A 108,853-nucleotide genomic window follows, 5' to 3' on the forward strand; every position below is an offset into this window, starting at 1 on the left:
GGTACCACATCGCTGCGCGATGTGCAAGCGAACCCCCGTGCTGCGCACGGGGTTGCGCTCCGCCCGCGGGAGCGCTGGCGGGTGGCTGCGCCACCTGCTCAACCCCGATGCTACGCATCGGGGTTGACGCTCCGTCCGCTGCGCTCCGGAGCGGCGGGACTTCGTCCCGCTACCGGGCTCCCGTTGCGCTGCAGTCCGGGCCGGCGGGTCCGCTGCGCTCCCCCACCTGACGGTCCTTCCAGCTGCGCCTCCAGGACCTTGGGGCCCACTTCGCGGGCCGGGCTGGCTGCGAGAGTGGGGGGCCTCGTTCGTTTCGGGTTCTGGTGTAGTGGGTGCATCAGGTTGATGCACCATGTAGCGTTGGCGGAAGTATGGGACACCCCTCAACCACCCGATGCGGGCCCAGATGCCCGCGCCTTTCGGAAAAGGGAAAACGCATGTGGAGTGCTCAGGACGTGGCGCGGGATCAGGTCCGGCGTCAAGCGAATGGCCTGGACATCGCCGCCGTTGCGGAAAAGGTCGCGGAGGCCGCTGTCCGTGAGCGGGAGACCGCGGAGCAGTTGAGGGGGAACGGTTCCTTCTACGAGTTCGAGATGGACCGGAGGGGTTGGCTGCCATCTGGCTGGCTAAACACGCTGAGTGGCAGCGCGTCAGAGACTTGATGACTGCAGCCGGTTGGAGCGTGTACGAGCCAGAACAGGACGCTCAAGGCTCGGTGTGGGCTCGCGAGCGTGAGGAACGGCTTGCTGGTGCTCTTGCGGCACAGGCCGCCTTCGGGGAACGGCAGGGGGAGGAAGCGGATGAACTGCGAGCGGAGGTCCGGCTGTCCGCCGCGCCCAGTCGACTGATCCAGACGGTGGCCAGCCGGACGGGGCTGCGCCCCTCTCAGGTCCTGGCCCAGCTCGCCGAGCGGATCGTCGTGGGCGAGGACGGCACGGTGTCCGTCCCACCCTTCACGCCGTCCTGGTGATTTCCGAAGCGAGCAGAAAAGAAGGCAGAGGAGGAGCGTGGAAATGCTGGGTATCCGGCTTCGGGAACACCAGGTCGATCAGAAGTCGGCGTTTCGGAGGTGGATGGGATTCCCTGCAAGATCATCAGTGCCGTCGGAGGGGGCACGGGGCACCATCGTGTCCGCGACCGGATCGGGCAAGACGATCACCGCCGCCGCGTGCGCGCTGGACTGCTTCCCGGGCGGCCGGATCCTCGTGACCGTGCCGACCCTGGACCTACTCGCACAGACCGCTGAGGCGTGGCGCCGGGTGGGCCACCGGGCCCCGATGGTGGCGGTGTGCTCGCTGGAGAGCGATGCGGTGCTGGACGGGTTGGGGGTGCGTACCACCACGAATCCGATTCAGCTCGCGCTGTGGGCGGGGTCGGGGCCGGTGGTCGTGTTCGCTACGTACGCCTCCCTGGTGGACCGCGAGGATATCGACGCACCCGAGGGCCAGCGGAAGGTTCGTGGGCCGCTGGAGGCCGCCCTGGCGGGCGGGGAGCGCCTGTACGGGCAGCAAATGAGCGGTTTCGACCTCGCCATCGTGGACGAAGCCCACTCCACCGCAGGTGATCTCGGCAGGCCGTGGGCCGCGATCCACGACAATGCCCGCATCCCGGCCGACTTCCGGCTGTACCTCACCGCGACCCCGCGCATCCTCGCCTCGCCCCGGCCGCAGCAGGGCACCGGCGGCCAGGAGCTGGAGCTCGCGAGCATGGCCGACGACCCGGACGGGACCTACGGGCCGTGGCTGGCCGAGCTCGGACTCTCGGAGGCGATCGAGCGGGGCATCCTCGCCGGCTTCGAGATCGACGTCCTGGAGATCCACGACCCCTCCCCCGCCCTCGGGGAAACGGAGGAGGCACAGCGGGGCCGGCGCCTCGCTCTCTTGCAGACCGCACTGTTGGAGCACGCGGCGGCGTACAACCTCCGTACAGTGATGACGTTCCACCAGAAGGTGGAAGAGGCCGCAGCCTTCGCGGACAAGCTGCCCCAGACAGCGGCCGAGCTGTACGCCAGCGGCGCCTCCGACCACGACCTGGCAGCCGCGGACCGGCTCCCCGCGTCGTCGATCGACGCGGCCTTCTACGAGCTGGAGGCCGGCCGCCACGTCCCCCCGGACCGCGTCTGGTCGGCCTGGCTGTGCGGCGACCACCTCGTCACCGAACGCCGCGAGGTCCTTCGCCAGTTCGCCAACGGCATCGACGTGGCCGAGCGCCGGGTGCACCGCGCCTTCCTCGCCAGCTGCCGCGTGCTCGGGGAAGGCGTCGACATCACCGGCGAACGGGGAGTCGAGGCCGTCTGCTTCGCCGACACCCGCGGATCCCAGGTGGAGATCGTCCAGAACATCGGCCGCGCGCTGCGGCTCAACCGCGACGGCACCACGAAGGTCGCCCGGATCATCGTGCCGGTGTTCCTGGAGCCCGGCGAGGACCCGACCGACATGGTCGCCTCCGCCAGCTTCAAGCCGCTCGTGGCCGTGCTCCAGGGCCTGCGCTCGCACGATGAACGCCTGGTCGAGCAGCTCGCCTCCCGCGCCCTCACCAGCGGACAGCGCACGGTGCACGTGAGGCGCGACGAGGACGGGCGGATCATCGGCGCCGGCGGCGAGGACGAGGAGGACGACACCGACGCCGTTGCCGAGACGGCCCTGCTCCACTTCTCCTCTCCCAGGGACGCGGCGACCATCGCGGCGTTCCTGCGCACGCGGGTCTACCGGCCGGAGTCCCTGGTCTGGCTCGAGGGCTACCAGGCCCTGCTCCGCTGGCGGGCCGAGAACGAGATCACCGGCCTGCACGCCGTCCCCTATGACGTCGAGGTCGAAGTCGGAGTGACGAAGGACTTTCCGCTGGGGAGGTGGGTGCACCAGCAACGGAAGGCGCTGCGGGCCGGTGAGCTGGAACCGCGGCGCAAGGAGCTGCTGGACGCGCCGGAGGCCGGGATGGTGTGGGAGCCGGGTGAGGAGGTGTGGGAGGCCAAGCTCGCCGTGCTCCGGTCGTACCGGCGGGCCACAGGGCACCTTGCTCCCCGTCAGGACGCGGTGTGGGACGACCCCGCCGGCGGCCAGCCCGTCCCGGTCGGGCAGCACATGGCCAACCTCCGCAGGCAAGGCGGCCTCAGGAAGGACCCGGAGCGCGCCGCGGTGCGGGCCGGGCAACTGGAGGCGATCGACGAGGACTGGAACTGCCCCTGGCCGCTGGACTGGCAGCGGCACCACCGCGTCCTCGCGGACCTGGTCGATGCCGACGGTGTGCTGCCCGACATCGCGCCCGGCGTGCTGATGGACGGCGACGACATCGGGCGGTGGCTGAAGCGGCAGAAACAGCCGGGCACCTGGAAGCTGCTGTCCGACGAGCAGCAGGAACGGCTGACCACGCTGGGCATCAAGCCCGCCCCGGCGCCGCCTCCCGCCCCGGCGGCCGGGCGTGCGGCGAAGGGGTCGAGCAAGGCGCAGCAGGCGTTCCAGCGGGGCCTGACAGCCCTCGCACAGTGGGTGGAACGGGAAGGCCCCCACCGGCCGGTACCACGCGGCCACGCTGAGAAGATCGCGGTCGACGGCGAGGCCGAGCCGATCGCGGTCCGGCTCGGCGTATGGGTCTCCAACACCCGCGCGAGGCGCGACAAACTCACGGCGGAGCAGCTGAACGCACTGCGGAAGCTGGGCGTGAAGTGGGTGTGACGCCGACCGTCAGTGGGGAGTCCCTACAGCCGACCAGATGCGCGAGCGCCACCGGGTGAGTGAGCGGCCTGCGGCTCTGCTGTTGGTCTTTACGGCACGCGGCGAACGAGACCAGCGGCGAGCCACTGCACAAGAGGGGTGGCGGCCAAGTGGACCGGCATCTGCGCTTGGTTGGTGTGTCTACCCATCCGCCGTTGGAGGGGAAGGAATCAGGGTCGGGCAGGATGAGCACCCATGACGGACTCTGCTGCTCAATTCGGCGAGCGATCACGTGCCGTGCTTTCAGGGCTCGGCCGCGCCCGGCCTGCCTGCATCTGCGACGCGCTCTGAAGGCCGTATCGGCACGGCGTCATCACGCCGGGTAATTGCGCAGCAGAGTCATGACGGGTGGGAAAGACAAGCTGATGAAGATGCTGCGGCGCGCCGGGCTGCACATCGCGGGGGACTGGAAGACCGAGGAGGTAGCGTCGCCCCGGGCCGCGTGGCGCTTGGTCGTCGCGGGAGAAATCAGGCCGACCGTGAGTGTGAGGGCAGACCGAGCGGACCTGGTCGCCGAGCTCAATGCGCAGTGGCACCGGCTCGGGACCGAGAGCGGGATCTTCGGCGGGGATGGTGTCTTCCTGATCGACGTCGCGGGCAACTGGACAGGCTGCGCGCCCAGGCCTTGGACGCGGGTGCAGCTCACGGAGCAGTGGGACCTCGCCGGAGTTTTGGGCGAGCGGCCCGGGCAGCCGGAGTTCGTCACCCTCTCGATGGACGGGGACATCCTGCTGGGGGTGACCACTGAAGAAGACGAGGTATGGCTGATCGGCGTGGACCACCTGCGAGAGCGGCAGGAGACAGCCGCTCGGGCGGCGGCCCAGGAGAGCCCGCGGGAGCGGGCAGCCGCTTGGACATCGCTGTTTCAGGGGCCGGGGTCTTCGGAGCGGGTGCGTGAGATGTGGGCGCACGGGCTGGCACTCAACCCGGCCACCCCCGATGACCTGCGTGCCCGTCTCCTTTGGTGTGTCGCACTTCCCCCTGTGGCGGCGTCTGCCTGCGGTGGTCATCGAGGCGGCCATCGTCCACCCGGAGGGGAAGGTGAGGCAGCTGCTGGCCGAGGCCCAGCCGGGCCTCACAGCGGAGCAGTGGACTCGTCTGATCCTGGGCGAGCGGGGAGCCCGGCCCCGCTGGATCCTCACCCTGCTGGCGGCTGACCAGCACGCCGAGCTCACCGACGCCGCGTACGAGCAGCTCGCCGCGGATCCTTCCGTCCAGGTCCGGAAAGAGACAGCTCGTCTTCGCGGACTGCCCGTACGGATACTGACCGCGCTGGCTGGCGACGAGGATCCCTCTGTACGCGCCTCAGCCTGCCAAAGGGCCTGGCCTCATCTGGACGGCCCGGCCCGGCGCAAGCTTCTGAGCGATCCTTCCGGCAAAGTGCGCATCGAGGCGCTGTTGCGGTACCACCGAGAGCACCCGATGCCCCGTTCGGTGTTCGATACCGAAGGAGTCCGAGAGCGCGCGGTTGAGTCCTGCCGCCTCGAACGCGGCCTCGCCGAACACCTGGCTCACCACGGAGAGCCGGCCCAGCGCAGCTCTCTCGCGGGCAACCCGCACCTGGACCCGGACTTGGTCGGACTTCTTGCCCAGGACCCTGACGAGAACGTCCGCTTCGTGGTGGCCACACGCGCTGACATCACCGAGGAGCAGCGGGCGGGCATCCCCATCGACTTCGACCCGCGCGGGCACTACTACCCGCTCGACTGGGTCATGGCACTGCACGAGGATCCCGGCGCCATGCGCCGCCTGGCCGCCTCCTCCCACCCCCTGATCCGCAGGAGCGTTGCCCGGGCCCGGCACCTCCCTGCGGACGTCGTCGAACGTCTCGCCCGCGACGACGACCGCGTCGTCCAGCTCTTCCTCGCGGAATCCTGCGACGACGCGCCCGCCGACATGCTCCTGCGGGTGTGGCAGTGGTGGACCGGCAGCCTCAGTACCCCCGACCGCCCTCACGGCCACCCCAACTTCCCCCGCCGCGACCTGCTGCGCTACGCCGACGACCCGAACGCCAGAATGCGCCAGCTGGCCTTGGACGACCCGGAGTCCACGCCAGAGCTGGTGGAGAGGTTCAGCCGGGACAGCAACGAGGAAGTACGGCACCGGGCCGCGTCCGACCTACGTCTTTCGCCCGCATCGGCGGTCCGGCTGCTCGACGACCCGCACGAACGTGTCCGCTACGCCGCCGCCCTGCATCCAAGGCTGCCCGCCCGGGTGATAATCCGGTTGCTGCGGGACGCCGACACCGCACAAACCGCGGCCCGACACCCCTCCCTGCCCGTCCCCGTCATGGAACAGATGCTCCAGCGGATCCAGCATCCGGCCCCGGTCACACCAGGACCGTAAGAAGCCGTCATGCCTCCGGGATCGAGAGGGTTGGGCTGCCGTGCGGCCTCGCAGGCGGGCCGGCTGTATCGGATGGCGATGGTTGCTGTCAGTCGTATGCCGATTCCGGTCAGTTGGGTGCCGAAGGGCTGGGATACCTGGGACCAGGACAGCAAGGCCGTGCTGTCCCGTACTCGGCGAGAGGGGCCGCGTGTGCCGGGAAGCCGTGGCGAGCATCAGCAAGACAGCCCGGATGCCGTGTTCCCGCCGGCGGCGGGCCGGGCGGCGGCGATTCCCCGGCTGCTGGACCTCGACGAACGTGGAGAGCTGAGCGCCGCGCATGTGCGTCTGGTGGCGCAGGCGTTGGGGAAGTCGGAGCGGACGGTGTGGCGGTGGCTGGCCGCTGCCCGGGAGGACCACCGCCTCGCCCGGGTGGAGTCGTCCCGTTTCACGGTCACCACGGAGGTCCGGCGGTTGTTGGCGCTGTGGGGCGGTAACGCCTCCCGGGTCCATGCCGAGCTGGTGCAGCGGGCGGCCGAGGATCCGGAAGCGCCCGCGGTGCCGTCGCTCTCCACGTTGCACCGGGCGATCCGCCGCGACCTGACCCGCGGCGAGCGGGCCGGGCTGAAGAGTGGGGAAGCCGCCCGCCGTGCTTACGACGTGTTCGGGCAGCGCCCGCCGACGCACCGCAACGCGGCGTGGGAGGGCGACCACAAGCACGTGCCCGTCGAGGTCGACGTGGAGGGCGAGCTGGCCACACCGTGGGTGACCTGGTTCATCGACTGCGCCACCAAAGCGATCGCCGGGGTGGCGGTCACCGCGCACGCGCCGAGCCGGGACGCGGTGCTGGCCTCGCTGCGGATCGCGATCACCCGCAGCGCCCCGTTCGGGCCGGTGGGCAGGCTGCCCAATCAGATCCGGGTGGACCGCGGCAAGGAGTTCCTGTGCCAGGCGGTCACTGCGGCGATGGGCGCGCTCGCCGTCCCCGTGACCGACCTGCCCGCCTACACGCCGCACTTGAAGGGCACGATCGAGGCGCTGAACGACGCGGTGGAGGAGATGTTCCTCGCCTCACTCCCCGCTACACCGGCCGCCAGAAACTTAACGGCGGCCATCTCGCCGACCCCGACGCCCCGCCCCTGACGTATGAGGCGTTCGTGGGACTGCTGCTGGACTGGGTGACCTGGTGGAACACCCGCCACCAGCCGTCCGTACTGAACGGGAAAACCCCCCTCCAAGCGTGGCAGGCCGACGCGACGCCACTCACGGATGTGTCCGCGGGTCAGCTGGCGACGTTCGCCCTGGAGGACGACGGTCGTACGTACACGATCAGCACGTCCGGTGTGCGGTGGCGCCGCCGCGACTACCTCGCTCCGTGGATGAACGGCCGGACCGGCACCAAAGTCTCGGTCCGGCACCTGCCCCACCACGACGACACCATCGAAGTCTTCGACGCGGCGACCGGACACCATCTCGGGTCGGCGTTCCTGGCCGCCGCGGCAAGCCGGGAGCAGATCCGCTCCGTCCAGGCAGCACGGACCGCGGCCGCCCGCCAGCTCAAGGCCGATCTGAAAGCCGCGGAGAAACTGCGCCGCCGGCGCTTCGAAGCCTCCACCACCGCCGCCCCGCCCCGACCTCTCACCTCTTCGACCTCCGCGCAGGCCGAAGAGGAACTGGACGCGGCCGCGCAGACGGACCGCCGCGCGCTGGCCCGTCCCGATCTCGTTCCGCACGGCCCCGCGCCCGATACCTGGGCCCGCCCCAGGCCCCCGCGCACACCCACTCCCGATGAGGACAAGAGCTGATGATCGCTGAGCTGGACTACGGGCTGCTGCCCGACGAGAGCGAAGACCACTTCCTGGGCCTGGAGCAGGCCCAGTTAGTCGGTACCGACACGCTGCTGACCACCCGGGACAACATCGAGGCCGTCATCGAGGCCAAGGCCATGATGTGCGTCTACGGGCCGGCCGGATCCGGCAAGACGATGTCGGTGAACTCCGCGCTGCGCCACCTCGCCCCGGACATCACCCACCGCCTGGAACTACGGGCCGGACCGACCCCGCGTGACATCCGCCATGGTCTCTTCCAGGCGCTGGGGCTGCCCGGTGAGCCGCCGGCCCGCCCGATCGAGTTCGACACCCTCCTCAAGGAGGCACTCGCGGAGGAGTTCCGGGTCCTGGTCTGCGACGAGGCGCAGTGGATGAAGAAGACCGGGTTCGAGTTCTGGCGCCACCTGTGGGACGACAAACGCACTAACATCGCGGTGATCTTCGCCGGGGGCGACGGCTGCTACAAGGTCCTGCGCCGCGAGCCCATGCTGGCGTCCAGGATCTTCATCTGGCAAGAGTTCACCCGCATGTCCAAGGACGAGGTACGGGCCACGATCCCCGCCTTCCACCCCGTGTGGGCAGACGTGGACACCGCGTTGATCGACGCGATCGACAAGCAGGCCGCCCACGGCAGCTTCCGCAACTGGGCCAACATCACCACTCACGTCCTCGCCGGCATGAAGAAACTCAACCTCGGGCAGGTCGACGAAGACCTCGTGCGCTGGGTCTACAGCAAGATCGGCGGCATGTAGTGACCGCCAGCGGCCTCCCAGCCGTCACTGTCCTCGACTCTGTTGCTCCATTGCGGAGAGGGACGCCGGCCTGTCGGCGGGGCGCAGGGAACGGGTCTCGCGAGGAGGCGGTCCGGCCCCGGCCGGCCCTCTCGGACGCGGTGCGTGACCCTCCCCCGAATAGAGCAACAGAGTCGTCCTCGTCGACAAAGACGACCACCCCGCATGGACGGCCGCCGCACATGCCGCACACGCCCCGCCATCGGACGTCTGACCATCGACCCCAGCCCCGCCAATGGCGCACCCGCCGCCCTCGCGCACGACCTGCTCTACTCCCTGGGCAAACGCCTCCTCAAGGCGGAGAAACCCACGGAACCTGGGCCGACTCCCAACACCCCGCTTGGGACGCCGTCGCCGCCTGGGTCCTCACCCACCACATCGGGCACCTCATCGTCTGCCGCACCGACCGCCTCACCACCGCCCGCCAGAGACAACTACTCACCCTCCGCGAACGCTGCGGCATCCACCTCACCCTCCTCTGGCACCGCCCGGTCAGCCCCACACTGACCACGCTCCTCGACGAGACCCCGCACCACATCATCGGCGCCCTCCCCCACGCACGCGTCGCCCTGGAGCAGACGGAACACCCACTGGCCGACATCCCGAACCCTGAACAGCACCGGCACTCCGACCCCGCACCCTGCCAAGACGACGGGCCATGGACCCCCTCGAGCACCGTTGGACGGCGTAGTGGTGGACCGTCTCGCGCGGACCCCGTGCCAGGGCGCCCCCGCGGGTACCCCTGGCAGCGCCTCACCGTCCCTGCACGGAGACGACTTCACGGCGCGAGACGTCCTCGCCACCCGGCTGACCACAGTGGCCCACCCGCTGCACGCCGCAGCCCTGACCATCCACGCCATCACCGCAGCCGACATCGATCGGCTCGCACTCATCCGCGCCATTGACATCGACGAGAACGCAACCACCGTCAAAGTCCACGACAGCACCACCCACCGCCGATGCCGGCTCTACCCCTGCCCACCTGGACACGCCCCTCATACGCGCCGCCCGCATCCACAGTCAGCTGAAGGACCGCGCCCCGGACAACCCGCTCTTCTCCCTCATCACCGCCCGAGACGGAGAACAACTCACCCTCACCGCAACAGGAATCCGCTACGCGTTCGGCCCCCTGCGGCAAGAGGATGCTGCTCGCCTTCACCAGGCGGCGCTCACCGGAGCACTCCCACGGCCCTGACCAGCAACAATGCGCTCCACGCTGTACCGACCGGCAACCAACTGACCTGCTCAGACGCCAAAAACGTCAGCCCCAGATCGGCATCCATGTCACCACTCGAAACCCGCACAGCAACAAACTGACCTGCAGAATCCCCGTATCTCCCGCACTGACATCACGATGCCGAACCACCACCGACAAAACCCCGCAGATCATCAATGACGCCCTTGCCTCCGGCTCGGGGTAAGCACCACCTCTTCCCCCAGGGGACTTCCACCCCCAAGCAATCGCCTATGCTGGGCGCACCACGCGAGCGGGCCCGGACCGTCGGTCCGGGCCCGCGGGCTGTTCGGGGCGTGGCTGCTACAGCTCGAACTCGAGGTGCTCGATGTCTGTGAAGCGCACCTCCTCCAGGGAGCCGGCGCGGCGGCCGCCGTCCTGGAAGTAGACCTCCTTGAGCGCTTCGGCCGCGATCTTCTGGAGCTGCTGTTCGCTGGCACCGGCCTCCTGGGCGTCGAAGAGGCGGGCGGCGTGCTGCGGGGGCAGGGCCACGGTCAGGTGCCGGATGCGGTCCTGGTCCGTCGACCCGATCGGTGCGGTGTAGCCCATGCGGGCGCGGGTGTCGATGACGATGCCGCCCGTGCTGGCCGCCTTCTGCCGGGCCTTGGCACGGATCTGCGGCTGCCACCGCTTCTTCACCTCGCGCTCCAGACGCGCGGCAAGATCGGGGCGGGGCTTCTTGATCTGGTCCTTCACGTACCGCTCGACGGTGCGCTGGGAGACCCGCAGCATCTGGGCGACCGCCTTCGTGCCCTTGAGCTGCTTGACCAGGTACCGCATCTGCGCACCTGCGCTCTTGGGTGCCGGGCGGGTGAACGCCTTCTGTACCGCGGCCTCCAGGCCGTCCCCGAACAGGCTCATCGTGGCCTACTCCTACTCTCCGTTGTCGACGTCGGTGACGGTGCCGTCCTTGATGTACCGGGCGAGGTTGAGTTCCGGGGCGTTGAACCGCTCGCGGACCTCTTCGCCCCACAGCACACTCTGGGTGCCTTCGTGCTTGACCAGGCCGGGGTTGATGCCGAGCTTGAAACCGCCGGGCAGCGGCTTGTCCTCCCGGTAGGGCAGGAAGTCCAGCGGCGAGGGCCCGTTGGCGGCGTAGACGACGCAGTCGGACAGGATCGCGATGGGGTACTGCCCGGTGAAGGCGGCGTGCTTGACGATCTTGCGGTGCAGGTTCATGCGGGTGCGGGAGATGACCGCCGCCCGGATGTCGGGCCGCCAGGTCGGGCGGGACAGGGCGCGCCACGGCTCGCCCGGCCGCCAGCCCTCGCCGCGGGGCCGCTCGCGGAGCTTGCCCAGGCCGCCCTTGACCGTCGCCTTGATCGCCGTGGTGACGATCGCGAACTCCGGGTCGCGGTCCTTGTAACCGTCCATCGCCGCGAGGAAGTCCTCGGGCGCGAGGTCGGCGTCGACGCCGAGGTCGGCCATCGTAGCGAGGTAGGCGTCGCGCAGTCGCTGGTACCAGCCGTCCAGGTACCGGCCGTTGTCGTACCGGACCCACGCCTCGATCGGCCGCACCTCGTAGCCGAGCTCTTGGGCGTACGCGACGGTGGACGTCGCGTACCAGGCCGGGCCGGTCGGGCGCTCGCCCTTCGGCGTGAACGGCGAGGGCAGCAGTGAACCGTCCAGCTCCACCCACTCCTTGCCGACCTTCACGCGGGACAGGTCGACGTGGGAGAGGTCGACCAGCCACGAGCCGGGCAGCTTCGGGTCGAACGCCGGGGCCTTGACGTGCGTCGCCTCGCCCAGGCCGACGTTCAGACCGTTGGCGCCGGCGGCGAAGGCCATGTTGACGTCGATGCCGACCAGGTAGCGCAGGGTGCACTCCGCGTCGGTCATCGGCCTTGCCCAGTCGTACGCCTCCTCGAACAGCTTCTCCGCCGGGCCGCGGACGTGGAAGCGGGGCAGGTCTTTGAGGACGGGGTGGCCGTCGGGGACCTCGCACGGCGGCCAGTTCATCGGGTCGATGGCGTCCTTGCCCAGCGAGCCGGGGTTGTGCTCGCCGGTGCGCTTGCCGTCGGCGTCCGGCTCAGAGGCGCGCGTCGGCGGGTGCAGCGCGGTCATCAGCTCCAGGCCAGTCACGGCGGTCGAACCGCGCGGCGTCATCACCCGTGAGGCGTACACGCCCAGCGCGCGGGCGAGTTCCGCCGGCGGAAGCTGCCCAGCCTCACCCCAGTGCCGCGTGTCCAGCGCGTTCCATGACGGGATACACAGCTGCACACACTGGCGCTCCGAACCGGTGGCGGGGCGGTAGATCCGCGCCCACGGCCCGAAGCCGCGCTTGGTCAGCTTCCACTCCGCCCGGGTCAGCTGCTTGATGACCTTGTGGCCCTCCGGGACCCGCCCGGCGTGCTTCTCCTCCTCCGCGAGTGTGACGGGCAGGCCGTAGCGTTCCAGGGCGGCCTCGGTGAGCACGATCAGCGGGTCGGCGTCCTTGCCCGGCCCTGACAGCTTCGGCTGACCGAGCTTCGCTTCCTTGAGTGTCCAGTCCACCAGGGACGGAAGGGACTTGGCGGGTACGTCCAGGACCAGGCCGCCGGTGCAGTACGCCAGCACCTTGCCGTCCTCGACATCGACCACCGCTAGCGGGCCGTTCTCGAACCGCGGGTCGGTACCGTCCGCCGGAGTGCCGGCCGGGGCCGCCTTCTTCGCACCCGGGCGGTGCGACGTCGATGTCGGCCTGGTGGTGCGTGCCGCACGCGGCGCGGCCGCGGGAGCAGCGGTGACGGGAGTAGGAGCGGGGGGCTGGGTGTTCTCGGTTGGGGTCATGTCCGCAGCCTCGGACGGCTGCCCTATGGCCAGAGTCCGCGCTTCCGCCGGGGCGGGCGCGCCGGTGAACGTGGCCGGCGCCGCGGCGTCCTGCACGGGCGCGTCGGCCGGGGCGGGGTAGAGCTCCGCGAGCTTGTCCAGCAGCCGGGCGTAGGCGTCGCGCTCCGGCGGGCGGGGCTCGGTCTTGCCGGACTCCCAGCCGGACACCGTGGCCCGGCGCACCTTCAGTGCGATGGCCACTTCGTCGATCGTCAGACCGTGCGCGGCGCGCAGCCGCTTGCGTTCCGTCGGCGGCGGCAGCACGGCGCGGGACGCGACCAGCGCGTCGACCGCGTCGAACAACTCGGACATTGAACACCTCCTGACCAACACCCTACCTCATTAAACGTACGATCCGCGCACTCTTCACGTGCATGTAGCGTACGAATTGCGTTCGGAGGTGGTAGGGGTGGTTCCGGTCAGGGAAGGGCTGGAAACCATCGCGTCACGCCAGGTCCTCATGGGGAGGTATGGGCGGTCGCATGCTCGGAGTAATCAGGGGGTCACGTGGGGTGGAAAGACGCGTTCGGCGACGCCATGCGGGAACTGGAGGCGATACGACACCAACTCGCACGTCTGGATCGCCTCGATGACCCGACGGTCGGGCTGACCGCATTGCACGGTGACGTCACGCAGAGCCGCCTGAAAATCCTGGAACAGCTCCAGGCAGGCGTCACCGGACTGCGGGAGGAGAACCGGGAGGTCCGCCGCCGTCAGGACCGAATGATCAGCGACCTGAATGAGACGCGAGGCGAGCTCCGGCAGCTCTTGGACCTTGTCGACGTTCTGCGTTCCTTCGTGCCGCCTGAAGGGGCAGGCGGCACGTCCGGCGAAGGCACACAGGCACGTTCCGAGGGGACTGCGCAGCCGCCCGAACCCGAGGTCGGCTACGTCTCGTCCGCCGGAGCCGAAGGTCATCCGTCCGTCTCAACCGACACCGACTCCCAGGGGGGAACCATGGAGAACACTGGGCACCGGCCGCAGCCCGAGTCCGGCGAGGACCAGGACCTCGTGCTGAAGCGCGCCATCGAGGCCGCCTACCAGGGCACCGGCACCCCTGCCGGCCAGTCCTCTGCTGCCACGCCGCAGGCCTCCGCCGGCGCGGTGGATCCGCAGGTCGCCCACGGCGTCCTGCTGTTGAAGGCCGCCGGTGTGGCCTCCGCCGAACTGATCGCGCACCGCGACACCTGGGAGTGGCTCGCCGCCCTGGCCGTCGACCACAGCCACTTCCGCACCCCGCCCTCGGTCGAGGACATCAAGGAGGGCCGCGTCCAGACCGTCCTGTCCGGACGCTCCCTCATCGCCCTGCTCATCGAGCTGTGGAACACCCGTTCCACCGCCACCCCGCTGCAGGCCGACTACGCACTCGCCATGACTACCTACGACCGCATCGCGGTCGAACTCACCGACCTCACCGGACAAGGCGAGACCATCCGCATCATCTTGGATGACGGTCTCCCCCAGGACTCCGGCGACTGACCGGCATCTCACCGAGAAGCAGAAGACGGCCGCCCGGAACGATCCGGGCGGCCGTCCTGATTCGCAAGCTTCAAAGCACGAGGGCCGCACGATCAAACCGTGCGGCCCTCGACTGACGTCTGAACCCTGGGGGTATGGCCTGATCGTCCCGTGCCTTCGGCCGCCGCGCGTCGCGGTGGCCATCTTCAACGACGCCCCGACCAGGGCCGCGTCATGGTGGGCGCCCATGGCGTAGCCGAGGCAACGGCGAGAGAACGCGTCCAGGACCGTGGCCAGATAGATCTTGCCCTCACCGGTCTCGATCTCCGTCATGTCCCCGTACCGGAGCACGTCCGGGGCCACCGCGTCGAAACGGCGATTCACCAGGTCAGGGGCGGCCTTCCGCTTGCCCTGCCGGGTCAGCGACCGCCGCCTGGGCGGCTTGCGGCCCTGCAGACCGAGCTCGGCCATGATCTCCGCGACCGTGTTCACCGACACCTGCCAGCCCTCCGCTCACAGGTCAAGTGGTCCTCGGTGAGCCGTAGGTGCCGCCGGACCCGGTGAAGAAGTGGATGATCCGCTCCTCCGGCCTCGCCCTCCTGGCCTCGCGTTTCGTCGGCTCGTCGGGGCGCCGGCGCCATGTGTGGAACCACGCCTCGCTCACCCCGGCCACCCGGCAGGACACCCGGTGCGGGACGCCGTGCTCGACCCTCTGGCTACTGGTGAAGGCGACCACCGCCTCCGGAGCGTTCTCGGTGACTTCACCCAGAGGGCCCTGCATCGCTTGAAGACATCACGCTCCATCTCCAGCTCCCGGATCCGCTTGTTCTTCTCCCCGATCTCCCGGCGCAGCCGCTCCAGCTCGGCCCGCTCGGCCTCCCGCACCCGACCGCCACCGCCACTGGCGGCTGTCGGGTGCACGGGCCGGTCCGAGGACGTCGTCCCGTTGCGCCGCCACCGCGACACCCAGCTGTGCAGCGTGCCCGGGTTGATGCCGACCTCCCCGGCCGGCCTCCCGGTCTCGACACGATGCGCACCGCACCTTCACGGAACTCGGCGTCGTACGGCGGCTTCTTCTTGGACCCCATGAATCCCAACTTCCCCTGCCATCACGGGCTCCACGCTACGAGGGGGTGCGCCACGAGGCGCCGTGTGATCGAGCGGAGGTGAAAGGACTCCGCCGTCTGCTCGTCGTAGCGGGCAGATGAAGCTGACGACAGCCTGACCTGGAGGAACGCCAGGAAGGGCGGCAAGCAGTCGTGACGAAGTCGGGCCGGTTCAGCATCGCCGGATGGGCCGGGCCCGGTGAGCGAGACGGGAAGGTGTACGCGAGGAACCGGTGTTGTTACGCCTCTAGATAGCGTGCCAGCTCACTCAATCCGGTGAATATGGGCTGGTTGGCGGCGCGTATCCGGCAGTCTCCCGTCCTGCCAGGACGGTGACTGTCGGTGAACTCCCGGGCAGGTTTCCCCTGCTGGGCCCGGGAGGCCACGGTGAAGGTCTACGGCGTAACCGTGGCGATGCCGCAGGGGCATAGCCGGACACCTAACCCATCGATCGATCAGCGGTGAACGTGGGAACCGTCCGCGATCCGCTCCCGACCCGAGTCGCCTCCAGCAGCACGGAACGGGATAGGCGCGTTGCCCGCCGAAGGACGTGGACGGGGCGGAGCCGCCGTAGTACTCCGAGGCCGGGAAAGCCGGCCGCACGGGGAAGGGCGGCAGCGTGACAGACAAGGAGAGGACTGCAATGTCCGAAGATGCCCTGGTGAACACCGGGGCCGGGATGGCCGCCGCTTGGCGGCCGGGTGTCCCGGTACGGAAGATGCAGCTCAAGTTGCACCAGTGGGCGCGGGCAGATGTCTCGCGCCGATTCGATGATCTGTACAACCTGGTCTACGATCCGGGGTTCCTGATCGATGCCTGGCACAGGGTCGCGGGCAACACCGGGGCGAAGACGGCTGGGATCGACGGGCTGACCGTGGCCGCGATCGAATCCGGGCCGGGAGTACAGCCGTTCCTGATGGACATCAGGGACGAGCTCAAGGCGCGGACCTACCGGCCCGCGCCGGTGCGGCGCACCCAGATCCCCAAGTCCAACGGGAAGATGCGTGATCTTGGCATTCCGACCGTGAAGGACCGGGTCGTGCAAGCCGCACCGAAGGCGGTCCTGGAGCCCATCTTCGAGGCCGACTTCCTGCCGGTCTCCTACGGGTTCCGGCCGGGCCGCCGAGCCCATGACGCCATCGCGGAGATTGTGTATCTGGCCCGCCGGGGCTACTCCGTAGTCCTGGAAGCCGACATCGAGGCGTGTTTCGACAACATCGATCACGTCGCCCTGATGGACCGGCTACGGGCCAGGATCTCTGACAAGCGCGTCCTGGCGCTGGTGAAGGCGTTCTTGAAGGCCGGGGTCATGCACCACGGCATCGCCAAGGACACCCCCACCGGCACTCCCCAGGGCGGGATCCTCTCCCCGCTGCCGGCCAACATCGCTCTGACGGCACTGGACAAGCACTTCCACGTCCAGTGGCACACCCGGATGGGCACCAGCTGGCAGCGCGAGAAGCGACGCAAGACTGGAACGGGAAACTGGAGATTGGTCCGCTACGCGGACGACTTCGTCGTCCTCGTTAGCGGCCCGGCCCACCGGGCCGAGGCCCTGCGCGAGCAGGTCGCCGAGGTCCTGGCCCCGATCGGACTGCGGCTTTCACCGGAGAAGACCCGTGTGGTCCACATCGATGACGGCTTCGACTTTCTCGGCCACCACATCCGCCGCCAGCGGAAACGCGGCACGAACAAGCTCGTCGTCTATACCCGGCCCTCGAAGAAGGCCATCAAGGCCGTCAAGGACCGAGTCTCGGAACGGACCTACAGACACACCCAGAATCAGAGTCTGGCCACCCTCCTGGAGGGCCTGAACCGGACGATGACCGGGTGGGCGACCTACTTCCGACACGGCACGGCGAAGCGGACATTCAACGCGGTCGACCACCACGCGTGGCACCGCGTCGCGATCTGGCTCCGCCGCAAACACGGCATCCCCAGCAGCCAGTTGAAGGGATTCTGTGACCAGGGATGGAGGTTCGCCGACAGCGGCACCGTGTTCCTCGGCGCATCCAGCGTCATGATCGAACGCTACCGCTACCGCGGAGCTCGGATCCCGACTCCGTGGACCATCGAACCGGCAGCCAACAACGGCTGACCGCTGGGCAAGCCACGTGGAGAGCCGGATGCGTGGCCAACACGCACGTCCGGTTCGGGTCGGCGGCCCAGAGAAACGGAACGGCAGCAATGCCGCCACCGCGCTCTGGGCCGACCGCACAAGGTCACTTCCCTCCCTGGCGGACCGTGCACTCGATCTTCACCCGCTGGTTCCAGGACGGCGACGTCGATGCGGTCCACAACGACCTACGCGACCTGGTGCGACAGGCAGAGGGGCGGGAGACGGACCCCACAGCGGCGATCATCGACTCCCAGTCCGTGCGGGCGGCGGAAACCGTCGGCGCCGACAGCCGTGCATACGACGCGGGGAAGAAAGTGGCAGGCCGGAAGCGTCACGTGATCACAGACTGCCTCGGCCTGCTCCTGGTCGTCATCGTCACCACCGCGAGCGTGCAGGACCACGACGGCGCCAAGCCCGCACTGACCCACCTACGCGAACTCTTCGAGACGATCCCCCTGGTATGGGCCGACGGCGGCTACGCCGACAAGCTCGTGACCCGGGCCAGGACGAAGCTCCGCCTCACCCTGGAGATCGTCGGGCACAGTGAGCCTTTCCCAGTAACAGATCATGGAGGTCTTCTCGGCAACGTGACGGTTGCGGTGCGTGATGATGCCGGGTGGTGGGACGGTGACTCGATGCCGGACATGAGTGGAGCCTCTGGTAGGAACGGGTCTGCGAAGATCACGTTCCGCACAACCAGAGGCTCCACGTGGCGTCCAGTATCACCTACACCGCCGTGCTCGATGTCCGCAGGGCGACCGCCGAGCACCTTGCGAGGCTGCTGCGCGGGCACCGCGAACAGCTCGGGACCCGCAGGGGCACCCGCGCGCTGGGCGTCTTCCGGCAGGCGGTGCTCGTGCTGCGCCGGTTCGTCGACGGCACCCGGCCGGCCCAACTTGCGCGGGACAACGGCATCTCGGTGCCGACCGCCTACCGCTACCTGCACGAGGGACTGACCGTCCCGGCCGACCACGCACCCGATCTGTCCACCGTGCTGGAGAGGGCTGCGGCGGCCGGGTACACCCACCTCAACCTGGACGGCACGGTCATCCGCACCGACCGCGTGGCCGCCGCCGGCCCCAGCAAGGCCGACCTGTGGTGGTCCGGCAAACACAACATCACGGCGGGAACGTGCAGGTCATCGCCGCCCCGGACGGCTGGCCCATCTGGGTCTCCCCGGTCCGTCCGGGCCATGAGCACGACACCACCTGCGCACGGGCCCACGGTCTGGTCGATGCCCTGGACCAGTTCGCCGCCACTCTGGGTATCCCCACTTTGACCGACCTCGGGACTCTGCTGCTCAATTCGAGGGATGGTCACGCACCGCATCCGAGAGGGGCCGGACCGCCTCCTCGCGAGGCCCGTTCCACGCGCCCCGTCGACGGGCCGGCGTCACTCTCCGCAATTGAGCAACAGAGTCCCTCGGCTATGAGAACGCCGCCGATGGCCTCCGCCATCCCGCCAGGAAGCCCAAGGCAAGCGAACTCACAGAAACACAAAGGACTTTCAACGCCGTCATCCGCGGCATCCACGGTGTCGCCGAGCGCGCCAACGCCCTGCTGAAGGTCACCTTCAAGGCGCTGCGCAGGGTCAGTCTCGACCCCGCTGCCATCACCAGGATCGCCCGGGCCGCCCTCGTCCTGCTCCAGTTCGAACACGGCCGTACCACCTGAACGAAGATCACAAAACGTCACGAACGGTTACCGAGAAGGATTCACTGACACCAAACCGGCACATCGCAGTCCGCACAGACGTCGGCACTACAGCTGCCATGACGGACACCTGACCGGTTGAGAAACCGGTAGTTGTCCTCAGCCAAGGAAAGCCAAGCACAGCGATGCCAGCAGCCTGACGAGTTGGCGCACGTGTGAATCAGCACCCACTCAGACCTCAGCCATGTCTGGTAACTGCCCGACGACCCTAGGTATTGCCGACCTTCGGATGGAAGGGTGCTCAAGTGGCACCCCGAGGAACGGAGCGCTTGCGCGAGTACCGCAGGGCTTCCCCTACGGCGGGTTCCTTTGTACTGCTCCTTCCGTCGTATAGAGAACACGCAGCCTCCGCGAGGCTCTGACCTGCAGAAACTCCTGAACCATCGGTACCTTGAGATGCCTATATCGGCACTCTAGGATGCCGATACATGTCGTCAATGGTCATGTCGTCAATGGTCATCTATGGAACCTCAGAGTTCCCTCGACGCCCACAGCCGACATGGCGCGGCGCATCACCGGAGGAACCTCAGGGTTCCTCCGGTGACCGTCGGCGACATGTCGGCATGGGTATGTGAAGGAAACACCAGGTTCCCTCGGTTACCCCAGACGACATGTCGCCAGTGGTAACGTTGGTGGCGTCCAGAGACAAGCTCAGGTCAGGGGTCGCAAGTGCCAAATCGGGAGCGCAGTGGACGCAGCCGTGCGCTGGTCAACACCGCGACTGGTGAGGTCCACGAGCTGCTGGAACGGGAAGACGAGGCCGCCCGACGTAGGTCCTACACCTTCGGCGGCCGGCACGGCCAGTTCAGCTTTGAGCGGGTCCTCGCCATGCTCGCGGCCGATTCAGGGATCACCGGTAACGAGTTCCGGTTGTTCTTCTACTGCGGGATCATGACGTACAACGGCAAGGGCGGCGCCACAGCAGTGGAGGCCGCCGAATACCTCGGGCTAACCCCGCAAGCCACGAGGAGGATGGCGAAGAAGCTGGCCGAGCACAAGATGCTCCTGGTAGCTGATGTGATCGGTCGAACCATCAAGTACCGGGTGACTCCGCACATCGTCTCCAGTCTCCCCGGACGGGAACAGTCCGAAGAAGCAGCCGCCTACCACCTGCCGACACTGCCGGGTCGTCCGGCGCAGCGACGAAGGGCCTGACCATGGTACGCAACAGCCCATACCCAGAGCTCGAAGCCCTGCAGGTGCGCATAAGCGATCTGTCACATCTCAAGCAGAACGTGTTGATGACCTACGCAATCCTGGGCGGTTTGGACAACAGCGTCGAGCGCACCGCGGCCGAGCTTGCTGAGCTGATCGGTGTACCCGCACCCCACTTCTCCCGGGCACGCCGCGAACTGGAAGCAGCCGGCTACCTGGAGTGCACGCACACCATGGGCCAGGTAAAGTTCTTCCGCCTCGGCGAAGCAGCCACCGCGCGCCAAGTCGTAGTCCCACTGCTGAAACGGCCGACCGGCTGAGCGAACCACACCAAGCGGGAGAGGCACGAGAGGCACAGGATCCTCTCGTGCCTCTCCTGTCGCCCGACCCACGCCGTTTCGCAGGGCTCTGCGAAGAAGTGCACGGCCGGCGAGAAGGACAGTGGTCACGCAAGGGTGGCGGATGATGTCGAGCGCAGTAGCCCGGTCATGTCGGTGCAGACTCAGCCTCGGATCCTCGGGCCTTCGTCCTGCCTCCCGAGCCAGGGCGGAGGCCCGCTCGCCGCGTGCGCTGTCCGCGCGGCACCGGGAGTGCCACCGCGGCTGTCCGTGTTGGGATGCGCGTGGTTGTGGAGGGGGCAGCGTCCCCGGGCCTCACCTGTTGCCTGCAAGGACGACCGTTCGGCTGAAGCCCCGCAGAGCCTTTCGCCGCGCAGGCGACCTCCCTTCACCACCGCACCTCTTCTGACCAGCTCCGTCGCACGCTCGCTGGACGGGGCTGATGTCTCTCCCGCTCCGTGTGACCGTGGCTGACCCGGGTACGTTGCCCGGTCATGGACGGCTACGAGCACATCGACATCGACCTGGACGAGATTCTCTCCGCGCGGACGGAGACGGCGGAGCGCCTGGCGCTGCTGACGTTGGAGGAGGCTTACGACGTGTTGCGCCTCCTGGTGACCGTTCCGCAGGAGGGTGGGCCGTTGTCGAGGGATGCGGACCGGTTGGCAAAGGCCATCGCTGTCCGTATCCCATCGGAGAACTGACCCCCGGGGCGGCTTGGGAACCCGCTTTGGCGCCCGAGATGATGCAGGACGAAGAACTCGCTGTTCACGCCGTACATTCGGTTGCGCGCCGCGTCGTCAAACCCTCTTCCGTCCTCTTGAACTTGGTAGCGATGTCAGTAAAGGCGGAGATCATCGGGTCCGGGGCCGGATGCCCTCCGCGACCGGGCCTGCCCAGCGCCCGGCCGGTGGCCGCGCGCGAGCAACGAGGGGCCACAGCTGATGGGAGCGATCGCCGCGTACGTCGCGAAGTCCGGGCACAACCCCCTGGCTGTCGAAGCAGCCGTCAAGCACGCGGTGCGCCACCCGGACCCGCCGCAGACCAGCTGACGGTGTGCTCCGACGTGTGCGCCGCGATCCCTGTGAAAGACGTGCCCGGTGCGCATGTGGTCGGCGACCGACCAGCCGACCACCCGGCGGCTGTACTCGGTCCGCTCGCAGCTGATCACCACGGTCACCGTGTCGTCGGCCACCTGGACTTCATCCTCGGTGAAGCTCTCGTCAGCGTCCGGTCGCCGATGATTCCCGCTGGTCTTCCAGCCCCTTGTTGCTCTGTGGGCGCCGGGTGAGCACGAGCGGGCCGGTCTCGGTGATGGCAACCGTATGCTCGGAATGAGCAGTGCGTGAGCCGTCGGCCGAGCGGATCGTCCAGCCGTCCGGGTCAAAGACGATCTTGTTGGTGCTGGCGGCGAACCAGGGCTCGATCGCGATCGTCAGGCCGGGACGCAGCTTCCAACCGCGTCCAGGGCGACCGTCGTTGGGGATGTGCAGGTCCTCGTGCATCGTCCGGCCGATACCGTGACCGCCGAACTCCAGGTTGACCGGGTAGCCGTACTCGGCAGCGACCGCGCCGATGGCCGCCGAGATGTCCCCGAGCCTGTTGCCCGGGTGGGCGACCTTGATCGCGGCTTCCAGGGCGACCTCGGTGGCCTCGATCAGCCGCAGGTCCTCCTCGGCCGGGGTGCCGACGATGACGGAGCAGGCCGAGTCCGCGGCCCAGCCATCGATGCCCACCGCCATATCCATGGTCAGCAGGTCCCCGTCGCGCAGCTTGTAACTGTGCGGCAATCCGTGCAGCACAGCATCATTGACCGAGAGGCACACCACGTTACGGAACGGGCCCTTGCCGAACGAGGGCTCGTAGTCCCAGTAGCAGGACTCCGCGCCGCGCTCCTTGATCCGGCGGCGAGCGTGATGCTCCAGGTCCAGCAGGTTGACCCCCACTGCGGCGAGGTCAGCGAGCTCAGCCAGCACCTGGCCGACGAACTGTCCAGTGACGTGCATACGCTCGATGTCTTTGGGAGATTTGTGCTCGATCACTGCGATCCTCGATTCCCCAGGGCGACCGACAGGTATATTTATACCAGAGGGTGGAGTGGTTGCCGCCGGACACCTGCGGCTCTACCATGTGCGCATGGTTCGCCATCCGCTCGCCCCCGAACAGATCGAGGCGGGCCGACGCCTCGGGGCCGCGTTGCGCTCCGCCCGGGCCGGACGCAACCCCGTCGAAGTGGCCTTGGCGGCAGAGATCTCGCCGGAGACCCTCCGCAAGATCGAGACCGGCCGGCTGCCGACGCCCGCGTTCGGCACCATCGTCCGGCTCAGCGAGGTACTTGGCGTACCACTGGCCGAACTCGCCATCGTCTGGCGCACCGATCCTGCCTTGAGCAAGGCCTCCTAGCACCAGCCCTTCGCGGTGCGGCACCGTCGTCGACGCGCCGCACTCGCCATGGGCGCAAGACGGGCGTACACCTCACGGAAGCATGAGGATCACTGGATCGTCCTCGGCGGTGGCGGCGGAGTACTCCGCGTGCGCGGCCGCCATCGATGGTGCGCAGCATCCAACCGTCCGGGACGTGCAGGTTTTCGTCGTAGCCGTCGGTGATGGACATGAGCTTGAGCGCGAGCACCAGCCCGGGGCGGTAACAGCACGCCGGTGCAGGCCTTCCCTCGTGGTATCCGCAGGGCGTTGCACCGCTTCAGGGCCGGTGGCATGGCTGTGATGGCGGACGTGCCCCGCAACGGACGGCCACCGAAGGCGGAGCGCGCGGACCTGGACGCGCTGGAGCACATGCTGGACGAGAGCGTGGAGGTTGGTGCCCCGTCCTGGACGCTGCCCCCGCCGGCAGCATGGCTCGCCCCAGAACGTGGCGTGAGTGTCCACCCGGCACGGCTTTCCGTCCTGCTCAAACGGGACGGGTCCGGATACAAACGCACCCGCACCAGCGTGCGGCAAAGGCCGACGAAGCCCTCCAGCAGACCGCCCGGGGTCAGATGGAGGTCCTGCGGCTGTACGGCTGAGGACCGAAGCCGACGAACTGGACCTGTGCTACCCAGACGAGGCCGGGTTCGCACCGACACTGCCCACCGGATACGCCCGGGCCCGTCGCAGAGCCCGAGCCGTCGTCTTGCAGGAAGGCACATCCGGGCGTCGCATCAACGCAGTCGGGGCCTTCGCACCGGCGGTCAACCCTGTCTGATCTTCCGCACCACCACCGGCAAAGTCACCTCCGACCTGCTCCTGGACTTCATATACACGCAGGTCGCGGATCACCGGTGTTCCCGGCACCGCGGCCATTGCACCCAGACTCCCCCAGGCACCGGCCGTGCACGATCGTGCTGGACAACACGTCGCCCCACGTCAGCCGGCGCATGAAGGAAGCCCGCTCTACTCGAGAGCCTCGGCATTACCCTCTTCCACCTGCCGCCCCACAGCCCCGAACCGAACAAGATCGAGTGGGTGGTGGGCGTGGTCGTGGTTGTGGTGGTGCTGTTCGTGGTCCTGGTGCTCGTCTGGGGGAGTGGGTGCAGCGCGCAGTATCTGCGCGGGCCGGGCGGGGCACGGCTGCTGCGTGGCTCGCAGGATCGCAGTGTGCTGGCGCAGCCGAAATGCGGCTCTCACCGCCTACGGGTCGGTACATCCTCGGCCCTGGGGGCCTCCGGTGCACCGACGGGGCCCGCAGGTGCTCGGGCGACCGAGACTTGTTGGGAGGGCTAACGAGCTGCGTGGCTGAGGTCCGCACGGGCTGATGGAGGCATACGTGGCGGGTGATTCGTCGACTGAGGCCGCATCGTGGCGTGCTTTCGTCGGCTGGGAACGGGGGAGGGAGCGCGGCTTTTTGTCGACCGGAGTGAGGGGGCGACGGATGTCAACGCTTGGTGGGGAGGTGCTGAGGGACGCCTCGCGCGACTCCCTTTGGGAGCACGGTGTGTGGGTGGGGCCGTCGCAGGTCACAACCTGTCCTGCTGTATAAGAGGGCGCAGCGGAGAAAAGTACCCTGACCTGCAAGAACACCCTTCTGCATCAAGTCCTGACGATCTGGCAGCCGGTTCTGAGCATCGTGCACCCGGTTCCTGAGGGCAGGTCAGGCAGCTCTGGCAACCGTTGTGCCCATGTTTCGAGAACCGTGACTACGTCTGCAGGATCTGACCAGATTGACGTCAGGTACATCAGCATGCGTCTCTTCTCCGTAGGGCGGCTCCAGCCGCGGATCGATGTCTGGTGGAGCGACACGCCCTGGAAGCGGAGTTCATGAACTCAACGCTCATGTACGTTAGGTTCATCTGGTGGGCCCTGAGGGTCGCCGCTCATTGACGCTGAGACAATGCCCGACTTTGGAGGGCCTCTTGGGAGCAGTACGCAGACTGGTCGATGCCGATACCGGCGAGGCCCTCCCATACGCGCCCTACGCCTTCTCGGGTGAGCACATCCAGGTGGACAAGGTCAGAGTCGAAGCGATCACCGAGAGCAAGGAATTCACCCCGAGCCAGAAGTACATGGTGCTGTGGTGGATCGGTGTTTCCCCCCAGGGCATGGCGCCACTGAGGGCGACCGGCGCGGACATCGCCAAGAAGGTCGGGATGACCGCCGACGCCGTCGGCAAGATCAATCGGAAGCTGCTCAAGCGGCGGATCCTGATTGAGCGGGGGCGCATCGGCAACTACAGGCTCTACCGAGTCAGTCCTTACATTGCCTTCCACGGGACCGGTATTGAGCAACGGGAAGCGATCAGGACGTGCAACCCGCCGGACATCCCCGGCTTCGACAACACGACCCCTTCACCGTGGGAGGCCCAGTGAACAACGACGACAAGCGCAAGCTTCTGGACGTCCTCCACCGCACAGCAGGCATGACCGCCAACCAGCGCCTGGTCATCATGCTCTACGCGATGCACCCCACCGACCGCGCCGGTGCCGTCGTGGAGACCGGAGCCAAGCTCGCCGAGCTCGTCGGCATGTCCCCGACCGTGTTCTCCCGCACCCGGCGCCAGGTCGTAGAGGCCGGATGGCTCGAGGAATCCGAGCGGCTCGCTCACATCAGTTACTACCGGCTCAGTGCGAAGTGCACCGGCGAGGACGTCGTCGTCCCCCTGCGCCGCGCGACCTGAACGGCTCCGAGAAGCAGAACTCATGTACGTGAGGTCAATGAGCACCGACCTCAGGGCCGGTGCTCATTGACCTCACGTACATGACGGTCCGGCGCCTCCGGGCATGGACGGGCGAGCAGGCGCCCCCGGCCGGCGTCAGGTGCTGAGCAGGCAGGGACGGCCTTCCGCGTACTTGAGGCGGGTCGCCGGGGTGGCGGGGCCGGCGGCGACCCGGCCACGGCCGGAATCTCCGCTCTTGCTTCACCCGCGGCAGACCCAGACACCGAACGGGAGTAACCGCAGGCTGCACATCGACATGTGAGAGCGAAGCGGTCTATTCGAATATTTCTTCTCATAAGCGACGGGTGGAAAGGGGGTGCGGGCGGCCGATCTCCAAGTCGCCGGCATGGCGGGACCCTTGAGCCTCTGGCGGGTCGGCAGAAGGGCGCACAGGCGATTCTCGTCCCCGGGGTGGACGTGAGTGCTCCGTAAGTGTGCCGAGTCGGTGTACATGTGCTCGACACTGGCGGAGTCCGGAGGCACGTACTCGGCGTCGCGTTCTTTGAGCAGACCCGTGACTCTGCTGCTCAATTCGGCGAGCGATCACGTGCCATGCTTTCAGGGCTCGGCCGCGCCCGGCCTGCCTGCATCTGCGACGCGCTCTGAAGGCCGTATCGGCACGGCGTCATCACGCCGGGTAATTGCGCAGCAGAGTCGCAGACCCGTGACTCTGCTGCTCAATTTGAGGGAGGGTCACGCACCGCATCCGAGAGGGGCCGGCCGGGGCCGGACCGCCTCCCCCGCGAGGCCCGTTCCCTGCGCCCCGTCGACAGGCCGGCGTCACTCTCCGCAATGGAGCAACAGAGTCGACCTGGACTCTGCTGCTCCATTGCGGAGAGCGATCACGTGCCGTGCTTTCAGGGCTCGGCCGCGCCCGGCCTGCCTGCATCTGCGACGCGCTCTGAAGGCCGTATCGGCACGGCGTCATCACGCCGGGTAATTGCGCAGCAGAGTCACCCGTCGCGCGGGGCCGCTATGCCAGAGTGCCTCGGGGAGCCGTCGCAGTTGCCGAACGAACCATGGGGGTGCGGCGTGGGGCACGCAGGCTGCTGTCGTTTTCAGACGCATTGTCGCTACTGGGCAGTGACCTGCCTGTCCTCGCAGCGCTGGATCGGGCACTCGGTGAGGCGCTGAACTTCGCAACAGGCGCGGTCGGCGACGGCCTTGTGCAGATTGCCGACGCCAGAGGCAGCGTGCCGATGCTCGGCCGAGCCGCCGTGTGGGGTCAGACTTCCGCCCTGTCCCTCCTGGCGCGGCGTACATGGACCGAGCAGGGCAGGGAACGGAGACCACCCTGCGGGCTGGCGCCCTGACACCGCCGGACCCGGTGGACATGAACTGGCTGTACCGCTATTCCCAGGGCAACGACGGACCGGACTGGTCCCGTACGTACTGGGACGACCTCCGGCATAAACTGGACGTGCCGGGCGGCACGAACGACGCCGTCGTACGGCATGCCATGGACCCGGTCTTCACATGGCTTGGGCCGGCCGTCACCACGTTCCTCACCTCACCCGGTGGGCAAACCGCCTCCCTGGCGCACGATCTGCTGGAACTGCTGCTCAGCACAGCTGCCCGTCCAGTGAAGAGGAAGCCGTGCGCGCTCGGGTGCTGAGGGGTCTTGAGATCGTTCCGCCCGAGGTGCAAGTGCGGATACGGCGACTATTCGCCGAGCATCCGAGCCCGTCCGCGGGGTACGGCTCTTCGAGCGTCTCATGAAGGGCGGTTGAGCGTGATCCTGGCCGTGCATCCCCGTATGAGGCCGTCTGCTTGGCCCAGCCACCTCGACGCGTCGGGCCTTGCGAATGACGGATTCTCCAGTTACTGAAGCTGCAGGGCCGCCTTCGCCGCTGCGGGCCAACCGGTCGATGCTCCTTGGCCACCACTTCGGACAGTCCGCCTTGGCAGCCAGTGTTGGCGGACCAAGTACTTGCCTGCTGAGCTTCGAGAACGCTGTGCGGAGCAGCCTCGCAGCCGACGCAGGGACGACATCGCCGGGAGGTTGACGGACCGGACTGCGACGTGATGCCCATTCGGCTTGCCGGCCTCCTCTGGATGCCGACCGGCTCCTCGTTGCCGGGCGGGGGTTGGCCTTCTCGCCCTCACGAATGCTCTTGGTGTGCCGTAGCGGTGATTACGGCGTAATCACCGCGGATGGCTGGCCTGGTGTCCCCTGGTGATTACGGCGTAATCACCAGGGGACACCAGAGTGTTCCGACTTGGTCTAGCTAACGTGTCAAAGCTGCCATGGATCATGAACGTTAGTATGGTGTCTTCTATGAGTTCGCCAGTCACCTCCAGCGACCGCGAGAAGGTCGTCTCCAAACTGCCGGGATGGCTCCGGCAGAACCTCAAAATCAGAGCCGCTCAGCACGGCATCGAGATCCAGTCCGCCGTCGAACGGGGCATCAGCGACTGGTGCGACCTGGCTTCCACCACCGCGAACATCGACACCGCCGGTGCCGACTCCTTCTCAACCTTCCTGCCACCCGGCCAGTGGGAAGAGTTTCGGCAGACCGCCGTCGACCGGCGCGTCTCACTCATCCAGGGCCTCGCCCAGTCCGTCCAGCTCTGGCTCGACACCAACCCGGCACCGGACATCCAGCGGCCGGCGGTCACCCGCCGCATCATCGTCTGCAACCAGAAGGGCGGAGTCGGCAAGACAGCCATCACTGCCGGATTGGGCGAGGCACTGGCTGAAGACCCGAACACACTCCACCCTGTACGTATCGCGAAGGCTCTCAGCAAGGCACTGCGTGCGAGCCAGACACATGCCGACGAGACCGGGCCGGACGGTGATCCGCTCGACATCGAGAACCTGCCCGGGCCCGGACTGCGGGTGCTGCTCATCGACTTCGACCCGCAGTGCCACCTCACCAACCAACTCGGCGCCACACCACTCCCGATGAACGGGGACAGCCTCACCAACCACATGGCAGGTGACCCCAAGGGCGACATCCGCGACCTCATCGTCTCCGTCGACGCCGATACTTTCGCCGGCCGGCTTCACCTCCTGCCCGCCTGCAACGACGCGTTCCTGCTCGATGTGCGTCTGTCCGCCGTCCGGGCCCGAGAGGCCGCGCTGGAGCGTGCTCTCGCCCCACTTGAAGCCGACTACGACGTCATCATCGTCGACTGCCCGCCCAGCCTCGGCCTCAGCATGGACGCCGCCGCCTACTACGGTCGTCGGCGCAACGGGGAAAAGCCCGGCCAGTCCGGTGCCCTGATCGTCGTCCAGGCCGAAGACAGTTCCGCCGACGCCTACGAACTGCTCACCGCGCAGATCGACGACCTCCGCAGTGACCTTCAGGTGGACATGGATTATCTCGGCATCGTCGTCAACCTGTACGACTCCCGCCGCGGCTACATCGCCACCTCATCCCTTCAGGGATGGGTGGACATAAAGGATCCCAGGGTCGTCGGACTCATCGGAGATCTCAAGGAACAGAAGGAAGCCGTCCGAGTGAAGAAACCCTTGCTTTCCTACGCGCCCAAGTCGCAGCAGGCAGTCGGCATGCGTGCCCTGGCCAGGGAGGTCCTGTGAGCAGGGCCGACCAGCTCGGCGCCGGCCGGTTCGGCGGGGGAGTACGTCCCGTCAGCGCACGCCGCCAGGCCGTCGCTGCAGCCACCGGAGTCCCCACCGAAGGCATCGCCCCGCCCACAGAGCTCCCCGTAGACCGCATCAGTCTCAACCCCGACAACCCCCGCTCCACACTCGGAGACCTCACCGACCTTGCGGGCAGCCTGAAAACCCACGGCCAGAAGCAGGCGATCACGGTCATGAACCGCGATGCCTACATCAAAGCCAACCCCAACCGCGAAGCCGACCTCGAACCGGACACCACCCACATCGTCATCGACGGCAGCAGTCGCCTCGCAGCCGCCCGCGAAGCCGGACTCGTCACCCTCAAAGTCATGGTCAGCGACGATCAAGGCACCACCTCAGAGGAACTCCTCGAGTCGGCTCTCGTCGCCAACATCCACCGACAAGACCTCGAAGAACTCGACGAAGCCCGAGCTCTTCAACGACTCCTGGCCATCCACGGAAGCCAGAGAGCCCTGGCCAAGCGGCTTCACCGCTCCCAGGGCTGGGTCTCACAGCGCCTCGCCCTGCTCAACCTGACCCCTGAACTTCAGTCCCGCATCGGCAGGGAATCCATCGACCTGCTGCGCGCAGTCGGCAACAAGCCCGCTGACCAACAGGAAGCAGCCCTGGAAGAACTGAAGGCGGAACGGGCCCGGAAGGACGAGAAGGCACGAGTCGCCAAGGCTGAAGAGAAGCAGCAAGCCAAGGACACATCCGCTGAAGGAGGTGCGGGCAAGAGCGTTGGTGATTACGCCGTAATCACCAACGTGCCGAACGAAGCGTCAGTGAGGGGGACGACTGCTGCAACACCAGAGGCAATCCCCGAACCGCGTTCGGACTCACCCGCACCAGCCACCAGCGAGAACGCGGCAGCCGAGGAAGCCCGGGTCCGCAAGGTGCCGTACGACGAGCCCGGTTCCCTCGCCATGCTCCTTGACCGGAAGATCCCTGCCGAAGACGTCTTCTTCGACCTGCTTCGGTTCCTCAGCACGAAGGCATTGGAGCGCAACCCGAGCCGACTCGGTGAACTGGCACGGTCGCTCGCTGAGCAGGCGGCCACGCGGGTCGACTGACTCCACGCGTCTCGCTCCTTTGCTGGAAAGGCGAGGGAGCGAGACCAAGCAGCTCGAGGCCGCAGCAGTTCGCTGCTTCGCGGTCGGGTCCCCACCTGCGACTGACCGCTTCCGAACGACGGCGCGGGCTGTCGGAGCGTCAGATCCGTCTGCCAGCTGTTGCGGGACATGACGCTGGCAACACAGGCCAATGCCGGGGAGAACGAGGTGTTTCAACGGGAATCGGTCAGGCAGCGCGCGGGTTGTGTCGAGTCCTGAGTCAGACAGGGTGAGGGCTTTCGGCCGCGCCGTCAGCCCCCTGAAACACTGAGTTCGTAGCTCTGTCGTCGCGCCGCATTCTGCGGTGGGACGAGTGTGTCCCTGAGGTCGGCCGCGGTGACGAGATGACCTTCTCGTGCCTCTCCTCACCTCGGAACCGCTCGATGCCTCTCCTGCTGTACGGGCAAGGGCGAACGGTGCCCCCTGCGAGAAGCCCACCACCGACGGCGCTCGCAGGGCCCGCTCCTGGATGAGGTGCCGGATGCCGGTGGATCAGGGACCTGACGCCAGTACGGCGGAGTGGGAATCCGAGTCCCACCGAAGCCTCCGACGTCTCACTCCTTCCTGTGCAGGTACTCGTCAGAGACGTTGGCCGATGCGGTCGCCCATGGGGATCTGCCGAGGGCTCCTCGTTTCGTCATACCGGTCCGCTCGGCACGCGACGGCTTCTCGGAGTTGCGCACGGCGTAGAGCCCGGTGACGAGGCCGTCGTCGATACGCACCGCCACGACGGTGTCGAGCGCGCCGTCGAGCCGGAGGACCAGTGCCGGGTGGCCGTTGACCTCCGCCGGCCGCGGCGACGTCCCGGCGGCGGCCCCGCCCGACCCGGCGGCCAGCAGGCGGGCCACCTTGTCGGCCCCCACGACGGGCCGCAGGACGGCCTCCTCGGCTTCGCCACCGTCACCCAGGAAGACGACGTCCGGCGCGAGGGTGTCGAGCAGACCCTGCAGATCACCCGCTTCGACCGCCCGCCGGAACGTGTCGAGCGCGCCCCGGGTTCCGGCCGGGGAGACGACCCCACGCGGCCGGCGCGCCGCGACGTGTGCCCGTGCCGGGTGCGCGATCCGGCGGACCGCGGCCGGGCTCTCGCCGACGGCTTCGGCGGTCTCGTCGTACCCGAGGTCGAACACCTCGCACAGCACGAACACCGCCCGCTCGGTCGGCGTGAGTGTCTCCAGCACCAGCAGGATCGCCATCGAGACGCTGTCGGCCAGCTCGACCTCCTCGGCCACATCGGGCGTGGTGAGCAGCGGCTCGGGCAGCCAGGGGCCGACGGACTCCCTGTGGCGGCCAAACGTACGCAGCCGGCCCAGCGCCTGACGGGTGGTGATCCGGACCAGACAGGCGCGCTGGTCGCACACCGCGCCGAGATCGACGCTCGCCCACCACAACCAGGTCTCCTGCAGGACGTCCTCCGCGTCGGCGGCCGAGCCGAGCATCTCGTGGGCGATGGTGAACAGCAGGTCTCTATGGGTGACGAACGCGCTGGTGGCGGAGTTCACGCGACCGCCTCGTGTCGGCGGCTCGGTTGTGCCTTTTATTCGCTCGCTGCGCTCGCCCAAGGCTGGCTCCTGCCTGCTCGCCGTCGACCGTGTCGCACACGTGACGCAACTCGCCACCGCTTTGTGACGTCCATGACCAGTGACGTACGTCATATGAACCCCGCCGTTTCAGGCAGTCGCCGACCCCGTGGCGGTACCACACCGTTGCGGCCTCGACCGGTTCATGCCAGCGCGCGGGGATGTGTCCACGTGTCACGGCGAACTCGAGCAGCCCTCACCCCGTCCTGAGCCGGTCCAGCGGGAAGCGCAGAGAGATGTGGCAGCTCATGTGGTGACCCGTGACCGACGGCGCGGCCCCATCAGGAGTCCGCCCGGCCCCGGTCGGCGGGTGCTGTTCGTCGGCTTCGACCCGCAGCGCCGTCTCACCCGTCGACCGGGTGTCACTTCCCTGCCCGTGAACGGTGACAGCCTCACCCACCGCATGGCGGACGGCCCCAGGGGCGACCTTGGAGACCTGATCGTCGCCCAGGCCGAGGACAGCTCCACAGACGTCTGCGGATTCCTCGCCATGCGGATCGGCGCCCTCCGGGTCGGCGTCGGACACTTCGGCATCGTCGTCGACCTCCACGGCCCGCGGCGCGGTTGCATCACCACGTCCTTCCGTTCCGGTGGGGGAATGCGATCCGTCGGAGCTCACCGTCAGACGGTTGCGGCCGACACCGGCGTTCCGGCCGATGGGGTGGCTCCGCCCCCCAGAGCTCTCCCGGCACCGGATCAGCCCCGACCCGGACCGCGAAGCCGTCCTGAAGGAACTGAAGACCGGGCGTGTGCGCAAGGAGCCGTGGGAGAGGCACTGCGCCTGCGCCCGGAGCGGTGCTTACGCGCAAGCGAGCGGCCGGCGCCGGTCCCCGACGACGGCGTCATCAGGAACCGTGGGGGAGAGGCCGCGCCGACCAGTGACCGTCTCCGGAAACCGGGGGTATCGCTTTTCGGTCTCCGGAGAAAGCAGCAGACCGGCGCGGTTTCTTGGAGGGATCAGCGACTGAAGCGACTCAAGTTCTGAACATGTGAGGACACCGATGTGCGGCAGGGGGTGCGGATACGCGCCGTGGACGGGGGCGTTGAGTCGCTTCAGTCGCTGCTTTCCGCGTTCCACTCCTGTGACCTGCGGCTTCGCGATGCGACAGCGAGCTACCGAGGCAGGCGCGATCGCCGCCTCCAGGCGGTCCGGCCGGTGGGGCCCAGCCGCTTCACCGGTCTGGCTAATCTGTCTCCGTCACTCGGTAGCTTGGGTCCCTGACGGGGGAGGTGCGCATGGTCCCTGGGCTGAGGGGCTCTCACAGCCGGACAACGTGGCAGGCCTCCGCCGGACGGTCGCTGGCGATCGCGCGGTGGTGTGCCGGCCGGGGCTGGCCCGTTCACCCGCTCGCTCCGGGGCGCAAGACCCCAGCAGGCAACTGCGACGCCTGCCGAGCGCCAGGGCACACCCACCGGGGCTGCGGCTGCCAGGCGGCCGGCCGCTGGTGTCACGGATTCCACGCCGCCACCCTGGACCTCGCCCTGATCGAACGGTGGTGGGGCGCCAACCCGGGACTGGGCGTCGGCATCGCCTGCGGCCCCGCCGGCCTGGTGGTCCTCGACATCGATGCGCACGAACGCCGGCTGCCGCGCCCGGAAGGGCTGCTGCCCGGTATCGAGATCTCCGCGAGCATCGATCTGACCGGGCTGGCCAATGGCTTCCACACGATCGGCGTCCTGGCCGCTCTGCGGGCCTCTCCCAGCCCGGCGGACGACGAGACGACCCTGCGCGTGCGCACGCCCTCCGGGGGCCTGCACGTGTGGTACCGGGCCCATCACGGGCACCGCTGGCAATGTTCCACCGGATCGGGCGGCCGAGCCCTGGCCTGGCAGGTCGACGTGCGGGCGCACGGTGGGTACATCGTCGCTCCCGGCACCGTGACCGAGGCCGGGGCGTACGAGGCGGTGGGGGTGGTGCGCCATCCTGCACCGTTGCCCGGATGGCTGGCGGAGGAACTGAAGCGTACCGGGCATCTGCCGCCCGTGCAGGGGCGCGCATCCAGGCCGGTGCCGTCGCGGGCCCGGCAGGCCGTCCTTGCCGCGGGAGGCAGCCACGAGACCGCGAGCCGGGTGCTGGCCCCGCTGCTCGGGGAGGTGGCCGCCTGTGCGGTCGTACCGGAAGGGGCCGCGTTCTCCGAGAAGTTGAACCGTGCCGCCTACACCGCGGGAGGGCTGGTCTCCGGCGGCCGGCTTGGCGCGGACGAGGCGGAGCGGGTGCTGCGAGAGATTGCCGAACAGGCCCGGCCGGGGCAGGAGCGGCGCTGCGCCGCCATCATCCGCAGCGGACTGGACGCGGGACTGCGCCGGCCGCTGTCCCCGGGGGGACGCGCGTGATCCGTACGGTGGTCGGGCCGGGTCTGCTGCGATGCCGGGAGACGGGTGATGATCATGCCACGGTCACCTGTGTGCGTACGGATGCCCGGGCGCGGGCCGGTGGATCCTCCCATCCGGAATTGGGTCACACGCACGCTCGGAGCGGGACGAGAACACGCCTACGCTGCCTATGAGGCGTGATGCCACAATGAGGAAGTCCGGGTCATCTGGTCACGTACCTTCGGGGCCACCCGGTTCGCGGAGGAGTGGGACCGGTGGCGCCCATGGAGGAGATGACAACCAATCAACGCAAGTCCCGTTGGGGCGTCGGGCTGGTCGCCGATGAGGAGGCGCCATGAGCTCTCTCATCGCGGAGGACGAACTCGTGCACGAGGCCGGCTTCGTGTGGCTGGAGGACACCGGCACGCTCGACTACGTCCGTCAGAGCCTTGACCGGCTGCCCACCCGCCGCGGCAGGCCCGCCTACCACCGCGACGGTCGCATGGTCGGCTACGCCCTGCTCCGCCCCGAGGCCAAGCCGTCCCGCTCCTCGGGCACCTTCCGCCGCCGGGTGTTCTGGCTGCTGCCACACGACCGGGACACCGCCCCCGACGGCCTGTACGCGACCGGTGCACCGGCCGAGGCAGTGGACCCGCGCACCCTGGCCCCCGGCAGCAAAGGACGCAAGACCGAACGCTCCAAGGGCATGTTGGTGTAGTGGCTCGGGTGACAAACCCCTGCGCGGCCGCGCAGGGGCGCGATCAGAGACGGGAGCCGCCGCTGGCGTCGAGACACTGGCCGGTGATCCAGCGGGACGCGTCCGATGCCAGGAAGGCGACGACGTCGGCGATGTCGGCCGGCTGGCCGACCCGGTTGAAGACGGACAGGGCGGCGAGTGCCGCGGTGGCCTCCGCCGTGACCCGCTTCTCCACGTTCATGTCGGTCTCCACGAACCCGGGGCTGACCGCGTTCACCGTGATGCCTCGCGGGCCGAGTTCCCTGGCCAGGGCCAGCGTGAAGGTGTTGAGGGCTCCCTTGGCCATCGCGTACACCACGGACCGGGGGTACGCCACCCGCGTGGCCGCCGACGAAATGATGATGATCCGGCCTCCGTCCCGCAGGTTCTTCAGGCCTCGCTGAACGAGGAAGAAGGGGGACTTGGTATTCACGGCGAACAGCCGGTCGAACAGCTCGGGTGTCACCTCGTGGATGCGTGCGGATCCGCTGATGCCCGCATTGCTGACGAGGATGTCGAGGCATGGCTCTGTTCCCTGGGCGGCCAGCCCCTCCTCCAGCCCGGCGTACAGGGCTTCGATGTCACCGGGCACCCCCAGTTCGGCGCCGACGGCGAAGGCTCGCCCGCCCTCCTCGACGATCAGCTCCCGGGTCTGCTGCGCGGCCGCCTCGTTCCGGCCGTAGTGGACCGCGACCAAGGCCCCCTCCCGGGCCAGCCTGCGCGCGATCGCCCTGCCTATTCCGCGGCTGGCTCCGGTGACGAGCGCGGTTCTTCCGGCTAGTGCATCCATGTCTCAGCTCTTCCTGACGGCCAGTGACATCGGCGCGCGGCTGCGACGAGCACGCGCCGCCACCGGAACGACCTGTACCTGCGGCAGTGACCGGACGAGGACGGGACTTCCGCGCGGCACGCGGACGGCGGGGCGCCCGAGGGGGTCAGGCGGTGGACGAGGCCACGGTCACGGTCGAACGGAAGACGACGTCCTCCGCTTGGCGGCCTTGCACGAACACGGCCTCCCGGCCCGGCTCCCCGCCGGAAACGCGCCGAGCCTCGATGAAGCAAGGCGCATCCAGTTCCACGTAGCGCATGAAGTCGGTCTCGACGCTCAGTGGCAACGAGCCACGGCCCAACGTGGCTGTCGTTGCCTGCCGGGCCGCCTCGATCAGCGCCATGCCCGGCACGTGATCGACCGGGTGGTCGAAGAGCACGGGGTGGCGGATGTCCGTCCGCAACTGCCAGCGTCCGGTTTCTTCAGTGGGTGACAGGACCACGTCCATCGGGAGCAGTCGGCCCACGGACTGCGGGGGCAGCGGAGCCGCAAGCGGAAGTTCGGGGCAGCCGCCGTCGGGGCGCTGCCGGCCACGGATACGTCGGTAGACGGCGGGGGATGCACAGGTGAAAGACGCGCCGCCCGTCGCCACGGCGTGACCGTCGCGTCGAAGCACCGCTTCGATGCGGCCGGCAACGAGGCGGCCACGGTGCCGCTTGGTGTCGAAGAAGGTGACGTCGAGGCCGATGGAGGCTGGTGCGCTGCCGACGAGAAGCCGGCCGGGATGCACGCTGAAGTTGAGATTCCGCATGAGGAAGTGATGGCCGAGGGGCACGCCCAGCTCGGCGTGGCAGAGGAGGACTCCGGCCTGGCGGATCGTCTCGGCGGCGATCAGTGGATCGTGACAGCCCTGCACGGCGGTGAAGAAACTGTGGCCGCGGGGCCACTGGGCGGCCACGGCGAAATGACTGCTGTCCCGGCGCTGCCAGTCGGTGAGCATGACCTCGGCAACGCTGGCACGGTGGACGAATTCTTTCGGAACAGTGGTGGTCAAGGACGGGTGGCGGAACAATCCTTTTTCCGCGAGTGTCGCCGTCTCGTCCTGGGAGAATGGTGCGCTGGATGTGAGGCGTTCGGCGCGGAACGTGCTCGCGGACATAGCTGCTTCCCCCCTGAGCGGCAGTGGCGCATTGGAGACCGGTTGACTCCGGCATCCCGAAGGTACCTACCGTCCGGTTTAGTTTCTAGCGGTAGGGATCATTCCGGGTCTTCGAACTTGATGGGGGTACCGCCGACCGTCGGCACCTCGGCACCCGCCGACTGCCCGTCGAACGTCCTGGTCGGGCGGCGCTCCGTGGGGCGGCCGAGGCACGTCGGCCGACGATCACCCCCACCACTTCGAAGAGCCATCATTCCGGCCGCGGGGAAAGCGGAATTTTGTAGTCCCGTATGATCCGGTCGGGTCTCGCCAATCGCGCCGAGCCGGGCATCTCTTGAGGTCGGCGGCAGTCCTTTAATGAGTGCCGTGTGGATGATGAAGAGACTTCGAGTCATTTCGGCCGGAATCGCGGGGCGCCGGCGCTGCCGGATTTCGAGCAACTCTCAAGTAATTCTCCATCGTTCTGATCAGACCCTGGGAAAAACGGTTCTGAACCGCCCCGGGCGCCGCCGCCTTCGCGTCACGCGGTCCCGTCCCCACCGGAGAACCGGCTGAGCGCGAGTGTGAGCGCGTCGGCCACCGCCCGACCGGATGGCACGGCATCGTGCCATCACCTGCAGTCTCCGTCGTCGCCATCGAAGGGCTCCACCGTGCAGGGCCGCCCGGACCTGCGCAGGCGGCATCCGCGGTGCACCGGTACCCGAGGGCCTTCGGCGAGCCGGGCCGCGAGATCATCGGCGCCGTCCCCCCTCGAGGGCGCCGCCGGGATGGCCGCGGCGCTGCGGGCCGAGGCCTCCGCCGCGGACGGCCCGCGCGCCCGGGTCACCGCACTCGCCCGCACTTACCTTGACTTCACCGAGCGCAACCCGGCGGTCTACGACGCCATGTTCCAGCTCGGCGGCGGCCGGGCGTTCGCGCGCGAGGACACCCCCGAGCCGCTGCAGGACGCCTTCGCCGCCCTGCCGGAAAGCCTCGGCGAGATCGCCGGGGACGGGCGTCCACCCGGCACTGTTCACCGAGGTGTTCTGGGCGGCCCTGCACGGGCTGGCGACCCCGCCCCGAGCGGGACGACTGCCGTCGGCGGACGCCGAGCAGAGAGTGGAGCTGCTGGTGGACCGGCTCGCCATGGCCTGCCACACCGTCTGAACGGACGGGCAGCCGGGGTCTTCCAGTCCGGCTGCTGACCTGCGGCATCGCTTCTGGTCACTCGCGTCCACGCGGCGGAGCCGCAGATTGCAGGGCCCCCGCGCCCCTGACGAGGCCCAGATCCATCGTCACCCCCTGCTCCGCGCACCTGCCGAAAACGACCGTGACAGGTACCGCGAGAACCGGACCAGAATAATGGGATGAAAATCCATGTGCGGGGCAAACGCCGCCGACCGGCACGCGACGCAATGGGAATCCGAGCTTGGAGCCAGGGGCGCGGTGCGTGTGCCGCGCGCCAGGGTGGTGCCCCTGCCCGCCCCGCCCGCGTCGTACACCGCGGCGGTCGAGCGATACCTCACCGGCGCGGGCATCGCGAAGGCCTCCGCGCGCATTTACCGGATCTCGTTGACGACGCGGGAGCGGATGTTCGCCGGTGAACCGGCGCCGACCGGGTCCGCCCGCCGGGGCGCGAAGCCGCCCCTCTTCCCCGTCACGGCGATCGACGATCCGGCCCTGCCGGAGATGCTGGCCGAGCTGGCGGCGGCGCAGGCGGAGGAGACGGACGCCGACACCGTCAACCGGGAACCGCCCATCGCCCGCAAGGCAATCGGCTGGTGGCGGTGCCAGGGCTGGATCGAACGCGACCCGCCGATCGGCATCGAGCGGCGGTCGGCACCACCCGACCGCACCAAAGCCCTGGCCGAGAACCAGATCGCCGCCCTGCGGCGCCTGGACGTCGCCCTGCGGGAGAGGACTCAGTGGAAGATGCTCCACGAGTCGGCGGCGCGGGCCGACGAGGTGCTGTGCCTGAACGTCGAAGACCTGTACCCGCAGGACAAGCGCGGGAAGATCACCGCCAAGGGCGGAGCGACCGACTGGTGCCCCGGGCAGGGCCGGTTCTTCGCCCCGGGGGGTGAGATATCAGCCGAGGAGGTTCTTGTGGATACGGCCGTCCTTGATGATGACGGCAAGATTCTTGTCCGGGTCACCCAGCAGGGGGAGGTCCTGGGGGCGCCTTCGACGAGGAGGACATCGGCCCAGGCACCGGCCGTTCTCTGGCCGAGCTCAGCCTCCTTGTGGGGATTGCGTTCGCCGGACAGTCGGAAGAGCTCGGCGTTGCCGGACGTGGCGATCCTCGGTGCCTCGGCGGGGGTGAAGTCGAAGTGGGGGGACAACCGGGTGAGCATCTCGTTCTGCAGGCCAACCTTCTCGGGTTCGAGCAGCAGGTCGGTGCCGAAGGCGATCTTCGCGCCCTCGTCTTGTGCCCACTTGCTCGATCAGGTCCTCCGGCTCCCCGTCCTGCCGCACCCGTGTTCCTCTACCCACCCGAGATCACTCGTTCAGCTCAGCGAGACGCCCAGTGAGGGGAAACGACGACCACCACGGTCACGCAGCGCTGCATGTCCGTTCGCGGTAGCCATACGAGAACAGGGCGGCATGGCTGAATCCCAACCCTCTTGGTGATCGACACCGGCCGAACATTGACAAACCGACTGTGCTGTTTTTTCATCGAGAGAGGTTGTGCAGCCGTGGCCCGGCAGGCACGCAGGCTGAGACGCGGAGGCCGAGCCTGATCCGCGTAAACCGATGGGGGAGAGAGTGGACATCAAGGTGCTGGGCGCGCTGTCGGTGCGCGAGAACGGGGTGTCCGTCCTGCCGACGGCACCCAAGCCACGGCAGGTGCTGGGCCTACTGGCCATCCACGCCGACCAGGTGGTCCCGGTGTCCGTCCTGGTCGACGAACTGTGGAGCGCCACCCCACCACGCAGTGCCCGCACCACGCTGCAGACATACATCCTGCAGCTGCGCGAGCTGATAGGCACCGCACTGGCTTCCGCCGAGAACGAGCAGTGCACGGCCAAGGACATCCTTACCACCGTTCCCGGCGGTTACCGCCTGGAGACACGGGGCGGCACCGTCGACTACCGGGAATTCGAGCGCCGCGCCGGAGTCGGTTACCGGGCCATGGACACGGAGGACTACGCGGGCGCGGTCCGTCAACTGGCCGATGCCCTGTCACTGTGGCAGGGGCCGGCCCTGGCCGACATCCGGGCCGGCAACCAGATCGAGATGGAGGCCAGGCGGTGGGAGGAGGCCAGGCTGTGCGCGCTCACCCAGCGCCTCGACGCCGACCTGCGCCTGGGGCGGCACCGGGAGCTGCTCCCGGAACTGACGGTCCTTGTTTCCCAGCATCGGACGCACGAGAGCCTGCACAGCCAGTTCATGCTGGCGCTGCACCGTGCGGGCCGGAGCAGTGAGGCCCTCGACGTCTACCAACGACTGCGCACCACGCTCGTCACGGAGCTGGGCTTGGAGCCCTCGGCGCCGCTCAGCCGGCTGCAGCGCTCCATTCTGACGACCCGACCCGACGAAGCGGCCTCCGTCCCCGCAACGAGCGGCAGCGACCGGCTCGTCGGCCGGGCGAACTGACCGACGGCGTCGGCCGGGCGCCGGACTGCCCTGTCCCGCCAGCCTCGCAGCGGCCGGTTCCTCGGAGCGAGGACGAGCCGGCCTCATCTCCGGGTGGCGTACAGGTCGAAGGTCGATGTCCCCCGTGAGTCAGCAACGATGTCAAGACGCGGGTCGACGGAGAGCATCGCCTGGTACATCCGCTGCAACTGCGGCGAGGGCTCCACACCCAGTTCGTGATCGAGCCGCTGGCGCAGCCGGCGGTAGACGTTCAGTGCGTTCGCCCGACGGCCGGACCGGTACAGCGCCACCATGGCCTGCGCGTGCAGACCCTCGTGCTGGGGGTGCCGGGCTATCAGGTCGGTCAGTCCGGCGACGAGTTCGGTGTGCCGCCCCAGCCGGAGCTCGGCGTCGATCCGGCGCTCACTCGTGACCAGACGGGACTGCTCCAGCCGCATCACCTCGAGCTCGAGGACCGCTCCGACCTGGACATCGGCCAGCGGGGGGCCCTCCCACAGGGCGAGCGCCTCTCGCAGTAACGAGGCTGTACGTGCGTCGTCGCCGCTCTCGAACGCACGCTGGCCCTCGGCCACCAGGCGGTCGTACCGGTACACGTCGACCGCCTGGGGGGAGATCTGCAGCAGGTAGCCCCCGTAGCGGGTGGCGAGCATGTCCTTGGCCGAGCCGGCCGCCTCGGGGCCCATGGCGGTGCGCAGCATGCGGCGCAGTTGGAGGATGTACGTCTGGAGCGCGGTCAGCGAGCTCTGCGGCTGATCGGCGCCCCAGATCTCCTCCGTGAGAGTGGACACCGGCACGACCCGACCGGGACGGAGCGCGAGCAGTGCCAGGATCTGGCGGGGTTTCCGCGCGGTCGGGACGATGGAGACTCCTTTCACTTCGGCATGCAGTGCACCCAGCACCTTTATGTTCATTCTTCCCCCGTACCGTTTCCGAAGCTGTCGGCTAAGTGCTCTGTCGAGTCTCAAATAGTGTCTGTTCTTCGATTTCTGCGAAGTTTTCCGCTGGCCGACCGCAAGGTGCCCTCCAGTCTTTATGGAGGCTTGCACCAGATGGACTCAAGCATTCCTCCATCGGTCCGTGAGTAAGGGTTCTGACGTATCACTGACGCGACCCTGACAAGGTATCAGTGAACGGCAGACGCGTGGAGGTGCCTGTTCCAGGGGCAGGCTCGTACTGCTAGTTTTCCTACCATGGTGAAGGAATTGGAGAGCGCGGCCGCCCACCGGACGGAGACCTCTCCTCCTCAGGGGACTGACAGCCCTTCTGACGCCGACGAGCTGCCGTGAACACCTGCCTGCGAAAACGGTCAGCCAGTCCGACGGCCAGGGAGTGGAATCCGCGTCGAGCATGCCGAAACCGGCGTTTTGAGGACTCATTAGATTTCCCGTGCGAGGGTGGGATGGAGTTTCGGATTCTGGGTTCCGTGCAGATCTACGATGACCGCACCGACCTGCGGATCGTGCCCGCGGGCGCCAAGCAACGTGCCTTGCTCGGGGCTCTCGTGGGGAAGGCCGGCCAGGTGGTGCCCTCCGACCGCCTCGTCGACGAACTGTGGGGCGAACAGCCACCGGCCAATGCGGCCAATGCCCTGCAGGCCCATGTGGCCCGCCTGCGGCGGCTGTTGCCGGTGACCGTCGGACCGGGGAAGCGGCGGCACGAGTGGCTGGTGACCCGGCCCACGGGGTACGTACTGCGTCTGAACGGGATCGAGACCGATGCGCAGCGCTTCGCGCGCATGGTCGCCGAAGGCCGGGCGCTGATTCCCGTCGGTCCCGCCGGCGCGGCCGATGTCCTGCGCGAGGCCCTCGCCCTGTGGCGGGGAGCGGCCCTGGAGGGCAGCGGGCGCGGCGCCATCTGTTCGGCGGAGGCCTCGATGCTGGAGGAGAGCAAGCTCGTCGCCATGGAGGCCCTGTACGACGCGTGCCTGCGCGCAGGCCGTGGGGAGGAGATCACCGGCGAACTGGAGGAGCTGACGATCGCCCATCCGCTGCGGGAGCGGTTCTACGAGCTGCTGGTGACCGCGCTGCACCGGTGCGGTCGGCAGGCGGAGGCCCTGATCACGTACGAACGGGCGCGTCACAGGCTCCGGCACGACCTGGGCATTGCCCCGGGGCCGGCACTGCGCGGCCGTATGGAGGCGATCCTGCACGGCAGGGAGGGGGCGGACGCGGAGGCTGACCCCGTAGGGGGAGCACCGTACGCGCACGACGACACCGACGTACGGATGCTGCGTGACGAGATCGCCTCGCTGCGCCGTCGCGTTGAGCGGCTCTCCCAGGAACAGCGAGACCTGGGCGGGCGGCTCGACCGGCTCATGGCGCAGGAAGCGCCGAGTCTTTAGGGAGGGGCGGGATGTCGGGGCGGCTGGGGCACGCGTGCGGCGGACGCCACCCGGGCGGCCAAAACCGCACGAGCAGACGGGGTCCGCTGTCCGGCCCGGCACCGTTGCTTGCGCCTGCGCCCTTCGCCACCCTTCTCGAAGTGAGCGCGAGCGGCCCGCGAGCCGTATCAGAAGTTCGTCAGGCCGCTGGCGGAGAACCCCGTCACGATGTGCCCGGAGGGGCACACCCGGGGGACGCCGTCCTCCAGGGCCCCAGCGACCTGCGGCCCCGTCCGGGAAGTGGCAACGGCCCAGAGGAGGAAGAGACATGACGGGGTGGAGCCATCGGCGGAGGGGACAGATCCGCCCCCTCCGCTCGGCGGTGACCGCAGGTGCTTCGGGACCGTCCGTGCCGGTGGCCCGGCCGCAGTACGACGCGTTGCTCGACTCCTGCACGGACCGACACACCGGACGGTACGTGGAGCAGGTCTGGTGGTACTGGCACGGACCGCTGGACACCCAGCGGTTCACCGCAGCCTGGCAGTCCGTCGCCGACCGGGAGGTGATCCTGCGCGCCGCCTTCGAACGGGAACCTCAACCGCGCGTCGTCTTCCACAACGAGGTCCGTGCGGAGGTCGTGCGGCATCCGGCGGGTACCGTCGACCGGGACGAGCTCCTGGCACGCGACCGGCTGCGCGGCTTCGACCTGGGCCGCCCCGGCCCATTGCGTGTCACCCTCGTCGATGTCGGCGAGGACGCACGCCCGGCGGCCCCGCGCGGCGCCGCGGAGGTCACCTGGGTTCTGCTCACCTTCCACCACGGGCTGCTGGACGCCCGGAGCGTGTTCGTACTGCTGGACGAGTTCAGCCGGGCCTACCTCGAAGGCGGCGTGCTGCCGGGCGGCGAACGCCGGCCGGACCTCCGCGACTGGGCACACTGGCTGGAGCATCAGGACACCGCCCCGGCGCAGGACTTCTTCAACCGGATCGCACCCGACGGACCGCCCGTCGTGCAGCCCGCTCTGCCCGGACCCCGGACCCGGCAGAGCGGATGCGGCCGGGCCGATACCCGGCTGGTTGCCTCCGAGGCGGACCGGCTGCACCGGTGGGCGGCCGCGTGGGGCCTGCCGGACTCCAGCGCTCTGCACGCCGTGTGGGCGCTGCTGCTGTACCGGGCGGCGGACGCCACCGGTCCTGCCCCGGTGGGCTTCGGCGTCACTGTTTCCGGGCGCGGCATCGCCCTGGACGCCGTCGACCGGCTGGTCGGGCCGCTGCGCAGCTGCCTGCCGATGACCGTGCGGGTCGACCCGGCCCAGCCGGTGATCCGGCTCCTGGAGACCCTGCGCGACCAAGCACTGGACCTGGCCGCTTACGAGTGGGTCTGCATGGAACAGGTCCACGAGTGGACCGGCCCCCCGGCGCCAGGACGGCTGCTGGACAGCCTGGTCTCCGTGGAGACCACCTCGCGGCCGCTCGCCGATCTGCGGGCCCGGCTCGCCGATGCCGGTGTCCGGTTCGGGGAGCAGTACGCCAGCGGCGCGCACAGCCTCCTGCTCGCCGCCCTGCTCGCCCGGCCCGCCACCGACGGTTCGCTGACCCTCTCGGCCGTTCACGACCGGGCCCGGCTCTCCGACGCCGATGCGGGCATACTGGTCGACCAGTGTGCCCGCCTGTTGCGCCATCTGCCCTCCATCGGGGAGACCGAGACCGTCACCGAAGTGCTGACCGTGCTCGGTGGGGACGAACCGCCCCGTGCCGCACCGCCGCAGCACGGCACGGGGAGCTGACACATCCGGCGGTCCGCCCGGAGGGGGAGCGACGGAGGGGGAGCGACGGAGCACTGTGTCCTTCGTCTGCCGCTCAGGAGGAAAAACGCAGGTCGGAATGGCCTGTGCGGCAGGTCAGCGACCGAAGCGACCGAGGGGACGGGTATATGAGGACATGGGTATGCGCGCGCCTGCGTCATATATAGGGGACTTGAGTCGCTTCGGTCGCTGCCTTCGTTCCCGTATCCATCCCCACCTGCACTGTTATTCGGTTATCGGGAGCCTGCCCCGGAGCTCCGGCCGCTGCCGGGCTTACCCGCGAGTCGCTGTACCGGGGTACGCGGTTGCCCTCGTCCGGGCACGTCGACGACGACGAGACGGCGTGACGCACCGCGCTGCGGCGGGCGAAGAATGGCCGAACTCGGCAGCTGCACGGACTGAAGGACGAAGATAATATACCTCCTGAGCGGTTTTTTTCTGTGCTCTGTACAGGCCTGAGATGCATGGTTCGGGGAAGGGAGGTCCGGTGGCCCAGCAGGAACGTGCGGTCAGGACCCGCCGGGCAGTACTGGAGGCGGCCGCGGCCGTCTTCGCGGAGCACGGGTACGCGGCGGCGACGGTCGCCGACATCCTCAAGACCGCCGGAGTGACCAAGGGCGCGTTGTACTTCCACTTCGACTCCAAGGAAGCGCTCGCCAGGGGCGTCCTGGAGATCCAGACGGAGCAGGCGTTGCCTGAGCAGGAGATCAAGCTCCAGGAAGCGGTGGATGTCGTGATGACGATGGCCCACCGACTGGTGCACGACCCCCTGCTACGGGCCGGCGCCCGCCTCTCGGCCGATCCGGTCGCCGCCCGCAGGCACCACGGCAGCGCCTGGCCGTTGTGGGGCGACGTGCTGACAGGGCTCATGACCGAGGCCCAGGAGAGGGGGGAGACCGTGGCACACATGGTGCCGCGAGAGGTCGGCGAGCTACTGGTCGGCGCACTCAACGGGGTACAGCTGTACGCTCAGTTGGAGACCGACCTCGGCGACGTCGAGTTCCGGGTCTCGGTGCTGCTGAAGCACTTGCTGCCGTCCATCGCCGCGCCCGCGGTCCTGGCGCGTCTGGACGTGGCTCCGGACCGGGGAGCCCGAATGGTGCGCGAGTCGGCCCATATGCCGGTCTCCGCCTGAGGCCCGCTCACGGAGACCGTCCTGCGAGGGCGCCGGGCGGGGGCGTGCCGACAGGCCCGGCGCGCAATCCGGCGGACGGCAGTTTGCGGTGGACGGTGAGGGCCTTCGAGCGTGCGCCCGCAGCCAGGACGTTTTCGTAGGCGTTCATGCGATTCGGACCTGTCTCTTTCGGCGAGAGGTGAGTGGGGCGCCAGCCGGCGCGCGGCGTGTGACACGCGTGATCGACAACGATCCAGTCCTGTGGCCGGTCCTGTGCCCCCGCCGAGGCAGGCCGGTCCCTGAAACCGTCGGACTGCCACGGGGCGTGGCAAGAGGCGGTTCTTGAGTGATTCCTGAGCACTTCTCGAGTCCGCTGATCCACTGTGGCCCAGGTTGTGGACGGAGAGTCGGATGCACGCCGGTTAAAACCGCGCGCCAGGTCTGTTAAGCCAGCCATGGGTGTCTGGGGTGTTCCCCCTGCCGCCCGTCCTGTCGGAGCTGACTCGCAGGGGAGAATGCGCGAGCCTGGGTGCCGTCGGGCGGGGTCGGCGCCGTCCGACGGCACATGAAGCTCCAACTGTGCTGATTGAAGCGGGAGTTGTACAGGCACGCGTGTACGGCGCAACAAAACAGCACAGCTGGTTTGCCGTTGACAAACCGTCTGGCCTGTTTTGTACTCGTGTGGTGCTGGATGGCAGCGCACTCACCTAGGGGGCAACGGCGTGCAGATCGACGTACTGGGCACATTGGACGTCAGAGAGAACGGGGCGTCCGTCACTCCCACCGCACCCAAGCCCCGACAGGTGCTCGCCCTTCTGGCGCTCCACGCCGACCAGGTGGTTCCGGTCTCCGCTCTCATCGACGAGCTGTGGGCGGGCCGCCCGCCACGCAGTGCGCGTACCACGTTGCAGACCTATGTTCTGCAACTGCGCGACCTCATCGCGCGCGCACTGGAGAAGGAGACACCCGCCGCCGGCCCCGCGGCCCTGCTGCGGCGCAGGGTCAAGGACGTCCTGGTCACCTTACCCGGGGGGTACATGCTCGCCTCCGGAGGCGGGTCGAGCGATGTCCGGGAGTTCGAACGGCTGGCGGGCATGGGGTACCGCGCGCTCGACGCGGGAGACTTCCAGGGTGCCTCACGCCTGCTGCGCGAGGCACTCGCCCTGTGGACCGGCCCGGCCTTCGCCGACGTCCAGACCGGTGCGCAGCTGGAGATGGAGGCCAGACGGCTGGAGGAAAGCCGCCTGTGCGCCCTCGATCAGCGCATCGAGGCCGATCTCCGGCTCGGCCGCCATCGCGAACTGCTTGCCGAACTGACCGTGCTGACCAGCCGCTACCGCACCCATGAGAATCTGCACGCCCAGTTCATGCTGGCGTTGCACCGCTCGGGTCGGCGTGGCGAGGCGCTCGACATCTACCACCGACTGCGCAGCACTCTCGTACGGGACCTGGGCCTGGAGCCCTCGGCGCGGCTGCGCCGACTCCAGCAGTCGATCCTGAAGGCCGCGCCGGAGGCACCGCTCACGGAGGACCGGCAGCCGCCCGTCACGGCTCCCTCCCCCCGCGAGAGCGGCATATGCCCGCCGGGCTGAACTGATGTACGGGAAGCGGGTGGTGTCACGGCGGCGCAGATCACCGTGACTCCCGCTGTGGCACGGCGCGATAAGTGAGTAGCCTCAGACCAATCGTTAAGTTACCCCTTAGTAGGTGACCTTCGCCGGCTTGAGGAGCCCGCTCATGCAACTCGTCGCGATCATCGTGTCACTGACCCTGATGGTGGTCGGCAGCGCGCTGTTCTGTCGCGCCACCTCGCAGATCCTTCAGTTTCTACGGCTCGGCCAGCCCCTCCCGAAGGGCTTGCGGACCGACAATCCCCATCAGCGCAGTGTGACGCTGGTCAGGGAGTTCGTCGTCCACACGCGCATGAACCGCTGGGGCGCCATCGGAGTGGCGCACTGGTTCGTAGCGGTGGGCTTCTACACGCTGCTCCTGACGCTGGTCAACGCCACCGGGCAGCTGTTCAAACCCGACTGGGTGCTGCCGGTCCTCGGTGACTGGGGGCCCTACAACATGTTCGTCGAGTTCCTGGGCACGATGACGGTGCTCGGCGTCCTGGTCCTGATTGCCGTCCGGCAGCTGAACCGCCCCTCGGCTCCGGGTAGCAAGTCGCGCTTCGCGGGCTCCAGGACGGGTCAGGCGTACTTCGTCGAGACCGTCATCGTTGTCGTGGGCACCTGCATCGTGGTGCTGCACGCCCTGGAGGGCGCGCTGCACCACGTGGACCACTACCAGGCGTCGCACTTCATCTCGTACCCGCTCGTCGAGTGGTTTCAGGGGGTGAGCCGGCCCACCCTGGAGAACCTGGTGTACCTGGTCGCCATGGTCAAGATCGGGACGTCGTTCGTGTGGATGATCGTGGTGTCGCTGAACATCGACATGGGTGTGGCGTGGCATCGGTTCCTGGCGTTTCCGAACATCTGGTTCAAGCGTGAGGCGGATGGTGGGACGGCGCTGGGTGGTCTGTTGCCGATGACGTCGGGTGGCAGGCCGATCGACTTCACCGATCCCGGTGACGACGATGTGTTCGGTGTCTCGCAGGTCGAGCAGTTCTCGTGGAAGGGTCTGCTGGACTTCTCCACCTGTACCGAGTGCGGGCGCTGCCAGTCGCAGTGTCCCGCCTGGAACACCGGTAAGCCGCTCTCTCCGAAGCTGCTGATCATGTCGCTGCGTGATCATGCGCATGCCAAGGCTCCCTATCTGCTGGCCGGCGGTGGCAGGAGCGTGGAGGGTGAGGAGAGGGCGTCCGTGGAGGCGTTTGAGGACGTGCCGGCCGCGGCGCTGGCGGAGGCCGGGCGCCCGCTGGTCGGTGCCCTCGAGGAGAACGGTGTCATCGACCCGGACGTGCTGTGGTCCTGCACCACCTGCGGGGCCTGTGTCGAGCAGTGCCCGGTGGACATCGAGCATGTCGACCACATCGTCGACATGCGCCGCTACCAGGTGATGATCGAGTCGGCGTTCCCGTCCGAGGCGGGCACGATGCTCAAGAACCTGGAGAGGAAGGGCAACCCCTGGGGCCTGGCCGGGAAGCAGCGCCTGGAGTGGACCAAGGAGGTCGACTTCGAGGTCCCGGTCGTCGGCAGGGACGTCGAGGACCTGTCGGAGGTCGAGTACCTGTACTGGGTGGGCTGCGCCGGTGCCCTGGAGGACCGGGCCAAGAGGACCACCAAGGCCTTCGCCGAGCTGCTGCACATCGCGGGCGTCAGGTTCGCGATCATGGGCGGTGACGAGAAGTGCACCGGCGACTCGGCGCGCCGTCTGGGCAACGAGCCCCTGTTCCAGGAGCTCGGCACGGAGAACGTCATGTCGCTGAACGCGGCCTTCGGTGAGGAGACGGACGACGAGGGCGGGGTCACCGGCGGGGCGGGGAAGCCCAGGTCGGCCAAGAAGATCGTCGCCACCTGCCCGCACTGCCTCAACACCCTCGGCAACGAGTACCCCCAGCTCGGCGGCGACTACGAGGTCATCCACCACACCCAGCTGCTCCAGCGTCTGATCGACGAGGGCAGGCTGATCCCGGTGACCCCGGTCGAGGGCCTCGTCACCTACCACGACCCGTGCTATCTGGGCCGGCACAACAAGATCTACACGCCTCCGCGCGAGATCATCGCCGGTGTTCCGGGCCTGCGCAACGAGGAGATGCACCGTCACAAGGAACGCGGCTTCTGCTGCGGCGCGGGCGGCGCCCGGATGTGGATGGAGGAACGGATCGGCAAGCGCATCAACGACGAACGCGTCGACGAGGCCCTCGCCCTGAACCCCGACATCGTCTCCACCGCCTGCCCGTTCTGCCTGGTCATGCTCACCGACTCGGTCAACGGCAAGAAGAACGACGGCAAGGCCGGGGAATCCGTCCAGGTCGTCGACGTCGCCCAGCTCCTGCTGCAGTCCGTCAGAACGTCGGCCCATGGCGACGAGCCCCCCACGGGCACGTCCGACACGGAGAACGCGCCCGAGCCGGAGCCGGTGAAGTAGCGCTGCAGAAAGCAGCGATGTGACCGTGGCTGAGGGGCCGCCCCGACGGCCCCTCAGCCACGCTCCGGCCAAGTGTTCTCACTTACGGGCAAACCGCCCAAGCGGTTCGTTGTTCCGGAGCGTGTCATGCACGGCGGCATTCGGCGTCGCGTTGCCCGGGAGACAGAACCTGGTCAAAAAGGCGCGAGCCGCTCGTACACGATGTTCGCTGATACAGGCGGCGGCCGAGGTGTTCGCCGAGGTGGGCTTCGTGCCCGCGTCTCCGGGCGCCATCGGTGAACGGGCCGGTTTCAGCAACGGGGCACTGTACTTCCGCTTCACCACCAGGAGCATGCTCGCCGAAACGGTCGAGACTGAGACAGCCGAGAGCGCTCGCCGGATCACCGAGCCTGAGAGGTCCGCCTCTGCGTTTCCCGCAGGCCCGCCCTCTTTGTTCTCTGTCCTTCGAGGATTGCTCAAATGCCACTGAAGGAACCAGTGCCTCCGGCCGGGGTACGGCTAGCGTGCAGCTTCGCCGACGACTTTCCGCCATCGGCAGTGCCCGACGACGAACGGAGGAAACCATGGAGATTCAGGTTTTGGGTCCGTTGTCCGCCGCCGTGAACGGGGACTCTATCGTCCCGACCGCCGGGAAACCCAGACAGGTCCTTGCCCTGCTCGCGTTGTATCCGAGCCGCGTCGTGCCCGTCTCCACGCTGATGGAGGAGATCTGGGGAACGGAGTTGCCGCAGAGCGCGATGACCACGCTGCAGACATACATCATGCAGCTGCGCCGCTACCTCGGTACGGCGATGGGGCCCGGCGCGCCGGGCGCGGCGAAGGACGTTCTGGCCACTCGGCACGGCGGCTACATGCTGCAGATCCCGCCGGAGTCCGCGGACGTGTACACCTATGAGCGCCTGGTCGCCGAGGGCCAGCAGGCCTTCGAGGAGGGCAAGGACGAACAGGCCGCTCGCTGCTTCCGGCAGGCCCTCTCCCTCTGGCAAGGGCCCGCGCTGGTGGACGTGCGACTCGGTCCGGTCCTGAGCATCGAGGTCACGCGGCTGGAGGAGTCCCGGCTGATGACCATCGAGCGGCGGATCGACGCAGATCTGCGGCTCGGCCGGCACGCGGAACTGATCGCCGAACTCACCGACCTGATCGCCCGCCACCCCCAGCACGAGGGCTTGCACGCCCAGGCGATGGTGGCCCTGTACCGGTCCGGACGGCAGGCGTCCGCCCTGGACGTCTACCGGAAGCTACGGACGGGACTGATAGAGGAGATCGGGGTGGAACCCTCGCCGCAGCTGCAGAACCTGCACCAGGCCATGCTCGCGGTCGATCCGGAACTCGACGTGGTGGCCGGTCCGCGCCGCGGCTCCACCTTCGACCGGTACGCGGCCTAGAAGACTCATCAAGATCTTTACGAGTCTTCCAGGGCCTGTCCGGAGGATCCTGCCGGACAGTCCCTGGGTCCGCGAGTGCCCGGTCCGACCGCTGGCACGGCTGGGCCGACCTGACCGGCAGTCACGGCAAGCACCCGTTGCCGTACCGGAGCCCTGCGGTGGTTCAAAATCCTGGCTGCGGTCGGCTCCGTCTCCAGCGCGGTTCGAGGCTGTCTGGTGAATCTTGAAGTCTGCCCCGTGACATCAGGCGCGTGCGTGAAGGAGGACGGCATGCCGGACGAACAGCCGGTGCGACTGTGCTGCTTCGCACCCTCCGGTGAGGGCCCCTCCGTCTTCGACGACTGGGCGGCGAGCGTCGGCCCCGGGGCGCGGCCGGTCCCGGTCCTCCTGCCGGGCTGCACGATGCGGCGGACCGAACCCCCGATGACCGCGCACCGGGCACTGCTCGCCGCCGGAACCCGCCCTTTGCCGTACACGCTCCTCGCCGGGAGCCCGCGTCCGTCGGCTGATCCGTGCTCCGGCCACCGGATCCGGGTCCTCGTTCCGCTGTCCGGCCCCGTTCCGCGTTCCGGCGGGCGCAATGTGTGAAGAGAGAGGTGTTCAGATGTCTGGTGAGCGTGTGGGCAGGGCGAGGCACCGTATGCAACTGGCGGCGCCCGCCGGTGTGGTCTACGCGGTGCTCGCCGATGCGGTCAGGCTGCCGCTCTGTTTCTCCGCGAGCGTCCATGTGGAGCGGCTGGAGTCCGACAGCGAGCGGGAGCGTCTGCGGGTGTGGTCCCTTCTGGACGGGCAGTTGAGATCGTGGACCGCGTCGCGGCGCCTGGACCCGGTGGAGCGCCGCATCGAGTTCTGGCAGGAACGCTCCACGTCTCCGCTGGACTCCGTCACTGGCGCGTTGAGCATACGTGGCTGTGGGCCGCGCGACGCCGAGCTTGAACTGCAGTACGGCTTCAGCACCACCGGCGGCCTGCCCGACGACGCGGCGTGGGCGGCGTGGTGCGCCGACCTGAACCTCCGTATGCAGCTCGCCGACCTGAAGTGGTTCGCCGAACGGTGGACGCGCCTGGACGAACTGGCGCTGTCCTTCGAGCACTCGATACGCATCAACGGTCCGGCCGAGCTGGCCTACGACTTTCTGTACCGGGCGGGGGACTGGGCCGAGCTGGTGCCTCACGTTGCCCGGGTCGGCCTCACCGAGGACGCACCCGGGGTGCAGCGCATGGCGGTGGAGACGCTGACCGAGCACGGCTCGCAGACCACCGAAGCGGTGCGGATCTGCTTCCCGCACGCGGGCCGCCTCGTCTACAAGCGGACCGTGGTCCCTGAGCTGCTGGCGGCGCACACCGGCGAGTGGTCCATCGTCCCGGATGAGACGGGGGTGACCGTCACGGGGAAGCAGAGCGTCGTGCTGCGCGAGGAGAACATCACCGCGGTACTCGGCGAGGGCGCCGACCTCGCACGCGCCCGTCAGCACGTGAGGGCGGCACTCGGCTCGGAATGCCTGGCCCTGCTCACCCTGGCCAAGCAGCACGCCGAAGGCGCCGTGCGCATGCTGTGACGTCCCGGCCCAGTGCGGTGGTTCTGCCCGGCACGGCGAGCAGTTGCAGATGCTCGAGGTGATGCTCGCACTTCTCGCCGTGTCCCTCTTCGGCCCGGACAAGCGGCCGAAGGCCGTCCAGGACGTGGCGGCTCTCATCCGGAAGGTGCGTGCCTTCTCGGACGGTGCCCAGCGGCAAGCCCGCGAACAGCTCGGCCTCGAACTCGAGGACCTCGGGTTCGGGGACCCGGACCCTCGAGCGTTCCTCCGCAAGCAGCGGGCCGACGACGACCTGGGGATCAAGGAGACCGCCGAGGTCGCCGACACGGTGAAAGGGCATGGGAGCGAGCCGCCGACGAGGTCCGCTCCGCCGGCCGGGGGCGAGCGTCCGGCATTCGACGTGGACGCCCCCTGAACCGCTCGCTCTACGGGATCAGACGGTGGTGACGACCGCGTCGATGTCCAGTCGCGGTGAGCGCTCGAACCAGGCGTTCTCGCCCGGCCTGCCGATGTTGACGACCATCAGCGGGGTGTGGTCGGCGTCCAGGAACTCCTTCTGGACGCCGACGGAGTCGAAGCCGCTCATCGGGCCCGCGGCCAGGCCGGCGGCGCGGACGCCGAGGATGAAGTACGCGGCCTGCAGGGCGCCGTTGAGCAGGGCGGAGCGCTCGCGGACCGGACGCTGGGCATAGAACGCGTCCTTGGCCTGGGGGAAGTGCGGGAGCAGCTGGGGCAGTTCCTCGTGGAACTCACTGTCCGCGGAGAGGATGGCGACCAGCGGGGCGATCGCGGTTTTCGGACGGTTACCCTCGGTCATGTGCCGCACCAGGCGTTCGCGGGCCTCGGGGGAGCGGACCAGAAGGATGCGCAGCGGGGTCTGGTTGAAGGCGGTCGGACCGTACTTGATCAGGTCGTAGATCGCCTGGATCTGTTCGTCGGTCACCGGCTCGTCGGTGAAGGTGTTGGCGGTGCGTGCCTCACGGAACAGCAGGTCCTGGGCGGCAGCGTCAAGGACAAGCGACATGGATGCGATCTTCCTGGTGAGGGCGGTTCCGGCGCTCCGCCGTCTCCGCGATTGCGACTTCTGCGTGGCTCCGCACCGGTCACCGCTCGCGCACGTCGGTGGGTTCCGCCGCACCGGCGTCCTGCAGACCGAGGCCGGTGAAGGACTCCTCGTCGTCGAGACCGACGTGGGGTCGTTGCGGGCACGGCGCGTGTCGTTCAGCGGGCAGACGCCCAGTGCGAGGGCATGAAGGAGCGTGGTCGGGACAGCCGGTGACCGCATGGTCAACGGATCACTGGCCGGTGCGGCGACCGCGGAGAACAGGGCCCTGCCCATGACCATGCCGTGCCACCAGCAGGCCAGGCGCCCGCCGGTGAGCACGCCGGTGAGGTTGAGCGGCACGAGCAGCAGCGGCAGCTCGGAAGCGAACCCGAGACGAACACTCTGTGTTCCTCCGTCCGTACGCTGCCGGCGGTGCGCATCAGCCCTGGACGCCGTGGATCGCCCCGGTCACCGGACAGGAACTCGCCGTGTCGCCGGCCGCGGGCTCGACGGTCCGCGGCGACCTGTCCCGGCGGACGGAGCCGGGGCCGATGACGAGAGGGGTTTCCAGGGGCTTCGGATCAGGCACGGAGGCACCCGTGCCGAGGACCCTGACGTCGCTCATGCGGCTGTCCTCCCCTCACGCGTGTGGAAATCACGGCATGTACAGACCAGCGGCCGAGCGCTGTGGGCGGCTCACGAAACGCGAAGGGCGGGGCTCCTTTGGAGGGACGGCCCTACCTGCGTGAACTGCGGCGCTTGAGGCAGGCCCGAGTGATCGACTCGACCACGACAGCGGGTCCCGCGGTGACCGGCACCCTCGGCGCTGTCGATCTTGATCCAGCGTAGGGGTGTGTCCTGCTGGTTCCGAAAGGATCTCCACGACGGGCAGCCGAGCCGAACCGACAAATGCCCAGCTCATCCTGTCCCTCGAAAGGAGCTGCACCCAAACGCGAAAGTGCCCCGCCGGCCATGGGCGGCGAGGCACTGGGCGGAAACGGTGGCGCCGCCGCACCGGGAGCCCCCCGGGACGTCCGTCATCTCGCGGACACGGCGCCGGGCACCGATGCGGCCGGTGATACCCGGGTCGAGCCAGGCACCACCGGCCGCATGAACCTGACCTGTGGGTACGGGGGTGACCCCGGGTCAGGAGAGTGCTGTCTCCGTCGGCTCTGACGGGCTCCCAGCGGGCGCGTCATCGGACGCCGGCAGGGGACCGCCGCGCAGCAGCAGGGCGCTGACGACGGCGCCGACGGCGAAGATGGCGGTGCACCACCAGAACACCGTGGTGTACCCCTCGATCGACGCCAAGGAGAGCTGTTCCGGTGTCGGCTGTCCCTGCACGTTGCTCTCCAGCCAGCCGGTGGTGGCGGTGGCGGCGATCGTGTTGAGCAGGGCGACGCCGATCGCACCACCGACCTGCTGGCCGGTGTTGACGCATGCCGAGGCGATACCCGCGTCCTCGGGTGCCACACCGGAGGTGCCGGTGCGCAGCACCGCGGCGAAGATGAGGCCCATGCCGAGACCGGCCGCCATGGTCGGACCGAGCAGATGTGTCGCGTAGCCGGAGTCCGGGCCGATCCGGGTCAGCCAGGCCATGGCGGCCGCGGTGAGCAGCAGGCCGGCGGTGACCAGCGGCCTGGGGCCGGTCTTCGGCATCAGCTTCACGCCGCCCACGTTGGCGCCCACACCGGTGAGCACGATCAGCGGCAGCAGCGAGACACCAGAGACGATGGCCGAGTAGCCCAGGTCGGTCTGCATGTAGTAGATGAGGAACAGCATGACGCCGAACACGCCGGTTCCGACGAACAGCACGGCGAGGTAGGCTCCGCCGCGGTTGCGGTCGAGGACGATCCGGGGCGGCAGCAGCGGCTGCGTGGCGCGCGTCTGCCAGAATGCGAACACGATCAGCAGCACACCGCCGAGGGCGAGGAAGCCCCACGTCCCGGGAGTGCTCCAGCTGTCCTCCGCGGCGTTGGAGAAGCCGTAGACCACGGAGAACATGCCGCCCGTTCCCAGCAGCACACCGGGGATGTCCATCCGCGCGCCCGCCCTGGGCTGCTTGCGCAGCAGCATCGTGCCGCCGACGAACGCCGCTCCGGCGAAGAGCAGGTTGATGTACATGCACCAGCGCCAGTTCAGGCCGTCGGTCAGCGCACCGCCGATGATCAGGCCCAGACCCGTACCGCTGGCCGCGACCGCACTGTAGGCGCCGAAGGCCTTGGCCTTCTCCTTCGAGTCGGTGAACGTGGTTGCCAGCAGGGCCAGGCAGGCCGGTGCCAGCATCGCGGCGAAGACGCCCTGGCAGGCGCGGGCCGTCACCAGCATCCCGAAGCTGGTCGCGGCACCGCCGACGGCGGAGGCGACCGCGAAGCCGGTCAGTCCGACGAGGAAGGTCTCCTTGCGGCCGAACAGGTCGGACAGCCGCCCGAAGAACAGCAGCAGGCCTCCGAACGGCAGCGCGTACGCGGTTACGATCCACTGCCTGTCGGCGTCCGTGAACTCCAGCGCTTCCTGCGCCGACGGCAGTGCGAGGTTCATCACCGTCAGGTCGAGGCCGACCATGAGGTAGGCGGTGCAGATGACGGCGAGGATCAGCCACCGCCTCGGGTCCACGGCCGCCCCCGAGCTCGGCCCAGCCGCAGGGGCTGCGCTTGTTGCCATGATCATCTCCTTGTTCGCGTTGCGTCGAGCGGACTGAGGCCTCATCCCCTAAGACGGTCGCGTCGGCCGGTCTGTGACATGGTCTTGGCGAACCGGGCCGGATGGCCGCATCGATCACGTGGTTCTGCCCGGCTCGACGGTGCCGGGCCGGGCAAGACCGGGGAGAACAGGGCGATCCGGTCGACGTGCCAGGAGGGCGGACCCGGCCGTCGACGCCGTGCGGCGGCGGGCCGGGTGCCGCACCCGGCCCGCCGCCGCGGAGTCAGTCGACCTCGCCCTTGATGTGGCGCTGCACGAACTCGTAGGCGCGGTCACCGAACTGCGCGCCCCACTCGATGGACCTGTCGACCGTCGTCTGGAAGTGCACGCCGCCCCACACCCGGCTGTCGCCGCAGTCGCGGGTGAACTTGGTCCAGGTGTCCCAGCGCAGCTCCATGTCCTTCGCGGGCACGAGACCCGGCTCCGTCTGCCCGGAGCCGGCGGGGAAGGTGTACGTCCAGTCCAGGACGTCGTCGCCGAGGAAACGCCGCGCCGCCTGCGCCTCCGCGGAACAGAGCGTGGTGGAGCCGGAGAGGTACTCCGGGTGGTCACCGACGGGCAGGTAGGCCGACCACTCGTTGGCGGGCATGTCGTGGACCGTGCCCTTGCCGACGCCGCCCCAGGCACTGATCTTCTTGCGGCCGTACACGTGCTGGACCGCGGTGAACGGCCGCACGGCGTTGTACTTGACCTTCCAGCTCCAGGCGGCGATCAGGTCGTCGAACCGTGCCAGGGCGGTCACCGCGTACAGGTGGCACCAGCCGTCCAGGTCCAGGTCGTGGCTGAGAGCCGCGGCGCCCGGCGCCAGGGCGATGCCCGCCAGCTTGTTGTCGAACCACTCGGCCATCAGCTTCTTCTCGTCGGTGAGCGTGGCCGACGCCTCGATGACCTCGTCCACCGAGCGCTTGTACTTGCGGACGTTGGTGTGGGTGGAGTGGTCGGGCGCGGGAACCGGGAACTGCTTGGGGTTCCGGTAGGTGTACGGCTTGACCAGGGCAAGCTGCGGGGTGACGAACGACTGGATGACCCAGATGCCCTTGTCGCCCGGGCCCCCGCCGACGCGGCGCTGGTGGGGGTGGAGCGCCGGCTGCCAGTGCGAGGGGTTGACCACCTTGTAGGGGGAGTTCACGGGCCGGTAACCGGTGTAGTCCTCGTAGGGCTTGCCGTGGTATTTGCGGCCCACGTTGCCCAGGTGGTTCATGCCGTCGTTCGCGCGGGCCCTGGCGACGGCCTTGCCGGCTATGTTGCCGATGCCGACCGGGGTGGTCGGGTCCTCCGACCTGTCGTCGGGGTCCAGGCCGACCGCGGTGAACCCGGCCCGCATGACCGGCACCCGCTCCTTGAACACGCCCTCCAGGACCCGCAGCGAGGCGTACAGGCCGGCGATGTTCTTGTTCCTGTTGGTGGCGGCCTCGCCGGCGGGGCGGCGGCCGATCCGGGAGTGGAGGCCGACCGCGGTCGGGTGGTAGGGCGCCATCGCGTCGAACCACGACAACTGGAACAGGGTGGTGATCCAGATGTAGACGGATGCGTCCATGGGACCGATCACGCCTTCCTCGGGGAAGACCCCCTCGGCTCTGGTGATGATCAGGTCCCGGATGAAGTTGTCCTTGTCGAAGTCGAAGTCGACCGCCGGAGGCTCCGCCGCGGCGCCGGGCTCGGCGGCGGCGGCCGTTGCGGTGTTCCCCAGGGTGGCCAGGGCCGCGGCCGTGGCACCGCCGATCAGCAGTGACCTGCGCCGCGGTGAGAGGCCTGAGACAGGGGAACGCTCGGACGTCGTCATGGATGGTGTCCTTTCTCAGAAAAGAGATCTGCGGTCCGGGGTCAGGCCCGGTGGCAGACCGCGCCCGAAGGCGTTGGCGGTGGTGCGGGTGCTGCGCCGTCGACTGTTCCGTGCGTTTTCGTCCGCGCTCTGCGGCGCCGCCGGGAAAGTGTTGTGCCTGTTACGGCTGCTCTTTGTGGACTGCCATCTGCCGAATGGGTTCGTACCCGGCCGGAAGCTGGTAGTAAGAACAGACCTCAAGGAATTCCTTGTCGCGCGTCCACTTGACGGCGAAAAGGTTTATTCGCTCGCCGGTATAAGCCCGCGGAGCGCGTGTCACAAAGTTTTCGAGATGCGGTCCCACAGGAATGGGGACCGTCGACAGGTCCAGGCCTGCACCCGGCGGGGGAGCAAAGGCGACACGCAGGATGTCCGGAGAATCCCAGCCTAGGGTGATGTTGGCCCTGAACGAATTGGAGGCGAACTCCAGCATTCGCTCGTCCGGCTCTGTCATCCCGATGTCGCCGAGCATCGACCGGATGGCCCCCGGCCGGGGGCGGCTCTCCGCGGTGAACTGGAAGTACAGACTCACCGTCTTGCTCTTGTAGTTGACCCCGATCATCACCACGTTGTCCAGGCCGTAGCGGGCGAAGAGGCCGGCGTTCTCGGCCACCGCGCGCGGCATGGACGGGATGCCGGCAAGCTCCGACACCTTCTGCAGGTCACGGGGGAAGTGCGCGTACAGTTTCCGGAAGCCGCCGACGACTCCGCAGTCGGCGAAGTGCTCGGCGACGGCGCAGCGCTCCCGGAGGTCCGAGAGCAGGGCGGCGACGGGATGGTCGGTCTCGGTGACGAAGCCGTGCGCCAGCGCGTGGGCATACGGATCGTCGATCCTCGGAGGCACCGCGAGGCCGTAGTCGAGCTCGCCCGCATGGTGCTCGCCGGCTTGAGCGCTGAAGACGACCCCGCCTTCAGCGAAACCGTTCCGGTATTCGGAGAGGACGGGCCAGATTTTCTCGCGTGAACAGGGGGCGCCCACCAACCGGGCCGTTTCCTCAATAGCTGAGTAGAGTTCTTCCGCGTCGGTTTCCCCGGACACCTTTCCTCCAAGCAGTCAACGTCAGAAATAGTTTCCACTGGAAATGTGGCCGCCCGCCCGACGGGTGAAGTGTGGCCCCGGTGACCCAGCGGAAATTCGCTGTCTTCTCCGGGCGGGGGTGTCCGAGTCCATCGGCCTCGATAGCGCCTTTTCGGGCAGTTCCCCATTTTGCGGTAAACGGCACAACCGGTTCGTCAATACCAAACCGCTTGACCCGTATTCTTGCCCGCAATAGCCAGGGAGTGCAAGGTCGATCGGCGCTGGCGGCGCTTTGTTCCAGTGGCCTTCGAGTGAAATGAGATCTTCCCTGGACGGCGCTCCGAGAGGCGGGGGAAAGTGGAGTGGGCCACCCGGGACGAGCGCTGAACGGTCTCAGCGGTCCGTTTTCCGGACACCTGGGTGCCTGGGGCATCGCGTGAAACCGGTTCGACGGAACCGGACAAGATCATTTCTTGCAATGACCCCGGACAGGGAGCGAACGGGCCCTGCCGGCCCGCCGGCAGGGCCCGAGGACAGCGAACCGGCGGTGGCTCATGCCGGGTAGAGGCCGTAGCGCCGGTCCCGTCCCCGCAGGTCTTCAAGAGCTGCGTCGAAGTCGGCCCGCGTCATGTCGTTCAGCAGGGTGGGACAGAAGTGCATCTCGGCGAACGGCGACATCAGCGGGTAGAAGGACGACATACGCACGTGCCCGCCAGGGCGTATGAGGAAGTCGACCGGCTCGGGGACGTAGGCGTGGTCGGCCAGGATCTCCTCGGTCAGGGCCGGGATCTTTCCGTTGAACTTGTTGAAGATGCCGATCACCTCGTGGGCGAGGGACATGCCCATGATGAAGTGCAGAGTGAAGTCCGACTGCTTGTCGGACTTGTCCCGGAGCGCTTCCAGCTCCGTCAGCCAACGCTCGGGCACGACCTCGAGCGTCCCGGAGTAGTTGAATTTGAGGCTGTCGTGACAGCGTCGCACCACCTCGGTGAACGCGTTCATGGCCGTGGCCACCTGCGCCTCGGAGCGGCTGTAGTTCGCGACGGAGGAGACCGTGACGTAGAAGGTCGTGAAGCCCTCCTCCCTGGCCCAGCCCGTGAACTCGACGAGCTTGTCCGTCATGGCCGCGTAGCTGTCGTCGAGGGAGAGGCCCTGCTTCTGGGACCAGCGGCGCATTCCGTCCGGCAGCAGCATCAAGTTGGTCACCGTGATCTCCTCTGGTTACGTGATCTGTCGTTCGGAAGTGTCCGAGCGAGCGTCGACACGGATGAAGAAAGGGGACGCAGCGCTCTCGGGGCCTGGCGGCCAGGCCCGGTGGACAGGAGTTCTGCGTCCCCGGCAGTGCCCTGTCGGCCGCACGGCACTGCCTCACGCGGCGACGGTCACCAAGGGGTTCCGCAACAGGCCCGGACCCGGCCGGTCACGCGACCTTCGTCGCACTCAGGATGGCTTGTACGGGGATGACGTCCGGCGGGATCTCGGCGGCGTTCTTGGTGATCGCCTTTGTCACCTTGAACCCGCACTCCTCCAGCCAGCTCTGATAGACCGACAGCTTCTGCGGTCCGCCCTGGCCCATGGTGCATCCGATGAAGAAGGCCGGGAAGAAGTCGACGTTGTAGTTGTCGGTCTCCTTGATGTTCTCCGGATACACCGGCACCAGAATGTTCACCTGCCCGCCGACCACGAGCGACTTGTTGACGCCCCTCAGGATCCTGAGCACGTCGTCCTTGTCGAACATGTCCAGGAAGTGCTTGATCAGCACGACGTCGAACCCCTTGGGGATTTCGTCGAAGACGTTGCCGCCGATGAAGGAGAGATGCTCCTCCAGGCCTTCGGCCCTGAAGTTCGCCAGGCACTCCGCTTTCTTCTCCGGCAGGTCGAAGGTGGTCACCCGGAGCCCGGGCGACGGCTTGTGCCGGTAGGTGTGGATCGCCCCCAGGCCGGTGTTGCCGGCGAGGTCGAGCACCTGGGCGCCGGAGGGGACGTCGACGTTGCCGAAGAACCAGGGGTCGATGTGGGCGGTGACGGTGTTCATCAGCTTGAGCCAGGCGTCGTTCAGGTCCTGGTGGTCGGCCACGGCGTCGTACAGGGTGCCCTCGGCGCCGTACAGCTCCTTCAGGCCGACGACCGTGCCGGTCCGCGCGCTCTCGGTGAGGTGGAACAGCTGCCGCAGCGCGGTGACCTTGATCAGGTTCATGTAGGCGAGCGCTCGCTTGAGGTCGCTCTCGGCGACACCCGCCAGCGCATCGAGGGAATAGCCTCCGGACTCCGCGTCATGGGCGACGAAGCCCTCCTTGACCAGCAGGAAAAGGAGCTGTTCCACGGCATCCGGCTTGGCCCCGGCGGCCTCGCCCAGTTCCGCCGCGGTCAGGCCCGGGGTTTCACGGAGCAGGTCGATGATGCCGAGTTCGAAGCAGGACAGCAGGCTCATGAACCGCGAGGGTCCCACCATGTACTCGCGGAATCGGGCAAGCGTGGCTTCCGGTGTCAAGGTAATGGTCCCTTTCGCGTCAGTTGATTCCACCGCCGCGGCGATGGGCTGGTCACGGGTCACGCCCGCTCCTCGGGCTGCTCCACGAACCGGCGGGCCAGCGCGAGCCGCTGCACCTTCAGCGTTGCGGTCCTGGGCAGCTCGGCCTGCGGAATCTGGACCGGATCGGCCAGCTGGGGGAAGTCGGCGACGGCCGCCCGCCAGCGGTCCCGGTCCAGCGGCTTGTCGTCGACGGTGCAGATCACCGGAACCGGCTCGGAGTTCGGTCCCTGCACCACGACCAGCTCGCTCAGCTCGCTCAGCTGGCCCAGCACCACGTCCTCGACCTCCAGGGAGCTGCGCACCCCGGAGATCATGTCGACCTCCCGGTCGAGCATGTGCAGGCAGCCGAACCTGGTGCGGTAGCCGACGTCGCCGGTCCGCCACCAGTCGCCCTTGCGCTGGGAGTCGTACCGCTCCTGCTCGGCGAAGTAGGTCTTCGCCAACCCGTTCCAGGCGACCTCGATGAAGCCCGGGTTCTGCTCGGACGGGGGGTTGCCGTCCCGGCTCACCACGCGGACCTTCGCGGCGCCCTTCGGCATGGCCCAGCCGACGCAGCGTCCGTTCGCCTTGTGGGCGGAATCGCGGAAGTAGGCGCGGCCGACGGCCGGGCCTACCTCGCTCTGTCCGTAGATCTGGAAGAACAGGGCCCCTCGCCGGTGGGAGGAGTTGAGCAGCCGGCTCATCGTCCTGGGGTGAATCGCGTCGAACGTGCTGCTGAAGACCTTCACCGACCCGAACGGCATGCGCGGGTCCTGCGCGAGGTGCTCCCACTCCATCAGCGAGTTGGGAAGCGCCTCGACGAGCACCGGCCGGTGCTCGATGAACTGCTCGGCGACGTCGGAGGGATCCGATTCCTTCAGGAGCAGGACCGGGAACTCCTTGAGAAGCGCCAGCGACATCGCCGCGACCATCCGCGAGTGCACGAAGGGGATGTGGATCGCGACGGTCTCCTTCTTCCGCATCAGGGCGAGGAGCCGCCACTGCGGCAGGAGGCGGAGGCCCTGGGTGCGGGGTGTGTGCACCACGAGCTTGGGGATGCCGGTGGTGCCGGAGGTGTGGGTGATCACGGCGGCCGCGTCGATCGGCCGGACCACCGGCCTGACCCGCGGCGCACCGGCGAGTCCGGTGAGCGAGACCGCCCCCGGTCGGTCGCCGTTCACGGTGATCACCCGCGTGGTGAGATCCGCGAGCGGGACCTCAGCCAGGACGTCCAGCTTGTGCACATCGGTGAGCAGGTTCGGCCGGCCCACCCGCTCGATCAGGGCACCGACGGTCGCGGCGTCCAGGGCGGGCGAAAGCATCACGACGATTGCTCCGATGCGAGACGCCGCGGCGGCGAGCATCCAGATGTCGGCGTTGTGGGTCTTGTGGATCACCACGTGTTCGTCGGGCCGGACACCAGCCGCCCACAGGCGGCCCGCCAGGTCGTTCACGTGACCGGCGTACTGGGACACCGTCAGTCGCCGTCCTGCCTCGGGCAGGACGTCCAGGTCGTGGTCCAGGGTGATGGACGTCGCCCCGTTCACGGCCGCGGCCATCTCCGGCAGCAGGCCGATGTGCAGACCGCGCTTCTGTATCGATTTGTAGGCTGTGGAGCCCTTCATGGGACTGTCTCCTTCAGGCACACTGCGAGGTCAACGGTGCACTGTGCGGGGTCCGTGCGGGGCCGGCCGGCGCATCGGGCCGGGGGGGCTGCGAGACCGGAGCCGGTGCGGCTCGCCCGGAGCTCGCGGCGCCCCGGTGGCCGACGTGATGGCGGCGGAAACCGGCCGGGGAGTGCCGGGAGCCTGTGGACACCCCCTCAAGCACCGCTCGACGACTCCCGGCCGAGCCGGGCGGTGGGCCCGGAGTACCTCGTTCCGCAGGTCGGCCGAGGCCTCCGGGACCGGGCTGCGTGCCCTATGCGGTACGTCGGCCGGAGGCCGCGTGGGAGAGCAGCACGGCCCGGAGGGTTTCGGCGACCCGCTCGACCTGGTCCGTGCTCAGTTCGGCATGCATGGGTATGGCGAGGTTGCGGCGGAAGAGATCCGCCGAGACCGGGCACGTCTGCTTTGTCTCGAACACGGGCTGCACGTGCGTCGCCCATGTGCCGTGTCCACAGCCGATGCCCTGAGCCCGCAGGTCCGTGGCGACCGCCGCGCGGTCCACGCTGTGATCCAGCGTCACCATGTAGGACTGCCAGGCGTGCGTGCGGTCCTCGGGCACCTGCGGAAGCGTGAGGAGTTCCTCGTCGGCGAGCAGTTCGGCGTAGCGTGCCGCGACGGCCCGACGACGCTCCAGCAGCTCGTCGATCCGGCCGATCTGCACCTGTAGGATCGCCGCGGCGATGTCGGACAGCTTGAAGTTGTAGCCGACCTCGGTGAACTCCGGGATCGGCAGGCCGACGACCTGCGCCTGGTCGAAGATGCTTCCGATGCCGAAGGACGACCGCAGCCTCGCGTCCGCCGCGACCGCCGGGTCGGCGGCGATCAGCGCACCGCCCTCACCGCTCGTGGCCCCCTTGCGCCCGTGGAAGGACAGACAGGCCACCTCAGCCAGCGCACCCGCCTCGCGCCCCCGGTACGTCGCACCGACCGCGCAGGCGGCATCCTCGACGACGAACAGCCCGTGGCGGTCGGCGATCGCCTGCAGCTGCGCGTAGTCCGCGGGCATACCGACCGTGTCGACCGCGATCACACCCGCGGTCCGAGGACCGATCAGGTCCGCCACCGCCTGCGGGTCCACGGTGCCGGTGTCGGCACGTACATCGGCGAAGACCGGCGTCGCGCCGACGTAACGCACCGCGTGGGCGGGCGCCGGGAAGGTGTAATCGGCGACGATCACCTCGTCGCCCGGCCTGACGCCGAGTGCGAGCATGGCCAGGTGCAGCGCGGCACCGCAGTTGCTCACCGCAACCGCGTCACCGGCGCCGTAACGCTGCTTCAGCTGGGCTTCCAGCGCCTTGCCCCTGGGGCCCTGACCGGCCGGCCAGCCCGAGGAGAACACCTCTGCGACCGCCGCCAGCTCCTGCTCGCCCAGGCTCGCGTGAACCAGGGGGATCGTGTTTGTTCTGCTCATCTCCGTTACGCTCCGTGCTCCGATGCCGACGGGGAAGAAAGAGGAGTGGGGGGTTCATAGCGAAGCGGAGTGATCTGACTGACGTCATAGCGCTGACGCATCTGCTCCACGGCCTCGGGATCCACCGCCCCGCCGGCCGCCCAGATCTCCGCGATCTCCTCGAAGTAGTACTCGTGATAGGGCGACGGGTAGCACTGGAACAGCATGCGTGCCGGTTCGTCCGAGGCGTTCCTGAACGCGTGCGGGATTCCCGGAGGGACGAACATGCAGGCACCCTCGGTCGCCCGGACAACCCCGTCTCCGGCCGGGGACTCCCAGTCGTGCCAGGAATCCTCAGTGCGCCTGGTCGGCTCGAACGCCAGGAGCTGCAGCTCCCCCTCCAGGACGTAGAAGAACTCCTGTGAATCCTTGTGGACGTGCGCCCCGACGTCGAATCCGGGCGGCACGACCACCTCGAAGATCGATACCGAGGAGCCATGCGCCTTGGTGGCCTTGAAGGTCACCTCCTGCGCCTTTGTGATCAGCTTTCGCCCGTGGCCGGGCGGCACGATGAGGCCGGTCATGCGGTGTCGTCCATCTCTACCGGTGTTTCGACGCCCCAACGGCCCAGTGCCATCTCCGCGGTGATTCCGGGACCGAACCCCGCGATCAGGCCGGTGGCATCGGGCTTCAGGGTGTCCTCTTCGAACAGCCTGCGCGCGGCGTCGAGTACGACGGCGCTGGCGATGTTCCCGTACTCGGTCAGGGTCGCCCAGCTGTGGCGGAACACCTGACGGTCGACGTCGAGGAACCTGGCGAGATCGTCCAGGATCCGTGGACCGCCGGCGTGGACGATGTAGAAGTCGAGGCTGCCGACGTCCCAGCTGTGGTCCTTGGCGAACTCCCGCAGCACCGGGGCCAGCGGTTCCATCGTCCCCGGCACGCGACGGTCCAGCTGGAAGTGGAAGCCGGTGTCACGCACGGAGTAGGAGATCCAGTCCTCGGTGTTCGGGATGAGATACGAGGCGTTGCGCTCCAGCTCTATGCCGACGCCCCCGTTGCCCCGCACCACGGCGGCCGCGACCGCGTCGCCGAAGAGCCCGTCGGACAGCAGTGAGCCGATGTCGTCCGCGTCGGGCTGGTAGCACAGCGAGCACAGCTCGCACGACACGATCAGGACGTTGCTGCCGGGGTGGGCCGTGCAGAAGTCGTGGGCCCGGTTGACCGCTGCCCCGCCCGCCGCGCACCCCAGCTGTGCGATGGGTATCTGGCACGTTTCGGACGGGAATCCGAGCGTGTTGATCAGCCATGCGGTCAGCGACGGCATCAGGAATCCGGTGCACGATACATATATGATCGCGTCGATGTCCCGCGCCACCACGTCGGCGTTCTTCAGGGCCTGTTCGACGACCTCGGGGGTGCGCTTCTTGGACTCGATCTCGTAGATGCGGTTGCGTTCCGTCAGGCCCGGGTGCATCAGTGTCTTCTCGATGGGCTGAACGATATGCCGCTTCCGCACCCCCGTGTTCCGAATCAGGCGCAGCGCCAGAGGAAGTTGAGGCTTTCCACCGTGGACTCTTTCAGCAAATTCCAGAGTCTCTTCCATCGTGATGACGTATTCCGGAGCACTCACAGCGGGCTTGCATAGCCTGGGCATATCTGGGATCTACTTTCTCTAAGTCTGCCTTCTGTACGTAAAGAGCCCTTCGCTCACTCCCGGTGCTGCCCGGTCGGACGACAGCGAGGTCGGCCGCATGCGCGACCACGGCGCATTGCGCTCAGATTCCAGAAGCCTTCGGGGACGCCTGCGGGCATCACGGTGCGGGGGGCCGGAGTGTGTGATTTCGTCCGCCCGTCCGGCGGTGGCCCGGCCGCTGCGGAACTGGTCGTTCCGGTCGGCCGGAACGACCAGTTCCGCAGCGGGCTCTGCACCCGGCGCCGCCTCCCGCGCCGCCCACGGGCAGTCGGGTCAATGCCGTCCAGGAGCCCGCACGCAGAACCCGTGGAGGGAAGGCAGGGATGAAGTGTGGGTGAGAAACACCGCTCGAAGCCCTGTGGGCGTTCGGACGAACGCGTCCGGATGGGGCGTCACATGCCCGAAACGAACCCGGCCTCGCCCCTACGCCGGTGGCGCGGTACCCAATCCACCGCCGCATCAAGGAATTTGGGCAGGGAAGGCTTGCTGAAATAGTGACACGGATTGCGTCACCGCGCCAAGGGCAGCTTAAAGTGACGTGGCTCACGTCAATCGACGGTGTGTGCGGCCCGGTGATCCGTCTCGCGGCGAAGTGCCCGATCAGTCCGCCGTGTCGCGTTCCGACGGCAGGATCAGGGTGGGTTCGAGGACGACACGGGGGGCGGGCTTTTCGGACGCACCCGCAGGCATGTGCCGCACGCCCCGCTGCTGGCGCCATCCAGCCTGGGCGACCACCACGGCGACGTACGGGATGAGGACGGCGCCGGCCAGGGCGCAGACCGAGAGGGCGGGCCAACGGCTCCAGGTGAGGGCCATCAGGACCACGCAGCCGCTGCGCACCAGCATGGCCACGAGGTAGCGGCGCTGGCGGCTGCGCAGATCCTGCGTCAGGCCGGTGTGTGCCGCGGTGATGGACTCGACCCGGGGTTCGTCCCGGCGCCGCCATGGGGTTCTGCTCATCGGGCCTCCGTGGACACCGGCAGGGGCGCCGGACAACCGGAAGGGGGACGGGTCCCTGACGCCTCGACGGCGGCGCGGGTGACCGTCTCCTGATCACCCGCGCCGCCGTCGCCGACCCGGCCCTTTGCTCTGGGCCGCCGGGTCAGTGCAGTTCCTGGTCCGGCTCCCTCTGCTGGACGGGGCGCCGTGCTGCGGCCTCCAAGGGGCCGTTGGACGGGTGACCGGCGTGTTCCCAGGCCTGCTCCAGCTCCTGCGGCGTCGGCTTCACGACCTGCTCGCCGTAGAGCCAGTGGCTGAGCCGGTGGCGCAGCACCTGCTTGCGGCCCCGTGGGTTGGGCACGCCGTCGTGCTCCGTCGCGGGCGCCGGCAGCGGCTTGTAGTCCTCTCTGGCCAGCAGCCTGTACTCGTGGCCGCGGTCGACGCGCTCGTGCACCTCGACGAACTCGCCGTGCGGCAGCCTCTTGATCCTTCCGGTCTCACGGCCGTGCAGCAGCTTGTCCCGCTCCCGCCGCTGCAGACCCAGGCAGATTCGCTTGGTGATGACGTACGTCAGTGCCGGGACCAGGAAGACTCCGATCCGTACCGTCCAGGTGATGGAGTTCAGGGACAGATGGAAGCGCTCGGCCAGGACGTCGTTGGCGCCGCCGAAGAACAGCACCAGGTACAGGGAGACGAACGCGCAGCCGAAAGCGGTCCGCGTGGGATGGTCGCGCGGCCGGTCGAGAAGGTGGTGCTCGCGCTTGTCCCCGGTGACCCATGCCTCCAGGAACGGCCACAGGGCGATCACAGCCATCATCACCGTGGGCAGAATGACGGCCGGGATCAGGATGCCGAGGCTGAGGGTGTAGCCGCCCGGGAGGACGACCTCCCAGGGGGGCATGGCCCGCAGGGCGCCTTCGAGGAAGCCCATGTACCAGTCCGGCTGCGATCCCTGGGAGATCTGGTCGGAGCGGAAGGGACCGTACTTCCACACGGGATTGATCTGAGCGATGCCCGCCATCAGCGCGAGCACGCCGGTGACCAGGAAGAAGAAGCCGCCGGCCTTGGCCGCGTAGTTCGGCATGAAGGGCTCGCCGACGACGTTCTGCTCGGTGCGGCCCGGGCCCCGGAACTGGGTGTGCTTGTGGTAGAAGACCAGGATCAGGTGGACCGTGAGCAGGACGAAGATGATTCCCGGGATCAGCAGGATGTGCAGGGGGTAGAGCCGGGGCACGATCTCGGTTCCGGGGAACTCGCCGCCGAACAGCAGCATGTGCGCGTATGTGCCGACCAGCGGGATGGCGAGCGTGATGCCCGAGGCGATGCGCAGGCCGGTGCCGGAGAGCAGGTCGTCGGGGAGCGAGTACCCGAGGAAGCCCTCCAGGGTGACCAGGACGAGCATCACGAAACCGATCAGCCAGTTCAGCTCACGCGGCTTGCGGAACGATCCGGTGAGGAAGTGCCGCAGTGTGTGCAGACAGAGCGAACCGATCATGACCAGGGCCGCCCAGTGGTGCAGCTGGCGGATGAACAGGCCGCCGCGCACCTCGAAGCTGATCTCCACCGTGGAGGCGTAGGCCTCCGTCATCAGAAGACCCCGCAGCGGCTCGTACGGGCCGTCGTAGACGACCTCGGCCATGCTCGGGTCGAAGAACAGGGTGAGCCAGATCCCGGTGAGGATCAGTATGACGAAGCTGTAGAGCGCGATCTCGCCGAACATGAAGGACCAGTGCTCGGGAAACACCTTGCGGACCAGGAACCGGAAGTGGTAGATCCCGAGCCGCCCGTCCACCCAGTCGGCGACGCGTTCGCCCTTCGGCGTCTCGGTCCGTGTGCCCTGCGGCGCCGTTTCGGTCGTGGTCATACCCGTGCGCCCTCCCCTCGCCGCTCGGCTGTCACAGGCACACCAGGCCCGGCCGACACGCGGCCGGTGGTCCAGGTGGCCTGCCGCGGCGCTAGCGGGCCCGTGCCCTGGAGCAGCTGGAACGGTATCGACGCGCGACGCGGCAGGACAACCGGCCTCGAGCCGGAGCCCAGGCGGAACTCGACCGTTTCTCGAGCGAGTTGCGAGTCGCGAGGGTGAATATCGGCCTCCTTCGTCAGCAACAGGCCATGATCAAAAGGGCTGTTACCGGTGCGCAGCACCCACTTTTGACATAACTCCGCGCGTATAAAGTCTAGTTGATTCATTCTCCACATACAGGAAAGCGTAGGGCCGGGCTTGGAGCGGCTCGCAGCCGGGTACGACGTGCCGTGCGGTTCCCGAGTGCGGTGCCTACGGTCTGCGCCGGTCGTGGGCGGGCCCCGCGGCCGGCCACTGCGTCACGGAGCCTGCGGTGGTCCTGCGCCGGGGAGCGGAGCCGGCGCAGGCACCGGGGGCAGGGGCGTCCGCGGCGGCGGAGCGGCGAGGACGCGCGTCCGGGCCGTGGGTGGTGCTGGGCGGCGCCGACGGGGCCGGGCCGCGCGGGCCCCGGAGCACGGCCCGCAGCACACCCGGCCGCACCGCTGCGGCGGGCGGGGCGGCCGCTTGCAGCAGTTCCAGCAGCAGCGTCGCCGCCTGCGGGTCGGTGGTCGCGGCAGCCGCGATCCGGGCGGCGTACCGCCTGTCGAGCCGGGCGCGCACTTTGGCCCGTGGTCCACTGGTCCCGCCGGCCGCGCAAAGACCGCGGGTGCTCATTCTCCAGGCGGGGGCCAGCTGGTGGGCGAGGGCCCGGCGCAGCCGGTAGGAGAGGCCGACCGTGGTGCCGTGGGCGATGAGCATGTGGTCGAGGAGGAGGGCGGACTGTACCGCTGTCGTCATGCCCTGGCCGTGGGCCGGGTCGAGGGCGGCGAAGGCGTCGCCGATGACGAGGAACTGGTCGGGCCAGCGGCGCAGCCTCTCGTAGTGGCGCCAGCGGTTCCCGGTGCGGTCGCAGCCGTAGACCGGCCCGAGGGGCGTGGCGGCCTCGACGACCTCGCGCAGCAGCGGGTGGCGCAGGGCGCCCGCGGCGCGCAGCAGCCCGGCGTGACCGGCGGGCGGACGCTCGCCGTCCCCCGTGCACAGCGTGACCGACCAGCGGCCGCCCTCGATGGGGTTGAGCATGCCCTGGGCCGGATCGTCCGCGGAGGCCATGAGCAACAGGCTCTTCCAGTCGGCGACGTGGCCGACGGGCGGGGCGAGCAGGGCGGTGGCGTACGTGGTCTTGGCCTCGGTCACCGTTTCCGCGGGCGGCTCGTAGCCGAGCTCGGCGAGCCATTGGGGCGCACGCGAACCGCGTCCGGTGGCGTCCACCACGAAGTCGGCGGACATCGGGCGCGGGGCGCTCCATCCGCCGGGCGTCTTCCGGTCCCGGCCGCGCACCCATACGCCGGTGACGGTGTCGTCGCGGCCGGGCAGCAGGGAGACGGCCTCGTGCTCCTGCAGAAAGGTCACCTTGGGGTCGGCGAGCAGCCGGTCGCGTATCACCGCGTCGATCAGGTCACGGCTTGCGCTCAGCATCGACAGGCCGGAGTCGAACCGGGGCAGCCAGCCGCACGGGCCGAGCAGCAGCATGTCCTCGGGCATGCGGACGCGCACCGCTCCGGCCTCGGTCAGGTCCCGGTCCATGCCGGGAAACAACCGCTCCAGGCCCTGGTGGGCGGCTGCCATGAGGCTGTGGGTGTGCCGTGCCTGGGGCACGCCCCGGCGCCGGGCCGGCCCGCGTGGCACCCAGTCGCGCTCGATCACGGTGACCCGGTCCATGAAGTTGGCCAGGGCCCGCACCGCGGTGAGCCCGGCGATGCCCGAGCCGATGACCACGGCGTGGCCGTGGCCGTCGCCCCCGTTGATGACACCTGCTTCGGGCATTAACTCGCCTCCCCTCCGCATGGGTTGTGGTTGCATCATGCAGTGCACAGTTGTCCGCACGACAGAATTCGACCGGTTGAGGGCAACGAGTTCGAGCGGCTGTCGAGGCGGCCTCGAGGAGGATTCGAGGAAGGCTCGAGCGAGGGCGGCGGGAAGCCGGGTCGGTGGGGACTCGGAGGGTCCGGCCCGCCGCTGGCACCGGCGGCCCCGCGCTCCCGGCCGAGGGCAGCGCGGGGCCGGTGCGCGGGCGGGCCCGGCGTCACCTCGTGGAGCGGCATGCCGCCACGGTGGCCGAGGGCGGGCACGGACGGCCGCACTCCGCCGGCCGGGTGCCGTCGGCGTGACGCCGCGCCGACGGGCGGCCCCGGACGTGCGCCCGTCCTGCGGCGAAAGGACCCGGGCGCGGCGGGACGACGGCCGGGCGGGGACCAGGTTCCTCCCTCAGCGGCGCCCCTCGCGCATCAGTCGCCTCCGTCACGGCGCCGCGGCCCGCGAGCGCGCACCGGCCCGGTGAGTGCCCGGTCGACCAGGGGACCGGCGAGGCCGGTGTAACCGGCCGGGTCGAGCAGCGCGGCTGCCTCGCCCCGGCTCAGCACGCCGGCGAGCTGCGGAAGTTCGGCCAGCACGTCGGCCAGCGGCCGGCCGGTCCGGGCGGCGAGCACCGATGCCCGGGCCAGCAGTTCCTTGGCCACCGTTTTGCCCAGGCGCGGCGCCAGGACGGCCGAGACCCGCTCGGAGACGAGCTGCCCGCCGGTCGCCTCGAGGTTGGCGCGCATCCGCTCCGGGTGGACGGTGAGCCCCCGCACGAGTTCGACGGCTGTGTGTGCGGCTCCGCCGGTGAGCCGCAGGCACTCGCGCAGCGGCTGCCACTCGGCGTGCCACATTCCGGCCGAGCGCTCGTCCTCGGCCGGCAGGCTCTGGATCAGTACGGTGGCCAGGGCGGGCACCTGGAGGGCGGCGGAGCGGATCAGGGTGGCGAGCACGGGGTTGCGCTTGTGCGGCATTGCCGACGAGGCACCCCGCCCGGCGACTGCGGGCTCGGCCACTTCGCCGACCTCGGTGCGGGTGAGGACCAGCACATCCGCGGCGATCTTGCCGAGGGCCCCGGTCGTGTGGGCGAGGGCAGCCCCCAGGTCGGCGACGGGGGTGCGCAGGGCGTGCCAGGGCAGGACGGGGACGGCCAGCCCGGTCTCGGCGGCGAAGGCGGCGCCGAGTTCGTCGAGCACGGCCGTGGGGTCGGAGTCCTCGTCCGCGTGCTGCAGATAGCCGGCCAGGGTTCCGGCCGCGCCGCCGAGCGCCACCGGAAGCCCTCCATGGGTGATCCTCTCGAGGCGTTCGGCCGCGTCCAGGACCAGGTTGCGCCACCCGGCCGCCTTGAGTCCGAAGGTCGTGGGGACGGCGTGCAGCGCGAGGGTGCGGCCCGCCATCACGGTGTCCCGGTGATCGGCCGCGAGGCCGGTCAGGGCGTCGGCCACGGCCCGCAGGTCCGCGAGGATCAGGCGCAGCGCGCGTGCGGCCACCAGCATTGCGCCGGTGTCGAGGACGTCCTGGCTGGTGGAACCGTGATGCACGTACTCGGCGGCCTCGGGAGAGCGTTCAGTGACCACCGCGGTCAGTGCCTTGACCAGGCCCACGACCGGGTTGGCGGTCTCCCGCGCAGCGAGCGCCAGCTCGCGCACGTCCAGCAGGTCGGCGCGGGCGGCGGCCGTGATGGCCTCGGCCGCGTGTGCGGGCACCGTGCCGCAACGGGCCTGGGCGCGGGCCAGGGCCGCCTCCGCGTCGAGCATCGCCCGCAGCCACGCGCTGTCGCCCACGGCCGACTCGACGGGGGTGCCTGCCCGGACCGGTGAGAGCAGCCCGGCGTCCAGGTGGTCGGGCAGGGTTCCGCTCCGCTGGGGTTCCTGCAGGGAGGTCATGCGTCTGCCTTCGCGCTCGGGGGCGTAATCGTCGGAGCGGCGGTACGGCCCGTCGGGGTGGCGGGCGGTTGCCGTGGCACGGCCGGTGCCCCGGGCACGGCGAGGACGGCCGCCGCGATGGCGTCGGAGTCCTCGAGGGTGACAGAGCCGACGCCGGGCCTGATGCCCGCGGCGGTCACCCAGTGCACGGACTCGGTGGGCACCCCGTAGGCGAAGCGCCGGGGATGCGGCACGCCCCGGGCGTCGATCAGGTGGTAGGGCCGTTCCGACACGGCGAGGCCCCCGGTCTCGTAGTCCGCGCCGCCCGTGCCGTCGTCGGTGCCCGCCGGCGCGCAGGGAATGCGGTGAGGACGGCACTGCCCGGCCCGCAGCATACGGTTCATCAGCGGGTCCGCGGTGCGCCGCAGATCGATCTCGGGCAGGCGGGCCTCGATGAGGACCGCGGCCCGCACCCGTACGTCCGGTATCTCGCTCGACGTACCGGTGAAGCAGGGACCGAGCGGATCGTGCGTGTCCGCGGTGACGCGCAGCCCGGGACCGGTCACATCGAGGATTCCCGCGTCCATGAGCGCGGCCATCTCCTCGATGCGGGACACCGGCGGGCCTATGGACAGATAGGCGTTGAGCGGTGTGTACCAGTGGTCGAGGTCGTCACGGTGGGAGGCGGCGGTCAGGCCGGCGTGGTCGACGGCGAGCCGCACCTCGTTGCGCAGGTCCCGCAGGACGTCGAGTGCGGCCTTGACCGGTCCGCTGACGTTGCCCTGGCGGGCCAGGCGGATGTCCTCGTCGAGGTGGTCGCGCAGCCAGCTGCGGAAGGCTGCCAGGTCGCCGGGGGCGCGGGTGCCGTAGGGGCGGGTGACGCGCTGCCAGTCCCAGCGCCCGGCCGGGCCGATCCCGGCCTCGTCGAGGAGCCGTTCCTCGTCCGGGCCCGGCTCGGCGTGCAGAAACCGCTCGGTGAACTCCTCGCCGAACGAGGCGGGTTCGCCGCGCGCCGTGAGCAGGGCGGCGTAGTAGACGCCGCGCACCTCCTTGGAGATCAGCGGCCACAGGTCGGCGGCGAAGTCGATGGCCGCGCCGCGCGGGTACCGGGCGCGCAGCGCCGCGATGCGCCCGGGGGTGAGGAGCCGGGGGAGGTACCTGCCGTGGGGGCCCTTCTCGTTCTCGCCGCGCGCCTGATAGGGCACACCGCGCCGGGACCCCGCGTACAGGCGCGGCTCGCGGCCCGAGGGCCGGTAGACCAGGCGACCGCCGACACGGACGAAGACGCCTCCCCGGCCGTGGGTGAACAGTGCCATGTAGTCGAAGAAGTTGAGCCCGAGCCCGCGTAGCAGCACGCTCTGACCGGGCAGGATGCCCGACAGGTCCACGTCGGCCGGGTTGGCGGGGGCCACGTGTGTCAGCCCGTGCCGGGCGGCGAAGTCGGCCAGCTCCCGCTCTGCGTCGGTGGGCCGGACCGGTACATGGCCCTGGGCGAGGACGACCGCGGACAGACCGGTCAGCCGAGTGCCGTCCTCCAAGGCGACCGTCTGGGCTCCCGCGTGGCCCGATGCGGGGTCGGCGTCATCGAGGGCCACGGCCCGTACGCGATGCGTGCGCACCGTCACGTGGGCGGCTGCGTTCGCGACGACGCGCCGGAACGCCCATGTCAGATAGCAGCCGTAGAGAGCACGTGTGGGATAGGAGTCGGGGCCGAGACCGCGCGCCTCGGCGAGGGCCTCGTCGCCGGCGGCCTCCGGGCCGGTGCCGAGCACGCCCGACTCCACGGCCTTGGCCCACTGGTACAGGCTCGGCCCCTCCTCCAGCGGACCGTCGATGCGGACGCTGGCGTCGGTGTAGACCGTCACCTGGGAGGCAACAGTGTTCATCAGCAGGTGCCGGGACTGCGCAGGGCGCCACACCCGCCCCGAGCCCGGTGGGTCCGGGTCGACGACATGTACGGTGACGGCATCCCAGCGGGGCGACTTGCGTTCCTGCGCACAAAGCCGTTCCAGTACGGAAAGGCCCCGGGGGCCGGCGCCGACCATGCACACCTCGAGGTGTGCAGCGGTGCCGCCCCCGGCCGACGGGGCGGATGCGCGGGCATCCGCGTGTCCGGGTGAAGAGGGGCCGGTCGGGGGAAACTTGGCGGCCGCCGCGATGAGCTGCCCTGCGGGGAGTCCGGCGCTTCCTGCGCGTCCTCCTCCGTGCGTACCGGTCACAGTACCTCCTTCCTGGGCCACCGTCGGTGCATGGCCTCAACCAGGGCTCGCTTCCGGGTGGAAGCTGACTGGAGGAAGCGGGAACGGAACGGTTCCGGAAGCCGATCACCGCGTGTGCGGACCGCCGGGCTGCTTCCGCTAGCAGTCCCCGAACGAGGCTGTATCGAGACTCGAGTCTCTGGTCGGGTAATTGGACTGCCCGCCGAAGAGCCGTCCCGCGAATGCTCTTCGGGCTCGCACACCCCCACCGCACCGGGCGGAAAGCAGAGTATGGAGTTTCTTCACGAAGGCGATCAATCACGGACAGGGAATACTGCCTCAGCTCCGGAACTGGCATGGGATATTCATGCGGCGCACAGCAGTTGTGGGGGCGAGCTGCCTCGCGAAGGAACTTCGATGAGGTCGCTCTCATGCCCCAGAGGTCACCATCAGGAAATCCGTGCCGCCGTCGGATCCGTTCTGTGCGTTCCCTGCATCAAACGAGTGGAACGCAACCTGCGCGCACTCCCCGGCCTCCATCAGGAATGTCTGCACAGTGTGTCGCCGCCGCCCCGGCAGACGAATCCGACAAAGGTGTCGGGTAGCCGGAAGCGCGACTACATTGACATTTCGGTACTCGATGTCCGTCACAATATTCTCGCCATTCTCGAGTCATGGTCGAGAATGGTCGTGGAGAGAATCGGAACCACTGCACCGCACCGCACCGTGCCCCACTTGGCGCGGTTCCTCACCCTGCACCTGCAGTGGCTCATTGCGCAGCCCTCGACGGTCGACTTCGCGGACGAAATCGAGAGCCTCGTCGTCGAATTGCGTCGGACCATCGATCCCGACCCGAGCGTTGTCCGAGGAGTCGCCAGAAAGTGCGTCGTGGAAGACTGCTCCGGGACGATCAGCGCCTCTCCTCGGAGTGGCGGGAACACGGGAAGCAGCAGCATCACCTGTTCTTCGGGGCATTCATGGGAAGTTCGCGAGTGGCTCAGCCTCAGGAAACTAATGGAGCGGCAGCGAAAGGGTGCCACCGCATGATCAAGCCCCCGAGCCACAGGCTCGTCCCCACAAAAGTGGCCGCACTCGCCGTGGGCGTGTCCGAAGCGACGATTCGCAAGTGGGTGAGCCGCGGAAAGATAACCCGCTACGGTGCGCCGCACCGTCGCTCGGAGTTCGACATCGAGGAGCTGACGGAGATCGCCCTGCAGCGTCGGTCCTGACCCGGCGGCGGCAGAGGACGTGCCGGGCGGCGGCCCCGGTGCGAGTGAGCGGTGAGGTGGCGGTGTTCCGCTTCCGCAGGGCTGCCCACCGCATCACGACGGCCCCGTGCCCCGGCCGGGCATGGGGCTCGGAAACGCCCGGGCAACCGGCGGGGACGCCTTGCCGACAGAGCCCTTCCTGCCGGTGGACGCCCCCGGCCCCCTCGGCCCGGGCTCACGTCCTGATGCCGGGCCGGGACGCAGGAGTGTCAGAGACGTCCGTCCTGACCGGCGACGCCCCAGACCACCGGCCCCTGGGCGGCCGGTGACCTTGCGTGTTCGTTCCGCGGGCGCCTCCCGGGCAAGGTCGCCGGCTCCGGTATCTCCGTCGGAGACCGTCGTCGCGCTGCGGCTGTGTCCGGGCAGGGGCGGCATGTCTCGCGGCCCGGGCCGGGCGTGCGTCCGGCCGGCCCTTCCGGGGCGCCGGCCGTCGGGCGGCGTGACCGATGCCGATTCGGCGCAGCCGGGCCTCAGCGGTCCCCGAGGCGTCCCCCTTCTCGTCGGGGGCGCGGGTGGCAGTGCGCCGGGCGGGACCGAAAGTGTCCGGGTGCCCGGCCCCAGGGCCCACGACGGTGGAGCCGGCCGGTGCGGAGGGCAAGGGGGCCGGCCGGCGGCGGCCAGTCGTCGAAGTCCCCGGCAGGGCCGACGCGTTCCCCTGCACCGACCGCGGCATCCGCTCGACACGACGTCCTGGTGCGATGCGCGGCCGACTCCGCTCGAAGTGACCCAGATCACTTCGGTCCGGTGTTGGAGTCAAGGCACCTCCGTGTCACTATTCACCCACATCTACCCTGCCCAAAAACCGCTGCGCAGCAGAGGCGCGTGTCGTGGCCGCCGGTCCGCGCACGGCAGACCGGGCCGGCGCCCGCAGGGCATCAGCCTCTTCCGTACCCGATCAAACGCTTGCTCGGAGACTTGGCGTCGCCCGGGCCCGGCTGACGCGGCATACGACGGTCTCACGCCGCACGCGGACGGACCGGTCCCTCCCTCCGCGCTCCCGAAAACCTGCCTGGTCTCCGCGCACCGGCGCACGGAGGGCGGGACGCGTGGATGCCTCCGCCGAGACGGCACCACGCGGTATCGACGGCCGGTGGACGAAGCTCCCTGTCGAGTGCAGTGGTTGACGGTCGTGCCGTCCCCGAAGAGCGGTGCCGTCCGACGGCCCGCCGCTCCATCGCCCTGAGCGGCCGTGTCCGCGAAAGCAGCCTGCTTTCGCGGACACGGCCGCATCCGGCGTTCTGCTTCATTCCTTTCTCAGACGATGCGGTCTTCATGCAGAAAAGACAAAGGGAGCTGAGTGCGTTGACTCTACCGACCTCAGTGGAGGAGGTGTCAGAGAGCCACCGGGCCCGCTCAGTAGGCATCGGCCGCGCCCACGCCAAGGCCATCCTGCTGGGAGAGCACGCGGTCGTTTACGGCGCTCCGGCGCTCGCCCTTCCAGTTCCGCAACTGACGGTCACGGCCAACGCCGGGTGGTCCTCCCGGCCCTCCGACAGCCAGGGCGACTTGTCCTACACGATGACCGGTTCCCCCTCGCGGGCGATGGTGACGCAAAGCTCCGACGGCCTGCGCCGGCTGTTCACCGAGTTCAAGGCCAGAATGGGCGTGGCAGGCAAACCGCACCTCGACGTGCTCCTCGACAGTGCGATCCCGCTCGGCCGGGGGCTCGGCTCCAGCGCGGCCAGCTCGCGTGCGATCGTCTTTGCCCTTGCTGACCTCTTCGGCCTCGAACTCACCGAGAGTGCGGCGTTCGACCTGGTGCAAACGGCGGAGAACATGACGCACGGCCGGGCCAGCGGGGTCGACGCCCGGGCCGTCGGTGCCTCCGCCCCGCTGCTGTTTCAGGCGGGCGAGGTCCAGCAGCTGAGGATCGGCTGGGACGGCCTGTTCATCATCGCGGACAGCGGTGTCGCGGGCAGCACCAACGAAGCGGTCGAGCTGCTGCGTGAGAGATTCCGGCACCACGCCGGCGCACAGGAGCGGTTCGTCGACCGGGCGTCGGATCTGACCCGCGCGGCCCAGCAGGCCCTCGCCGACGGCAAGCCGGAGGACTTCGGCCCACGACTCACCGACTACCACCGACTGCTCCGCGCGGCCGGCCTGAGCACCGACCGGATCGACGCCCTGGTGGAGACCGCGCTCGGGGCGGGCAGCCTCGGAGCCAAGATCACCGGCGGTGGTCTGGGCGGCTGCATGATCGCCCTGGCCCAGCCGGAGCAGGCCAGGGACGTCACCCGGCGGCTGCACAAGGCCGGTGCCGTACAGACGTGGGTCGTACCGCTGAAGGGGCTCGACAACCATGCGCAGTGAACACGCCACCCCGGTCCGGCCGCAGGAGCAGGGCAGCGCGGGAAGCGCCGCCGCCGTCGCGCACCCGAACATCGCCCTGATCAAGTACTGGGGCAAGCGCGACGAGCAACTGATCCTTCCCCGGACCGACAGCCTGTCGATGACGCTGGACATCTTCCCGACGACCACCCGTGTCCGGCTCGCCCCCGGAGCCTCGAACGACGACGTGACGTTCAACGGCGTACCCGCGACGGGCGAGGCACACCGGCGCGTCATCGCGTTCCTGGAACTGGTGCGGGAGCGGGCCGGGCTCCCGCACCGGGCCGTGGTGGAGACCGAGAACACCGTCCCCACCGGGGCGGGCCTGGCCTCCTCCGCCAGCGGGTTCGCCGCTCTGGCCGTCGCCGCGGCCGGCGCGTACGGACTCGATCCCGATGCCACGGCGCTGTCCCGCCTGGCTCGGCGCGGGTCCGGGTCGGCGTCGCGGTCGGTCTTCGCAGGCTTCGCCGTCTGGCACGCCGGCCGGGGCACCGGCACGGACGCGGACCTCTGCTCCTACGCCGAACCGGTGCCCGTGGCGGACCTCGACCCGGCGCTGGTCGTCGCCGTGGTCAACGCGGGACCCAAGGCCGTCTCCAGCCGGGAGGCCATGCGCCGGACCGTCGACACGTCCCCGCTGTACGGGGCGTGGGCCGACTCCAGCGGGGACGACCTGGCGGAGATGCGGACGGCGCTGCGGCTGGGCGACCTCGACGCGGTCGGAGAGATCGCGGAGCGCAACGCCTTCGGTATGCACGCGACCATGCTGGCGGCGCGCCCGGCGGTGCGTTACCTGTCGTCGGCCACGCTCACCGTGCTCGACCGGGTACTCCAGCTCCGGCGGGACGGAGTGCCTGCCTACGCGACCATGGACGCGGGCCCGAACGTCAAGGTGCTCTGCCACCGCGCGGACGCGGACCGGGTGGCCGAGGCCGTGCGCCGCGCCGTCCCGGACGGCGCGGCGCACGTCGCCGGACCGGGACCGGGCGCCCGTCTGCTGAACGAGGACGGACGATGACACGGCAGGGCGCGGTCGTCCGGCGCGCGCCGGGCAAGCTGTTCGTCGCGGGCGAGTACGCGGTGGTGGAGCCGGGGAACCCGGCGATCCTGGTGGCGGTCGACCGGCACGTGACGGTCACCGTGTCCGGCTCCGCCGACGCCGACACCGTGCTCTCCTCCGACCTCGGTACGCAACCGGCGCGGGCGCGGTGGCACGAGGGCGGGCTCGTCGTGCGCGGTGAGGACGGCGCGCGACGGGCGCGCGCCCTCGCCCATGTGATCGCGGCGATCGAGGTCGTGGGCCGGCTGCTGGCCGAACGGGGCCTGCCGGTGCCCGCGCTGGACGTCTCGGTGGGCAGCCGTCTGCACGACAACGGCAGGAAGTTCGGCCTGGGTTCGAGCGGCGCGGTGACCGTGGCGACCGTTGCGGCCGTGGCGTCCTTCTGCGGCATGGAGCTGTCGCCCGACGACCGTTTCCGCCTGGCCATGCTCGCCACGGCGCAGATCGACGCCAAGGGCTCCGGCGGTGATCTCGCCGCCAGTACGTGGGGCGGCTGGATCGCGTACCGGGCGCCCGACCGTGCCGCCGTACTCGACCTGGCGCGGCGCCTGGGGGTCGACAGGACGCTGCACGCGCCCTGGCCGGGCTTCGAGGTGCGCCGGCTGCCGCCGCCCCGGGGGCTCTCGCTGGAGGTGGGCTGGACCGGAGAACCGGCCTCCACCGCGGACCTCGTGTCCGACCTGCACCGCCGGACCTGGCGGGGCACCGCCTCCCACCGGCGGTTCGTGGAGACCACCACCGACTGTGTGCACGCCTCGGTCGCCGCGCTCGAGGCCGGCGACCCTCAGGGACTGCTCGATCAGATCCGCCGGGCCCGGCAGGAACTTGCCCGCCTGGACGACGAGGTCGGCCTCGGGATCTTCACGGCCAGGCTGACAGCGCTCTGTGCCGCCGCCGAAGCCGTCGGCGGCGCGGCCAAGCCCTCGGGGGCGGGGGGCGGCGACTGCGGCATCGCCCTACTGGACGCCGAAGCGGCATCGGACATTTCGTACGTACGGCAGCGATGGGAGGCGGCCGGGGTGCTGCCCCTGCCGTTCCGTCCCGCCCTGGAAGGGAACGAGAAATGATCGCTCAGCGCAAGGACGACCATGTACGGCTCGCCGTCGAGCAACAGCACGAGCACAGCGGACGCAACCAGTTCGACGACGTGTCGTTCGTCCACCATGCCCTGGCCGGCATCGACCGGCCGGACGTGTCCCTGGCCACGGCCTTCGCCGGCATCTCCTGGCAGGTGCCGCTCTACATCAACGCGATGACGGGCGGCAGCGTGAAGACCGGCATCATCAACCGGGACCTGGCCACCGCCGCCCGCGAGACCGGGGTGCCCCTCGCGTCGGGGTCCATGAGCGCGTACTTCAAGGACCCCTCGTGCGCCGACACGTTCCAGGTGCTGCGCCGGGAGAACCCCGACGGGTTCGTCATGGCGAACGTGAACGCGACGGCATCGGTCGACCAGGCGCGGCGGGCCGTCGGCCTGCTGGAAGCCGACGCCCTGCAGATCCACATCAACACGGCGCAGGAAACGGTGATGCCGGAGGGCGACCGGTCGTTCTCCTCCTGGGTCCCGCAGATCGAGAAGATCGCCGCGGACGTCGACGTCCCCGTGATCGTCAAGGAAGTCGGCAACGGGCTGAGCCGGCAGACCGTCCTGACGCTGCGGGACCTGGGCGTGCGGGTGGCGGATCTCGGCGGCCGGGGCGGCACGGACTTCGCCCGCATCGAGAACGGTCGGCGGGAACCCGCCGACTACGCCTTCATGAACGGCTGGGGGCAGTCCACCGCCGCCTGCCTCCTGGACGCGCAGGGCGTCGGCATCCCCGTGCTCGCCTCCGGCGGCGTGCGCCATCCGCTCGACGTGGCCCGCGCACTGGCCCTCGGTGCCTCCGGCGTCGGTGCGTCCGGGGGCTTCCTGCGCACCCTCCTCGACGGCGGCGTGTCCGCGCTGGTCTCGCAGATCTCGACGTGGCTCGACCAGTTCACGGGGCTGATGACCATGCTCGGCGCGCGCACCCCCGCCGACCTGACACGCAGCGACCTGCTGGTCCATCGCGACCTTCGTTCCTTCTGCACCGACCGGGGCATCGACACGCGGCCGCTCGCCCAGCGGTCCGGCTCCTCCAGCGCCCTCCACAAGACGACGGGAGCACATGATGACTGACGCGCACGCAATCGCCGGAGTCCCGATGAGGTGGGTGGGCCCCCTGCGCATCTCGGGGAACGTCACCACCACCGAGACCCAGGTGCCTCTCGCCACCTACGAGTCGCCGCTGTGGCCGTCGGTGGGCCGGGGAGCGAAGGTCTCCATGCTGGCCGAGCAGGGCATCGTCGCCACGCTCGTGGACGAGCGGATGACACGTTCGGTGCTCGTCGAGGCGACGGACGCGCAGACCGCTTACACGGCCGCGCGGACCATGGAGGCGCACATCGACGAACTGCGTGAGGTGGTGCGCGGCTGCAGCCGGTTCGCCCAGCTGATCGGCATCCGGCACGAGATCAACGCCAACCTGCTGTTCGTCCGGTTCGAGTTCTCCACCGGAGACGCCTCCGGCCACAACATGGCCACCCTCGCCTCCGACGCGCTCCTGCAGCACCTGCTGAAGACGATCCCGGGCATCTCCTACGGATCGATCTCCGGCAACTACTGCACGGACAAGAAGGCCACCGCGGTCAACGGCATCCTCGGCCGCGGCAAGAACGTGGTCACGGAACTGCTCGTGCCGCGTGACGTGGTCGAGAACGTCCTGCACACGACGGCCGCCAAGATCGTCGAGCTGAACATCCGCAAGAACATGCTCGGCACCCTGCTCGCCGGCGGCATCCGCTCGGCGAACGCCCACTTCGCGAACATGCTGCTCGGGTTCTATCTGGCGACGGGCCAGGACGCGGCCAACATCGTCGAGGGCTCCCAGGGCGTCGTCATGGCCGAGGACCGGGACGGAGACCTGTACTTCGCCTGCACGCTGCCGAACCTGATCGTCGGCACGGTGGGCAACGGCAAGGGCCTCAGCTTCGTGGAGACGAACCTGACCCGGCTCGGTTGCAGGGCCGACCGTGCGCCCGGGGAGAACGCGCGCCGGCTCGCCGTCATCGCGGCGGCGACCGTGCTGTGCGGTGAGCTCTCACTCCTGGCGGCGCAGACGAACCCCGGCGAACTCATGCGCGCACACGTCCAGTTGGAACGTGACGACAAGACAGTAAAGGTTGGTGCTTAGGGGATGTCCAACGATTCCGCGATCGGAATTCACGATCTGTCCTTCACTACCACCGAGTTCGTCCTGCCGCACACGGAACTCGCCGAATACAACGGCACCGAGATCGGCAAATACCACGTGGGCATCGGCCAGCGGTCGATGAGCGTGCCCGCCGCCGACGAGGACATCGTGACCATGGGCGCCGCCGCCGCGGCCCCCGTCATCGCCCGGCACGGCGCGGACCGGATACGCACGGTCGTCCTCGCGACGGAGTCGTCGATCGACCAGGCCAAGTCGGCCGGCGTGTACGTGCACTCCCTACTCGGGCTGCCGTCGGCCACCAGGGTCGTCGAGCTGAAGCAGGCCTGCTACGGAGCGACGGCGGCTCTGCAGTTCGCCATCGGCCTGGTGCGGCGCGATCCCGCTCAGCAGGTCCTCGTGGTCGCCAGCGACGTGTCCAAGTACGAGCTGGACAGCCCGGGTGAGGCCACCCAGGGCGCGGCCGCGGTGGCCATGCTGGTCGGCGCGGACCCGGCCCTGGTGCGCATCGAGGAGCCCTCGGGCCTGTTCACCGCCGACGTCATGGACTTCTGGCGGCCGAACTACCGCGAGGCCGCACTGGTCGACGGGCAGGAGTCCATCGCCGCGTATCTGCAGGCGGTGGAGGGAAGCTGGAAGGACTACAGCGAGCAGGGCGGCCGCTCGCTGGAGAAGTTCGCCGCGCTCTGCTATCACCAGCCGTTCACGAAGATGGCCTACAAGGCCCACCGCCACCTGATGAACTACTGCGGGTACGACCCCGACAAGGAAACGGTCGAGCGCGCCATCGGACAGACCACGTCGTACAACACCGTCATCGGCAACAGCTACACCGCCTCGGTGTACCTCGGTCTCGCCTCGGTGCTCGACCAGGCGGACGACCTGACCGGCCGGCCTGTCGGCTTCCTCAGCTACGGCTCCGGCAGTGTTGCCGAGTTCTTCGCCGGCACCGTCGTTCCCGGGTACCGGGAGCATCTGCGGACCGCGGCACACCGCGGGGTGATCGGCCGGCGCAGGCCGCTCGGCTACGCCGACTACCGCGAACTGCACAAGCGGTCCTTCCCTACCGACGGCGGCGACCACCCCACCCCGGCGCAGACCACCGGGCCCTTCCGGCTGGCCGGGCTCAGCGGCCACAAACGCATCTACGCGAAGCGCTAGAGCGCCAACGGGCCCCGCGGGCAGGCGGGCGGCTCCGCCGGGGCTGCTCCCTTGCGAGCCGGGGCCCTGCACCGCCGGTCTGTACATGCACTGATTTCCATACTCTTGAGGGGAGGGCAGCCGCATGAAAGACGTCAGGGTCCTCGGCACGGGTGCCTACGTGCCCGAGCGGATTGTCACCAACGACGAGGTCGGCGCGGCAGCCGGCGTCGACGACGCCTGGATCACCCGCAAAACCGGAATATTACAGCGGCGCTGGGCCGCACCCGGCCAGGCCACCTCCGACCTGGCCACCGAAGCCGCCCACGGCGCACTCACCTCGGCCGGCATCACCGCCGACGACCTGTCCGCGATCGTGATCGCCACGTCCACGCCCGACAGGCCCCAGCCGCCCACCGCCGCCTACGTCCAGCACCATCTCGGTGCCACCAACGCCGCCGCCTTCGACATCAACGCCGTCTGCTCCGGAACCGTCTTCGCGCTCTCCGCCGCCGAAGGCATCCTCACCCGCCAGGGCGGCCACGCCCTCGTCATCGGCGCCGACACCTACTCACGCATCCTCAACCCCACCGACCGCAAAACCGTCATTCTCTTCGGCGACGGCGCCGGCGCACTCGTCCTGGGCACCACCGGCCACGGCCCACGCATCCGCCACATCACCCAGCACACCTTCGGCGAACTCGCCCACCTGATCCACGTCCCCGCCGGCGGCAGCCGCCACCCCCTGGACCACCCCGCACTCGACACCGGCCGACAGTACTTCACCATGACCGGACGCGACGTCGCCCGCTTCGTCACCGACCACCTTCCCCGGCTCACCAAACAGTTCCTCCACGAAGCCGGCGTCACTCCCGACGACATCCGCCACTTCGTCCCCCACCAGGCCAACGGCCGCCTCCTCGAAACCGTCTTCACCGACCTGGCCCTTCCCAACGCCACCATGCACCAGACCCTCACGCACTACGCCAACACCGGAGCCGCCTCCCTCCCCATCACCCTCGACACCGCCGCCCGCCAAGACGCCTTCCACCCCGGCGACCTCATCCTCCTCGCCGGTTTCGGTGGCGGCATGGCAGCCGGACTCGCACTGATCGAATGGTGAGGAGGCCGCACAGCCCCGACGCGGCTCACGGCCGGCGGGGACGGTACGCATGGCGGAAGCCGGCCGAACCGTCGGCCCGGTTCCCTGCTGCCCCAAGTGCTCATCCCTCTGCACAAGGAGAAACGTGTGACTACGGAAGTGACCTCCTGGTCGGGTGCGGACCGGGAGCCGGCCGCCACCGCGCGCCGCACCAGTGAGGAACTGCTGCGGCGCGTGGAGCGGGAGCTGCGTTCCTTCCTCGCGGCCGAGCGCGATGTCTGGGCCAAGGTGGACGGGCGGGCCGCCGTCGCCATCGACGCACTGTCCGACCTGGTGGCGTCGGGCGGCAAGCGCGTCCGGCCCGCCTTCTGTATCACCGGTCATCTCGCCGCGGGCGGTGATCCGGAGGCCCCCGGGATCGTGGCTGCTGCTGCTGCTCTCGAGATGCTGCACGTCTCCGCCCTCGTCCACGACGACATCTTCGACGCCTCCGTCCAACGGCGCGGCGAGCCGACCGTCCACGCGAAGCACTCCGCGCTGCACCACCGCCACGCGTGGCAGGGCGAGTCGCGCCGGTTCGGCGAGAGCGTGGCCGTACTCGTCGGAGATCTGGCCCTGGTCTACTCGGAGCAGCTGATGTCCCGGGCGCCGTCGACGGTGGTCCCGGTATGGAACACGCTGCGCTCGGAATTGATGATCGGTCAGTACCTGGATCTCGCCGCGGCCGCAGAATTCTCCGTCGATCCCCTGCTCTCCCGGCTGATCGCCCTGGTCAAATCCGGCCACTACACCATTCACCGGCCGTTGGCCGTGGGGGCGAGCGTAGCGGGACACGCCGGCCTCGCCCCTGCCTTCAGGGAGTACGGCGAGGCAGTGGGCGAGGCGTTCCAGCTCCGCGACGACCTGCTGGACGCGTTCGGGAACTCCGCGGACACCGGCAAACCCGCCGGACTCGACTTCAGCCAGCACAAGATGACACTGCTTCTCGGGTGGGCGATGCAGCGGGACGAGCGCATCCGCAGCCTGATCACGGAACCGGGACACTCTCCCGCCGAGGTGCGCGGCCGCCTCCTGGACACCGGTGTCCCCTCCGATGTCGAGAAGCACATCGCCGACCTCGTCGAGCGGGGCTGCAAGGCCATCGTCGACGCGCCCATAGACCCGGTGTGGCGCAACCAACTGACGGACATGGCCGTGCGAGTCGCCTACCGCAACGCCTGATACGCAATGTCGGGGGAATGAATGTTCACGCGTATCTATGCCAAAACCGTACGCTCCCTCGAAGAATTCGGTACCCGTTCGGAATCGTCGCACTGCGGATCTCCATGGGGATCATCTTTCTCTGGTTCGGCTTGCCCAAGTTGTTCCCGGGGGTCAGCGCGGCGGAGTCATTGGCTGCGGAAACCACGGAGCGGCTGACGTTCGGAGCGATCGAGGGCACTGTCGCCTCCGTGTTGACCGGTGGACTGGAAGCAGCGATCGGGATATTCCTGATCAGCGGAAAAGCGCTCGCGCCGACGATCATCGTGCTGCTCGGGCACATGGTCGGAACTTTTACCCCGCTGTTCCTCTTCCCTGACCAGACCTGGAAGGAGTACGGCATCTGCACCCTTGAGGGGCAGTACATCCTGAAAAGCATCGTGCTCGTGACAGCCGCTTTCGCGATCACCGGCCACGCGAAGTCCTCGCGGAACAGCAGGGAAAAGGCGTCGCCACCGGACGGTCCGCTCCAAGACATGACCGCTCCTCGTGCCGACGAGGCCGTCGGCGAGCGCTGACCCTGCCGACGCCGGGGCGTGTCCCCTCTGCGAGGAGCACGCCCTCCGGACACCGGATCCCCGACGAGAGGAACCCACCATGACTCGCGCGCGGTCCCAGCGGAACGGGGCGCTGTGCCTCTTCACCTCGGAACCCGTCACCGCGGGCCACCCCGACGAGATCGCCGACCAGATCAGCGACATGACCCTCGACGCGCTGCTGTGCGGCGACCCCGGGTCCCGGGTCACCGTGAAGACACTGATCACCACCGGCCTGATGCACATGGCCGGTGAAGTCACTTCCACGACGCACGTCCCGATCGCGCAATTGGTGCGCGGCAAGATCCTCGAGATCGGCTACGACTCGTCGGCCAAGGGCTTCGACAGTGCCTCCTGCGGCGTGCCGGTGTCGATCGGCGCCCAGTCGCCGGACATCGCGCAGGGTGTGGACATGACGTACGAGAAGCGTGTCGGAACCGGCGCCGGTAGCGGCGACGGACTGGACGAGAAGGGCGCGGGCGCCCCGCCCGTGGCCGTCCCCGCCGAACGCGTCGCCGATCCGACGGGCGCCGGCGACGCCTTCCGGGCCGGGCACCCCGCCGGCCGCGGCCTGTCGCCGGAACACTTGGCGCAAGTGGGCTGCCGCCCTGGCGACCACCGTCCTGGAAACGGTCGGCACCCAGGAGCACAAGCTGGTCCCCGCCGAGTTCTCGGCCCGGATCGCCGGCACGTAGGCACCGGGGGCAGCAGCCGGGATCGAGGCACGACCGGTGGGCACGTGACGAGCGAGAACCGTTCTCCCGCCCTCCGCGAGACCTCCCTGGAGGACTTCCGCAGTCGGCGGGATTTCAACGCAGGCAGAGTCTCATGACGACCTTTTCCTTCGAGTTCTTCCCGCCCCGTACCGCGGCCGGCGAGCGTACCCTCTGGGACGTCATCCGCCGCGTGGAGGCCCTGCACCCCGACTTCGTTTCGGTCACCTACGGGGCCGGAGGCTCCTCCCGTGACCGGACGATCGGCGTCACCAGGCGCATCGCGGCCGAGACCACGCTGCGTCCCGTCGCCCACCTGACCGCCGTCGGCCACTCGGTCGCCGAGCTGCGCCACATCATCGGCATGTACGCGGACGCCGGCATCCGGGACGTGCTGGTGCTGCGCGGCGACCCGCCCGAGGATCCCAGGGGTCGTTGGACGCCGCATCCCCAGGGGTTCACGTATGCCCATGAGCTCGTCGAACTCGTGCGGTCCCTGGGCAACTTCGTGATCGGTGTGGCGGCCTTTCCCGAGATGCACCCGCGTTCGCCGGACTGGGAGAGTGACGTCCGGCACTTCGTGGCGAAGTGCCGGACGGGTGCCGACTACGCCATCACGCAGATGTTCTTCCGGGCCGAGGACTACCTGAGGCTGCGCGACCGGGTCCTGGCCGCGGGCTGCGACATCCCGATCATCCCGGAGATCATGCCCGCCACCGACGTACGCCAGATCCGCCGCTTCGCCGAGTTGTCCGGCGCCACCTTTCCGGAGGATCTCGCCCACCGTCTCGAGGGGGCCCGCGACAACCCGGCCGAGGGACACCGCATCGGTGTGGGACACGCCACCGCCATGGCGGAACGTCTCCTCGACGAAGGCGCCCCCGGGCTGCATTACATCACCCTGAACCGCGCCACCGCCGTCCTCGACATACACCGTGCCATTCAGCACTCGAGGAGCGTCGGCGCCCACTGAACCCGGGGACTCCCTGGCCGCCCGCCCTTCCCCGGCGGATCGGTGGTCAGTCTCCGGGCCGGCGTGCCTGCCTCACCGCGCGGTTGATCGCCCAGGCGTCCGCCACCGGACCCAGGTGACCGAGTTTGTCAGGGTTGGTCACCGCACGGATCGTCTGGATCTGTCCGTCGAGTACGTCGAGCGTCCAGGTGTTGAGCACTTTGTTGTGCCGGGCGCGGAAGATCGCGCCGGGCTGGCCGTTCACCTCGCGTCGCTCCATCGTCACATCGACCTGCGCCAGCATGGGGAAGACCGAGGCGAGCAGCCGGGTCACGTTCTCGGCACCGGCCACGGGCCTGGCGAACTGCGGAGCCTTGCCACCGCCGTCCCCGACCAGCGACACGTCGGCGGCGAGCAGCTCCCGCAGCCCCTCGAAGTCACCTTCCCGGAGTGCGTCGAAGAACCGCGCCGCCAGCCTTTCCCGCTCCCGGCGGTCCGCCTCGAACCGAGGGCGTCCCGCATCCATGTGGCGCCGCGCCCGCACCGCGAGCTGGCGGCACGCCGCCTGGGACCTGCCCACGGTGGCCGCCACCTCGGGGAAGCCGAACCCGAACACCTCCCGCAGGACGAAGACCGCCCGCTCGAGCGGGCTGAGCCGTTCGAGCAGCAACAGGGCCGCCGTCGACACCGAGTCGGCCAGCTCGGCCGACCGGGCCGGATCCTGGGCGGGATCGGTCAGCAGCGGCTCGGGGAACCACGGCCCGACGTACTCCTCCCGCTGGAAGCGGGCCGAGCGCAGCACGTCGATGGAGATCCGGGTGATCGTGGCGGAGAGAAAGGCCTTGGTCGACTTCGGCTGCGTCAGGGAGGTTTCGTAACGCAGCCAGGTCTCCTGGACGGCGTCCTCGGCCTCGCTCACGCTGCCCAGCAGCCGGTAGGCGATCGAGAACAGCAGGGGCCGCAGCTCCTCGAACTCCTCGGTCCGCGTCATGCCAGCCCTTCCCTGAAACCCTGGCGCCACGAAGGGTAACGCAACTCCCAGCCCAGTTCCCGCTTGGCCTTGGCGTTGGAGAATCCGCGCCCCTCGGTCATCATTGTCACTGCCGCTTCCCCGGCCAGCAGTCGGCCCAGCCGCCTGGGCACCCGTCTCGGCCGCTTCGCCCCTGTGCACTCGGCCAGATAGGGCAGCCACTCGCTGACCGGGGCCGGCTCGTCGTCGACGAGGTTGAACACGCCGTGCGCTTTCTGCTCCACCGCCAGGACGGTTGCGTTCACCGCGTCGTCGAGATGCACCCATGAGAAGTGGCCGGTGCCGGCCCCGACGAGGGGGAACTGCCGCCTGCGCACCAGTTCGACCCGCTCGTCGACAACGTACGGCCCGTAAAGTCCGCCGTATCGCAGGGCCGCGCCGCCAGCCGTGACGATCACCTCCTCGAGGTGCCTGACCGCCTCCGCCGTCTCCCGCGCCGTCGTCCTCTCCTCCGGGTCGAGCGGGTCCTCCTCCGTCTTGACCCATCCGCCCTCACGGATGCCGTTCGCAATGCCGGTGCTGCGCGCGACGAAGTGGGTGACCCCGGTCGCCTCGGCAGCGGCCAGCAGGTGGTCCGTGCCCTCCGCACGCAGGCGGTTGGTGGTGTTGAACCACCGGTCGGGATGCTTGATATCGGCCTTCTCGCCACTGACCACGGCCATCTGATGCACGATCACGTCCGGTTGGGCCGTGGCCACCGTCTCACCGACCGTCACCGCGTCCAGCCCGTCCATCACGACCCCGTCCGCGCCGAACTGCTTCAGCAGACCCAGCTTGGCCGCGCTCGTCGTTGTCGCCGTCACCTGGTGGCCACGGGCCACGAGCCGCGGCACCAGCCGCCGCCCTATGGCACCGGTCCCGCCCGCCACGAACACCCGCATGATCACCAGCTTTCCGCCACCGGCGTCTGTCTCCGAAACCTGAGACGAGTCAGCCCGGCCGTCTGTGACATGGCGCGGGAAACCAGCGTGTCCGGCGCGTCCCACAGACATCGACAGCCGCCCCGCCGACCGTCAAACATCCTTGTCGCCGCCACGGCGGCCGCCGATGGCGAGCGAGGGCGTGCCCCCGCTCGACGGTCGTTGCCACGGCGTCACGGGGGACGACGTCGCAGACCCCCACGCCCGCCGGACGGAGCGGCGCCGAGTTCGTCGAGCCGGCCGCGTGAGGCGCCCTGCCGAGGCCGCCTCGGCCACCACGGCCGCCGGCAATCGCAAGCCGGTGTTGCGCCATCGCTCGCCGGGGCGGTTCAGTTCTGCCAGGTCGAAACCACGTGACCTGCGACAACACCGTCAACCATGTCCAGAACCCGCCATCAGCTGCGGAACGCAGGTGTTGCGGGTGCTGCCGGAAGCGCCCTGCCGTCCCGGTCCTGAGCCGGTAACACACGGAAAACAGGTCGTCGGGCCGGTTCCCACACACCCGGCAGTTGTGATGACGGCCTGTTCCAGTTACCTCACCTGTCTCCTTCTGCCACATTCGTTTCGCTAATCTGTTTCAATTGTTCAGTCGCTAGAGTCGCTATGGGGGATGCGAATGGCTGCTGAGCTGCGAATTCGGCGCAGCGACCCAGGGGGTTTCGTCATCAGCCAGGTCACCTCTCCCCGGTCGGCCCAGCCCTTCGCCCCCGGCAGTGAGCAGGCACGGCGGCGTCGGCCTGTCCTGGGAGGCGTTGCATGACGGCCGGCGGTCAGTACGGCCTCTTCGACGCGCAGGCGGTCGCCGAGCAGATCCTCGCCCAGAGCACGCTGGAAGCCCGTGAGCGGAGGGAGACCACCGACGCGGCGGCTGCGGCCGGGGGAGAGGTGACGTCGGTCGGACTGCTTCCGGACACGCTCAGCGACCGGGGCAACGCCAAACTGTTCGTCAAGCTCTACGCCAACGACTACCGGCATGTGCCGGGCCTCGGCTGGTTCCGGTGGGACAGCACCCGCTGGCAGATCGACGAGGACGACACGGTGCTGTGGGCCGCCGGAGATCTGGCGGAGTCCCTGGCGGCCACCGATCCGCGCGGTGTGCACAGCACCAGCGCATTGCAGCAGCATCAGCGGCGGGCGTTGAGCACCAGCGGCATCAACGCGATGCTGGCGCAGGCCAGGACGGCACCCGGCATGGTCCTCAATGCGGCGCTGCTGGACGCCGACCCGTACGCGCTGTGCACACCGGCCGGAATCGTAGACCTGCGTACGGGACTGCTCCGGACCCCGGACCCCAACCGGGACTTCCATTCGCGCTGCACCACGGCTGCACCCCAACCGATGCCCACGCTCCGCTGGTACCGGTTCCTCACCGACACGTTCGGGGAGGGCCGGGAAGGCGTGGAAATGATCGATTTCCTGCAACTGCTGCTGGGTTACTCGGTGACGGGGGACGTGGGCGGGCAGGTCATGCCGTTCCTGTTCGGTTCGGGCAGGAACGGCAAGTCGGTGCTGCTGGACGTGTTGATGAAGTTACTCGGTGACTACGCGGATGCCGCGCCGCCGGGGTTCTTGATGGCGCGTCCGTACGAGGGGCACCCCACGGATCTTGCGGAGCTGCACGGTCGCCGTGTCGTCGTGTGCAGCGAGGTCAAGCCGGGCGACCGGTTCGACGAGGCCCGGGTGAAGCTGCTGACGGGTGGTGACCGGATCAAGGCGCGCCGGATGCGGCAGGACTTCTTCAGTTTCGAGCCGACGCACAAGCTGTGGCTGCTGGGCAATCACCGGCCGGAGGTGGGCACCGGGGGTTTCGCCTTCTGGCGTCGTATGCGTCTCATCCCGTTCGAGCGCGTCGTGCCCTACGATCGCAAGATCGACAACCTGGCGGACATCCTGGTGACCGAGGAGGGTCCGGGCATCCTCAACTGGCTGATCCTGGGTGCACGCCGCTACCTGGGCGGCGAGAAGGACCTCACCGGACCCGAACGCGTCCGGATCGCCACCACCGTGTACGCGGAGACCGAGGACCACACCGGACGCTTCCTGAGCGAATGCTGCCGACTTGACGGAAGTCTCAGAGCGGAACAAGCCCAGCTCTACGCGGCATACAAGGCGTGGTGCCAGAATGAGGGGGCCCCGGCCATCTCGTCACGCGCCTTCGCCGCGCGGGTCCGGGAGACGGCAGGACTGGCGTCGCCCAAGGAAATGCTCCTGTCCAACCAGCGCAAGTACTACCCGGGCGTCGGGCTGGTCGCCGATGAGGAGGCGCCATGAGCTCTCTCATCGCGGAGGACGAACTCGTGCACGAGGCCGGCTTCGTGTGGCTGGAGGACACCGGCACGCTCGACTACGTCCGTCAGAGCCTTGACCGGCTGCCCACCCGCCGCGGCAGGCCCGCCTACCACCGCGACGGTCGCATGGTCGGCTACGCCCTGCTCCGCCCCGAGGCCAAGCCGTCCCGCTCCTCGGGCACCTTCCGCCGCCGGGTGTTCTGGCTGCTGCCACACGACCGGGACACCGCCCCCGACGGCCTGTACGCGACCGGTGCACCGGCCGAGGCAGTGGACCCGCGCACCCTGGCCCCCGGCAGCAAAGGACGCAAGACCGAACGCTCCGGGGGGCCGCCTCCCCTCCGCCCCCTCGACAGCCATGCGCGAGCCGGGCACCACGCTGCCGTCGTAGCCGGCACCGGTCGCCCGCCCCTCCGGGCCGGCCCCGGGAAAAGCATGGAAAAAACCGCCCATCCGGTTTAGTGTGCTGGTGTTGAATCACGCGCCCACGCGACGGGCACACGGCAGAGACACCGGCACCCTCAGGCGCCGTGCGGCAGTCCGTACGGCTCGACGTAGGCGGTTCCCATGGCCTTGCGGCACCTGCGCCTCATCGCGGTGAACATCGACGGGGTACTGCTGAACGACACGTTCAGTCCCGTCGCTCACCGGTTCGTGGTCGACCTCGGCGGTGTCTACACCGCCGAGGTGGAACGCGCGGTGCTGTCGCAGCCGCAGCTCGAGGCCGCCGCGGCACTGGGCGTTTCGGGAGTCACCCCCGAGGAGGTCGTGAAAGCGTACTTCCGCAGGCGGGAGGAGTACCTCCGGGACCACCCCGTACGAGTACTGGACGGCGCCGGCGCCCTACTCGGCCGGCTGCGCGCCACGGGAGCGACCTTGGTGTGCTACGGCGGGCTCGGCCGCTCCCACTTCGACCGTCACCTGGCCCCGTACGCGGAGTACTTCGACAGCCCCCGCTATGTGTGCACCGACGGATTCCGTCCCGGCATCCGGGAGATCGCCGAGGACATCTTGGGACTCCGCTGCGACCAGGCACTCTTCATCGACGACGTGGCACGTGTGGCCGAGGCCGCCCAGGCCCTGGGAGCGGCGTTCATCGGGCATCCGACCAGCTACGAGCACAGCTTCCAGCGGCAGTTGATGCGCGAGGCCGGAGTCCGTCACATGGTCGGTTCGCTCGACGCGATAGGCGAGCGGCTGCTGCGCACGGTCGACGCCGAGGCCGCCGGCCGATGTCTGTAACCGAAACACTGGTTCAACTTTGACCGTTCGGCAAGGTACGATCCGGACGGTTTGTTTTAGTTGAATCGCCGCTTCGGAGCGCGACGGATTCGAAGTGAGGTCCTATGACCCAGCAAGAACGAGCGGTCAGGACCCGCCGCACGATACTGGAAGCAGCCGCGGCTGTCTTCGCGGAGTACGGGTACGCCGCGGCCACGGTTGCGGACATCCTCAAGACCGCGGGCGTGACCAAGGGCGCCCTCTACTTCCATTTCGACTCCAAAGAAGCACTGGCCAAGGGCGTTCTGGAGGTACAGACGGACCAGCCCTTGCCCGAGCAGGAGATCAAGCTCCAGGAGATAGTGGACCTCACCATGACGGTGGCTCACCGGCTGGTGCACGATCCGATCCTCCGGGCCGGCGCACGGCTCTCCGCGGACCCCAATGGCCGCAAGCACTACGGCAGCGCCTGGCCGATGTGGGTCGACATGCTTACGGAGAACCTGGCCGAGGCCCGCCGGCGTGGGGAGACCCTGCCCCACGTGGTGCCGCGCGAGGTCGCGGAGATGCTGGTCAGCGCGTTCAACGGCGTACAGCTCTACGCCCAGCTCGAGACCGACCTGAACGACGTCGAGCAGCGGGTCTCGATCCTGATGAAGCACCTGCTCCCCTCCATCGCCTCCCCCTCGCTGCTGATGCGACTGGACGTGGCCCCGGACCGCGGGGCACGCCTGCTCGGCGGGTCTGCGCCCGTGCCCGAGTCGGCCTGACGCGTCGCCTCCAGGAAGAGCCGAGGCTGTCTTGAGCCCTGCGATGGACCGTGGGTCGCAGGGAAGGAGGGACCGTGGACCGTGCTGGGGACAAGATGGTGGCCCTGCTGAGGATCGAGCGCGGGCAGGCCACCGAGGAAGAGCTCGCCGCGGTCGCCGTGACGCTGTTCTCGGTGGTCTCCAGGCGCAGGGACGGCGAGCAGAACGCTGATCAGGGCCGACCGGTCGGGCCCTGGGACCGGCGGCGATGGGACAGGACCTACCGGGCGCCGCACAGTTGGAGATGACGCGCGCCGGGCGGTGCCACGACCCGGCCGTCTGCTTCCCCGGATGGGAACCGCACCGGCGGTTCGTTGCTCCGGCGCACGCCGTCCTCATGGGCCGCGTCTGCGCCGACCAAGAGGAAGAGGACTGTCATGGCGACGGTGTTGGAGCCCTCCGGGCTCCAGGCGGAGCCGGTGGATGCGCGTGGGCGCGTTGCCGAACTGCACGGGATCCGTGCGCAGGCACTGGCCGGCCCGGGTGAGAGGGCGACCCGGGCGCAGCATGCCAAGGGCAAGCTGACTGCCCGGGAGCGCGTCGAGCTGCTGCTGGACGCGGGGTCCTTTCGTGAGGTGGAGCAGTTGCGCCGGCACCGGGCGGTGGGGTTCGGTCTGGAGGAGAAGAAGCCGTACACGGATGGTGTGATCACCGGCTGGGGCACGGTGGAGGGCCGTACGGTCTTCGTCTACGCCCACGATTTCCGGATCTTCGGCGGCGCGCTGGGCGAGGCCCATGCCACGAAGATCCACAAGATCATGGACATGGCCATCGCGGCGGGTGCGCCGCTGGTCTCCCTCAACGACGGTGCGGGTGCCCGGATCCAGGAGGGTGTCTCGGCGCTCGCCGGTTACGGCGGCATCTTCCAGCGCAACACCAGGGCGTCCGGTGTCATCCCGCAGATCAGTGTGATGCTCGGTCCGTGCGCGGGCGGTGCGGCCTACAGCCCCGCCCTCACCGACTTCGTGTTCATGGTCCGTGAGACGTCGCAGATGTTCATCACCGGGCCGGAGGTCGTCAAGGCGGTCACCGGCGAGGAGATCAGCCAGAACGGGCTGGGCGGCGCGGACGTGCACGCCGAGACCAGCGGTGTGGCCCACTTCGCCTACGACGACGAGGAGACGTGCATCGCCGAGGTGCGCTACCTCCTCTCGCTGCTCCCGCAGAACAACCGGGAGAACCCTCCGAGGGCCGAGAGCGGCGACGCGGCCGGGCGCCGCGGCGAGGTCCTGCTGGACCTGGTCCCGGCCGACGGCAACCGTCCGTACGACATGACCAGGGTCATCGAGGAGATCGTCGACGACGGCGAGTACCTCGAGGTCCACGAGCGCTGGGCGCGCAACATCGTCTGCGCGCTGGCCCGGATGGACGGCCAGGTCGTCGGTGTCGTCGCCAACCAGCCCCAGGTGCTGGCCGGTGTGCTGGACATCGAGGCGTCCGAGAAGGCCGCCCGGTTCGTCCAGATGTGCGACGCCTTCAACATCCCGATCCTCACCTTCCTGGACGTTCCCGGTTTCCTCCCGGGCGTCGACCAGGAGCACGGTGGCATCATCCGCCACGGCGCCAAGCTCCTCTACGCCTACTGCAACGCGACGGTCCCCAGGATCTCGCTGATCCTGCGCAAGGCGTACGGCGGCGCCTACATCGTCATGGACAGCCAGTCCATCGGCGCCGACCTCACCTACGCCTGGCCCACCAACGAGATCGCCGTGATGGGCGCGGAGGGCGCGGCCAACGTGATCTTCCGCCGCCGGATCGCCGACGCCCAGGACCCGGACGCCATGCGGGCACGCATGGTCAAGGAGTACAAGTCCGAGCTGATGCACCCCTACTACGCGGCCGAACGCGGTCTGGTCGACGACGTCATCGACCCCGCCGAGACCCGCGAGGTACTCATCCGCTCCCTGGCGATGCTGCAGACCAAACACGCCGACCTGCCCTCCCGCAAGCACGGCAACCCGCCCCAGTAGACGACCGCACGGCGCGCACCAGCCGGTGGTCCTGGGCCTGGCCGCCCGGTCGGCAGGCCTGAACCCGCTGGATGCCGCCTACGCGGCGGCCTACGAAACGATCAGCGGACCGGCCACGGCGACCGTCCGGCTGCTGAGCCTGGACCCGTTCGACGCCACCGCTGTCCTCGCCCACTTGTCCGACGACCTCGACCGTACTGTCTCCGCAGCCGCCACCGCAGCCCAGCACATCCCCGAGCACGGGCTCGACGCGATGCCCGCCGCCTCCGCACCGCTGCTCGACATCACCGCGCAGCAGCATGCCGACTGGCCGGTACGCCTGTTCGCCTCCTGACCACCGCACCCACGAGACCCACGCAGGAAACCCCATGCACCTCGGCCATGACCTCGACGAGAAATTCCCCCACCGGCACACCTACAGCGCCGCCGAACCGCGACGCCCCAACGGCACACGGCGCGCCCTGCGGATCGGTCTGGGCGGGCCGGTCGGATCGGGGAAGACCGCCATCGTCGCCGCCCTGTGCAGGGCCCTACGGGATCAACTGTCCATCGCTGTGGTCACCAACGACATCTATACCCGCGAAGACGCCGACTTTCTGCTGCGCGAAGCCGTCCTGCCACCCGAGCGCATCAGAGCCGTCGAAACCGGCGCCTGCCCGCACACCGCCATCCGCGACGACATCTCCGCCAACCTGGAGGCCCTCGAAGACCTGGAGAACGAGATCGACCCCCTCGACCTGGTCCTGTTGGAGTCCGGCGGCGACAATCTCACCGCGACGTTCTCCAAGGGTCTCGTCGACGCGCAGGTCTTCGTCATCGACGTCGCGGGCGGCGACGACATTCCGCGCAAGGGCGGCCCCGGAGTGACCACCGCCGATCTCCTCGTCATCAACAAGACCGACCTCGCACCGTACGTGGGCTCCGACCTGGAGGGCATGGCCCGCGATGCCGGGGCACAGCGCGGTGAGCTTCCGGTCGCCTTCACCTCCCTCAGAAGCGAAGGCGGCGTGGAGCCGGTGACCGACTGGATTCGCCCACTCCTCACAGCCTGGACGGCAGGCCCGGCATGACCCTTGCAACCCGGCCCGCCGTGTCGGCAGCCGCAGGCCTACAGGCGACCGCACGCATCACGGCAGCTACCAGAGGCGGCATCACCAGTCTGCCGGTCCTCGAGGGCGACGGCCCCTTCGAACTACGGCGCCTGCGTTCACGAGGAACCGAGGCACGCGTGTGCGTCGTCGGCGCCATGAGCGCTCCTCTCGGCGGCGACCGGCTGCGCATCGAAGCCGTCGCACGACCAGGCGCGGTTCTGCACATCACCTCCGCCGCCGCGACCCTCGCGTTGCGAGGATGCACAGTCGAACACGCCACCTACGACGTGCAGCTGACCGTGGAAGAACACGCAGAACTCCACTGAGGTCTTCTCGGCAACGTGACGGTTGCGGTGCGTGACCGCGTGCGGGGTGAGCCGGACCGCGTCGAGTGCCCCGCTGTCAGATATGGGTGAAGCCCCTGGTAGGAACAGGTCTGCGAAAATCAAGTTCCGTACGGCCAGAGGCTTCACACGTTGACCAGTATCACCTACACCGCCGTGCTCGATGTCGGCAGGGAGACCGCCGAGACCCTGGCCCGGCTCCTGCGCGAGCACCGCGACCGGCTCGGCACCCGCAAGAACACCCGCGCCCTGGGCGTCTTCAAGCAGGGGATCCTCGTCCTGCGGTGGTTCGTCGACGGAACCCGGCTGGCCCAACTCGCCCGGGACAGCCGGATCTCGGTGCCGACCGCCTACCGCTATCTCCACGAGGGGCTGACCGTGCTCGCCGACCACGCCCCGGACCTGGCCACCGCACTGGAGCGGGCGGCGGCCGCCGGGTACACCCACCTCAACCTGGACGGCACTGTCATCCGCACCGACCGCGTCGCCGCCCCGGTCCCAACGGGGCAGATCTCTGGTGGTCCGGGAAGCACAAGCATCATGGCGGGAATGTGCAGGTCATCTCCGCCCCGGACGGCTGGCCGCTCTGGGTGTCCCCGGTCCGCCCCGGCCGCGAGCACGACACCACCTGCGCGCGCACCCACGGCCTGATCGGCGCGCTGAACCGGCTCGCCGCCACTCTGGACATCCCGACTCTGACCGATCTCGGCTACGAGAACGCCGGCGACGGCTTCCGCCACCCGGCCAAGAAGCCGCAGGGCGGCGAACTCGACCTCGAACAGCAGACGTTCAACAAGGTGATCCGTGGCATCCACGGCGTCGCCGAGCGCGCGAATGCCGACTCTGGTGCGCAATTCCTGACTGTGCGTCTGGTGGTTGCGGCATGATCGTTCCTGCGGGCGTTTCCTCCGTCTACGGCCGCAGGGGTGAGAGATGTCGATGCGTCCCAAGGACCTGCCGCCGGTCCCCGAGCAGACCGCGGCCGTGGCCCGTAAGGCGTTCTCCAAGGGGAGCTTGGCGATACGCGTGCGCGACCACCTCGGCGGGGTCTTCACCGATCAGCCGTTCGCCGGGGCGTTCGGTACGCGCGGCGCCCCGGGGCTGTCGCCGGGTGTGTTGTCGCTGGTGACGGTGCTGCAGTTCGCCGAGAACCTGACCGACCGGCAGGCCGCGGCCATGGCGGTGCGGGCCATCGACTGGAAGTACGCCCTCGGGATGGAGCTCGCCGACACCGGCTTCGACCACACAGTGCTGCCCCGCTTCCGCGCCCGCCTTGCCGAACACGGCTTGGAGCGCGCCGTGTTCGACCGGCTGCTGGAGCACTGCAAGGAGGCCGACCTGGTGGCCGCCGGCGGCAAGCAGCGCACCGACGCCACCCATGTCATCAGCGCGGTACGGGACCTGAACCGCACGGAGCTGGCCGGGGAGAGCGTCCGCGCGGCTCTGGAGGCCCTCGCGTCCGCGGCCCCGTCCTGGCTGGCCGACACGATCGACGTGGCGGAGTTCGCCCACCGCTACGGCGAGCGGATCAACGGCTGGACGATGCCGTCGTCCCGGACCAGGCGGGAGAAGCTGGCCCACGTCTTCGGCCAGGACGCCCTGACGCTGTGCCGGGCGGCCTACGCGCCTGCCGCCCCGCCCTGGATCCGCGACATCGAGGCCGTGCAGACCCTGCGGCAGGTGCTGGTGCAGACCTACTGCCTGCACACCGATGCGCGCGGGCGGGAGGTGGTCAGGAAGCGGGAGGCCGAGACGGACGGCGTCCCGCCCGGCAGTATCCGCCTGGCCTCCCCCTACGACACCGACGCGCGCTGGGCCGCCAAAGGCGAGGACCTGTTCTGGTACGGCTACAAGATCCACCTGACCGAGAGCTGCCACGCTCCGGCCGAAGCCGAAGCCGAAGCCGAAGCCGAAGCCGAAGCCGAAGCCGAAGCCGAAGCCGAAGCCGGTACGAGCGTGCTGCGGCTGATCACCGATGTGCACACCACCCTGGCGACGATTCCCGACGTCAAGGCCACCGCGCCCATCCAGCAGAACCTGGCCGAGCGTCAGGTCTCACCGGGCGAGCACTACCTCGACTCCGGATATCCCTCCGCCGACTTGGTCGTGCAAGCGGCGGGCCGGGGCATCAGCATGGTCACCCCGCTCCTGGCCGACCACTCGCCCCAGGCCAAGGCCGCCGAAGGCTTCGCCAAGAGCGCCTTCCGTATCGACTGGAAAGCCCGTCAGGTCCGCTGCCCCCAGGGCGCCACCAGCGCCGGCTGGTATCCGGTCACCCAGCACGGCCGCGACGCCATCGTCGTGGAATTCGCCCGCGCCGACTGCCGCCCCTGCCCCTCCCGGACCAAGTGCACCAGCTCCGCCCGCGGCGCCCGCATGCTCACCCTGCGCCCCCGTGAACTCCACGAACGCACCACTGCGGCCAGAGCCGAACAGGACACCGACTCCTGGAGAACCAAGTACGCACTCCGTGCCGGCATCGAGGGCACCGTCAACCAGGCTCTCGACGTCACCGGCATCCGCCGGGCCCGCTACCGCGGCCTGCCGAAAGTCACCCTCCAACACATCTACTCCGCCACCGCCCTCAACATCGTCCGCCTCGACGCCTGGTGGGCCACCGACCCACTACGCAAGCCTCGCACCAGCCGACTCGAACGCCTCAGCCACCAACTCGCCGGCTGACGAATTCAGCAACAGAGTCGGTCCGGCCGTTCATCCACGGAGCGAGGTAGTCGCGGCGGCGCCACCGCACACCGGACGTGCTGATCGTGTACGTACGACCGTCGTCCTCCAGGGCGAACGTCGCCAGCTGACCCGCGGACACATCCGTGAGTGGCGTCGCGTCGGCCTGCCACGCTTGGAGGGGGGTTTTCCCGTTCAGTACGGACGGCTGGTGGCGGGTGTTCCACCAGGTCACCCAGTCCAGCAGCAGTCCCACGAACGCCTCATACGTCAGGGGCGGGGCGTCGGGGTCGGCGAGATGGCCGCCGTTAAGTTTCTGGCGGCCGGTGTAGCGGGGAGTGAGGCGAGGAACATCTCCTCCACCGCGTCGTTCAGCGCCTCGATCGTGCCCTTCAAGTGCGGCGTGTAGGCGGGCAGGTCGGTCACGGGGACGGCGAGCGCGCCCATCGCCGCAGTGACCGCCTGGCACAGGAACTCCTTGCCGCGGTCCACCCGGATCTGATTGGGCAGCCTGCCCACCGGCCCGAACGGGGCGCTGCGGGTGATCGCGATCCGCAGCGAGGCCAGCACCGCGTCCCGGCTCGGCGCGTGCGCGGTGACCGCCACCCCGGCGATCGCTTTGGTGGCGCAGTCGATGAACCAGGTCACCCACGGTGTGGCCAGCTCGCCCTCCACGTCGACCTCGACGGGCACGTGCTTGTGGTCGCCCTCCCACGCCGCGTTGCGGTGCGTCGGCGGGCGCTGCCCGAACACGTCGTAAGCACGGCGGGCGGCTTCCCCACTCTTCAGCCCGGCCCGCTCGCCGCGGGTCAGGTCGCGGCGGATCGCCCGGTGCAACGTGGAGAGCGACGGCACCGCGGGCGCTTCCGGATCCTCGGCCGCCCGCTGCACCAGCTCGGCATGGACCCGGGAGGCGTTACCGCCCCACAGCGCCAACAACCGCCGGACCTCCGTGGTGACCGTGAAACGGGACGACTCCACCCGGGCGAGGCGGTGGTCCTCCCGGGCAGCGGCCAGCCACCGCCACACCGTCCGCTCCGACTTCCCCAACGCCTGCGCCACCAGACGCACATGCGCGGCGCTCAGCTCTCCACGTTCGTCGAGGTCCAGCAGCCGGGGAATCGCCGCCGCCCGGCCCGCCGCCGGCGGGAACACGGCATCCGGGCTGTCTTGCTGATGCTCGCCACGGCTTCCCGGCACACGCGGCCCCTCTCGCCGAGTACGGGACAGCACGGCCTTGCTGTCCTGGTCCCAGGTATCCCAGCCCTTCGGCACCCAACTGACCGGAATCGGCATACGACTGACAGCAACCATCGCCATCCGATACAGCCGGCCCGCCTGCGAGGCCGCACGGCAGCCCAACCCTCTCGATCCCGGAGGCATGACGGCTTCTTACGGTCCTGGTGTGACCGGGGCCGGATGCTGGATCCGCTGGAGCATCTGTTCCATGACGGGGACGGGCAGGGAGGGGTGTCGGGCCGCGGTTTGTGCGGTGTCGGCGTCCCGCAGCAACCGGATTATCACCCGGGCGGGCAGCCTTGGATGCAGGGCGGCGGCGTAGCGGACACGTTCGTGCGGGTCGTCGAGCAGCCGGACCGCCGATGCGGGCGAAAGACGTAGGTCGGACGCGGCCCGGTGCCGTACTTCCTCGTTGCTGTCCCGGCTGAACCTCTCCACCAGCTCTGGCGTGGACTCCGGGTCGTCAAGGCCAGCTGGCGCGTTCTGGCGTTCGGGTCGTCGGCGTAGCGCAGCAGGTCGCGGCGGGGGAAGTTGGGGTGGCCGTGAGGGCGGTCGGGGGTACTGAGGCTGCCGGTCCACCACTGCCACACCCGCAGGAGCATGTCGGCGGGCGCGTCGTCGCAGGATTCCGCGAGGAAGAGCTGGACGACGCGGTCGTCGTCGCGGGCGAGACGTTCGACGACGTCCGCAGGGAGGTGCCGGGCCCGGGCAACGCTCCTGCGGATCAGGGGGTGGGAGGAGGCGGCCAGGCGGCGCATGGCGCCGGGATCCTCGTGCAGTGCCATGACCCAGTCGAGCGGGTAGTAGTGCCCGCGCGGGTCGAAGTCGATGGGGATGCCCGCCCGCTGCTCCTCGGTGATGTCAGCGCGTGTGGCCACCACGAAGCGGACGTTCTCGTCAGGGTCCTGGGCAAGAAGTCCGACCAAGTCCGGGTCCAGGTGCGGGTTGCCCGCGAGAGAGCTGCGCTGGGCCGGCTCTCCGTGGTGAGCCAGGTGTTCGGCGAGGCCGCGTTCGAGGCGGCAGGACTCAACCGCGCGCTCTCGGACTCCTTCGGTATCGAACACCGAACGGGGCATCGGGTGCTCTCGGTGGTACCGCAACAGCGCCTCGATGCGCACTTTGCCGGAAGGATCGCTCAGAAGCTTGCGCCGGGCCGGGCCGTCCAGATGAGGCCAGGCCCTTTGGCAGGCTGAGGCGCGTACAGAGGGATCCTCGTCGCCAGCCAGCGCGGTCAGTATCCGTACGGGCAGTCCGCGAAGACGAGCTGTCTCTTTCCGGACCTGGACGGAAGGATCCGCGGCGAGCTGCTCGTACGCGGCGTCGGTGAGCTCGGCGTGCTGGTCAGCCGCCAGCAGGGTGAGGATCCAGCGGGGCCGGGCTCCCCGCTCGCCCAGGATCAGACGAGTCCACTGCTCCGCTGTGAGGCCCGGCTGGGCCTCGGCCAGCAGCTGCCTCACCTTCCCCTCCGGGTGGACGATGGCCGCCTCGATGACCACCGCAGGCAGACGCCGCCACAGGGGGAAGTGCGACACACCAAAGGAGACGGGCACGCAGGTCATCGGGGGTGGCCGGGTTGAGTGCCAGCCCGTGCGCCCACATCTCACGCACCCGCTCCGAAGACCCCGGCCCCTGAAACAGCGATGTCCAAGCGGCTGCCCGCTCCCGCGGGCTCTCCTGGGCCGCCGCCCGAGCGGCTGTCTCCTGCCGCTCTCGCAGGTGGTCCACGCCGATCAGCCATACCTCGTCTTCTTCAGTGGTCACCCCCAGCAGGATGTCCCCGTCCATCGAGAGGGTGACGAACTCCGGCTGCCCGGGCCGCTCGCCCAAAACTCCGGCGAGGTCCCACTGCTCCGTGAGCTGCACCCGCGTCCAAGGCCTGGGCGCGCAACGCTGTCCAGTTGCCCGCGACGTCGATCAGGAAGACACCATCCCCGCCGAAGATCCCGCTCTCGGTCCCGAGCCGGTGCCACTGCGCATTGAGCTCGGCGACCAGGTCCGCTCGGTCTGCCCTCACACTCACGGTCGGCCTGATTTCTCCCGCGACGACCAAGCGCCACGCGGCCCGGGGCGACGCTACCTCCTCGGTCTTCCAGTCCCCCGCGATGTGCAGCCCGGCGCGCCGCAGCATCTTCATCAGCTTGTCTTTCCCACCCGTCATGACTCTGCTGCGCAATTACCCGGCGTGATGACGCCGTGCCGATACGGCCTTCAGAGCGCGTCGCAGATGCAGGCAGGCCGGGCGCGGCCGAGCCCTGAAAGCACGGCACGTGATCGCTCGCCGAATTGAGCAGCAGAGTCCGTCATGGGTGCTCATCCTGCCCGACCCTGATTCCTTCCCCTCCAACGGCGGATGGGTAGACACACCAACCAAGCGCAGATGCCGGTCCACTTGGCCGCCACCCCTCTTGTGCAGTGGCTCGCCGCTGGTCTCGTTCGCCGCGTGCCGTAAAGACCAACAGCAGAGCCGCAGGCCGCTCACTCACCCGGTGGCGCTCGCGCATCTGGTCGGCTGTAGGGACTCCCCACTGACGGTCGGCGTCACACCCACTTCACGCCCAGCTTCCGCAGTGCGTTCAGCTGCTCCGCCGTGAGTTTGTCGCGCCTCGCGCGGGTGTTGGAGACCCATACGCCGAGCCGGACCGCGATCGGCTCGGCCTCGCCGTCGACCGCGATCTTCTCAGCGTGGCCGCGTGGTACCGGCCGGTGGGGGCCTTCCCGTTCCACCCACTGTGCGAGGGCTGTCAGGCCCCGCTGGAACGCCTGCTGCGCCTTGCTCGACCCCTTCGCCGCACGCCCGGCCGCCGGGGCGGGAGGCGGCGCCGGGGCGGGCTTGATGCCCAGCGTGGTCAGCCGTTCCTGCTGCTCGTCGGACAGCAGCTTCCAGGTGCCCGGCTGTTTCTGCCGCTTCAGCCACCGCCCGATGTCGTCGCCGTCCATCAGCACGCCGGGCGCGATGTCGGGCAGCACACCGTCGGCATCGACCAGGTCCGCGAGGACGCGGTGGTGCCGCTGCCAGTCCAGCGGCCAGGGGCAGTTCCAGTCCTCGTCGATCGCCTCCAGTTGCCCGGCCCGCACCGCGGCGCGCTCCGGGTCCTTCCTGAGGCCGCCTTGCCTGCGGAGGTTGGCCATGTGCTGCCCGACCGGGACGGGCTGGCCGCCGGCGGGGTCGTCCCACACCGCGTCCTGACGGGGAGCAAGGTGCCCTGTGGCCCGCCGGTACGACCGGAGCACGGCGAGCTTGGCCTCCCACACCTCCTCACCCGGCTCCCACACCATCCCGGCCTCCGGCGCGTCCAGCAGCTCCTTGCGCCGCGGTTCCAGCTCACCGGCCCGCAGCGCCTTCCGTTGCTGGTGCACCCACCTCCCCAGCGGAAAGTCCTTCGTCACTCCGACTTCGACCTCGACGTCATAGGGGACGGCGTGCAGGCCGGTGATCTCGTTCTCGGCCCGCCAGCGGAGCAGGGCCTGGTAGCCCTCGAGCCAGACCAGGGACTCCGGCCGGTAGACCCGCGTGCGCAGGAACGCCGCGATGGTCGCCGCGTCCCTGGGAGAGGAGAAGTGGAGCAGGGCCGTCTCGGCAACGGCGTCGGTGTCGTCCTCCTCGTCCTCGCCGCCGGCGCCGATGATCCGCCCGTCCTCGTCGCGCCTCACGTGCACCGTGCGCTGTCCGCTGGTGAGGGCGCGGGAGGCGAGCTGCTCGACCAGGCGTTCATCGTGCGAGCGCAGGCCCTGGAGCACGGCCACGAGCGGCTTGAAGCTGGCGGAGGCGACCATGTCGGTCGGGTCCTCGCCGGGCTCCAGGAACACCGGCACGATGATCCGGGCGACCTTCGTGGTGCCGTCGCGGTTGAGCCGCAGCGCGCGGCCGATGTTCTGGACGATCTCCACCTGGGATCCGCGGGTGTCGGCGAAGCAGACGGCCTCGACTCCCCGTTCGCCGGTGATGTCGACGCCTTCCCCGAGCACGCGGCAGCTGGCGAGGAAGGCGCGGTGCACCCGGCGCTCGGCCACGTCGATGCCGTTGGCGAACTGGCGAAGGACCTCGCGGCGTTCGGTGACGAGGTGGTCGCCGCACAGCCAGGCCGACCAGACGCGGTCCGGGGGGACGTGGCGGCCGGCCTCCAGCTCGTAGAAGGCCGCGTCGATCGACGACGCGGGGAGCCGGTCCGCGGCTGCCAGGTCGTGGTCGGAGGCGCCGCTGGCGTACAGCTCGGCCGCTGTCTGGGGCAACTTGTCCGCGAAGGCTGCGGCCTCTTCCACCTTCTGGTGGAACGTCATCACTGTACGGAGGTTGTACGCCGCCGCGTGCTCCAACAGTGCGGTCTGCAAGAGAGCGAGGCGCCGGCCCCGCTGTGCCTCCTCCGTTTCCCCGAGGGCGGGGGAGGGGTCGTGGATCTCCAGGACGTCGATCTCGAAGCCGGCGAGGATGCCCCGCTCGATCGCCTCCGAGAGTCCGAGCTCGGCCAGCCACGGCCCGTAGGTCCCGTCCGGGTCGTCGGCCATGCTCGCGAGCTCCAGCTCCTGGCCGCCGGTGCCCTGCTGCGGCCGGGGCGAGGCGAGGATGCGCGGGGTCGCGGTGAGGTACAGCCGGAAGTCGGCCGGGATGCGGGCATTGTCGTGGATCGCGGCCCACGGCCTGCCGAGATCACCTGCGGTGGAGTGGGCTTCGTCCACGATGGCGAGGTCGAAACCGCTCATTTGCTGCCCGTACAGGCGCTCCCCGCCCGCCAGGGCGGCCTCCAGCGGCCCACGAACCTTCCGCTGGCCCTCGGGTGCGTCGATATCCTCGCGGTCCACCAGGGAGGCGTACGTAGCGAACACGACCACCGGCCCCGACCCCGCCCACAGCGCGAGCTGAATCGGATTCGTGGTGGTACGCACCCCCAACCCGTCCAGCACCGCATCGCTCTCCAGCGAGCACACCGCCACCATCGGGGCCCGGTGGCCCACCCGGCGCCACGCCTCAGCGGTCTGTGCGAGTAGGTCCAGGGTCGGCACGGTCACGAGGATCCGGCCGCCCGGGAAGCAGTCCAGCGCGCACGCGGCGGCGGTGATCGTCTTGCCCGATCCGGTCGCGGACACGATGGTGCCCCGTGCCCCCTCCGACGGCACTGATGATCTTGCAGGGAATCCCATCCACCTCCGAAACGCCGACTTCTGATCGACCTGGTGTTCCCGAAGCCGGATACCCAGCATTTCCACGCTCCTCCTCTGCCTTCTTTTCTGCTCGCTTCGGAAATCACCAGGACGGCGTGAAGGGTGGGACGGACACCGTGCCGTCCTCGCCCACGACGATCCGCTCGGCGAGCTGGGCCAGGACCTGAGAGGGGCGCAGCCCCGTCCGGCTGGCCACCGTCTGGATCAGTCGACTGGGCGCGGCGGACAGCCGGACCTCCGCTCGCAGTTCATCCGCTTCCTCCCCCTGCCGTTCCCCGAAGGCGGCCTGTGCCGCAAGAGCACCAGCAAGCCGTTCCTCACGCTCGCGAGCCCACACCGAGCCTTGAGCGTCCTGTTCTGGCTCGTACACGCTCCAACCGGCTGCAGTCATCAAGTCTCTGACGCGCTGCCACTCAGCGTGTTTAGCCAGCCAGATGGCAGCCAACCCCTCCCGGTCCATCTCGAACTCGTAGAAGGAACCGTTCCCCCTCAACTGCTCCGCGGTCTCCCGCTCACGGACAGCGGCCTCCGCGACCTTTTCCGCAACGGCGGCGATGTCCAGGCCATTCGCTTGACGCCGGACCTGATCCCGCGCCACGTCCTGAGCACTCCACATGCGTTTTCCCTTTTCCGAAAGGCGCGGGCATCTGGGCCCGCATCGGGTGGTTGAGGGTGTCCCATACTTCCGCCAACGCTACATGGTGCATCAACCTGATGCACCCACTACACCAGAACCCGAAACGAACGAGGCCCCCCACTCTCGCAGCCAGCCCGGCCCGCGAAGTGGGCCCCAAAGGTCCTGGAGGCGCAGCTGGAAGGACCGTCAGGTGGGGGAGCGCAGCGGACCCGCCGGCCCGGACTGCAGCGCAACGGGAGCCCGGTAGCGGGACGAAGTCCCGCCGCTCCGGGAGCGCAGCGGACGGAGCGTCAACCCCGATGCGTAGCATCGGGGTTGGGCAGGTGGCGCAGCCACCCGCCAGCGCTCCCGCGGGCGGAGCGCAACCCCGTGCGCAGCACGGGGGTTCGCTTGCACATCGCGCAGCGA

86 protein-coding genes and 10 pseudogenes are annotated in these 108,853 nt (G+C 69.1%); 60 read left to right on the forward strand and 36 right to left on the reverse strand.

All coding sequences use genetic code 11. The annotated features are described in order from the left end of the window. Window positions 1–682: 682 nt before the first annotated feature. From HUV60_RS33030 to HUV60_RS33055, 5 genes and pseudogenes are all read left to right on the forward strand, one after another. Window positions 683–970: a hypothetical protein gene (locus tag HUV60_RS33030; protein WP_269441271.1), complete on the forward strand. Its 288-nt coding sequence runs from the start codon at window positions 683–685 to the stop codon at window positions 968–970. Between the two features lie 43 nt (window positions 971–1,013). Beyond that, window positions 1,014–3,671 (forward strand): DEAD/DEAH box helicase, encoded by a 2,658-nt coding sequence (locus tag HUV60_RS33035; RefSeq protein ID WP_269441270.1) that lies wholly within the window; start codon window positions 1,014–1,016, stop codon window positions 3,669–3,671. 987 nt (window positions 3,672–4,658) lie between these two features. Continuing rightward, on the forward strand, window positions 4,659–6,056 hold the full coding sequence (locus HUV60_RS33040) for a HEAT repeat domain-containing protein (RefSeq protein WP_257852366.1): 1,398 nt from the start codon (window positions 4,659–4,661) through the stop codon (window positions 6,054–6,056). Window positions 6,057–6,326: 270 nt separating this feature from the next. Then, window positions 6,327–7,840: pseudogene (locus HUV60_RS34205) on the forward strand (Mu transposase C-terminal domain-containing protein). Continuing rightward, complete coding sequence (locus HUV60_RS33055) at window positions 7,840–8,616, forward strand: AAA family ATPase (protein WP_257854101.1); 777 nt, start codon at window positions 7,840–7,842, stop codon at window positions 8,614–8,616. Before HUV60_RS34205 ends, HUV60_RS33055 begins: the two are co-directional and overlap by 1 nt. A 792-nt stretch (window positions 8,617–9,408) precedes the next feature. Here HUV60_RS33055 and HUV60_RS33060 read toward each other — a convergent pair. The 3 genes from HUV60_RS33060 to tap all read right to left on the reverse strand — a co-directional run bounded on the left by HUV60_RS33060 (window position 9,409) and on the right by tap (window position 13,009). Then, complete coding sequence (locus HUV60_RS33060) at window positions 9,409–9,594, reverse strand: hypothetical protein (RefSeq protein WP_269441303.1); 186 nt, start codon at window positions 9,592–9,594, stop codon at window positions 9,409–9,411. Window positions 9,595–10,192: 598 nt separating this feature from the next. Then, a complete protein-coding gene (tpg, locus tag HUV60_RS33065) occupies window positions 10,193–10,750 on the reverse strand; it encodes a telomere-protecting terminal protein Tpg (RefSeq protein ID WP_257854007.1) in 558 nt (185 codons plus the stop codon). A 12-nt stretch (window positions 10,751–10,762) separates the two neighbouring features. Further along, window positions 10,763–13,009, reverse strand: coding sequence for a telomere-associated protein Tap (tap, locus tag HUV60_RS33070; RefSeq protein ID WP_257854008.1), 2,247 nt, complete (start codon window positions 13,007–13,009; stop codon window positions 10,763–10,765). Window positions 13,010–13,204: 195 nt separating this feature from the next. On the opposite strand from tap, the gene HUV60_RS33075 reads away from it, so the two are divergent. Next, on the forward strand, window positions 13,205–14,176 hold the full coding sequence (locus HUV60_RS33075) for a hypothetical protein (protein ID WP_257854009.1): 972 nt from the start codon (window positions 13,205–13,207) through the stop codon (window positions 14,174–14,176). A 165-nt stretch (window positions 14,177–14,341) separates the two neighbouring features. On the opposite strand, the pseudogene HUV60_RS34210 reads toward HUV60_RS33075, so the two are convergent. Further along, a pseudogene (locus HUV60_RS34210) lies at window positions 14,342–14,626 on the reverse strand (DDE-type integrase/transposase/recombinase); the annotation flags it as partial. A 49-nt stretch (window positions 14,627–14,675) separates the two neighbouring features. Further along, the gene (locus HUV60_RS33080; RefSeq protein WP_257854011.1) at window positions 14,676–14,936 is read right to left on the reverse strand and encodes a hypothetical protein; all 261 of its coding nucleotides are present in this window, start codon (window positions 14,934–14,936) and stop codon (window positions 14,676–14,678) included. 968 nt (window positions 14,937–15,904) lie between these two features. Here HUV60_RS33080 and ltrA point away from each other — a divergent pair. The 7 genes and pseudogenes from ltrA (at window position 15,905) to HUV60_RS33110 (ending at window position 21,289) form a co-directional block, all read left to right on the forward strand. Beyond that, a complete protein-coding gene (gene ltrA, locus HUV60_RS33085) occupies window positions 15,905–17,359 on the forward strand; it encodes a group II intron reverse transcriptase/maturase (RefSeq protein ID WP_257848328.1) in 1,455 nt (484 codons plus the stop codon). A gap of 89 nt (window positions 17,360–17,448) precedes the next feature. Continuing rightward, entirely contained in the window at window positions 17,449–18,336 is an 888-nt protein-coding gene (locus tag HUV60_RS34215) for a transposase (protein WP_443047578.1), read from the forward strand. A 47-nt stretch (window positions 18,337–18,383) separates the two neighbouring features. Continuing rightward, window positions 18,384–18,643 (forward strand): annotated as a pseudogene (locus HUV60_RS34220) (transposase family protein); the annotation flags it as partial. 158 nt (window positions 18,644–18,801) lie between these two features. Continuing rightward, window positions 18,802–19,053: pseudogene (locus tag HUV60_RS33095) on the forward strand (transposase family protein); the annotation flags it as partial. Window positions 19,054–19,761: 708 nt separating this feature from the next. Next, window positions 19,762–20,247 carry a helix-turn-helix domain-containing protein gene (locus tag HUV60_RS33100; protein WP_257854013.1) on the forward strand — a complete coding sequence of 162 codons (486 nt, stop codon included), beginning with the start codon at window positions 19,762–19,764 and terminating at the stop codon, window positions 20,245–20,247. A gap of 86 nt (window positions 20,248–20,333) precedes the next feature. Beyond that, window positions 20,334–20,567, forward strand: coding sequence for a hypothetical protein (locus HUV60_RS33105; protein WP_257854014.1), 234 nt, complete (start codon window positions 20,334–20,336; stop codon window positions 20,565–20,567). Window positions 20,568–21,079: 512 nt separating this feature from the next. Continuing rightward, window positions 21,080–21,289, forward strand: coding sequence for a DUF6417 family protein (locus tag HUV60_RS33110; protein WP_257854015.1), 210 nt, complete (start codon window positions 21,080–21,082; stop codon window positions 21,287–21,289). A gap of 519 nt (window positions 21,290–21,808) precedes the next feature. Here HUV60_RS33110 and map read toward each other — a convergent pair. Continuing rightward, window positions 21,809–22,627, reverse strand: a complete 819-nt coding sequence (gene map / locus HUV60_RS33115; protein ID WP_257854017.1) for a type I methionyl aminopeptidase — start codon at window positions 22,625–22,627, stop codon at window positions 21,809–21,811. A gap of 94 nt (window positions 22,628–22,721) precedes the next feature. Here map and HUV60_RS33120 point away from each other — a divergent pair, with 94 nt between their 5' ends. The 7 genes from HUV60_RS33120 to HUV60_RS33145 all read left to right on the forward strand — a co-directional run bounded on the left by HUV60_RS33120 (window position 22,722) and on the right by HUV60_RS33145 (window position 30,393). Next, complete coding sequence (locus HUV60_RS33120) at window positions 22,722–22,988, forward strand: helix-turn-helix domain-containing protein (protein WP_257854018.1); 267 nt, start codon at window positions 22,722–22,724, stop codon at window positions 22,986–22,988. Window positions 22,989–24,934: 1,946 nt separating this feature from the next. Beyond that, window positions 24,935–25,387, forward strand: a complete 453-nt coding sequence (locus tag HUV60_RS33125; RefSeq protein WP_257854019.1) for a MarR family transcriptional regulator — start codon at window positions 24,935–24,937, stop codon at window positions 25,385–25,387. Beyond that, the gene (locus HUV60_RS33130; protein ID WP_257854020.1) at window positions 25,384–25,695 is read left to right on the forward strand and encodes a replication initiation protein, RepL2; all 312 of its coding nucleotides are present in this window, start codon (window positions 25,384–25,386) and stop codon (window positions 25,693–25,695) included. The genes HUV60_RS33125 and HUV60_RS33130 overlap by 4 nt, the downstream gene beginning before the upstream one ends. Before the next feature lie 1,058 nt (window positions 25,696–26,753). Next, on the forward strand, window positions 26,754–27,047 hold the full coding sequence (locus tag HUV60_RS34225) for an NACHT N-terminal helical domain 7-containing protein (protein WP_443047570.1): 294 nt from the start codon (window positions 26,754–26,756) through the stop codon (window positions 27,045–27,047). Further along, window positions 26,996–27,349, forward strand: a complete 354-nt coding sequence (locus tag HUV60_RS33135; protein WP_257854022.1) for a hypothetical protein — start codon at window positions 26,996–26,998, stop codon at window positions 27,347–27,349. Before HUV60_RS34225 ends, HUV60_RS33135 begins: the two co-directional genes overlap by 52 nt. Window positions 27,350–28,012: 663 nt before the next feature. Next, window positions 28,013–29,278 (forward strand): ParA family protein, encoded by a 1,266-nt coding sequence (locus HUV60_RS33140; RefSeq protein WP_257854023.1) that lies wholly within the window; start codon window positions 28,013–28,015, stop codon window positions 29,276–29,278. Beyond that, window positions 29,275–30,393, forward strand: a complete 1,119-nt coding sequence (locus tag HUV60_RS33145; protein WP_257854027.1) for a ParB/RepB/Spo0J family partition protein — start codon at window positions 29,275–29,277, stop codon at window positions 30,391–30,393. The genes HUV60_RS33140 and HUV60_RS33145 overlap by 4 nt, the downstream gene beginning before the upstream one ends. Before the next feature lie 593 nt (window positions 30,394–30,986). Here the strand turns inward: HUV60_RS33145 and HUV60_RS33150 are convergent. Beyond that, the gene (locus HUV60_RS33150) at window positions 30,987–31,934 is read right to left on the reverse strand and encodes a sigma factor-like helix-turn-helix DNA-binding protein (protein WP_257854028.1); all 948 of its coding nucleotides are present in this window, start codon (window positions 31,932–31,934) and stop codon (window positions 30,987–30,989) included. 274 nt (window positions 31,935–32,208) lie between these two features. Further along, window positions 32,209–32,538: a hypothetical protein gene (locus tag HUV60_RS33155; RefSeq protein ID WP_257854029.1), complete on the reverse strand. Its 330-nt coding sequence runs from the start codon at window positions 32,536–32,538 to the stop codon at window positions 32,209–32,211. A 710-nt stretch (window positions 32,539–33,248) separates the two neighbouring features. Between HUV60_RS33155 and HUV60_RS33160 the strand changes: the two genes are divergently transcribed. Then, window positions 33,249–34,346 (forward strand): bifunctional DNA primase/polymerase, encoded by a 1,098-nt coding sequence (locus HUV60_RS33160; RefSeq protein ID WP_257854030.1) that lies wholly within the window; start codon window positions 33,249–33,251, stop codon window positions 34,344–34,346. A 334-nt stretch (window positions 34,347–34,680) separates the two neighbouring features. After that, window positions 34,681–35,043, forward strand: coding sequence for a DUF6009 family protein (locus HUV60_RS33165; protein WP_257854031.1), 363 nt, complete (start codon window positions 34,681–34,683; stop codon window positions 35,041–35,043). A 43-nt stretch (window positions 35,044–35,086) separates the two neighbouring features. On the opposite strand, the gene HUV60_RS33170 is transcribed toward HUV60_RS33165, so the two are convergent. Next, window positions 35,087–35,851 (reverse strand): SDR family oxidoreductase, encoded by a 765-nt coding sequence (locus tag HUV60_RS33170; protein ID WP_257854032.1) that lies wholly within the window; start codon window positions 35,849–35,851, stop codon window positions 35,087–35,089. 145 nt (window positions 35,852–35,996) lie between these two features. Continuing rightward, entirely contained in the window at window positions 35,997–36,989 is a 993-nt protein-coding gene (locus HUV60_RS33175) for a ScbA/BarX family gamma-butyrolactone biosynthesis protein (protein ID WP_257854033.1), read from the reverse strand. A 688-nt stretch (window positions 36,990–37,677) separates the two neighbouring features. Between HUV60_RS33175 and HUV60_RS33180 the strand changes: the two are divergent. The 3 genes and pseudogenes from HUV60_RS33180 (at window position 37,678) to HUV60_RS33190 (ending at window position 40,565) form a co-directional block, all read left to right on the forward strand. Then, window positions 37,678–38,135: pseudogene (locus HUV60_RS33180) on the forward strand (TetR-like C-terminal domain-containing protein). 210 nt (window positions 38,136–38,345) lie between these two features. Beyond that, window positions 38,346–39,599: a hypothetical protein gene (locus tag HUV60_RS33185; RefSeq protein ID WP_257854034.1), complete on the forward strand. Its 1,254-nt coding sequence runs from the start codon at window positions 38,346–38,348 to the stop codon at window positions 39,597–39,599. A gap of 135 nt (window positions 39,600–39,734) precedes the next feature. Beyond that, the gene (locus tag HUV60_RS33190) at window positions 39,735–40,565 is read left to right on the forward strand and encodes an AfsR/SARP family transcriptional regulator (RefSeq protein ID WP_257854095.1); all 831 of its coding nucleotides are present in this window, start codon (window positions 39,735–39,737) and stop codon (window positions 40,563–40,565) included. Window positions 40,566–40,648: 83 nt separating this feature from the next. On the opposite strand, the gene HUV60_RS33195 is transcribed toward HUV60_RS33190, so the two are convergent. Then, entirely contained in the window at window positions 40,649–41,476 is an 828-nt protein-coding gene (locus HUV60_RS33195) for an AfsR/SARP family transcriptional regulator (protein WP_257854035.1), read from the reverse strand. Window positions 41,477–41,988: 512 nt separating this feature from the next. Here HUV60_RS33195 and HUV60_RS33200 point away from each other — a divergent pair. From HUV60_RS33200 to HUV60_RS33210, 3 genes are all read left to right on the forward strand, one after another. After that, on the forward strand, window positions 41,989–42,906 hold the full coding sequence (locus HUV60_RS33200; protein ID WP_257854036.1) for an AfsR/SARP family transcriptional regulator: 918 nt from the start codon (window positions 41,989–41,991) through the stop codon (window positions 42,904–42,906). 394 nt (window positions 42,907–43,300) lie between these two features. After that, window positions 43,301–44,671 carry a condensation domain-containing protein gene (locus HUV60_RS33205; RefSeq protein WP_257854037.1) on the forward strand — a complete coding sequence of 457 codons (1,371 nt, stop codon included), beginning with the start codon at window positions 43,301–43,303 and terminating at the stop codon, window positions 44,669–44,671. A 505-nt stretch (window positions 44,672–45,176) separates the two neighbouring features. Then, window positions 45,177–45,824 carry a ScbR family autoregulator-binding transcription factor gene (locus HUV60_RS33210; RefSeq protein WP_257854038.1) on the forward strand — a complete coding sequence of 216 codons (648 nt, stop codon included), beginning with the start codon at window positions 45,177–45,179 and terminating at the stop codon, window positions 45,822–45,824. A 7-nt stretch (window positions 45,825–45,831) separates the two neighbouring features. Here the strand turns inward: HUV60_RS33210 and HUV60_RS33215 are convergent, their stop codons facing one another. After that, on the reverse strand, window positions 45,832–45,972 hold the full coding sequence (locus HUV60_RS33215; protein WP_257854039.1) for a hypothetical protein: 141 nt from the start codon (window positions 45,970–45,972) through the stop codon (window positions 45,832–45,834). A gap of 553 nt (window positions 45,973–46,525) precedes the next feature. Between HUV60_RS33215 and HUV60_RS33220 the strand changes: the two genes are divergently transcribed. The 7 genes from HUV60_RS33220 (at window position 46,526) to HUV60_RS33250 (ending at window position 53,172) form a co-directional block, all read left to right on the forward strand. Beyond that, complete coding sequence (locus HUV60_RS33220; RefSeq protein ID WP_257854040.1) at window positions 46,526–47,395, forward strand: AfsR/SARP family transcriptional regulator; 870 nt, start codon at window positions 46,526–46,528, stop codon at window positions 47,393–47,395. A gap of 145 nt (window positions 47,396–47,540) precedes the next feature. After that, entirely contained in the window at window positions 47,541–49,835 is a 2,295-nt protein-coding gene (locus tag HUV60_RS33225) for a (Fe-S)-binding protein (RefSeq protein WP_257854041.1), read from the forward strand. A gap of 121 nt (window positions 49,836–49,956) precedes the next feature. Beyond that, window positions 49,957–50,304 carry a TetR/AcrR family transcriptional regulator gene (locus HUV60_RS33230; protein ID WP_257854042.1) on the forward strand — a complete coding sequence of 116 codons (348 nt, stop codon included), beginning with the start codon at window positions 49,957–49,959 and terminating at the stop codon, window positions 50,302–50,304. Window positions 50,305–50,398: 94 nt separating this feature from the next. Next, window positions 50,399–51,220 carry an AfsR/SARP family transcriptional regulator gene (locus HUV60_RS33235; protein WP_257854043.1) on the forward strand — a complete coding sequence of 274 codons (822 nt, stop codon included), beginning with the start codon at window positions 50,399–50,401 and terminating at the stop codon, window positions 51,218–51,220. Between the two features lie 270 nt (window positions 51,221–51,490). Further along, window positions 51,491–51,808, forward strand: coding sequence for a hypothetical protein (locus HUV60_RS33240; protein WP_257854044.1), 318 nt, complete (start codon window positions 51,491–51,493; stop codon window positions 51,806–51,808). 16 nt (window positions 51,809–51,824) lie between these two features. Beyond that, a complete protein-coding gene (locus HUV60_RS33245) occupies window positions 51,825–52,778 on the forward strand; it encodes an SRPBCC family protein (RefSeq protein ID WP_257854046.1) in 954 nt (317 codons plus the stop codon). A 61-nt stretch (window positions 52,779–52,839) separates the two neighbouring features. After that, window positions 52,840–53,172, forward strand: coding sequence for a Sec-independent protein translocase TatB (locus HUV60_RS33250; protein WP_257854047.1), 333 nt, complete (start codon window positions 52,840–52,842; stop codon window positions 53,170–53,172). A gap of 18 nt (window positions 53,173–53,190) precedes the next feature. On the opposite strand, the gene HUV60_RS33255 is transcribed toward HUV60_RS33250, so the two are convergent. Beyond that, window positions 53,191–53,781, reverse strand: a complete 591-nt coding sequence (locus HUV60_RS33255) for a malonic semialdehyde reductase (RefSeq protein ID WP_257854049.1) — start codon at window positions 53,779–53,781, stop codon at window positions 53,191–53,193. Here HUV60_RS33255 and HUV60_RS33260 point away from each other — a divergent pair. Beyond that, a complete protein-coding gene (locus HUV60_RS33260) occupies window positions 53,780–54,010 on the forward strand; it encodes a hypothetical protein (protein ID WP_257854050.1) in 231 nt (76 codons plus the stop codon). The genes HUV60_RS33255 and HUV60_RS33260 overlap by 2 nt on opposite strands. A 23-nt stretch (window positions 54,011–54,033) precedes the next feature. Here HUV60_RS33260 and HUV60_RS34230 read toward each other — a convergent pair. From HUV60_RS34230 to HUV60_RS33335, 16 genes and pseudogenes are all read right to left on the reverse strand, one after another. Next, window positions 54,034–54,183, reverse strand: a pseudogene (locus HUV60_RS34230) (twin-arginine translocase subunit TatC); the annotation flags it as partial. A 58-nt stretch (window positions 54,184–54,241) separates the two neighbouring features. Continuing rightward, entirely contained in the window at window positions 54,242–54,427 is a 186-nt protein-coding gene (locus HUV60_RS33265; RefSeq protein ID WP_257854052.1) for a hypothetical protein, read from the reverse strand. Between the two features lie 521 nt (window positions 54,428–54,948). Then, window positions 54,949–56,472, reverse strand: coding sequence for an MFS transporter (locus tag HUV60_RS33270; RefSeq protein ID WP_443047573.1), 1,524 nt, complete (start codon window positions 56,470–56,472; stop codon window positions 54,949–54,951). A gap of 256 nt (window positions 56,473–56,728) precedes the next feature. Continuing rightward, window positions 56,729–58,288, reverse strand: a complete 1,560-nt coding sequence (locus tag HUV60_RS33275) for a DUF6851 domain-containing protein (protein ID WP_257854054.1) — start codon at window positions 58,286–58,288, stop codon at window positions 56,729–56,731. A 160-nt stretch (window positions 58,289–58,448) separates the two neighbouring features. Then, entirely contained in the window at window positions 58,449–59,366 is a 918-nt protein-coding gene (locus HUV60_RS33280) for an aromatic prenyltransferase (protein ID WP_257854055.1), read from the reverse strand. Window positions 59,367–59,897: 531 nt separating this feature from the next. Continuing rightward, entirely contained in the window at window positions 59,898–60,551 is a 654-nt protein-coding gene (locus HUV60_RS33285) for an undecaprenyl diphosphate synthase family protein (protein ID WP_257854056.1), read from the reverse strand. A 214-nt stretch (window positions 60,552–60,765) separates the two neighbouring features. Next, window positions 60,766–61,797, reverse strand: a complete 1,032-nt coding sequence (locus tag HUV60_RS33290; RefSeq protein WP_269441307.1) for a methyltransferase — start codon at window positions 61,795–61,797, stop codon at window positions 60,766–60,768. A gap of 98 nt (window positions 61,798–61,895) precedes the next feature. Beyond that, window positions 61,896–63,482: a class I adenylate-forming enzyme family protein gene (locus HUV60_RS33295; RefSeq protein ID WP_257854058.1), complete on the reverse strand. Its 1,587-nt coding sequence runs from the start codon at window positions 63,480–63,482 to the stop codon at window positions 61,896–61,898. 295 nt (window positions 63,483–63,777) lie between these two features. Then, window positions 63,778–64,935 (reverse strand): DegT/DnrJ/EryC1/StrS family aminotransferase, encoded by a 1,158-nt coding sequence (locus HUV60_RS33300; protein WP_257854060.1) that lies wholly within the window; start codon window positions 64,933–64,935, stop codon window positions 63,778–63,780. 5 nt (window positions 64,936–64,940) lie between these two features. After that, window positions 64,941–65,498, reverse strand: a complete 558-nt coding sequence (locus tag HUV60_RS33305; RefSeq protein WP_257854061.1) for a cupin domain-containing protein — start codon at window positions 65,496–65,498, stop codon at window positions 64,941–64,943. Beyond that, window positions 65,495–66,520, reverse strand: coding sequence for a type III polyketide synthase (locus HUV60_RS33310; protein WP_269441304.1), 1,026 nt, complete (start codon window positions 66,518–66,520; stop codon window positions 65,495–65,497). Before HUV60_RS33310 ends, HUV60_RS33305 begins: the two co-directional genes overlap by 4 nt. 690 nt (window positions 66,521–67,210) lie before the next feature. Next, entirely contained in the window at window positions 67,211–67,570 is a 360-nt protein-coding gene (locus HUV60_RS33315; protein WP_257854063.1) for a DUF3099 domain-containing protein, read from the reverse strand. A gap of 142 nt (window positions 67,571–67,712) precedes the next feature. Beyond that, on the reverse strand, window positions 67,713–69,413 hold the full coding sequence (qcrB, locus tag HUV60_RS33320; protein ID WP_257854064.1) for a cytochrome bc1 complex cytochrome b subunit: 1,701 nt from the start codon (window positions 69,411–69,413) through the stop codon (window positions 67,713–67,715). Between the two features lie 411 nt (window positions 69,414–69,824). Further along, complete coding sequence (locus HUV60_RS33325) at window positions 69,825–71,375, reverse strand: FAD-dependent oxidoreductase (protein WP_257854065.1); 1,551 nt, start codon at window positions 71,373–71,375, stop codon at window positions 69,825–69,827. 461 nt (window positions 71,376–71,836) lie between these two features. Next, a complete protein-coding gene (gene pcaB / locus HUV60_RS33330) occupies window positions 71,837–73,291 on the reverse strand; it encodes a 3-carboxy-cis,cis-muconate cycloisomerase (protein ID WP_257854066.1) in 1,455 nt (484 codons plus the stop codon). Beyond that, window positions 73,288–75,315 carry an FAD/NAD(P)-binding protein gene (locus HUV60_RS33335; protein WP_257854067.1) on the reverse strand — a complete coding sequence of 676 codons (2,028 nt, stop codon included), beginning with the start codon at window positions 75,313–75,315 and terminating at the stop codon, window positions 73,288–73,290. Before HUV60_RS33335 ends, pcaB begins: the two co-directional genes overlap by 4 nt. Before the next feature lie 657 nt (window positions 75,316–75,972). On the opposite strand from HUV60_RS33335, the gene HUV60_RS33340 reads away from it, so the two are divergent. From HUV60_RS33340 to metF, 13 genes and pseudogenes are all read left to right on the forward strand, one after another. Beyond that, complete coding sequence (locus HUV60_RS33340) at window positions 75,973–76,515, forward strand: hypothetical protein (protein ID WP_257854068.1); 543 nt, start codon at window positions 75,973–75,975, stop codon at window positions 76,513–76,515. Beyond that, on the forward strand, window positions 76,512–76,697 hold the full coding sequence (locus tag HUV60_RS33345) for a hypothetical protein (RefSeq protein WP_257854069.1): 186 nt from the start codon (window positions 76,512–76,514) through the stop codon (window positions 76,695–76,697). The genes HUV60_RS33340 and HUV60_RS33345 overlap by 4 nt, the downstream gene beginning before the upstream one ends. A gap of 1,368 nt (window positions 76,698–78,065) precedes the next feature. Next, window positions 78,066–79,046 carry a mevalonate kinase gene (mvk, locus tag HUV60_RS33350; RefSeq protein WP_257854070.1) on the forward strand — a complete coding sequence of 327 codons (981 nt, stop codon included), beginning with the start codon at window positions 78,066–78,068 and terminating at the stop codon, window positions 79,044–79,046. Next, the gene (gene mvaD, locus HUV60_RS33355) at window positions 79,036–80,082 is read left to right on the forward strand and encodes a diphosphomevalonate decarboxylase (RefSeq protein WP_257854071.1); all 1,047 of its coding nucleotides are present in this window, start codon (window positions 79,036–79,038) and stop codon (window positions 80,080–80,082) included. Before mvk ends, mvaD begins: the two co-directional genes overlap by 11 nt. Continuing rightward, entirely contained in the window at window positions 80,079–81,191 is a 1,113-nt protein-coding gene (locus HUV60_RS33360; RefSeq protein WP_257854072.1) for a phosphomevalonate kinase, read from the forward strand. The genes mvaD and HUV60_RS33360 overlap by 4 nt, the downstream gene beginning before the upstream one ends. Beyond that, window positions 81,188–82,282 (forward strand): type 2 isopentenyl-diphosphate Delta-isomerase, encoded by a 1,095-nt coding sequence (fni, locus tag HUV60_RS33365; protein ID WP_257854075.1) that lies wholly within the window; start codon window positions 81,188–81,190, stop codon window positions 82,280–82,282. The genes HUV60_RS33360 and fni overlap by 4 nt, the downstream gene beginning before the upstream one ends. After that, the gene (locus HUV60_RS33370) at window positions 82,275–83,336 is read left to right on the forward strand and encodes a hydroxymethylglutaryl-CoA reductase (protein ID WP_257854076.1); all 1,062 of its coding nucleotides are present in this window, start codon (window positions 82,275–82,277) and stop codon (window positions 83,334–83,336) included. Before fni ends, HUV60_RS33370 begins: the two co-directional genes overlap by 8 nt. A 3-nt stretch (window positions 83,337–83,339) precedes the next feature. Continuing rightward, window positions 83,340–84,515, forward strand: a complete 1,176-nt coding sequence (locus HUV60_RS33375) for a hydroxymethylglutaryl-CoA synthase (RefSeq protein WP_257854077.1) — start codon at window positions 83,340–83,342, stop codon at window positions 84,513–84,515. A gap of 124 nt (window positions 84,516–84,639) precedes the next feature. Then, window positions 84,640–85,617, forward strand: coding sequence for a 3-oxoacyl-ACP synthase III family protein (locus tag HUV60_RS33380; RefSeq protein WP_257854078.1), 978 nt, complete (start codon window positions 84,640–84,642; stop codon window positions 85,615–85,617). A 126-nt stretch (window positions 85,618–85,743) separates the two neighbouring features. Then, window positions 85,744–86,817 carry a polyprenyl synthetase family protein gene (locus tag HUV60_RS33385; protein ID WP_257854079.1) on the forward strand — a complete coding sequence of 358 codons (1,074 nt, stop codon included), beginning with the start codon at window positions 85,744–85,746 and terminating at the stop codon, window positions 86,815–86,817. Window positions 86,818–86,921: 104 nt separating this feature from the next. Beyond that, the gene (locus HUV60_RS33390) at window positions 86,922–87,374 is read left to right on the forward strand and encodes a hypothetical protein (protein WP_257854080.1); all 453 of its coding nucleotides are present in this window, start codon (window positions 86,922–86,924) and stop codon (window positions 87,372–87,374) included. 79 nt (window positions 87,375–87,453) lie between these two features. Then, a pseudogene (locus HUV60_RS33395) lies at window positions 87,454–87,873 on the forward strand (S-adenosylmethionine synthetase N-terminal domain-containing protein); the annotation flags it as partial. Between the two features lie 347 nt (window positions 87,874–88,220). After that, a complete protein-coding gene (gene metF / locus HUV60_RS33400) occupies window positions 88,221–89,078 on the forward strand; it encodes a methylenetetrahydrofolate reductase [NAD(P)H] (protein WP_257854081.1) in 858 nt (285 codons plus the stop codon). Window positions 89,079–89,124: 46 nt separating this feature from the next. Here the strand turns inward: metF and HUV60_RS33405 are convergent, their stop codons facing one another. Continuing rightward, entirely contained in the window at window positions 89,125–90,048 is a 924-nt protein-coding gene (locus HUV60_RS33405) for an RNA polymerase sigma-70 factor (protein WP_257854082.1), read from the reverse strand. After that, window positions 90,045–90,968, reverse strand: a complete 924-nt coding sequence (locus tag HUV60_RS33410; RefSeq protein ID WP_257854083.1) for an NAD-dependent epimerase/dehydratase family protein — start codon at window positions 90,966–90,968, stop codon at window positions 90,045–90,047. Before HUV60_RS33410 ends, HUV60_RS33405 begins: the two co-directional genes overlap by 4 nt. Before the next feature lie 795 nt (window positions 90,969–91,763). Here HUV60_RS33410 and HUV60_RS33415 point away from each other — a divergent pair. The 11 genes and pseudogenes from HUV60_RS33415 (at window position 91,764) to HUV60_RS33465 (ending at window position 101,412) form a co-directional block, all read left to right on the forward strand. Then, entirely contained in the window at window positions 91,764–93,278 is a 1,515-nt protein-coding gene (locus HUV60_RS33415; RefSeq protein WP_257854084.1) for a DNA primase family protein, read from the forward strand. Further along, window positions 93,275–93,686: pseudogene (locus HUV60_RS33420) on the forward strand (DUF6009 family protein). Before HUV60_RS33415 ends, HUV60_RS33420 begins: the two are co-directional and overlap by 4 nt. Before the next feature lie 176 nt (window positions 93,687–93,862). Further along, window positions 93,863–94,537, forward strand: a complete 675-nt coding sequence (locus HUV60_RS33425) for an HAD family phosphatase (protein WP_257854085.1) — start codon at window positions 93,863–93,865, stop codon at window positions 94,535–94,537. 104 nt (window positions 94,538–94,641) lie between these two features. After that, a complete protein-coding gene (locus tag HUV60_RS33430; protein WP_257854086.1) occupies window positions 94,642–95,286 on the forward strand; it encodes a ScbR family autoregulator-binding transcription factor in 645 nt (214 codons plus the stop codon). 74 nt (window positions 95,287–95,360) lie between these two features. Further along, window positions 95,361–95,573: an acyl-CoA carboxylase subunit epsilon gene (locus HUV60_RS33435; protein ID WP_257854087.1), complete on the forward strand. Its 213-nt coding sequence runs from the start codon at window positions 95,361–95,363 to the stop codon at window positions 95,571–95,573. A 129-nt stretch (window positions 95,574–95,702) separates the two neighbouring features. Continuing rightward, window positions 95,703–97,295, forward strand: a complete 1,593-nt coding sequence (locus tag HUV60_RS33440) for an acyl-CoA carboxylase subunit beta (protein ID WP_257854088.1) — start codon at window positions 95,703–95,705, stop codon at window positions 97,293–97,295. Further along, window positions 97,258–97,629: pseudogene (locus tag HUV60_RS33445) on the forward strand (urease accessory UreF family protein); the annotation flags it as partial. The gene HUV60_RS33440 and the pseudogene HUV60_RS33445, both read left to right, overlap by 38 nt. 34 nt (window positions 97,630–97,663) lie before the next feature. Next, entirely contained in the window at window positions 97,664–98,365 is a 702-nt protein-coding gene (gene ureG, locus HUV60_RS33450) for an urease accessory protein UreG (protein WP_257853674.1), read from the forward strand. Beyond that, complete coding sequence (locus HUV60_RS33455) at window positions 98,362–98,712, forward strand: urease accessory protein UreD (RefSeq protein ID WP_443047577.1); 351 nt, start codon at window positions 98,362–98,364, stop codon at window positions 98,710–98,712. Before ureG ends, HUV60_RS33455 begins: the two co-directional genes overlap by 4 nt. A 150-nt stretch (window positions 98,713–98,862) precedes the next feature. After that, window positions 98,863–99,605, forward strand: a pseudogene (locus HUV60_RS33460) (HARBI1 family protein); the annotation flags it as partial. A gap of 58 nt (window positions 99,606–99,663) precedes the next feature. Next, window positions 99,664–101,412, forward strand: a complete 1,749-nt coding sequence (locus HUV60_RS33465) for an IS1182 family transposase (protein ID WP_257854089.1) — start codon at window positions 99,664–99,666, stop codon at window positions 101,410–101,412. Here HUV60_RS33465 and HUV60_RS33470 read toward each other — a convergent pair. From HUV60_RS33470 to HUV60_RS33490, 5 genes are all read right to left on the reverse strand, one after another. Continuing rightward, complete coding sequence (locus HUV60_RS33470; RefSeq protein WP_257854090.1) at window positions 101,390–101,668, reverse strand: hypothetical protein; 279 nt, start codon at window positions 101,666–101,668, stop codon at window positions 101,390–101,392. The two genes, HUV60_RS33465 and HUV60_RS33470, sit on opposite strands and share 23 nt — an antisense overlap. Before the next feature lie 14 nt (window positions 101,669–101,682). After that, window positions 101,683–102,726, reverse strand: coding sequence for a transposase family protein (locus HUV60_RS33475; protein WP_269441301.1), 1,044 nt, complete (start codon window positions 102,724–102,726; stop codon window positions 101,683–101,685). A 206-nt stretch (window positions 102,727–102,932) separates the two neighbouring features. After that, window positions 102,933–104,201 carry a PE-PGRS family protein gene (locus HUV60_RS33480; protein WP_269441305.1) on the reverse strand — a complete coding sequence of 423 codons (1,269 nt, stop codon included), beginning with the start codon at window positions 104,199–104,201 and terminating at the stop codon, window positions 102,933–102,935. A gap of 988 nt (window positions 104,202–105,189) precedes the next feature. Then, window positions 105,190–107,847 carry a DEAD/DEAH box helicase gene (locus HUV60_RS33485; RefSeq protein ID WP_269441270.1) on the reverse strand — a complete coding sequence of 886 codons (2,658 nt, stop codon included), beginning with the start codon at window positions 107,845–107,847 and terminating at the stop codon, window positions 105,190–105,192. A 43-nt stretch (window positions 107,848–107,890) separates the two neighbouring features. After that, complete coding sequence (locus tag HUV60_RS33490; protein ID WP_269441306.1) at window positions 107,891–108,424, reverse strand: hypothetical protein; 534 nt, start codon at window positions 108,422–108,424, stop codon at window positions 107,891–107,893. Between the last annotated feature and the right edge of the window lie 429 nt (window positions 108,425–108,853).

The organism is Streptomyces sp. KMM 9044, assembly GCF_024701375.2.
Classification (GTDB): domain Bacteria; phylum Actinomycetota; class Actinomycetes; order Streptomycetales; family Streptomycetaceae; genus Streptomyces.

Excerpts from the sequence above, each read along its gene's own strand:
- HUV60_RS33305 (WP_257854061.1), bottom strand. The coding sequence starts at position 65,498 with ATGACCGGCCTCATCGTGCCGCCCGGCCACGGGCGAAAGCTGATCACA.
- HUV60_RS33315 (WP_257854063.1), bottom strand. The coding sequence starts at position 67,570 with ATGAGCAGAACCCCATGGCGGCGCCGGGACGAACCCCGGGTCGAGTCC.
- HUV60_RS33195 (WP_257854035.1), bottom strand. The coding sequence starts at position 41,476 with ATGAACATAAAGGTGCTGGGTGCACTGCATGCCGAAGTGAAAGGAGTC.
- HUV60_RS33490 (WP_269441306.1), bottom strand. The coding sequence starts at position 108,424 with ATGTGGAGTGCTCAGGACGTGGCGCGGGATCAGGTCCGGCGTCAAGCG.
- HUV60_RS33475 (WP_269441301.1), bottom strand. The coding sequence starts at position 102,726 with ATGGTTGCTGTCAGTCGTATGCCGATTCCGGTCAGTTGGGTGCCGAAG.
- HUV60_RS33455 (WP_443047577.1), top strand. The coding sequence starts at position 98,362 with ATGACCCTTGCAACCCGGCCCGCCGTGTCGGCAGCCGCAGGCCTACAG.
- HUV60_RS33175 (WP_257854033.1), bottom strand. The coding sequence starts at position 36,989 with ATGTCCGCGAGCACGTTCCGCGCCGAACGCCTCACATCCAGCGCACCA.
- mvaD (WP_257854071.1), top strand. The coding sequence starts at position 79,036 with ATGCGCAGTGAACACGCCACCCCGGTCCGGCCGCAGGAGCAGGGCAGC.
- HUV60_RS33235 (WP_257854043.1), top strand. The coding sequence starts at position 50,399 with ATGGAGATTCAGGTTTTGGGTCCGTTGTCCGCCGCCGTGAACGGGGAC.
- HUV60_RS33310 (WP_269441304.1), bottom strand. The coding sequence starts at position 66,520 with ATGGAAGAGACTCTGGAATTTGCTGAAAGAGTCCACGGTGGAAAGCCT.
- HUV60_RS33390 (WP_257854080.1), top strand. The coding sequence starts at position 86,922 with ATGGGGATCATCTTTCTCTGGTTCGGCTTGCCCAAGTTGTTCCCGGGG.
- ltrA (WP_257848328.1), top strand. The coding sequence starts at position 15,905 with ATGTCCGAAGATGCCCTGGTGAACACCGGGGCCGGGATGGCCGCCGCT.
- HUV60_RS33370 (WP_257854076.1), top strand. The coding sequence starts at position 82,275 with ATGACTGACGCGCACGCAATCGCCGGAGTCCCGATGAGGTGGGTGGGC.
- HUV60_RS33425 (WP_257854085.1), top strand. The coding sequence starts at position 93,863 with ATGGCCTTGCGGCACCTGCGCCTCATCGCGGTGAACATCGACGGGGTA.
- HUV60_RS33360 (WP_257854072.1), top strand. The coding sequence starts at position 80,079 with ATGACACGGCAGGGCGCGGTCGTCCGGCGCGCGCCGGGCAAGCTGTTC.
- tpg (WP_257854007.1), bottom strand. The coding sequence starts at position 10,750 with ATGAGCCTGTTCGGGGACGGCCTGGAGGCCGCGGTACAGAAGGCGTTC.
- HUV60_RS33335 (WP_257854067.1), bottom strand. The coding sequence starts at position 75,315 with ATGGTCGGCGCCGGCCCCCGGGGCCTTTCCGTACTGGAACGGCTTTGT.
- HUV60_RS33135 (WP_257854022.1), top strand. The coding sequence starts at position 26,996 with ATGGACCGAGCAGGGCAGGGAACGGAGACCACCCTGCGGGCTGGCGCC.
- HUV60_RS33380 (WP_257854078.1), top strand. The coding sequence starts at position 84,640 with ATGAAAGACGTCAGGGTCCTCGGCACGGGTGCCTACGTGCCCGAGCGG.
- HUV60_RS33260 (WP_257854050.1), top strand. The coding sequence starts at position 53,780 with ATGGATGCGATCTTCCTGGTGAGGGCGGTTCCGGCGCTCCGCCGTCTC.
- HUV60_RS33275 (WP_257854054.1), bottom strand. The coding sequence starts at position 58,288 with ATGACGACGTCCGAGCGTTCCCCTGTCTCAGGCCTCTCACCGCGGCGC.
- qcrB (WP_257854064.1), bottom strand. The coding sequence starts at position 69,413 with ATGACCACGACCGAAACGGCGCCGCAGGGCACACGGACCGAGACGCCG.
- metF (WP_257854081.1), top strand. The coding sequence starts at position 88,221 with ATGACGACCTTTTCCTTCGAGTTCTTCCCGCCCCGTACCGCGGCCGGC.
- HUV60_RS33430 (WP_257854086.1), top strand. The coding sequence starts at position 94,642 with ATGACCCAGCAAGAACGAGCGGTCAGGACCCGCCGCACGATACTGGAA.
- HUV60_RS33410 (WP_257854083.1), bottom strand. The coding sequence starts at position 90,968 with ATGCGGGTGTTCGTGGCGGGCGGGACCGGTGCCATAGGGCGGCGGCTG.
- HUV60_RS33140 (WP_257854023.1), top strand. The coding sequence starts at position 28,013 with ATGAGTTCGCCAGTCACCTCCAGCGACCGCGAGAAGGTCGTCTCCAAA.
- HUV60_RS33105 (WP_257854014.1), top strand. The coding sequence starts at position 20,334 with ATGACCTACGCAATCCTGGGCGGTTTGGACAACAGCGTCGAGCGCACC.
- HUV60_RS33215 (WP_257854039.1), bottom strand. The coding sequence starts at position 45,972 with ATGAACGCCTACGAAAACGTCCTGGCTGCGGGCGCACGCTCGAAGGCC.
- HUV60_RS33325 (WP_257854065.1), bottom strand. The coding sequence starts at position 71,375 with ATGCCCGAAGCAGGTGTCATCAACGGGGGCGACGGCCACGGCCACGCC.
- HUV60_RS33270 (WP_443047573.1), bottom strand. The coding sequence starts at position 56,472 with ATGATCATGGCAACAAGCGCAGCCCCTGCGGCTGGGCCGAGCTCGGGG.
- HUV60_RS33265 (WP_257854052.1), bottom strand. The coding sequence starts at position 54,427 with ATGAGCGACGTCAGGGTCCTCGGCACGGGTGCCTCCGTGCCTGATCCG.
- HUV60_RS33240 (WP_257854044.1), top strand. The coding sequence starts at position 51,491 with ATGCCGGACGAACAGCCGGTGCGACTGTGCTGCTTCGCACCCTCCGGT.
- HUV60_RS33185 (WP_257854034.1), top strand. The coding sequence starts at position 38,346 with ATGTGCGGGGCAAACGCCGCCGACCGGCACGCGACGCAATGGGAATCC.
- tap (WP_257854008.1), bottom strand. The coding sequence starts at position 13,009 with ATGTCCGAGTTGTTCGACGCGGTCGACGCGCTGGTCGCGTCCCGCGCC.
- HUV60_RS33485 (WP_269441270.1), bottom strand. The coding sequence starts at position 107,847 with ATGCTGGGTATCCGGCTTCGGGAACACCAGGTCGATCAGAAGTCGGCG.
- HUV60_RS33405 (WP_257854082.1), bottom strand. The coding sequence starts at position 90,048 with ATGACGCGGACCGAGGAGTTCGAGGAGCTGCGGCCCCTGCTGTTCTCG.
- HUV60_RS33345 (WP_257854069.1), top strand. The coding sequence starts at position 76,512 with ATGATCAAGCCCCCGAGCCACAGGCTCGTCCCCACAAAAGTGGCCGCA.
- HUV60_RS33465 (WP_257854089.1), top strand. The coding sequence starts at position 99,664 with ATGTCGATGCGTCCCAAGGACCTGCCGCCGGTCCCCGAGCAGACCGCG.
- pcaB (WP_257854066.1), bottom strand. The coding sequence starts at position 73,291 with ATGACCTCCCTGCAGGAACCCCAGCGGAGCGGAACCCTGCCCGACCAC.
- HUV60_RS33300 (WP_257854060.1), bottom strand. The coding sequence starts at position 64,935 with ATGAGCAGAACAAACACGATCCCCCTGGTTCACGCGAGCCTGGGCGAG.
- HUV60_RS33245 (WP_257854046.1), top strand. The coding sequence starts at position 51,825 with ATGTCTGGTGAGCGTGTGGGCAGGGCGAGGCACCGTATGCAACTGGCG.
- HUV60_RS33255 (WP_257854049.1), bottom strand. The coding sequence starts at position 53,781 with ATGTCGCTTGTCCTTGACGCTGCCGCCCAGGACCTGCTGTTCCGTGAG.
- HUV60_RS33120 (WP_257854018.1), top strand. The coding sequence starts at position 22,722 with ATGGTTCGCCATCCGCTCGCCCCCGAACAGATCGAGGCGGGCCGACGC.
- HUV60_RS34215 (WP_443047578.1), top strand. The coding sequence starts at position 17,449 with ATGCCGCCACCGCGCTCTGGGCCGACCGCACAAGGTCACTTCCCTCCC.
- HUV60_RS33375 (WP_257854077.1), top strand. The coding sequence starts at position 83,340 with ATGTCCAACGATTCCGCGATCGGAATTCACGATCTGTCCTTCACTACC.
- HUV60_RS33165 (WP_257854031.1), top strand. The coding sequence starts at position 34,681 with ATGAGCTCTCTCATCGCGGAGGACGAACTCGTGCACGAGGCCGGCTTC.
- fni (WP_257854075.1), top strand. The coding sequence starts at position 81,188 with ATGATCGCTCAGCGCAAGGACGACCATGTACGGCTCGCCGTCGAGCAA.
- HUV60_RS33170 (WP_257854032.1), bottom strand. The coding sequence starts at position 35,851 with ATGGATGCACTAGCCGGAAGAACCGCGCTCGTCACCGGAGCCAGCCGC.
- HUV60_RS34225 (WP_443047570.1), top strand. The coding sequence starts at position 26,754 with ATGGGGGTGCGGCGTGGGGCACGCAGGCTGCTGTCGTTTTCAGACGCA.
- HUV60_RS33055 (WP_257854101.1), top strand. The coding sequence starts at position 7,840 with ATGATCGCTGAGCTGGACTACGGGCTGCTGCCCGACGAGAGCGAAGAC.
- HUV60_RS33225 (WP_257854041.1), top strand. The coding sequence starts at position 47,541 with ATGCAACTCGTCGCGATCATCGTGTCACTGACCCTGATGGTGGTCGGC.
- HUV60_RS33250 (WP_257854047.1), top strand. The coding sequence starts at position 52,840 with ATGCTCGCACTTCTCGCCGTGTCCCTCTTCGGCCCGGACAAGCGGCCG.
- ureG (WP_257853674.1), top strand. The coding sequence starts at position 97,664 with ATGCACCTCGGCCATGACCTCGACGAGAAATTCCCCCACCGGCACACC.
- HUV60_RS33080 (WP_257854011.1), bottom strand. The coding sequence starts at position 14,936 with ATGCAGGGCCCTCTGGGTGAAGTCACCGAGAACGCTCCGGAGGCGGTG.
- HUV60_RS33415 (WP_257854084.1), top strand. The coding sequence starts at position 91,764 with ATGACGGCCGGCGGTCAGTACGGCCTCTTCGACGCGCAGGCGGTCGCC.
- HUV60_RS33110 (WP_257854015.1), top strand. The coding sequence starts at position 21,080 with ATGGACGGCTACGAGCACATCGACATCGACCTGGACGAGATTCTCTCC.
- HUV60_RS33160 (WP_257854030.1), top strand. The coding sequence starts at position 33,249 with ATGGTCCCTGGGCTGAGGGGCTCTCACAGCCGGACAACGTGGCAGGCC.
- HUV60_RS33295 (WP_257854058.1), bottom strand. The coding sequence starts at position 63,482 with ATGAAGGGCTCCACAGCCTACAAATCGATACAGAAGCGCGGTCTGCAC.
- HUV60_RS33290 (WP_269441307.1), bottom strand. The coding sequence starts at position 61,797 with ATGGTGGGACCCTCGCGGTTCATGAGCCTGCTGTCCTGCTTCGAACTC.
- HUV60_RS33440 (WP_257854088.1), top strand. The coding sequence starts at position 95,703 with ATGGCGACGGTGTTGGAGCCCTCCGGGCTCCAGGCGGAGCCGGTGGAT.
- HUV60_RS33035 (WP_269441270.1), top strand. The coding sequence starts at position 1,014 with ATGCTGGGTATCCGGCTTCGGGAACACCAGGTCGATCAGAAGTCGGCG.